The following is a 112,177-nucleotide window of genomic DNA, read 5'->3' on the forward strand; positions in this document are numbered from 1 at the left end:
GCGAGCCGCTGTCCGTGGAGCCCTACGGCATCATGCTGCGCAAGAACGACCCGCAGTTCAAGCAGATGGTGGATGCAGCGCTGGCCCGCGTCTACCAGTCAGAGGATATCAAGCGCATTTACGCCAAGTGGTTCACGAGCCCCATCCCGCCCAAGGGCGTGAACATGAATTTCCCCATGCCGCCCCATTTGCAGGCGGTGTTTGCCAAGCCTACCGATTCGCCTGATCCTGCCGCCTACGCCGGCAAGAAATAGGCATGCACTACAACTGGAACTGGCGCATCTTCTGGGAGCTGTCCCGGACGGAGTGCACACCTATTGGGACACGCTGGTCTCCGGCCTGCTGTGGACCCTGGCCACCTCGCTGACCGGCTGGGTAATGGCGCTGGCGCTGGGCATCGTCGTCGGCACGCTGCGCACGCTGCCCAATGCCTGGGTGCGTCGCGCCGGCACCGCTTATGTAGAACTGTTCCGCAATATTCCGCTGCTGGTGCAAATGTTCCTGTGGTTCTTCGTGATGCCCGAGCTGCTGCCCAAGGCGGCGGAGACTGGCTCAAGGCCCTGCCGAATGCGCCTTTCGTCACGGCAGTGATCTGCCTGGGCTTCTTTACGTCGGCGCGGGTGGCGGTGCAGGTCACGGCCGGCATCGAAGCGTTGGCGGGCGGTCAGCGCCTGGCCGCTCTGGCGCTGGGGCTCACGCGCGTGCAGGCTTACCGCCATGTGCTGCTGCCGCTGGCCGTGCGCATCATCCTGCCGCCACTGACGAGTGAATTCCTCAACATCATCAAGAACAGTTCCGTCGCGCTGACCATCGGCCTGATGGAGCTGACGGCCAGCGCGCGCGCCATCCAGGAATTTTCCTTCCAGGTGTTTGAAGCATTTTCGGCGGCCACGCTGATCTACGTGGTGGCGAACATCATCGTGGTCGCGGGCATGGCGCTGCTGGAACGCCGGCTGGCGCTGCCCGGCACGCTGGGCGAGGGAGGGCGCTGATGCTGTCCTCCTTCGATTTCGACGTCATTGCGCGCTCCTGGCCCTACCTGTTCAAGACGGGCATGGTGTTCACGCTGGAACTGACGGTGCTGTCCATGCTGGGCGGCGTGGCGCTGGGCACTCTGCTGGCGCTGGGGCGGCTGTCCAGTTTACGTCCCCTGGCCCTGCTGGCCGCGGGCTATGTGAACCTGATCCGCGCCGTGCCGCTGGTGCTGGTGATCTTCTGGTTCTACTTCCTCGTGCCATATGTGGCGGCCTGGGTGATCGGCGCGGCGGAGCCGGTAAAGGTCGGCACCTTCTGGTCGGCGCTGATCACCTTCACCCTGTTCCAGGCGGCTTACTATTGCGAGATCATGCGCGGCGGCATACAGGCGATTGCAAAGGGGCAGGTGTATGCCGCGCAGGCGCTCGGCATGGGCTACTGGCAGACCATGCGCCATATCGTGCTGCCGCAGGCGTTCCGCAATATGCTGCCGGTGCTGCTGACGCAGACCATCGTGCTGTTCCAGGACGTGTCCCTGGTCTATGTGCTGTCCGTGCCGGATTTCGTCGGCGCCGCCAGCAAGATCGCCCAGCGCGACGGGCGCCTGGTGGAGATGTACCTGTTCGTCGCCGTCGTCTACTTCATCCTGTGCTGCCTCCTGTCGTGGATGGTGCGCATGCTGCAGCGCCGCGTGGCGATTGTGCGCTAACGAAAGCGCGCCCATGGCCGCGCTTTCGTTACTACGTAGATAGACGTCCAACCCTTTCGCGGCTGCGCTACTTGGAGTTACCATGCGTCGCATGAAAATGAAACTGATCGCAAGCGCCCTGCTGGCGCTGGGCTCCGCCGCGGCGGCAGCCGAACGCATGGCGGCCGACGTCGCACTGACCCAGGCCACGATTATCGATGTTGCATCCGGACGCCTCGTGCAAGGCAGGACCGTGCTGCTGAAGGGCGACACCATCCTCGCGGTGGTGGACGACAAGGCCCTGAAGAATTACGCGCCGAAGCAAACCTATAAGCTGAAGGGTAAATACCTGATGCCCGGGCTATGGGACAGCCACGTTCACTTCGGCGGCGGTCCCGCGCTGATCGAAGAGAACAAACAGTTGCTGGCGCTGTACCTTGCCCACGGTATCACCACCGTGCGCGACTGCGCCGGCGATTTGTCGGACACCGTGCTGGCCTGGCGCGAACAGATCAACAAGGGAGAACTGGAAGGGCCGACCATCCTGGCGTCCGGCCCCAAACTGGAAGGCTACAAGCCGCTGTGGAAGGGCACCGTCGAAGTCGGCACGCCGGAAGAAGTGAGCAAGGCCCTCGACTACCTGCAGTCGCGCAAGGTGGACTTCGTGAAGATTACGGAAAACACGATGACGCCGCCAATCTTCCTGGAAGCGCTGCGCCAGGCCAAAGAGCGCGGCCTGCGCACTTCCGGCCACGTCCCTGTGCAGCTCACGCTGGACGATATGTTCAAGGCCGGCCTGGGCACGGTCGAGCACCAGTCCTACCTGCTGCGCGGTTCCACGCCGCGCGAAGCGGAGCTGACGGCGCAAGTCGCCGCCGGCAAGATGACGGGCCGCGAAGCCATGCGTGCCAGCCTGGAAAGCTATGACGAAGCCACGGCACGCGCCACTTTCCGCCGCATGGCGCAAGCCGGCACCGCCATCGTACCGACCCTGATCGGCTCCCAGGCCACGGCCTACCTGGACCAGGACGACCACGCCCACGACCCCTACCTGCAATACATCGGCAAGGGCCTGCGCGCCACCTACGACTGGCGCGTGCAGCGTGCCGCGAAGGATGACAAGGACGCTATCGCCCTGCGCCACGCCCTGTTCGAAAAATCCGCCTCCCTGCTGCCCCTGCTGGAGCAGGAAGGCGTGAGCATCATCGCCGGCACCGATGCAGGCTTCCTGAATTCCTTCGACTATCCGGGCCAGGGCCTGCACGATGAATTGGGCATCTTCGTCAAATACGGCCTCACGCCGCAGCAGGCGCTGAAGGCGGCCGTGCTGGCCGGACCGCGCTTCCTCGGCAAGCAGGAACGCTATGGCGTCGTGGAAGCGGGCAAGACGGCCGACCTGCTGGTGCTGGACGCCGACCCGCTGAAGGACATCAGCGCCACGCGCAAGATCCGCATGGTCCTGAACCACGGCAAAGCCTACGACCGCGCGAAGCTGGACGCCATGCTGGCCGACGTCAAGCGCTGGGTCGAGCAGCACCCGGCGCCCGCACAGTAAGGGAAGAGGGCGCCGGAGCAGGTAAAATGTCGGCATTCGAAATTTGAGAGCCGCACATGACCGACTTCGACGCCCCACACAGCCTGACCATCACCCGCCCAGACGACTGGCACCTGCACCTGCGCGACGGCGCGACCATGGCCAGCGTGCTGCCGCACACTGCCCGCCAGTTCGGCCGCGCGATTGTGATGCCAAATCTGAAACCTCCGGTCACCACTGTGGCGCAGGCGCAAGCCTACCGCGAGCGCATCCTGGCCGCCCTGCCGCAGGGCATGTCGTTCGAGCCGCTGATGACGCTCTACCTGACCAACAACACCAGCCCGGACGAAATCCGCCGCGCCGCCGAAACCGACTTCGTGCACGCCGTGAAACTCTACCCGGCCGGCGCCACCACCAATTCGGACGCCGGCGTAACCGACCTGGCAAACTGCTACAAGGTGCTGGAAGTGATGCAGGAAGTGGGCATGCCTTTCCTGGTGCACGGCGAAGTCACCGACCAGGATATCGACCTGTTCGACCGCGAGGCTGTCTTCATCGAGCGCATCATGCGCCCGCTGCGCAAGAACTTCCCGGCCCTGAATATCGTGTTCGAGCACATCACCACCAAGGACGCGGCCCAGTACGTGGCTGAAGCGGAAGGCCCGATCGCGGCTACCATCACCGCCCACCACCTGCTCTACAACCGCAACGAAATCTTCAAGGGCGGCATCCGTCCGCACTACTACTGCCTGCCCGTGCTGAAGCGCGAAGAGCACCGCCTGGCCCTGGTCACCGCGGCTACCAGCGGCGATGAGCGCTTCTTCCTCGGCACCGACTCCGCGCCGCACGCACAGGGCGCCAAGGAAGCGGCATGCGGCTGCGCCGGCTGCTACACCGCCCTGCACGCAATGGAGCTGTACACCGAGGCCTTCCAGCGCGCCGGTGCGCTGGACAAGCTGGAAGCCTTCGCCTCCCTGAATGGCCCGGCCTTCTACGGCCTGGAGCCGAACCAGGACAAGATCACCCTGAAGCGCGAGCAGTGGACCCTGCCGGAATCGCTGCCTTTCGGCGACCAGCAGGTGATCCCCCTGAACGCCGGCGAAATCATCAACTGGAAGATGGTCTAAGGGTGTTTGCGGCGATCGACTGGTCCCGCCCGTGGTACGACGCGGTGCGGGAAGCTGCTTCCCGTACCGATCTCTCGGGCAGCAGCGTGATCGCATCGTTCAGCGCCCAGGCCGAAGCGCTCGGCCTGCGCAACCACCAGGGCCTGCCGCTGCGATTCGTGCCGCAGTCCGACCTGCCGGAAGGCACGGCCTATGAGGAATTCATCGGCGCCACCGGCGGCGTGCCCACGCGCGACAACCTGCACGACTTCTTCAACGGCCTGGTGTGGCTGACTTTCCCCTCATCAAGCGCGAGCTGAACGCGTTGCAGGCGGCGCAAATTGCGCTGGCTGGCGTCGGCAAATCGCGCGGCCCGGCGCGCGATGCCGCCACCATCTTCGACGAGAACGCGGCCCTGCTGCTGGTGCGCGACGATGAGGAAGGCGCCGCGTTGGTGGAAGCGCTGCGCAAGCACCGCTGGCAGGAAGCTTTCGTGGAGCGCGCCGAAATGTTCGGGCGCTATGCGGAAGTCTGGCTGTTCGGGCACGCGCTGATGGAAAAACTGGTGGCGCCCTACAAGGCGATTACAGCCCATACCCGCGTGCTGATGGCGCCGGACAGCTACTTCGCGCTGCCGCCCTCCGCGCGCCGTGCATGGATCGACGAACAGGTGGCGCAGCAGCTGCGCAGCGAAGGCCTGAACAAGGCGGCTTTCACGCCGCTGCCGGTGTTGGGAGTTCCGGGCTGGTGGCCGCAGCAGGATGCCGGCTTTTACGCCGACGCGAGCGTTTTCCGCCCAGGACGCCGGCCCGCACAGGCTTAAGCGTCGGCGCGTTTGTATTCCGCCTTGGTGCCCAGCAGCAGGCGGTACTTCTTGCGGAAAAACCTGCGCTTTCGCGCTACGCCTTTTGCCACCAGTACGAAGACGAATGCTCCTCCGCCCAGCAGATTCATGCCGTTGGAATCACTGCCCTCGTTTTGCGTGCGCGGCTGGTCGGTAAGCACATACTCCGGGCGGAACCCGCCCTGCTGAATGCCTGTGTAGTAACTCGTCGGCTGGATGTCGGCTCCGCCGGGTATCAGGTAAGTCAGATCGTCGCCAGGGCGGGGCGTGCTCAGCTGGGCTGGCGGCGGAGCATTCCGCTGCACGAATCGGCCGGAATATCGCCGTCTTCATCGGGTACGAACATGGGCGCCGCCGATGCGAACGACGATGCGCACATGGCAACGGTGCACAAAATGTTCGGAAGTTTGCGGCGCATCGGTATCGGAAAGTGTTGGGAGGCACTTTATATTACCGTTAGTAAATTTCTAATTCAAGCTGTGGGGCGCTGCCACGTGATAATGTTGGAATAAGAGTACACTTCCATTTTTCGTTACAAGGAGAGCAAGCATGGAAAAGCGCATCCGCTGGGGCATTCTCGGCACGGGCAAGATCGCCAAGGCCCTGGCCACTGCCCTGAAGGAGCTGCCTGATGCAGAACTCGCGGCCGTTGCCTCACGCAGCACTGATAGCGCTACCTCGTTCGCTGAAGAGTATGGCGCCGCGCGCGCCCACGGCAGTTACCAGGCGCTGGCGGACGATCCGGACGTGGACGTGATCTACATCGCCACGCCGCATCCGATGCACCATGAGAACGCCCTGATGTGCCTGCGCGCCGGCAAATCCCTGCTGGTCGAAAAGGCCTTTACCGTGAACCGCCGCGAAGCCGAAGAAATCGTCGCCCTGGCGCGGGAGAAGAAGCTGTTCGTGATGGAAGCCATGTGGTCGCGCTTCCAGCCGGCCATTGTGGAAGCCAAGCGCCTGATCGATGCCGGCGAAATCGGGGAGATTTCGAATATCCAGGCCGACCTGGGGTTCATGGCGGCCGTGGGTCCCGAGCATCGCCTGTTCAACCTGGAGCTGGGCGGCGGCGCATTGCTGGACCTGGGCATTTACCCATTGTCCGTGTCGTGCTTCTTCCTGGGCCGCGTGGCCGAAGTGAAGGCTATGAGCGAGCTGGGGCCCACCGGCGTCGACGTGCAGACCAATTTCGTGCTGCGCCATGTGGATGGCGGCTTGTCCAGCTGCGCGACCAGCCTGAATTCGCGCACCGGCGCCACGCTGACCATTTGCGGCAGCAAGGGCTTCCTGCGCCTGCACAGCCGCTTCCACCACACCGAGGATTTCACCATCGAGCTGAATGACGGCAGCCGCCGCGAAATACACCTGCCCCGCCTGGGCAATGGCTACCCGCACGAAGCGATGGAAGTGCAGCGCTGCCTGCGCGCCGGCCTGCTGGAAAGCCCCGTGATGCCGCTGGACGAAACCCTGTCGCTGATGGGCGTGATGGACGAAATCCGTGCACAGACCGGTGTGCGATACGCAGCAGATTGAGGTGTGCGCCTCCCGCGCGTGTTAAAAAATTGATATTATCGATTTTCTAATACTCTCGGGAGGTAACATGCAAAAAGCAATCCTTGGCGCAGCGCTCGGCGCCGCGCTTTCACTGGCTTCGGCGGCGGCTTCCGCCGTCACCCTCAGCTACGCCACGGTACCTTTCGAAGTGACCGGCGTGATGCTCGAAGTCGCCGGGCCGTCGGCGCGCTGCCCCTCCCAGTTTGGCGGCACGATCACCGGCTTTGGCGACAGCGCCCAGGTCGGGCGCCTGTCCTTCGTCGCCACCGATTGCATCACACCCGCGCCGCCCATCTTTAATTTCAGCAAGGGCCGCTTCATCATCATGACCACCTCCGGCGACCAGATCTACGCCAGCTACAGCGGCCAGATGATCCCCACCGGCGAGGGCGCCCAGTACACCTTTACCGGCGCAACCTTCCAGATCACCGGCGGCACGGGCGCCTACCTGTTCGCCTCCGGCGGCGGCACGCTCGACGGCAAGGAAGACATGAGTACCGGCCAGGGCACTTTGAAACTGAGCGGCAAGATGTCCTACTGGCTGGCCCGATAACAAGGCCGCAAGGGCCTTAGCTCACGGCTTTGGCCGAATCTGTCGGGGCCTGTTGTATGCCGCCAAACAGGCCCGCAAAAAGGTGTGGTGTGGGACCCGCCATTTCAGCCGTATTCAGAGCTGCTCAACAAGGAAAATCCTTTATAATCAATCGCTTAATTCGCCGGAAGAGGACTGGCACGGTTCTCGCTGAAAGGGGTGCGTGAGCGCAATTCTTGCCTCACATAAACCAAACTTCAGGAGAAGAAAATGCAAAACACCATCTGGCGTCTCATGGCAGGCACTGCACTGTCCCTGGTCACTCTGGCATCCCAAGCAGCGAGCACTTACAAGACGGTACCCGTAGAAATCACTGGCGTGGTAAAGGAAACGGCTGGACCAGCCCTGCGCTGCCCGACCAAGTTCGGTGGCACTGTCACCGGCTATGGCGACAGCGAACTGATCGGCCGTAATGTCTTCGTCGGCGGCGACTGCATCAAAGCGTCTTATCCGATCTTTGAATCCAGCAGGGGCCAGCTGATTATCCTGACGACCGGCGGCGACCAGATTTTTGTCACTTACAGTGGCCAGATGGTACCCACCGGCGACGGCGCCAATTATGTTTGCTCCGGCGGCACTTTCCAGATCGTCGGCGGCACCGCACTCTACAAGAACGCCAGCGGCGGCGGCACCCTGGACTGCGCCGAGGATCTGGCCACCGGCCTGGGCACCTTGAAGTTGACCGGCCGCATCAGCTACTTTGCGCCTCGATGAGCTTCAGCATGGCGGCAAGCTATGCAGTAAACTGGCTTTCTTTCCCGCTAAGCTTGTCGCCATGAATTCTTCCGCCCGCGTGCTTGACCTGAAAACCCTCCTGATTTCCACCGGCGTGGTGCTGACCCTGGCTATGGGCGTGCGGCATGGCTTTGGTTTCTGGATGCAGCCGATCTCGCAGGCCAATGGCTGGAGCCGCGAGACCTTTTCGCTGGCGATGGCCGTACAAAACCTCTTGTGGGGCGCGTTCGGCCCATTCGCGGGCATGGTGGCGGACCGTTACGGCACCATGCGCGTCGTGATTGTCGGCGCCTTGTGCTATATGGCCGGCCTGGTGTGGATGGCGACCGTTACGCAGCCCACCTTGTTCATTCTCGGTTCGGGCGTACTGGTGGGGCTGGCACTGGCCTGCACGGGCTTCGGCGCTGTCAGCGGCATCATCGGACGCGCGGCGCCTGCCGAGAAACGCTCCTGGGCCTTTGGCGTGTCCGGTGCGGCCAGCTCCTTTGGCCAGTTCCTGATGATGCCGGTCGAGCAAACGCTGATTTCCTTTGCCGGCTGGCAGAATGCGCTGTACCTGCTGGCCTCGGCGGTGGTGTTCCTGATGATTCCGATGTCCTTCAATATGCGCGAGCCGAAGCACGAAGTGGCCGCGGGCGCACATCACCAGAGCATCGGCGACGCCTTCCACGAAGCGGTGCGCAACCGCTCCTTCCTGCTGCTGGTAGCCGGGTATTTCGTCTGCGGCTTCCAGGTGGTGTTCATCGGCGTTCACTTGCCGGCCTACCTGAAGGACAAGGGCATCGCCAATCCAGGCGTGGCCGTGATGGCGCTGGCGCTGATTGGCCTGTTCAACATCTTCGGTTCTTTCACGGCGGGCCAGCTCGGTGGCAGGCTGCCCAAGCGCTACCTGTTGTCCTTCATTTATTTCGCACGCTCGGTGGTGATTGCATTGTTCCTGCTGGCGCCATTGTCGCAATGGTCGGTGTATCTGTTCGCGGCGGCGATGGGCTTGCTGTGGCTGTCCACCGTGCCGCTGACGAACGGCATCATCGCGGGCGTGTTCGGCCTGAAGCATATGTCCATGCTGGCGGGGATCGTGTTCTTCTCCCACCAGATCGGCAGCTTCCTCGGCGTCTGGCTGGGCGGCTACCTGTTCGACCTCCGCGGCAATTACGACGTGGTGTGGGGCATCGCCATCGGCCTCGGCGTGATGGCCGGGCTGGCGAACCTGCCGATCAACGAGCGTCCGCTGGTGCGCGAGCCCCAGCTCAAGGCGGCATGATGAAGGCGCGCCTGGGCAGGGTTGCGGCATGGACGGCGGGCATCGCCGTCCTCACAGCGGCCTTCCTTGCCTACCTGCGGCCGGACTTCATGCTCGATCTCGCGAACCGCATCTATCTCTGCTTCTGACGCATCATTCCTTGATTTTTCTTAATTGAAACTTCTGGCTGTTGCCTATCATCACTAACATGATCGGCGGCTGGAGGGTGTCATGCATCTCCCCTTGTTCAGGAAGGAAGTGCTGGAAGAGCGGGCGGGCCGCTGGGCGGGGGCGATCGTGCTGCAGCAGCCGGTGCCGGTGCGGCTGGCGGCGGCCGTTTCGGCGTTGCTGGCGCTTGCACTGACGGCTTATTTGATGACGGGACACTACACGCGGCGCGTAACGGTCAGCGGTCGGATTGTGCCGGCCGATGGCGCGATCAAGGTGGTGGCGCCGCAGTTCGGCCGCGTCGTTGCACGCAGTGTGCGCGAGGGCGATCAGGTCGAGGAAGGACAAGTGTTGTACGAGTTGTCCTCCGAGCGCAGCACGAAGGATGGCGCCATTGAGCGGCGCGTGAGTGCTGCGCTGGACCAGCGGCGCGCACTGATCGAGCAGGAGTCGCATATGCAGATTCGCCAGCTGCAGCAGCGGCTGGCCGATCTCGGGCAGCGCGGCCAGTTGCTCAAGGACGAGTCGGAGGTGCTGACCAGGGATGAGCGCCTGCAGTTGAAGCGCGTGGCGTTGGCGGAAAGCGCGCTGCGCCGCTTCCAGGCCTTGCGCGAACGGGGCTTTGTATCCGAGCTGCAGCTGACGCAGACCGAGTCCGAGCTGGCGGAGCAGCAATCCAGGTTGCAGGCGTCGGAGCGCGGCCGGCTGGCGACGGCGCGGGAACTGGCCCTGGCTACGGCCGATGAAGCGCAGGCCGCCAGCCAGATCGAACTGGTCAAGCTGCAAGCGGCGCGCGCGCTGGCTACGCTGGAACAGGAGGCTGCCGAACAACAGGGCCGCGGCGGCGTGCGCGTGCTCGCACCCGCAGCCGGCTTCGTGACAGCGTTGTCCGCCGAACAAGGCGAGAGCGTGGCGGCCGGCGCGGCGCTGGCGACCATCGTGCCCAAGGCGAGCCGGCTGGAGGCGCATCTGCAGGCGCCGTCCAACGCTATCGGCTTTGTGGCGGAAGGCCAGGCGGTGCGCCTGCGCATTGCCGCCTTCCCCTTTCAGAAATTCGGATACATGACAGGCCGCGTGCGCAGCGTCGATCGCGGACCGATTACAGAGACAGCGGCAGGAGCGCAGGGCAGGGTGGAAGCGGTGTACAGGATCGCGGTCAGCCTGGACAGGCAAACCGTCGCTGCATATGGCCAACAGCGTCCACTGCGAACAGGCATGGCGCTGGAAGCCGACATCAAGCAAGACAGGCGCCGTCTGATCGAGTGGCTGTTTGATCCGGTCAAAAGTGTGGCGGCTCCTGCAACCACTCTCTAACAGGAGGTTACATCATGCGAGAACTCGCTCCGGATGAACTGGAGTCCGTCGGTGGCGGCTGGTCACCCAAGCCGCCATCAATCAGGCTGAACGTGGATGACCGACCGAGGCGCGGACCTTATGTGGGACGGCCGCAGCCCGTCGTTGTCCCTGATCCGGCCGGCCACGGCGGCAGCAACGGCGGCGGCGGGCAACCCGCGAAGCCGTCGCAAGGCCAGCAACACCACTACGAACTGCCGCCTGGAGGCTCGGGCAAACTCAGGACGTACTGGATGACGGCGCACAGCCGCCGCTAGCGCCCGTGAAGTAGTTTGTGCAGCTGGGGAGACTGCCATGGAAGTCCTGGGTCATCTGGAATTCGGACGCAGGCGCATGCCGCTCCAGCTGCAGACGGAGGCCGCCGAGTGCGGCCTGGCCTGCCTCGCCATGATCGCCGGCTGGCACGGCCACAGGATAGACTTGCCGGCCCTGCGCTCGCGCTGCGGCTTTTCGCTGAAGGGGGCCAGTCTCGCGCAACTGGTGCAGTGCGCAGACAGCCTGCACCTCGCAGCGCGCGCCGTGCGGCTGGAACTCGAAGAGCTGTCCGGCTTGCGCTTGCCCTGCATCCTGCACTGGGACCTGAATCATTTCGTTGTGCTGGTGCGCATGGGCGACAGTGCCTGTGTCATCCATGATCCCGCGATGGGCGCGCGACGCCTGGCAATTGCGGAGGTGGCACGGCATTTCACCGGCGTAGCGCTGGAGCTGACGCCGACTGCGCAATTCGAACGCAGAAATGAGCGGCAGCGCCTGTCTGTGCGTTCTCTGCTGGGCAAGGTCTACGGCCTGTGGGGTGCACTGGCCACCATCTTCGCCATGGCGGCGGCGCTGGAAGTGTTCGCGCTGGCCGCGCCGGTTTTCAACCAGTGGGTACTCGACGAAGTACTTGCCTCGGCGGACCGCGATCTGCTCGGCGTGCTGGCCTGGGGCTTCGCCCTGATGCTGCTCGCCCAGAGCAGCATCTCGCTGGCGCGCGGCTGGACGGTGATGTACATCTCCACGCACATGAACCTGCAGTGGGCGGCGAATGTGTTCACGCATTTGCTGCATCTGCCCGTGGCTTGGTTCGAGAAGCGGCACCTGGGCGATGTGGTGTCGCGCTTTTCGTCGGTGACGGCGATCCAGAACACGCTCACTCACGGCTTCATTGAAGCTGTCCTCGACGGCGTCATGGCCGCGGCCACGCTGGCGGTGATGTTCGCCTACAGCGCGAGGCTGGCGGCGGTGGTGCTGTGCGCGGTGGCGCTGTACGGCGTGCTGCGGGCCGTGTCCTATGCGCCGCTGCGCGCGGCGAGCGAGGAGGCGCTGGTGCTGGAGGCGCGCGAGCGCAGCTGCTTCATCGAGTCGGTGCGCGGCATCCAGGCCATCAAGCTGTTCGGGCGTGAGCTGGACCGGCGCGGCCGCTGGCTGAATTTCATGGTCGACGCCATCAACCGCGACGTGCGTACCGAAAAATTCATGCTGTGGTTCGGCATCGCCAACACGGCCATCATGGGCGTGGAACAGCTGCTTGTGTTCTGGCTGGGTGCCGGTGCGGTGATGGACGGCGCCTTCAGCATCGGCATGCTGTTTTCCTTCGGCGCCTTCAGCACTCAGTTCAGCAGCAGGACGGGCGCCCTGGTGAACAAGTACTTTGAGTTCCGCATGCTGTCGCTGCACGCGGAACGGCTGGCCGATATCGTGCTGGAGCCGGCGGAGAGCAGCGCGCCGGCGCGGAACTTCCCGCCGGATCTGTCCGCCGGGATCGAACTGATCGACGCAGGCTTCCGCTACTCGGAAGGCGAGCCGTGGATCGTGCGGCACCTGGACCTGCGTATCCAGCCCGGCGAGTCGGTGGCGATTGTTGGCCCGTCGGGTTGCGGCAAGACCACGCTGGTCAAGCTGATCCTCGGCATCCTGCCACTTACCGAAGGCGAAATCAGGATAGGCGGTCTCCCGATCCGGCAGATGGGATTGGCCTGCTATCGGCAAGCCGTGGCTGCCGTGATGCAGGACGATACTCTGCTGGCCGGTTCGCTGGCCGATAACATCTGCTTCTTCGATCCGCAACCGGACCAGGCGCGCATCGAGGAGTGCGCTCGGCTGGCGGCGGTGCACGAGGACATTGACGCCATGCCGATGCGCTACCACACGCTGGCCGGCGACATGGGGGCGGCCCTGTCAGGCGGCCAGAAACAGCGGCTGTTGCTGGCGCGTGCGCTGTACAAGTCGCCGAAGGTGCTGGTGCTCGATGAAGCCACCAGTCATCTGGATGTAGAGCGCGAACGGCAGGTGAACGATGCGATTGCTGCGCTGGCGGTCACGCGCATTTGTGTGGCTCACCGTCCGGAGACGATTGCGATGGCTGGGCGTGTGATCAGGCTCGAGCCGCGATCAGTGCTTGCGGGAGCGGGAAGCGGACTTGCGGGCGGGAGCATCGGATGATTTGGCCTTGGTGCGCTTTCCGGCGCTGGCGACCTGGTGGTGCTCGGACGTGGATTTGGCTTTCTTGTAGCCGCTGACGCTGGACTTGGTCTTGGGCGCGGTGAAGATCATTTCCTCGCCTTTGAACTGCCTGGCGTTCACTGCGGACGCCAGCGCGCCCTGTTCCAGACCGGCCAGCAGGTTCTGCGGATCGATGCGCTTGCCGTTTTCGAAGGCTTCCAGGTGCAGGTGAGGGCCGGTGGAGTGTCCGGTGGAGCCGGAGAAGCCGATCGGCTGGCCGGCGGACACTTCGTCGCCCACGTTCACGGAACGCTTGTTCAGGTGGGCGTAGAGGGAGCGCAGGCCGTTCAGGTGCTCGATCACGACGACTTCGCCGTATTTCTTGTCGCCTTCATAACGATTGGTCGACGCTACCACCACACCAGGACCGGTCGCCATTACCGGCGTATTGACCGGCGTGGAAAAGTCGACGCCGCCGTGCGCGCGCTTGCCGCGCAGGGCGCCAAAGAAGCTGCTGACGCGGATATTCGTCAGCGGCATGACCCACTTGGCGAAAAATCCCTGTTTCTCCGGCTTGTCCGACGGCGCCGGCGTCGGCGCAGCGGCCGGCACTGGCACAGCCTGCGTCGCGGCAGGCGCCAGCAGCGGCGTGCCCGGAGCGACGGCGGTCAGGGGCGGCTCCACTGCCATTGCCGGCAGGAAGCTCGCTGCGAGAGCCGCAGAAACGATGATTTTCGTCAACTTTTTCATGAAGCGGGGGAGTGTCGCATACCCACCAGCAACACGCAACACAATTGAATATTGCGGTGTGTGGGTATAACATGGTTATAACGTCCAAGGAGCTGAAATGCGAACCGTAATCCGCCGAATCGGCAACTCGAAAGGAATGATCATTCCCGCCGCTTTACTTGCTGAAGTCGGCTTGGTGGATGAAGCCGAAATTTCGGTAGTCGATGGCGCCCTGATCATTCGTCCGCCACCCCATGATGTTCGCCGGGGCTGGGCCGAGGCCAGCAAGGCCATCGCAGCGGCCGGCGACGACGCGTTGGTGTTGCCGGAGTTAGGAAATGAGGGCGATAAGGATCTGGTGTGGTGAAGCGTGGCGAAATCTGGCTCGTCAACCTGGATCCGACCGTGGGCAGCGAAATCCAGAAGTCGCGGCCATGTGTCATTGTGTCGCCACCGGAAATGCACGACTTCTTGCGCACAGTGATTGTGGCACCGATGACAACGGCCGGTCGCCCTGCGCCGTTCCGTGTTGACGTTACCCATGGCGGCAAGAAAGGGCTCATCCTGCTGGACCAGTTGCGGGCGGTCGATAAAGTCCGCCTTGCGAACAAGCTTGGGGTGGTTCCCAAGGATACGCTGGCGACTACCCTGCGCGTGTTGCAGGAAGTATTTGCCGAGTAAGCGTCAGACTTTCAGGAACTCTTCGCGGCCGCCGAGCCAGCGTTCGAGGTGGGCCTCGACGGTGGCGGTGTTTTCCGGTGTGGCCTCGTGGAGCAGGGCGTGGGCGACGTCTCGCGCCTGGTCGACCAGCCAGCCGTCGGTTTCCAGGTCGGCGAAGCGCAGCATGGCTTGGCCGGACTGGCGGGCGCCGAGGAATTCGCCGGGGCCGCGGATTTCCAGGTCGCGGCGGGCAATTTCGAAGCCGTCCGTGGTTTCGCGCATGGTTTGCAGGCGCTGCTTGGCCACAGGACCCAGCGGGCTTTGATACATCAGCAGGCACACGGAAGCCGCCGAGCCCCGGCCTACCCGGCCGCGCAGCTGGTGTAGCTGCGACAGGCCGAAACGCTCGGCATGCTCGATCACCATCAGCGAGGAATTCGGCACGTCCACGCCAACCTCGATCACGGTGGTGGCGACCAGCACGTGCACCTCGCCGGCCGCGAAGGCATCCATCACTTCGGCCTTTTCGGCGGCCTTCAGGCGGCCGTGCACCAGGCCCACGCGCAGGTCGGGCAGGGCTTCGCACAGGGTTTCATAGGTTTCGGTGGCGGTTTGCAGCTGCAACGCTTCCGATTCCTCGATCAGCGGGCAGACCCAGTAAGCCTGGCGGCCTTCGAGAGCGGCAGCATGGACGCGGGCGATCACTTCATCGCGGCGGTTCTGGTCCACCACGGCGGTCACGATGGGCGTGCGGCCCGGCGGCAGTTCGTCAATGACCGACACTTCGAGGTCGGCGTAATAAGTCATGGCCAGCGTGCGCGGAATCGGCGTGGCGGACATCATCAGCTGGTGCGGCACCTTGTCGCCATTGCCTTTGTTGCGCAGGGTCAGGCGCTGGCCGACGCCGAAGCGGTGCTGCTCGTCCACGATCACGAGGCCGAGTTTGTGGAAGTTCACCGTGTCCTGGATGATGGCGTGGGTGCCGATCACCAGCTGCGCCTCGCCTGATTCGACCAGCGCCGTCGCGGCTTCCTTCTCTTTTTTCTTCAGGCTGCCGGTTAGCCATGCCACCTTCACGCCCAGCGGCTCCAGCCAGGACGCGATCTTGCGGAAGTGCTGGTCGGCCAGGATCTCGGTCGGCGCCATTAGGGCCGCCTGGTAGCCGCTGTCGATGGCCTGGGCCGCGGCCAGCGCCGCCACCACGGTCTTTCCGCTGCCAACGTCGCCCTGCAGCAGGCGCTGCATGGGGAAGTGCTCGCGCAGATCGGCGCGGATTTCCTTCAGCACGCGCTGCTGGGCCTTCGTCAGCTTGAAAGGCAGGGAAGCCTCGAAGGCGGCGGACAGCTCGCCCACCTTCTTCAGGGCCGTCGCGCCCTTGGCCCGGCGCGCGCGCTGGGCGCGTTTCAGGGACAGCTGCTGCGCCAGCAGTTCGTCGAATTTCATGCGCGTCCATGCCGGATGCGAACGGTCGGCCAGCGCGTGTTCGTCGGCATTGGCCGGCGGATAGTGCAGGGCTTTCACCGCCGGTTCGAAGGCGTGCAGGCGCATGCGCAGCAAGATCTCGTGCGGCACGGTATCGGTCCAGTCGATGCGCTTCATCGCGTCGGCAATGGCACGGCGCAGCACCAGCTGGGACAGGCCTTCGCCCGACGGGTAGACCGGCGTCAGGGAAGTCGGCAGCGGGGCGCCTTCATTGACCACCTTGTAAGCCGGGTGCACCATCTCCGCGCCAAAGAAGCCATGCCGCACCTCGCCGCGCGCCCTCACGCGCGTGCCTTCGGACAGCTGCTTGACCTGGCTGCCGTAGAAATTCATGAAACGCAGCTGGATATCGCCCGATTCGTCGGCGATATGCACCAGCAGCTGGCGGCGCGGCTTGTAGGCGATTTCGTTGGACGTCACCACGCCCTCCACCTGCGACACCTGGCCGCCGCGCAGGCAGGCTTCGCGGACGGTCAGCACTTCCGTCTCGTCTTCGTAGCGCATCGGCAGGTGCAGCACCAGGTCCATATCGGTGCGTAAGCCCAGTTTGGCCAGTTTGCTCTCCGGGCTGGCGGTTTTCTTTGCGGCGGCGGGCTTCTTTTGCTTCGTTTCAGGCATGTTTTGCGCGATTTTTGGGCAGATGGCGTAAAATAGAGGGTTGCCCAACAGTTTCCGTAGTCCGTTAATGTACTCGCTATCAGATTTCGATTTTAACTTGCCGCCAGAGCGTATTGCGCAATTTCCGCTCCCGGACCGCAGCGCGTCCCGCCTCCTGCATGTGGATGGCGCCACCCTGCACGACCGCCAGTTCACCGACATCATCGACCAGCTCCAGCCAGGCGACCTGCTGGTGATGAACGATACGCGCGTGCTGAAGGCGCGTTTCTATGGCGTGAAGGAAAGCGGCGGCAAGGTCGAAGCCCTGGTCGAGCGCGTGCTGGACACCCGCACCGTGCTGGCCCAATTGCGCGCTTCGAAGTCGCCCGGCCCCGGCGTGAAGATCCGCCTGGCCGATGCTTTCGACGTGACCGTCGGCGAGCGCGCCGGCGAATTCTTTACGCTGCACTTCGATGCGGACGTGTTCGAGCTGATCGAGCAATATGGCCGCCTGCCGCTGCCGCCCTATATCGAGCACGCGCCGGGCGACGTGGACGAAACCCGCTACCAGACCGTGTTCAACAAGGTGCCGGGCGCCGTCGCCGCGCCGACCGCCGGCCTGCATTTCGACGAGCCGTTGCTGGAGCGCCTGCGCGCCAAGGGCATCAGGTTCGCCTACGTCACGTTGCACGTGGGCGCAGGCACTTTCCAGCCGGTGCGCACGGAGAACCTGTCCGAGCACAAGATGCACACGGAGTGGTACACGATCTCGCAGGACACCGTGGACGCCGTGCGCGCAGCGCGCGCTGCTGGGCGCGATGTGGTGGCCGTCGGCACGACCTCCCTGCGCGCGCTGGAATCGGCGTCGCAATCCGGCCAGATCGAGGCGGGCAGTGCGGATACCAATCTGTTCATCACGCCGGGCTACAAGTTCAAGACTGTCACGCGCCTGATCACGAACTTCCACCTGCCGAAATCGACGCTGCTGATGCTGGTCTCCGCCTTCGCGGGCTTTACCGAGATCCGCCACGCTTACCATCACGCGATTGCCAACGAATACCGTTTCTTCAGCTATGGCGACGCCATGCTGCTGACGACACAGAATCGAGCTTAAGGAACACCAATGCTGGAATTTAAACTCATTAAGAAAGACGCCACCGGCAAGACTCACGCCCGCCGCGGCACCGTCAAGCTGAATCACGGCGAAGTGCAGACCCCGATCTTCATGCCGGTCGGTACCTATGGCTCGGTGAAAGCGATGTCGCCGCTGGAGCTGAAGGAAATCGGCGCCCAGATCATCCTGGGCAATACCTTCCACCTGTGGCTGCGTCCCGGCAACGACGTGATGTCGAAGTTCGGCGGCCTGCACGGCTTCATGGGCTGGGATAAGCCCATCCTGACCGACTCCGGCGGCTTCCAGGTGTTCTCGCTGGGCGAGATGCGCAAGATCACGGAAGAGGGCGTGCACTTCAACTCGCCCATCAACGGCGACAAGCTGTTCCTGTCGCCCGAGATCTCGATGCAGATCCAGCGCGTGCTCAATTCGGACATCGTGATGCAGTTCGACGAGTGCACGCCGTACGAAATCAACGGCCGTCCGGCCACCCTGGACGAAGCGGCCAAGTCGATGCGCATGTCCCTGCGCTGGGCGCAGCGCTCGATGGACGAATTCCAGCGCGGCGAGAACCCGAACGCGCTGTTCGGCATCGTCCAGGGCGGCATGTTCGAGTCCCTGCGCGACGAGTCGCTGGCAGGGCTGGAAAAGATCGACTTCCCGGGCCTGGCCATCGGCGGCCTGTCCGTCGGCGAGCCGAAAGAGGACATGATGCGTGTGCTGGAGCACGTCGGCCCGCGCCTGCCGGCCAATAAACCGCACTACCTGATGGGCGTGGGCACGCCGGAAGACCTGGTGGCCGGCGTGTCGAATGGCGTGGACATGTTCGACTGCGTGATGCCGACCCGGAATGCCCGCAACGGCTGGATTTTCACCCGCTTCGGCGATATCAAGATCAAGAACGCGCGTTATAAGGACGACAAGGAGCCGCTGGACCCGACCTGCTCCTGCTATGCATGCCGCAATTTCAGCCGCGCCTACCTGCACCACCTGCACCGCGCGCAGGAAATCCTGGGGGCGCGCCTGAACACCATCCACAACCTGCATTATTACCTCGACATCATGCAGCAGATGCGCGATGCGCTGGACGAAGACCGCTTCCCGGATTGGGTGAAGCAGTTCCACGCCGACCGCGCGCGGGGCGTGTAATACAACAAATCTTGCAAAATGTGTTATATGCCCCAATCTCGGGCATTCCGGCGGGTGCTAGAATACAGCGCTTATTTTTTTAAACACTAATTGGAGTCACCGTGTTCATTTCCAACGCTTACGCCCAGACTGCCGCCGACTCTGGCGCAATGGGTCAACTGTCCACCTTCCTGCCGCTGATCCTGATGTTCGTGGTCATGTACTTCCTCATGATCCGTCCGCAGCAGAAGCGCGCCAAGGAACAGAAAGCCATGATGGACGCCCTGGCCAAGGGCGATGAAGTCGTGACCGCCGGCGGCATCCTGGGCAAAGTCTCCAAGGTGACCGACGCCTACGTGACCATCGAAGTTGCTGCCGGCACCGAGGTCGTGGTGCAGAAGGCATCGATCACCACCCTGCTGCCGAAGGGCACCCTCAAGGGCCTGTAAGAAAAGCGGTGCGGGCGGCCACGAGCCGCCCGCCTTGCGTTGACTGATCGCGGAAGAATATGAATCGCTATCCTCTCTGGAAATACATCCTCATTGCCGTGGTGGTGCTGCTGGGCGCTCTCTACACGGCGCCCAACTACTTTGGCGAATCGCCGGCCCTGCAGATCACCAGCGGCAAGGCCACCGTCAAGGTGAGCAGCGCCGTGTCGACGCAGGTTGAGGACGTCCTGAAAAAAGACAATATCAAGCAAGACGGCATCACCTACGACCCGGGCGTGACTCACTCGGTCAAGGTGCGCTTCCCGGACACCGACACGCAGTTCAAGGCTCGCCTGGCGCTGGAAAAAGGCCTGAACCCCGATCCGGCCGACCCGACCTATATCGTGACGGTCAACCTGATGCCCAACACCCCGCAATGGATGCAATCCCTGGCCGCCTTGCCGATGTACCTCGGCCTGGACTTGCGCGGCGGCGTGCACTTCCTGATGCAGGTGGATACCAAGGCCGCGCTGAACAAGCGCATCCAGGGCATCCAGGCTGCCGTGCGCAGCCAGCTGCGCGACAAGAATGTGCGCCACGCCGGCATCGACCGCGTGGGCGACACCGTCGTCATCAAGTTCCGTGACGATGCCACCCGCAAGGAAGCCGAGAAAGTGCTGGCCGACCAGCAGCCCGACCTGTCCCTGGCCGAAGACGGCGAAGGCGCCGACCTGAAGCTGACCGCGACCCTGAAGCCGGCCGCGCTGAAGGCGACCCTCGACAACGGCGTGCAGCAGAATATCGCCACCCTGGGCAAGCGCGTGAATGAGCTGGGCGTTGCAGAACCGATCATCCAGCAGCAGGGCGCCGACCGTATCGTGGTGCAGCTGCCGGGCGTGCAGGACGTGGCCCGTGCCAAGTCCATCATCGGCCGTACCGCCACCCTGGAAGTGCGCATGGTGGACGAGTCCATCACCCCGGGTACCGAGCTGACTTCCACCATTCCGTACAACTCGGAGCTGTTCACCGTCGGCAAGGGCGTGCCGGTCGTGCTGTCCAAGGAAGTGGTGCTGACCGGCGACTACATCGCCAGCGCCACCGCATCCTTCGACCAGAACCAGCAGCCTGCCGTGGGCATCGACCTGAACGGCGACGGCGGCCGCAAGATGCGTGAAGCCACCCGCGACCGCATCGGCAAGAAGATGGCCATCGTGCTGTTCGAGAAGGGCAAGCCGGAAGTGCTGTCCGTGGCGACCATCCAGTCCGAACTGGGCAGCCGCTTCCAGATCACCGGCATGGGCAATATCGAAAACTCCACCGAACTGGCGCTGCTGCTGCGCGCCGGTGCGCTGTATGCGCCGATGGACGTGATCGAGGAACGCACCATCGGCCCGCAGCTGGGCGCCGAGAACATCTCCAAGGGCTTCCACTCGACGATGTACGGCTTCGCTGCGATTGCCGTCTTCATGATTGTCTACTACATGTTGTTCGGCTTCTTCAGCGTGCTGGCGCTGGGCATCAACCTGCTGTTGCTGGTGGCCCTGCTGTCGCGCATGCAGGCGACGCTGACCCTGCCGGGTATCGCCGCTATTGCGCTGGCCCTGGGTATGGCAATCGACGCCAACGTGCTGATTAACGAGCGTATCCGCGAAGAGCTGCGCAACGGCGCCAATCCCCAGTCTGCGATCTCGGTCGGCTTCGACCACGCGTGGCACACCATCCTGGACTCCAACGTGACCACCCTGATCGTGGGCCTGGCGCTGCTGATCTTCGGTTCCGGTCCGGTGCGCGGCTTCGCCGTCGTGCACTGCCTGGGCATCCTGACCTCCATGTTCTCCGCTGTCTTTATATCGCGCGGCGTGGTGAACCTGTGGTACGGCCGCAAGAAGAAGCTGCAGTCGCTGTCCATCGGCACGGTGTGGGTGCCTGGCGCCGAGGCTTCGGCCAAGGCCAAGTAATAGATTAAGAGGACGACATGGAATTTTTCCGCATCCGTAAAGACATCCCCTTCATGCGCCATGCGTTGATTTTCAACGTAATTTCGGCGCTGACTTTCGTGGCGGCTGTCTTCTTCCTGGTCCACAAGGGCTTGCACTTCTCCGTCGAATTCAAGGGCGGCACCGTGATGGAAGTGAAGTACCCGAAGGCGGCCAACCTGGAGAAGATCCGCCACACGCTGGAAGGCCTGGGCTATGAACAGCCCGAAGTGACCAGCTTTGACACGGCGCGCGACGCGATGCTGCGTCTGCCGATCACGCCGGGCCTGTCCAGCGACAAGACTTCGCAAAAAGTCTTCGCTGAGCTGTGCAAGGCCGAAGGCGGTGCGACGAAACAGTTCGACCAGGTGACGCCGAAGGGCGAGCACGTGACCAAGACCGGTTGCGTGGATGCCGCCGGCGTTGAATCGGTTTCGCTGCAGAAGGTGGAATTCGTCGGCCCGCAGGTCGGCGAGGAACTGGCGCAGAACGGCCTGAACGCCCTGGTGATGGTGGTGATCGGCGTGATGATCTACCTGGCGATCCGCTTCGAATGGAAATTCGCCGTAGCGGCCATCGTCGCCAACCTGCACGACGTGGTGATCATCCTCGGCTTCTTCGCCTTCTTCCAGTGGGAATTCTCGCTGACCGTGCTGGCCGCGGTGCTGGCGGTGCTGGGCTACTCGGTCAACGAGTCGGTGGTTATCTTCGACCGTATCCGCGAAAACTTCCGCAAGCAGCGCAAGATGAGCGTGACCGAAGTGATCGACAACGCGATCACCTCGACCATCTCCCGTACCATCATCACCCACGGCTGCACGCAGATGATGGTGCTGTCCATGCTGTTCCTGGGCGGCCCTACGCTGCACTACTTCGCGATTGCGCTGACCATCGGCATCTGCTTCGGTATCTACTCCTCCGTGTTCGTGGCGGCGGCCGTGGCGATGTGGCTGGGCGTGAAGCGTGAAGACCTGATCAAGCCGATCAAGGAAAAGAACGACGAAACTGGCGGCGCTGTCGTATAAAAAGACCAGCAGCGCGCGGCAGGGCGGGTCATGCGACCCGCCCTTTTTTTTTGTTGACTTTAAAATTCCCTTGGTTGATGATAGCGCTATCATCAATGGAAGGAAATCCTGTGCTCCTGAGCTGGCGCGAGAAAATCAGTTACGGCATCGCCGATATGGGTTTCAATTTCTATTGGGCCAATATCGCCACGTTCCTGCTGATTTTCTATACGGACGTTTTCGGCATTTCCGCTGCGGCGGCCGCATCGATGATGTTCATGATCAAGATCATCAACGCCTTCACCGACCCGATGATCGGCGCCGCCGCCGACCGCACGGCCAGCCGCTTCGGCAAATTCCGTCCCTGGCTGGCGTGGATGGCGCTGCCGCTGGCCGGCGCTGCCGTCCTCACCTACACCACGCCCAACCTGGACGGCGACGGCAAACTGATTTGGGCCTATGGCAGCTACCTGCTGATGATGGTGTGCTACACCTGCGTAAACATCCCCTATAACGCCCTGTCCGGCGTGATGTCCTCCGACCCGCAGGAGCGCTCCACCATCAACGGCCTGCGTTTCATCTTCGCCTTCGGCGGCAGCACCCTGGTCACGGCCGCTACGCCGGCGCTGGTGCACTGGCTGGGCGGCAGCAACGAGAAACTGGGCTGGCAGCTGACGATGGCCGCCTGGGGCGTCGCCGCTTCCATCCTCTTCGTGCTGACCTTTGCCAATACCCGCGAGCGCATTGCGCCGCCGGCGGGGCAGAAGTCCAATGTGTGGCAGGATGTGCGCGACCTGGCCGGCAACCGCCCCTGGGTCGTGCTGTTCTTCCTAGCACTGATCATCATGGTCACCATCACGCTGCGCACCACCACGGCGGCTTACTACTTCAAGTACTACGTGCAGCGTCCGGACCTGATGGCCGGCTTCGTGCCGGCCTATATGCTGTCCGCCGCGGCGGGCGCCTCGCTCACGCCGGTGATGACGCGCTTCATGGACAAGAAAAAGCTGATGATCATCCTGATGTCCATCACCACGGTGCTCTCGGCCCTGTTCTTTATCGTGCCCAAGGACCAGATCTGGATCATGTTCGCGCTGCAGGTCGGGCTTGGCCTGGCGCTGGGTCCGAAGTCGCCGCTGGCCTTCTCCATGTATGCTGACACCGCCGACTACAACCAGTGGCGCACCGGCCGCCGCGCCACCGCCATGACCTTTGCCGCCGCCACCTTCTCGCAGAAGCTGGGCACCGCGCTGGCCGTGGCGGTCATCGGTTCGCTGTTCACCGCGCTCGGCTATGTGCCGAACGCCGCCCAGTCCACCGGCTCGCAGGCGGGCATTGTGTGGCTGATGTCCCTGATCCCTGCGGCCTTCGCCCTGCTGGCGGTGGCCGTGATGTTCTTCTATAACCTCGACAGCACGACCCTAAAACAGATTCAGGCCGAACTGGCCACGGAGACGAAATAAATGCTACGCCCCGCCGACAACGGTGACCGCTACGAACTGCTGTCCCCCACCGCCATGCCGCGCGCCGCAGGCTTCCTGTGGAACCGCAAGATGATGATCCAGATGAACTGCCGCGGCTATGCCGTGGCCCAGTTCATGCAGCCGGAACCCGCCAAGTACGCGCACGCGCCCAACCTGGAAGCGAAGACTTTCATGCAGCCGGAGCAGGGCTATTACGCCCACCATCCGGGCCGCTTCTTCTACATCAAGGATGAGGAGACGGGCGAATTCTTCTCCGCGCCCTACGAACCGGTGCGCGCAAAGGTGGGCAGCTACACCTTCGTCGCAGGCAAGAGCGATATCGCGTGGAAGGTCGAACATCTCGGCCTGCGCGTGGAAATGGAACTGGGCCTGCCGGTCGACGATGTGGTCGAACTGTGGTCGCTGCGCGTCACCGACCTTTCCGGCCGCGCGCGCCGCATCAGCGTATATCCCTACTTCCCGATCGGCTATATGTCGTGGATGAACCAGTCAGGCGAATACCGCCCGGACCTGGGCGGCATCGTGGCCAGCTCGGTCGCGCCCTACCAGAAGGTGGCCGACTACTTCAAGCAGAAGGACTTCAAGGACAAGACTTACTTCCTGTGCGAGAGCGCGCCCGACGCGTGGGAAGTTTGCCAGGAAGCCTTCGAAGGGGAGGGCGGCCTGCATGCGCCGTCCGCGCTGGCGGCGGAGTCGCTGCGCAATGGCGACGCGCGCTATGAAACGCCGGCGGCCGTGATGCAATACCGCCTGCGCCTCGCAGCCGGCGCCTCGCGCGACTACCGCTTCCTGTTCGGCCCCGCGCGCGACGATGCGGAAATCACCGCCATGCGCGATCGCTACCTGAGCGCCGCAGCGTTCGCCGAGACCAAGCACGCCTACGCGGAATACATCGAAGGCGGCTACGGTTGCCTGTCCATCGAAACGCCCGATGCGGAGCTGGACAACTTCGTCAATCACTGGCTGCCGCGCCAGGTGTTCTACCACGGCGACGTGAACCGCCTGACCACCGATCCGCAGACGCGCAACTACCTGCAGGACAATATGGGCATGAGCTTCATCAAGCCCGAGGTGGCGCGCGCCGCCTTCGTGCATGCGCTGAGCCAGCAGGAGCCTTCGGGCGCGATGCCGGATGGGATCCTGCTGGTCGAGGGTGCGGAGCTGAAGTACATCAACCAGGTGCCGCACACCGACCATTGCGTCTGGCTGCCTGTCTGCATGAAGGTCTATCTGGATGAAACGGGCGACTATGCGCTGCTCGATGAACCGGTGACGGACCGCGAAGGCAAGACGATGACCGTGGCCGAGCGCATGTCCAGCGCCATGGACTGGCTGCTGAAGGATTGCGACGACCGCGGCCTGAGCTACATCGCCCAGGGCGACTGGTGCGATCCGATGAATATGGTGGGCTACAAAGGGCAGGGCGTATCCGGCTGGCTGACGGTAGCCGCCGCCTATGCAATGCGGCTGTGGTCCGGCATGTGCGCCCAGCGCGGCGACGAAGCGGGCGCCCAGCAATACTGCTTCGGCGCCAAAACGCTGAATGCCGCCGCCAACAAATATCTGTGGGACGGCCGCTGGTTCGCACGCGGCATCACGGATGATGGCGTGGTCTTCGGCGTCAGCGACGACAAGGAAGGCCGCATCTACCTGAATCCGCAGGCCTGGTCCATGCTGAGCGGCGCGGCCAGCGCCGAGCAGCGCTCCGTCATGCTGGCGGAAATCGAAGACCAGCTGTACTCGCCCTACGGCGTGCAGATGTTCGCGCCGCCGTATTCGAAGATGCGCGAGGATGTGGGCCGCGTCACGCAGAAGCACCCTGGCTCGGCGGAGAATGGCGCGGTGTACAACCACGCGGCGGTGTTCTTCATCTACAGCCTGTATCACGGCGGCGAATCGGATCGCGCGTGGAAGCTGCTGCGCCAGATGATTCCCGGCCCGGACCAGGCGGACTACCTGCAGCGCGGACAGCTGCCGATCTTCATTCCGAACTACTATCGCGGCGCGTGGAAGGAATATCCGCGCACGGCGGGGGCGTTCCTCACAGTTGTTCAACACGGGCACCGTGTCCTGGGCATACCGCTGCGTGATCGAGGGCTTGTGCGGACTGCACGGCGACGCGACCGGCTTGCGCATCGCGCCGCAGTTGCCGAAGGAGTGGCCGGGCATGAAGGCGGTGCGGCGCTTCCGGGGTGCGATGTTCGATGTGAATATCCGCCGCACCGGCGGGGATCGCGTGCGCGTGTGGTGCAATGGGGAGGAGCTGGCGGAGGCGCATGTCGGGAATATTGAGGCGGGCAAGCGCTACCAGCTTGATGTGACCATCCCTTAAAACCCACGGCAGAAGCTGGCCAGCGCCGCGGATCAAGTGCCTGCCACATCGTGGCAGGCACTAGCATTTGCAGTGGGTTTTCAGGCGCTCTCGCGCGCCATCAGCGTAAATCCGAGATCAATACGTCCCGCCGCCGGCGTCTCGCCGCGGATCGCCGCATGCAGCAGGGTCGCCGCCTGGAAACCGATCTGGTAGCGCGGCGTGCCGATGGTGGTCACGGAAGGCTTCATCCACGCCGACGCCGGCAGATCGTTGAAGCCGCAGACGGCCAGCTGGTCCGGCACGCTGATGCCGCGGCGCTGGCACTGGTAGATGGCGCCGTGCGCCAGGTCGTCGTTGCAGCAGAAGATCGCGTCGAGGTCCGGAATGCGGGACAGCATCCGTCCCAGCAGCTCCGCGCCCAGCGCGATCGTTGAAGGATCGGGCACCATCACCTCCAGCTGGGTATCGGCCAGTCCGGCTTCTTCCATCGCCTTGCGGTACCCATCGCAGCGCTTCAGGGTACGTTCGTCCAACTGGGCGCCCATGAAGCCGATGCGCTTGTGGCCCTTGTCGATCAGGTAACGCGCCATCGTGTGGCCCGCGTCGAATTGCGAGAAGCCGACGGACAGCGCTTCCGGATCGGGCGACACATCCATCATCGACACTACCGGCACACGCGAAGTCGCCAGCATCTGGTTCACGCGTGCGCTGTGGTTCAGGCCCGAGAGCAGGATCCCGTCCGGATTCGACTGCATATAGGTCGCGAGCAGCTTTTCCTCTTCCGCATCCGAGTAGCGTGTATTACCGATCAGGAGCTGGTAATTTGCCGGATCGAGCGCTGACTGGATGCCGGCCAGGACGTCGGTGAACACCGCATTGGACAGCGAAGGCACCAGCACCACGATCACGTTCGAGTGCGCCGAAGCCAGTGCCCGCGCGGCGCGGTTCGGCACATAGCCCAGCTGCTGGATGGCTTCTTCCACCCGCTGGCGGAGAATGGACGAAACGAGGTCGGGCTGGTTGATCGCGCGGGAGGCCGTCATCGGCGCTACACCGGCAAGGTTGGCGACATCGGTAAGGGTGACTTTGCCGCTGGCGCGGCTTTTAGCGGAGGGGCTTTTGCTCATTACTGAGATTTTCCATGAATCCCATGGAGTGTCAATTCTAAATGCCGTGATAAGCTGCACGCCTCGCAAAGAGGAGACACTATGAGCCGTACCGGACGCCTGTTCCAGCTGATGGATGCCCTGCGCGGCAACCGTCACCCCGTTACCGCCGCTGCGCTGGCGGAGCGGCTGGGCGTCTCCGAACGGACCATTTACCGCGACGTGCATACATTGGCCGAACTGGGTGCGCCGGTGGAGGGATCGGCCGGTGTGGGCTACCTGCTGCGCAGCGGCTTCTTCCTGCCGCCGCTGATGTTCGGCGCCGACGAGCTGGAAGCGCTGGTGCTGGGCGCGCGCTGGGTGCGGCGGCAAGGCGATCCGGCGCTGGCGGACGCGGCGTCCAACGCGCTGGCGAAGATCGCGACCGCCACGCCGAAAGACCTGCGCGACGAAATGGCCGAAACCAGCCTGTGGGTGCCGCTGGTGGAAGAGCCGCAGCACGACGAATACGTGCAGCCGGCGCGCGAAGCGATCCGCCGCCAGCACAAGCTGCGCATCCAGTACAGCGACGGTGAGCGCAAGGCATCCGAACGCATCGTCTGGCCTTTCGCGCTCGCGTTCTACGAAGGCAGGCGCCTGCTAGCCGCATGGTGCGAACTGCGCCAGGCCAACCGCCACTTCCGTATCGACCGCATCGCCCACGCCGAGGCAATGGCGGAGCGCTATCCCACGCCGCGCCAAGCCCTGCTGAGGAAATGGCGCGAGGAATACGGCATCAACGAAGACTCCTGACAGAAACTGTCACGAGCCGCCCTTAGCATGGAGTCACTCAAACAATGGAGAACAAAATGCGCCTCTACCAACACCCGATCTCGTCCAACGCCCGCCGTGTGCTGCTGACCGTGGCCCATCTCGGCATTGAAGTCGAGGAAGTCCTGATCAACCTGATGAGCGAGGAGGACCGCCGCCGCCTGGCGGAAATAAATCCAAACAGCAAGATCCCGGTGCTGGAAGACGATGGCCTGATGCTGTGGGAATCGGCGGCCATCATGCAATACCTGGCGGACAAGGCCGGCGGCCACAGCCTCTATCCCACCGAGTTGAAGGCGCGCGCCGACGTCAACCGCTGGATGTTCTGGGGCGCCCAGCACTTCTCGGCCGCGATCAGCGTGTACTGCTGGGAAAATCTGTGGAAGAAGATGGTGACCGGCGTCGATGCCGACCCGGCCGAGCTGGCGCGGGGCGCAGCCGACATGGAGCAGTTCGCCACCGTGCTCGACAACCATCTGGCCGGCCGCGAGTGGGTGTCCGGCAATGCGCTGACGCTGGCCGACTATGCGCTGGCCGCGCCCCTGATGTATCTCGAAAAAGGCAGGCTGCCGCTAACGCAGTACGCCAACATCATGGCCTGGTTCCAGCGCGTGCAGGCACTGCCTGCATGGAAGCAGACTGAGGCCGAGTGGTAATTTGTGATTTTGTGTGAAGTGCCGCACATTCGATAGAGCGTCCCAGGCTTAATATGGAACTGTCTCTTTCAGGACATCCCTAGTTTTGGACTTAGCCCGCTTTCGAGCGGGCATTTTTTTTGTTAGCATGGTCGGCACCTAAAGCTGCATGAAGCGCCTTTCACATCGCAAGGGGTGACGATCATGGAGACATCCGCAGCACCGGCCGCGGCCAGCATCGACCGCTGGCAGCAGAAGCGGCAGCAGGCATTCAAGCAAATCCCGGACGAGGGCCGGACCATCCGCTACCTCGGCAAAGACTTTCATGTTTATCCCAACACCTTCTGGCCTTTCAACGACAGCCAGCCTTTAGTGCGCAACTTCAGGATCGAGCCGGGCGACAGTGTGCTCGATGTCGGTACCGGTTCCGGCGTGATCGCCGTCTTCGCCTGCTACCGCGGCGCGGGGCGCGTGCTGGCGCTGGACGTGAATCCGGCAGCGATCCGCAGCGCGAAGCGCAATGCGCGCGAACATGGCTTCGGCAATGTGATGGAGGTGCGCCGCTCCAACCTGTTCGAAAAGGTGGGCGATGAACAGTTCGACGTGATCACGGCGAATCTCCCCTTCCGCAACAAGTTCGCCCACGATGTGGTGGCCCGCTCGCAATGGGATACGGACTTCCGCACCAACACCGAATTCTTCGCGCAGGTACGGCGCCACATGAAAACCCGGCGGCCGCATCTACTTCGCCCATTCCAACTTCGGCGATCCCGATGCGGTGCGGCGCCTGGCGAAGGAGGCCGGCTTCTCGATCCGCCTGATGGCGCGCAGCACGGCCGCGAAGGCCGAGGCGAAACAATTCTATGCCTTCCTCATCAAATAACGCCGTGCTGCAGGCCGTCAATGCGCTGCGCGCGGTGCCGCACCTGGCGTGGCGCGGCAAGGTGAAGCGGGTGGTTGTGGTGCTGACCTCGTCGCGCTCCGGGTCCAGCCTGCTGAAAGGCGTGCTGGCTTCGCATGAAGGCATCGCCGCCATGGATGGCGAGGCCGAACCCTATCTGGCGCTGAGCGCCAACGGCTTTGGCTTCAATGGACGCGGCGATGCGTTCGCGATGCCGGCCAACGCGGGCCTGCTGGCCGACTGCATCTTCGACGGGCTGGGCATCGCATGCGGCACCATTCCTTCGCTGCCGGCGCTGCAATCACGCTGGTCGCGCCGCCTGCTGCTGCAATTCCCGGCCCTGTTCACGCAGCCGGACGAATACCGCCGCCTGCAGGGAGCGCTGAACGAAACGCTGGATTACGCGCTGCGCTACCAGCATGAGATGGCGGAGCGCGAGTTGCAGCGCATCGTGCTGTCCGCCGTGTACTGGCGCGAGCCGTGGCGGCTCGATTATTACGACGGCCGCCTCGGCCCCGGCATCGCAGGCTATTTCAACGAGCCGGCCAAGATTGAGGAGCCGCCCTTCGTGTTGCCGTCCCTGTTCCGGCGACCCTTCAACGTGGACGACGCGGAGTACAAGGTCCTGCTGTTCAAGACGCCCTCGGACGCTTACCGCATCGGTCTGTACGAACAACTCTTCCCGGAAGCCGAAGTGCGCTACATCCACCTCACGCGCGGCTTCGCGCAAACGGTGAATGGCCTGATGGACGGCTGGCAGTCGCAGCACGGCTTCTTTGCGCACGATATGGCGCGCCAGGGACACGTGCTTGATATCGCGGGCTATTCGGACCGCCATCCCTTCGGCAAGCGCTGGTGGAAGTTCGACTTGCCGCCGGACTGGCAGGCAGTGGCCACCGGCTCCAGCCTGGAGAAGGTCTGCTTGCACCAGTGGCTTTCCTGTCACCGTGCGATCCTGGACAGCGGCGTGCCGGCGCTGCGCGTGTCCTTCGAAGATTTCCTTGCTGCGCCGGGCGATGTGAGCACGCGCATCTTCGACTGGCTGGGCTTGCCTGCGCTGCCGCAGCCGCCGGTGTTGAACGTGACGATGGCGACGGAAGCGCCGCAGCCGGCGCGCTGGCGCAAGCGGCGCGACCTGATGCTGTCTTTGGGCCAGCGCGCCGACGTAGCGGAAATGATGGACGCGCTGGGTTACCGCATGGAGCCGGAGGGCTGGCTATGAACCGACATATGATCGTGCCTTACCTGATGGGGCAGCGCCGCTCGCGCCTGATGCGCGTGTGCGAACTGGGTGCGCAGTCATGGGATGTGATCGAGGCGCCTGAATGCACGGCGACCGAAATCGCCGACCGCAATGAGCAGATGCGCAGCATGGGCCATGTGTATGCGCGTCTCGCGGCGCGCGTTCGCGAAGTCGCGGCGGCCGGCGACCGTCCCGTGAGCATTGCCGGCGACTGCATCTCGACGCTGGGCATGCTGGCCGGCCTGCAGCAGGCGCGCCGCGAACCGCAGCGCATCCTCTGGCTCGACGCCCATGGTGATTTCCATACCTGGAACACCACGCGCACCTATTACCTTGGCGGCATGCCGCTGGCCATGCTGGTTGGCCGGCCGGACCGGCGCCGTGCCGCGCGCGACAGCGTGCTGGCCCTGCGCTACACGGTGGGTTGTTTGCCCTATCCCGAGGAGAAGGTGCTGCTGTCCGATGCGCGCGATCTCGATCCCGGCGAGGATGAAGCCTTGCGCGAGTCGCGTGTGCAGTGCTGTTCGATCGACGAGATCCTGCCGCACCTGTCGCCTGAAGAAACGCTCTACGTGCATTTCGATACGGACGTCGTCGATGCGGAGAAGAGATGCCGGCGCTGAAGTACCACGTGAAGAACGGGCCGGGCATCGAGGATATGGAGGCGCTGTTCTGGCAGTTGCGCGGCTATCCGATCGTGGCTGCATCGGTATCGGCCTGGCACTCGGAGCAGGACGAGGGCGACCGCGCCGCGCGCATCTGCCTGGACTTGCTGGAAACCCTGCTTCAGGAGTGAATGACGCGCCGCTCGCGCAGCTCGACCAGCACGGCGCGGATGGCGGCGTCGATGCCGATGCGGTCGGTGTCCAGAACGAGTTCGGCTTGCGTAGGCGGCTCGTAGGGCGAGGAGATGCCGGTGAAGTGGGGAATTTGACCGGCGCGCGCCTTGCGGTAAAGGCCTTTGACATCACGCTGCTCGCAGACTTCGGCCGGGCAGCGGCACCAGGCTTCGATGAAGTCGCCGGGCGGCAGCAGGGCGCGTGCGCGGGCGCGGTCCGAGATATAGGGTGAGATGAAGGCGGCCAGCACGATTACGCCGGCGTCCACGAAGAGGCGCGCGGTTTCGGCAGCGCGGCGGATGTTCTCGGCGCGTGCTTCGGGTGTAAAACCGAGGTCGGCGCACAGGCCGTGGCGCAGGTTGTCGCCGTCGAGGACATAGGCGCGGTAGCCGGCCTTGGTCAGGTGCTCTTCGACCGCCAGGGCAAGCGTGGTCTTGCCCGAGCCTGAAAGGCCGGTGAACCAGACGACGGCGGCGCGATGTCCATTCAGCTCTTCGCGCTGCCGGCGCGATACGGCGCCATGCTGCCAGACGATGTGCTTGCTGTTCATGCTGCAAATATAACCAGCTATGCGATGCGCACGATACTGATTATCGGTGGTGGATTCTGCGGCGTTGCGTGCGCGGTACAGGTCTTGCGCCTGGCCGGCGCGCGGCCTGTGCGCGTGCTGCTGCTTGAACGTTCAGCGCTTGGCGGAATGGCTTATGCACGCTGCGGCCCTGAACATTTGCTGAATGTGCCCGCCGGGAAGATGAGCGCGGTTGACGACGATCCTGAAAGCTTCCTGCGCTTTGCACGCATCCGCCTGCCGCAAGCAGCGGCTGCCGATTTCCTGCCGCGGCGTTTGTACGGTGACTACCTGTCCGCAATGCTCGATGCCGCTTCACGCGCTGCCGCTGCCGCCGACCGCCCCGGATGGCCCGGTCGCGGCGATGCACCGCACGCAAAGCTGGAGCGCGTCACCGGCCAGGCCGTGTCCCTTTCCTCCGATGGCGCCGGCCTGCGCGCTGTGCTGGCCGATGGACGCACCGTCTACGCCGACCGCGTCGTGCTCGCCACCGGGCATTTCGCTCGCTGCGATCTGCCTGCGCTTGCGGGCTTGCACGCTGACAGCCGCTATCAAGGCGATCCCTGGGATCTCGCGCGCCTCGCGTCCGTGCATCCCGCTGAGCCGGTGCTCCTGCTTGGCAGCGGGCTGACTGCCGTCGATGTAGCGCTGACACTGCTTGCGCGCGGCGTGCAGCGCATTACCATGCTTTCGCGCCATGGACTGCTGCCGCAGCCTCATCGCGGCCTGCGCGCGCTGCGTCATCCTCATCCCGCGCTCACCGCCGGCACTGCCGGCCTGTGGGGCGACGCCGCGACCGTCCGCGCCCAGCTCCGCGCCTTCCGCCGCGCCTGCGTCGGCGGGAAGCGCGCAGACTGGCGCGATGTGATGGCGGCGCTGCGGCCGCATACGGCGGACGTGTGGCGGGCGTGGACGAGCAGGAGCGCGGGCGCTTCCTGAGGCATGTGCAGCCCTACTGGGACAGCCACCGTCACCGCCTCGCGCCGGCAGCGTATGAGCCGCTGCAGCGCGCGCTGCAAGACGGTAGGGTAAGCGTGATCGCGGCGCGGGTAATGGCATGCGCAGGCGATGCAGAGCGGGTGAAAGTCACGCTGCTAAGGCGTGGCTCAGCGGAAGAAGAGATGTGGGCCGCGCGCGTGATCAACTGCACCGGCAGCTGCCCGTCGCCAGGCCGCTGCGGCGATGCGTTGATCACGCAGCTTGCCGCGGATGGCGTGCTGCAAGGCGCCCTGTCCGGTGCGGAGGTAAGCGCGGCATGGCGCGGCCGCCTGGCCTACATCGGCCCCTGGTTGAAGGCAAGCCACTGGGAAGCCACGGCCGTGCCGGAGCTGAGAAAATTCGCGGAGCTGGCCGCCGCGTGGGCGCTTACATGAGCAGAACGGCAGTCAGCGACTTCACCTCGTCCGCGGATTCGGACATGATCGCCGTCAGCGTTCCATCGCCGACCGCAAAGTCCAGCGTGCGCGCCGCCATCGTGGTCGTCGCGCCGGGACGGACATGCAGCGGCGAGGACACTGGCGCCAGGTCATTGGCCAGCAGCAGCGTATCGCCCAGCGTCTCGGGCGGCAGCGCGCGCAGGCCCGACCACATGGCTTCCACCGCCTTCATCACATTATCGGGGATCATCAGCTTGGACAGCACGCCGCGTCCGATCGAGATCTCGCCGTGCTCGACCCATTCCTCGGGTTCGCCCTCCATCACCTGCGGATAGGCTTCCGCCTGCGCCAGCATGTAGAAGCCGCCCACTTCGTGCACGATGCCCGCGAACAGCGCGGTATCCGGGTCCACATGGCTGACGCGGCGCGCGATCACCTGCGCCAGCGCGGCCACATGCGCCGTGTGTTCCCACAGCTGCGCCGACCTCGCTTTCAGCACCGGATTGCGGATCTTGCTGCCCAGCTGGCGCATGATCAGCGACGCCACCAGCGACTGCAGCGTGCGCACGCCGAGGCGGTGCACGGCCGAGCGCACCGAGGAAATCTCGGTGCCGGAACGGTTATAGGCCACGGAATTGGCGATCGCCACGGTGCGCGCCGCCAGCAGCGGATCGGCCTGGATCAGGCGCGCCGCGTGATCGACATGGCAATTGGGATCGTTGAGCGCCTGCTGCAGCTTGAGCGAGGCGTCCACATTGGTGGGGAAGGCGAGTTCACCGCGGGAGGCTTGCTCGGCGATGGCTTTGAAGGCGTCCAGTCTGTCCATGGGAAAAATTATAAGCAGAAAATTGCCGCAGGGAACTATTCCCGTGCAAATATTGTGATGAATTTTTCCGCGGCCGTCGGCTGGACGCGATTGAAAAGCTTAATCTCAGCCTTCTTCGCGGAAGATCGCGTCGCACCCTTCGCGGGTGCCTTCCTCGTCTTCCAGTTCATCGACCAGTTCCAGGTCGACAAGTTCCTCCACCGCATTGGTGAAGCTGTTGTGCTTGGTCGCGCCGATCAGGCGGTAAATTCTCGCCATCCTCGTTGCGCACCCCAATCAGCAGTTTTTCCTGGCGCACCGCATCCAGCGTGGTGTTTTCCAGCAGCAGGTTGGCGGTGATCTGTTTGTCGAATTTTGCGGGCTTTACGCCGTCCAGCAGGCTAGTCTTCAGCATTTGTTCTATCTTCTCTAGTTTGGAGAGCCGGACGTGAAGGCTTCCTTCAGCCCGGCAAGTGTTTTTTCCAGCGCATCGAAATCGGCGTCGGTATAAGTTGCTGAACGCCTGGCGGCCATTTTCGACCACCTTGGGAAACACTTCACCGAACAGCTGTTCACCCTGCGGCGTCAGGCGCACGAAGAAGGAGCGCTTGTCCTCGGCATTGCGCTGCCGTTCCACCAGGCCTTTCTGCTCCAGCCGCTCGATCACACCGGTCAGCGTGCCCTTGGTGATCAGCGTTCGGTCGCCCAGTTCTTTGTAGCTCATGCCCGGCGTGTTGCCCAGTGTGGCGATGATATCGAATTGCGGATGGGTCAGGCCGTACTGTCGCACATGGCAGCCGGACAGCCTTTCAAATCCCTGCATGCACTCGGCCAGCAGCCTGATTGATTTCAAATAACGTTCGCCCATGAGTTGAGATTATAGCGCTGCACGCCAAAACCTACGGCGTGAACCAGGTGTCTGCCACATCGTGGCAGACACCCGCTCTTTGCCGTGGGTTCTAAGCGCGCACGCGGCAGGCCGGCTTTCCGTTACCATATGCGCATAATCAACATTAACATCTGACTATCATGCCTCAACACGCGCGCGGAATAATGGCCCTGCTGATCGTGACCCTGGTCTGGGGCACGACGTTCCCCGCGATGAAGGATATGACGTCCTACCTCTCCCCCAACTGGATCGTGGTGTCGCGCTTCGGCATCGCCAGCGTGCTGCTGCTGCCCTTCATCTTCCGTGCGCGCTGGGCAGATCTGCATTATGGCTTCCTGTCCGGCGTGCTGCTGTTCTTCTGCTATCTGTTCCAGGTGGAAGGCCTGTCGCTGACCACGTCCAACCGCAACGCCTTCATTTGCGGCCTGAATGTGCTGGTGGTGCCTCTGCTGGGCATCGTGATGGGCAAATGGCCGGACCGCCGCATCGTCGTGGCCCTGGTGCTGGCCGTGGCGGGCCTGTTCGCCCTGTGCTGGGAAGGCACCTTCAGCTGGAGCCGCGGCGACACGCTGGCCCTGATGGCCGCGCTGGCTTTCGGCACCTATATCAAGGTGATGGAAGTCTACACGCGCAAGGCCACCCGCCTGATGTCCCTGACCGCTTCGCAGATCATGACTGTCGCCCTGATGGCCGGCCTGTGGATCCTGCTGCGCGAAGCGCCGCGCGGCGCCGTTTCCGTGCCGAACGATTCGGCCGACTACTACGCCTATATCTGGGAAGGCCTGAAGCTGTACAAATGGAACCTGATCTACCTGGGCGTGGTCGCCACGGCAGCCATTATTTCGCTGCAAACCTGGGGCCAGAGCCACGCCACCGCCAATGAGGCGGCCGTGATCTATGCCTTCGAGCCTGCCTGCGCCGCCATCTTCAGCTACTTCTGGCTGGGCGAGGTGCTGGGCTGGACTGGCTTCGTCGGCGCGATCCTGTTGATCTCCGGTATGATAGTGAGCCAGTGGAACACCCCTGAGCGACCGCCGACGTCGCTCGCCCCAGAATAAATGTCATTTGACCAACTCAGCCGCCTGAACCGGGAGCAGCCGCTGCGCGTGCTGCTGGTTAACGCGGGCGAGCCGGACAGCCTTACCTGGTCCGGCCTGGTCCAGCCCCTGAAGCTGGCCCAGCGCATCCTCAGGAATGCCTTCGAACTGGCTGTGCGCACGCCGGAACAGGCTGCGTCCGAAGCGGCGGATTACCACCTGGCCCTGCTGGTGGGCGATGAGCAGCAGCCGCCCCTGCCGGACGAGCTGGCCCGCGTCGTCATCGCCCGCTGCCGCCAGGCCGGCTTCTGGGGCGGTGTGGGCGCCGGCGTGCTGTGGGTGGCCGGTTCCGGCGCCTGTGCCGGCCTGCGTATCGCGCTGCCCTGGTCCCTGTATGCGGACACCGAGCACATTACTGAGCGCGCCATCCTCACTCCCCACCTGTTCGAGATCGACGGCCGCCTGCTCTCCTGCTGCGGCGGCTCCGCCAGCCTGGACTTCTCGCTGACCCTGGTCGAATGCCTGTTCGGTTCCCAGGTGCAGGCCGAAATCAAGGAAGCCCTGTGCATCGACCGCGTGCGCGGCCATGAGGAACGCCAGCGCGTGGCCCTGCAGGCCCGTTTCGGCGCGCTGCAACCGAAGCTGTCCGAAGCGGTCACGCTGATGGAGGCCAATATCGAGGAGCCGCTGTCCACCGACGATATCGCCAGTCTGGTCGGCCTGTCGCGCCGCCAGCTGGAGCGACTGTTCAAGCAATACCTGGGCAGCCTGCCGTCGCGCTACTACCTGGAGCTGCGCCTGCAGCGGGCAAGACAGTTGCTCCTGGAAACTAATCATTCCATCGTGCAGGTGGGACTGATGTGCGGCTTCTCGTCCGGCTCCCACTTCTCGACCGCCTTCGGCACCCTGTTCGGCAATACCCCAAGGGAGGAGCGCCAGCGCAAGCTTGCGGCAAGCTGAGTATTTTTGAAAAACCTTGTCGCAGATTCAAAAGAGTTTTAGCATCCCCGCTTTTACAATGCAGTACACCTTACCTTGAATGGGGATTTGCCAAAATGAACGCCAAGCTTGACACCACTGTAACCACCCGCCCTGTCACCCGGCAGACTTTTGATGAAGTGCTCGTGCCGACATACGCGCCGGCAGCGATGGTTCCTGTACGTGGTTCCGGCCTGGATCTGTGGGACCAGGAAGGCAAGCACTACCTGGATTTCACCTCCGGCATCGCCGTGGCCGCACTGGGCCACTGCAACCCCATCATCGTCGAGGCGCTGACCAAACAGGCCAACACCCTGTGGCACCTGGGCAATGGCTACACCAATCAGCCGGTGCTGCGCCTGGGCCTGGCCATGACCGAAGCCACTTTCGCTGACCGCGCCTTCTTCTGCAACTCCGGCGCCGAAGCCAATGAAGCGGCCCTGAAGCTGGCCCGCAAATACGCGCACGCCAAGTTCGGCGCGCACAAGTCGCGCATCGTGTCCTGCCTGAATTCCTTCCACGGCCGCACGCTGTTCACCGTGTCCGTCGGCGGCCAGTCGAAGTACACCGAAGGCTTCGAGCCGCTGCCGCCGCAACTGGACCACATCCCTTACAACGATATCGAAGCTGCCCGCGCCGCCATCGGCGACGATGTGTGCGCCGTGATCGTTGAGCCGGTGCAGGGCGAAGGCGGCGTGATGCCGGGCAATCCTGAATATCTGAAAGAGCTGCGCGCGCTGTGCGACAAGACCGGCGCCCTGCTGATCTTCGACGAGGTTCAGTGCGGCATGGGCCGTACCGGTTCGCTGTTCGCCTACCAGGGCTATGGCGTGATCCCGGACGTGCTGACCGTGGCCAAGGCACTGGGCAATGGCTACCCGATCGGCGCCATGCTGACCACCGATGAACTGGCCAAGACCCTGTCCGTCGGTACCCACGGCACCACCTACGGCGGCAACCCGCTGGCCACCACCGTGGCGCTGAAGGTATTCGAAACCATCAACCAGCCGGCTTTCCTGGAGCGCGTGAAGGAAGCGTCCGAGAAGCTGATCGCCAAACTGGAAGGCATGGTGCGCGACTTCCCGGCCGTGTTCTCCGCCGTGCGCGGCGCCGGCCTGCTGCTGGGCCTTGTCGTGGCCGAACCGTTCAAGGGCCGTTCCAAGGATATCCAGCGCGCCGCTGAAGCGCATGGGCTGATGGTGCTGATCGCCGGTACCGATGTGGTGCGCCTGGCGCCGGCGCTGATCGTGTCCGATGCGCAGATCGATGAGGCGGATCGCCTGCTGCGCCTGGCGATTGCGGACCTGACCAAGGCATAAGGTTTAAGCCGCGTGTGCGGCGGATCAATGATCCGCCCTACACGGAACGTGGATGCATGCTTTGTCGAGAAGCGTAGGGCGGATCATTGATCCGCCGTGCATCCCGCCCGCGGCGAGCATCTCGGCCCGCGGCGCCAAACCGGGCAACACAACCAACAACAAGGAGTCCCCATGTATGTAGTCCGTCCGGTAGAAGTAGCGGATATTGCCGCCCTCGAATCGCTGGCGGCGGTGACCATGCCGGGAGTGCATACGCTGCCGAAGACGCGCGAGAAGATCGAGCAGGCGGTGGAGCGTTCGCTGGCCTCGTTCTCCGCGCATGTCGACATCCCGAGCGAGGAATCCTACCTGTTCGTGCTGGAATCGCTGGCCGAGCGCAAGATCTGCGGCACGGCGTCCATCTTCGCCTCCGCCGGTTCCAACGGCACCTACTTCTCCTTCCGCAACGACGTAATCCAGCAGGTCTCGCGTGACCTGAACATCAGCCACAGCGTGCACGCGCTGACGCTGTGCTCCGAGCTGACCGCGTATTCGCAGCTGTCCAGTTTTTATGTCGATCCGAAAGTGCAGCACCGTCCGGAAGCGGCGTTGCTGTCGCGTTCCCGCCTGCTGTACGCCGTGCAGGCGCCGCACCGCTTCGGCGACCGCTTCTTCGTGCCGCTGGCCGGCGTGACGGACGACAATGGCGGCTCCCCGTTCTGGGACGCCCTCGGCCGCAAGTTCTTCAAGATGGACTTCCTGGACGCCGAACGCACCATCGGCGGCGCGCGTAACCGCACGCTGATCGTGGAACTGATGCCGCACTACCCCGTGTACGTGCCGCTGCTGCCGGGCGACGCCCAGGCGGCGATGGGCCAGATCCACCCGTCCGGCGAAACAGCCTTCAACCTGCTGACCTCCGAAGGCTTCGAAGCCGACGAATACATCGATATCTTCGATGGCGGCCCGATCCTGCAGGCGCACAAGCACGCGCTGCGCACCTTCACGTCGTCGCTGACGCGCAAGGTGGTGAACGCCGGCGCGCCCGCAGATACCGATGCGGTGGCAAGCTATGCGATCGCCACCCGTCCCGACCAGCACTTCCGCGCCGTCACGCTGGCCTGCCCGGCGCTGGAAAACACCGACACCATTGCCCTGCCGCCCGAAGTGCAGGACATCCTGCGCGTTGCCGAAGGCGACAGCGTTACCTGCGTCCGTATCTGAGAACGAGAGCGAAATTATGCTAGTTGTACGCGCCATCAAAGCGACTGACCTGGACGGCCTGTTCAACCTGGCCAGCCAGGTCGGCACCGGCATGACCACGCTGAAACCCGACATGAAGATGATGGGCGACCGCGTGGAAGTGGCCGTGGCCTCCTTCGCCGAAACCATCCCGCCCGAGCAGCGCGACTACATGTTCGTGATGGAAGACACCGAGAACGGCCGCCTGGCCGGCGTGTGCGCCATCAAGGGCGCGGTCGGCCTGAACGAGCCTTTCTACAACTACCGCATCGGCACCCTGGTGCATTCCAGCCGCGAGCTGAATGTGTTCACCCGCATGGACACGCTCTACCTGTCCAACGACCTGACCGGCTGCTCCGAGCTGTGCTCCCTGTTCCTGCACCCGGACTACCGCCAGGGCAATAACGGCAAGCTGCTGTCCAAGAGCCGCTTCCTGTTCATCGCCCAGTTCCCCACCTGTTCGAGCAGAAGATCATTGCCGAAATGCGCGGTTACCAGGCGCCGGACGGTTCTTCGCCTTTCTATGAGGGCCTGGGCCGCCACTTCTTCAAGATGGACTTCCACCACGTGGACGACCTGACCGCGCTGGGCAAGAAGTCCTTCATCGCCGAACTGATGCCGCGCCAGCCGATGTATATCGCCTACCTGCCGCAGGATGCGCAGGAAGCGATCGGCAAGGTGCATATGTCCACGGCGCCGGCGCGCCGCCTGCTGGAGCAGGAAGGCATGTATTACGAAGGTTATGTCGACATCTTCGACGCCGGCCCCGTGCTGCAGGCGCGCGTATCCGAACTGCGTGGTGTGCGCGACAGCGAACTGGTGTCCGTCGATGCGGATACCGACATGGCCCACGCCTGCGCGCCCGAATCGCACGAGCCGCTGCTCGTCTCCAACACCGATATGAAGGACTTCCGCATGATCGTCACGGAAGCCACGCCGGTCAACGGCAGGATCGACCTGTCGCACGCTTGCCAGCAGCTGCTGCACGTGCATCCCAACGATAGCGTGCGCACGCTGTCTCTCAACGTGAGGAAGAACCAGAATGTCTGAACTGAGCAATTTCATCAAGGGCCAATGGAAGGCCGGCAGCGGCGAGCAGCTGGTGACCATCAATCCAGCCAATGGCGAGCAGACCTACGCCAGCAACGCCGCCACGGCCGCGGACGTGAATGAAGCCGTGGCTGCGGCGCGCGCCGCCTTCGATGACTGGGCTTACCGTCCGCTGGAAGAGCGCATCGCCATTGTCACGAAATTCCGCGACCTGCTGAAGGAAAACGCCGAGGAACTGGCGCAGACGATTTCGGAAGAAGTGGGCAAGCCGCTGTGGGAAGCCCGCACCGAAGTGACGACCATGGCCAACAAGGTTGATATCTCGCTGACGTCCTACGGTGCGCGCACCGGTGAATCCCGCAACAAGGTGGCGGATGGCGAAGCCGTGCTGCGCCACCGTCCGCATGGCGTGTTCGGCGTGTTCGGTCCCTACAACTTCCCCGGCCACCTGCCGAACGGCCATATCGTGCCGGCCCTGATCGCCGGTAACACCATCGTCTTCAAGCCGAGCGAATACGCGCCGCGCACCGCCATCAAGACCGTGGCGCTGTGGGAAAAGGCGGGCGTGCCGGCCGGCGTGGTCAACCTGGTCAACGGCGGCCGCGATACTGGCATCACCCTGGGCCAGAGCGATATCGACGGCGTATTGTTTACCGGTTCGAGCCAGACCGGCGCGGCCCTGCACAAGCAGTTCGCCGGCCAGACCGGCAAGCTGCTGGCGCTGGAAATGGGAGGCAACAATCCCCTCGTCGTGTGGAATGTGAAGGATATCGATGCGGCCGTGTTCATGGCCGTGTCCTCCGCCTTCATCTCGGCCGGCCAGCGCTGCACCTGCGCGCGCCGCATCATCGTGCAGAAGGGCGCCGAGGGCGACGCCTTCGTCCAGCGCTTCGTGGAAGTGGCCTCGAAGCTGGGCGTGGGCGCCCCTGCTGCCGAACCGGCGCCGTTCATGGGCCCTGTGGTGTCCGCCGCTGTGGCGGGCAAACTGGTACAGGCGCAGAACGATATGGTGGCCAAGGGCGGCAAGCTGCTGCTGGAAATGCGCCAGCTCGACCCGAACACCGGCTTCGTCACTGCCGGCATCGTGGACACGACCGACGCCAAAGGCATTGCGGACGAAGAGTGGTTCGGCCCGCTGGCCCAGGTCATCCGCGTGGACAGCTTCGACGACGCCATCCGCGCCGCCAACGCCACCCAGTATGGCCTGGCTTCCGGCCTGCTGTCCAACGACGAAGCGCTGTGGCAGAAGTTCAACCTGCGCGCCCGTGCCGGCATCGTGAACTGGAACCGTCCGACCACGGGCGCCGCCAGCTCGGCGCCGTTCGGCGGCGTCGGCAAGTCCGGCAACCACCGTCCGAGCGCCTATTACGCGGCTGACTATTGCGCCTATCCGGTGGCGTCGATCGAGAACAGCGCGCTGGAATTGCCGGCCAAGCTGTCCCCCGGCATGAACTTCTGAGGACCACAATGCACCCAGCTCGCGAATTCAATTTTGATGGCCTGGTAGGCCCGTCCCACAACTACGCCGGGCTTTCCTTCGGCAATGTGGCGTCCTTCAATAATGTGAAGAGCGCGTCCAATCCTCGCCTGGCGGCGCTGCAGGGTCTGGCCAAGATGCGTGAGCTGGCAAAGCGCGGATTTGCGCAGGCCGTGATGCCGCCGCAGGACCGTCCCAACTTCCGCCTGCTGCGCAGCCTGGGCTTCACGGGCTCCGATGCGGAAGTGATTTCGAAGGCGTACAAGGAGTCGCCCGTCATCCTGGCCTGCGCTTACTCGGCCTCGCCGATGTGGACCGCCAACGCGGCCACCGTCAGCCCCTCGGCCGACACGGCGGACGGCCGCGTGCACTTCACACCCGCTAACCTGAACAACAAGCTGCACCGCGCTTTCGAGCATCTGCAGTCGGCGCGCACGCTGCGTGCGATTTTTGCCGACGCCCAGCGTTTCGTGGTCCACGATGCGCTGCCCGGCACTCCAGCCTTCGGCGACGAAGGCGCGGCCAACCACACCCGCCTGTGCGCACACCACGGCGACGCCGCTGTCGAGATGTTCGTCTATGGCCGCGTGGAGTTCGATGCCAGCGCACCGGCGCCCAGGCGCTACCCGGCACGCCACACGCTGGAAGCTTCGCAAGCCGTGGCCCGGCTGCATGGCCTGAATGCCGACCGCGCCGTCTTCGTGCAGCAGAATCCGGACGTGATCGACCAGGGCGTGTTCCACAACGATGTGATTGCCGTCGGCAATGCGAATGTGCTGTTCTATCACGAGCAGGCCTTCGCCGACGAGCAGGATACGCTGGCGCAGCTGCGCAATGCGATGGGCGGCGTGGGCGCGGAGCTTCAGGCTATCCGCGTCGATACCGGCGCTGTTTCCGTGGCCGATGCTGTGTCGAGCTATCTGTTCAATACCCAGCTGCTGTCCAAGCCGGACGGCAAGATGGCGCTTGTCACGCCGCATGAGTGCCAGGAGATCACGTCCGTGGCGCGCTACCTGGATGGCCTGGTGAAGTCCGGCGGCCCGGTCGATGAACTGATCCAGTTCGACCTGCGCCAGTCCATGCGCAATGGCGGCGGGCCCGCCTGCCTACGCCTGCGCGTAGCGCTGACCGATGCCGAAGCTTCGGCCATGCACCAGGGCGTGGTCATGACCGAAACCCTCTATCAAAAACTGGTAGCATGGGTGGAGAAACACTACCGCGACCACCTCGAACCGCAAGACCTGGGCGATCCCCAGTTGGCGGTCGAAGTGCACACCGCACTGCAAGAGCTGGAACAGATCCTGGGCTTACCCGGCCTGTACGATCTGTGATGGAACCGGCGGATCATTGATCCCCCGTCTCAAGATACCTACAACGTATGGAGAAGCAGAGATGAAACAAATGCCGCAAGAGCTGCGCAAGCAAACGCTCGACCTCGTTAACGCCAGCAAACCGGCCGGCAGCGGCCAGGTGCCCGCCCTGATCGCCGCCTGGCTCAGCGCCCTGGATGACGAAGACCTGGCAGACGTTTCGCCCGACAGCCTGGCTCCCGTGCTGGTCGAAGGCTTCACGCAAGCCGCGCGCCGCACCGGCGAGGGCTGCCAGATCGCGCGCCTGAGCTACAACGACGCGCGCGGCAGCAAGGCCACGGCCCTGCTGATCCTGAACGACGACATGCCCTACCTGGTGGACTCCATCGTGATGGCCATGCGCAAGCTGCGCGTGACGGCCAACGGTGTGCTGAACGCGGTGCTGCCGGTGCGCCGCAATGCGGAAGGCGTGGTGGAGGCGGTAGGCGAGGGCGACAAGCACGAATCCTATGTACTCTGCCTGCTGTCCGAACAGCTGGAAGACGCCCAGCTGAAGGAACTGACCGACCGCATCGAAATGGTGGCGGGCGACGCCGCCATCGTGAAGCGCGACCTGCCGGCAATGAAGGAGCGCTTCAGCGCCATCGCAGCCGACGCCGCAACTCACGGCGAGGAAGGCCAGGAAGTGGCCGCCTTCCTCGAATGGGCAAAGAACGAAGGCTTCGAAGCCCACGGCTACGCCTACTACCAGGTCAAGCCGGGCGCACGTGAACTGGAACGCGATATCCCAAGCCGCATCGGCGTGCTGCAGGATACCGCCCACCCCGTGTACGGCACCTGCATCGCGAATATCCCGGGCGACTTCGACACGCTGTCCAAGCGCGCCCACACGCTGTCCATCGTCAAGGCGGACGTAGGCGGCACCCTGCACCGCGACCAGCAGCTGGACTTCATCGGTATCCGCAACAGCGACGCCAATGGCGCCATCCTCGGCGAACACTGCTTCGTGGGCCTGTTCACCCGCGCCGCGTCGATCACTCCGCTGGCGCGCATGCCTTTCGCGCGCGGCCGCATCGCCCAGGTGCTGAAGATCGCCGGCGTGCGCGAGACCGGCTTCCGCGCCGAGAAGTTCGTCGAAATCCTGGAATCGCTGCCGCGCACCGAAGCGCTGGAAGCGGAACCGCAGCAGCTGGCGGAACTGTGCAGCGCCGTGGTGTCGCTGTACAAGCAGCCGCGCGCGAAAGTGTTTGCCCGCCGCGACGTCTACACCCGCCACCTGAATGTGCTGGTCTACCTGCCGCGCGAGCGCTTCAGCTCCAGCGTGGCCCATGCGCTGGCGCGCGCCCTGCAGGAAAGCTCGGGCGCCAATCACGTCAGTTCCCAGACCCTTGTGGCGGATGGTCCGCTGGCCCGTCTCTACCTGATCGCCCACGGCGCCCGCTATCCGCTTGACCTGGAGAGCGATATCCAGCGCCCGCTGCTGACCATCCTCGATGGCTGGCACAATGAATTCTCCGAACTGGCCGACACCGTGGGCGAAGAGCCGCTGCGCAACAGCCTGCGCAAACTGTGCGCCACGCTGCCAGTCGATTACGTGGCCGCCACGCCGCCCAGCGTGGCCTTCCATGACCTGGACAAGATCCTGCGCGACGGCGACGGTTCGCGCATCGCCGTGCGCGTTGAGCTGGCAACCGAGAAGAACCCGGCCACCACGATCCGCCTGTATTCGGAAGACCGCGTGCCTTCACTATCCACCATCCTGCCAGCCCTGCACAATGCGGGCGTGGAGATCGACCGCGAATCCGCGCACTCGATCCGCACCGCGGACGGCAAACGCCACTACGTGACCAGCCTGTCGGTGAGTGCGGACAGCGCCGCCAGGATGGCGCGCGAGGGAATCGCCCCGGTGGCGCAGGACCTGTTTGCGCTGCTCTTCAACGATGAAGCGGAAGACGGCCGCCTGAACGGCCTTGTGGTCGAAGGTGGACTCGATGCGCGCCAGGTGCAGCTGGTGCGTGCCTATATGAGCTACTGGCGCCAGGCCAGCGCCCAGTTCTCCGTGCGCTATATGGCGGAAACCCTGCGGCGCCAGCCTGCGCTGGTCAAGGAAGTGGTCGACTGCTTCATCCAGCGCTTCAACCCGGCGGGCAGCGAAGCTTCGCGCAATGCGGCCAAGGAGAACCTGCTGGGCATCAAGGCCCGCCTGCCGCAGATCAACCATGCGGACACGGAAATGATCCTGGGTGCGCTGATTGACCTGATCCTGGCCACGCTGCGCACCAACTACTTCCAGAACAGCGGCGAGAAAATCATCTTCAAGTTCGACACCAGCAACCTGTCGCTGGTGCCGGAACCGCGCCCGTTCCGCGAAATCTATGTGTTCTCGCGTCGCTTTGAAGGCGTGCACCTGCGCGGCGGCCCGGTCGCCCGCGGCGGCCTGCGCTGGTCGGACCGCATGGAAGACTACCGCACCGAGGTGCTGGGCCTGGTGAAGGCGCAGATGGTAAAGAATGCCGTGATCGTGCCGGCCGGCGCCAAGGGCGGCTTTGTTTGCAAGCTGATGCCGAAGGATGCCCCGCGCGATGTGGTGGCGGCCGAAGGCGAGGCAGTCTACCGCCTGTTCATTGCCAGCCTGCTGGAAGTGACGGACAACCGTGTGCTGGGCAAGATCGTGTCGCCTGAAGACACCGTCTGCTACGACGGCAACGATCCCTACCTGGTGGTGGCGGCCGACAAGGGCACCGCGACCTTCTCCGACATCGCCAACAGCATCGCCGTAAAGCGCGGCTTCTGGCTGGGCGACGCGTTCGCCTCCGGCGGCTCCAACGGTTATGACCACAAGAAGATGGGCATTACCGCCAAGGGCGCCTTCGAAGCCGTGAAGCGCCACTTCTATGAGATGGGCCACGACATGAACACCACCCCGTTCACCGTGGCGGGCGTGGGCGACATGTCCGGCGACGTGTTCGGCAATGGCGTGCTGCTGTCCAACCAGATCAAGCTCGTGGCGGCCTTCGACCATCGCCACATCTTCCTGGACCCGAATCCGGATACCGCGAAGTCCTTCAATGAGCGCAAGCGCATGTTCGCGCTGCCGCGTTCCTCGTGGGAGGACTACAACAAGGACCTGATCTCCGAGGGCGGCGGCGTATTCCCGCGCACAGTCCGCACCATCGAGCTGTCGCCGCAGGTGCGCGCAGCGCTGAACATCGAGGAATCCTCGCTGACGCCGGAAGAGCTGATGCACCGAATCCTGCTGGCGCCGGTGGACCTGTTCTACAACGGCGGTATCGGCACCTACATCAAATCTTCGGCGGAATCCAACGCGCAGGTAAAGGATCGCGCCAACGACAATATCCGCGTCAACGGCAATGAGCTGCGCTGCAAGGTCGTGGCCGAAGGCGGCAACCTGGGCGCGACCCAGGCCGGCCGTATCGAATTCGCGCTGGCCGGCGGCCGCATCTTCACCGATGCGATCGACAATTCGGCCGGCGTTGACTGCTCCGACCATGAAGTGAACTGCAAGATGTGGCTAGACGTGGAAGTGAATGCCGGCCAGCTGTCCGAGGATGACCGCAACAAGCTGCTGAACGATATGACGCAGGACGTGGAACGCCTGGTCCTGCGCGACAACACCCAGCAAACCCGCCTGCTGGTGCGCGAGCTGCAGGCACAGTCCGAGCACGCGGTGCAGGATGGCTACGCCGACCTGATCGCCGACCTGGAAGAAGAGGGCGCGCTGTCCCGCGAGCTGGAGCAGTTGCCGACCGTGGCCGAACTGGCGCGCCGCAAGGCCGACGGCCGCGGCCTGACCACGCCGGAACTGGCGGTGGTCATCGCCAATGTGAAGAACCGCTACAAGCGCATCCTGTCCGCGCTGCCGCTGACGGATGAAAGCTGGGCGGAGCCGGTGCTGCGTCCTTACTTCCCGGACCTGCTGGTCGCCACGCGCAAGCCGCTGGCCCACCCGCTGGCGAACGCCATCCTGGCCACCGTGCTGGCCAATGAAGTGGTGAACCGCTGCGGCCCGCTGATGATCCGCGAGCTGGCGGCTGCCCACAACGCGTCCGAAGCGGAAGTGATCCTGGCCTGGGGCCAGGCATGGTCCGCGCTGGACCTGGCCCATGTGTTCGACGTGCTGGATGCGGATGCGCTGAACGTGCCGCGCGCAGTGTCGATCCGCGTCGATGCGCGCACCCGCAGCCTGCTGAAGGCGGTGGTGGAAGGCGTGCTGGCCGTGCCGAAGGATCAGCTGAAGGGCGGCGCCGGCATCGCCGAGCTGACCCGCCTGTTCGCCCAGCCGGATACGGTGCAGAAGCTGGTTGGCGACGCGCCTTCGGAGGCGGACGAGCATCCGGGTCTGCGTCCATCCTTCGTGCAGGCATGGAAGGCGGTTGATGCGATCGAGGGCGTGGCTGCCTTCGTGTTCGCGGCGCTGTCGGTCAAGCGTCCGGCGGGCATGGACCTGCCGGCCTTCCTGCAGGTGGGCATGGCGCTGCGCTCGCAGGCGGGCATCGATACGCTGGAGCGCGGCCTCAAGCTGCCGGCAGTGAACAAGTCGCAGGAAGCGCTGCGCAGCTATGCACAGCAGGCGCTGCGCCGCACGCAGCAAAAGCTGCTGTCGCAGGTGCTGTCCCGCGCCACCGATGGCCACGACGGCATCGAGGCGGTGGAACTGGTGACCAATACCCTGGGCCTGGTCGGCTACGCGCCGGCGACGGACCTGGAGCAGGCGATGCTGGATGTGTGGGCGCTGTCCGAAGCGGTCAGTGCAACCACGCTGGCGAAGGCGGCTTAAGCGATGGCGGGAGCGACACCTTTGCCGCCAGCCGTCCGCGCTCTGGCCGAAGCGGATTTCAGCGCCGTCGCGCGCAGCTTCGGCGCCGCCGGTTTCGCGGTGGCCGAGCCTGCGGACGGCATACTGACCCTGCGCCGTGCGGTTGCGGCAGGCCAGCCGGCGCGGCCTGCCGTGCTGGTGTCGGTCGGCGTGCATGGCGATGAAACGGGCCCCATCGAGCTGGTGGCTTACCTGCTCGACGCGCTGTCGCAGGAGCCGCAAAAGCTGGGCGTGGACCTGATGCTTTGCGTCGGCAATATCGGCGCCATCCGTCAGGCGAAGCGCTTCATCGATGCGGACCTGAACCGCATGTTTCGTCCCATGCGCGGCGACCTGGCCGGCACCGCCGAGGCGGCGCGTGCCGACGTGATGATCGCCGCCACCAGCGATTTCTTCCGCGGCGCAGGCCCGGAGCGCTGGCATCTGGACCTGCATACGGCGATTCGTCCATCCTACTACCCGACCTTTGCCATCGTGCCGGACATCATCGGCGAAGGCCCGAAGGCGCAGCTGATCGGCTGGCTGGGCGAGGCGGGCATCGGCGCCATCATCATGAATCCGGCTTCGGCCGGCACCTACAGCTATTACAGCGCCGAGCACCACGGCGCCGCCGGCACCACGGTGGAGCTGGGACGCATCGGTACGCTGGGGCAGAATGATCTGTCCCAGTTCGAGGAAGCGCGTGTGGCGCTGGACCGCCTGCTGCGCGGCCAGCCGCCGGGCGCCGCGGCCAAAGCGCCGCATGTGTTCAAGGTGGCGCAGAACATCATCAAGCTGAGCGACGGCTTCCGCATGGCCTTCGGCAAGGAGACGCAGAATTTCACGCCCCTGTCCCGCGGCCAGGAAATCGCGCGTGATGGCGATACCGTGTATACCGTGCAGCATGACCAGGAAATGGTCGTGTTTCCGAATCCGGACGTGCGCGTGGGCTTGCGCGCCGGGATGATGGTGGTGAGGATAGCGTAACGCACGCACGGCGGATCAAAACGATCCGCCCTACGCACCTTGGGATTCATATTGCGTGTCCGCCGCCCGCGTCGTGCGGTGGCCCATACGGTCCGTCGTGCAGCGTAGGGCGGATCATTGATCCGCCGTCTGTGCTCAGCACGTATCGTCACCATGCGCTACACTGCCTGAATACCCAGAAAGGAGTAGCCATGCCCCTATCCATGTACCAGGTATCCACCCCCGTCTTCCTGCGCGGCCTGAAAGTAGCAGCCGCGCTGCTGCGCAAAGCCGAAGCCCACGCCGAAGAACACGGCATTGTCCCCGACGTGCTGCTGTCCGCGCGCCTGGCGGACGATATGCTGCCGCTCTCCGCGCAAGTGCAGCGCGCCAGCGACACGTCGAAGGCTTCCGTCGAGCGCCTGTCCGGCGTGGCGTCGCCGAAATTCCCGACAATGAAGCGAGTTTCCAGCAACTGCAGGAGCGCATCGCCAACACCATCGCCTACATCGAGAGCGTGCCCGAAGCGGCCTTCGAGAACAGCGAAACGCGCGAGATTGCCCTCAGCTTCGGCGCCTTCACGCCGGTCTTCAATGGCGAGAGCTATCTGCTGACTTTCGGCCTGCCGAACTTCTTCTTCCACGTCACCACCCTGCATGACATCCTGCGTAACCAGGGCGTCAAGGTGGGCAAGATCGATTTCCTCGGGCCTTATGAGGCGTAAACCAGAGGCGTAACCCAGGTGTCAGGCACGATGTGCCTGACACCAGTTTCTGCCGTTGGTTTAAAAAAAGCCGCCGGGCTGGGAAGCGCGGCGGCTGGAGGGATGGATGGTGTATGCGGCTTACGGCTGGCGCGAGCGTTCCTGGACTTCGTTGCCGAGGTAGCCGCCGCCGATGGCGCCGGCGATGGTGGCCAGGGTACGGCCCTTGCCTTTGCCGACTTGGTTGCCCAGCAGGCCGCCAATCACGGCGCCGGTGCCGATGCCCACATAGTTCGGGCCATGGGCTTCCGCCTGGCGCGGGGCCGGCGCCGGTTCCTGGTACGCAGGACGCGGTGCAGGCTGGGCGTGGCTCACGCGCTGGGCACGTGGGCGCGGTGCGGGCGCCGGTTCGGCGTGCGGGGCCTGCTGCTGGCCGGCATACTGGCCTTGCGCCTGGCCCGCATACTGGCCCTGAGCCTGGCCGGTTTGCTGGCCCTGGGTCGAAGCGAACTGCTGCTGGCCCGGCGCCGGGGCATACTGAGCCGGATATTGGGACGGATCCTGCGCGGCCGCGGCAGTGGCCGGGACAGGGGCCGAAAGCTGGCTGGCAGCGGGAGAGTTCGCGTTGGATGTCGGCAGCCAGCCGGCAATCGCTGCCGTTCCAACGAGGCTGAGCAAGGTCACGGAAATCGCAGCGCCGGCGACCAGCGGGTGAATACGGGACGTCGCGGTTGGGATCTTGTCGTTCATAATGTGCTCCTTTTCGTTGGTGTTGAAACTTGGCTCCAGATTAACGGTCGACTCATCAACAAGCTAGACGTTGCGCTGTATCAAAGGTAAGCATCTGTAACGATTGGAGAAACATATGAGCCACCTGTTCTCACCCTATGCGCTAGGCCCGCTCGAGCTGGCGAACCGCATCGCGATTGCGCCCATGTGCCAGTACTCGGCGGACGAAGGCCGTGCCACTGACTGGCACATGATCCACCTGGGCCACCTGGCGCTGTCCGGCGCGGGCCTGCTGATACTGGAAGCGACGGCGGTGTCGCCCGAAGCGCGGATCTCGCCGCATGACCTGGGCCTGTGGTCGGCCGAACACGAAGCGGCGCTGCGCCCCGTGGTGGAGGCCATCCGCAAATATTCGCCGATCAAGCTGGCCGTGCAGCTTGGCCACGCGGGCCGCAAGGCATCCAGCGCGCGGCCATGGAGGGGGGCGGCATGCTGCCGCTGGACCAGGGCGGCTGGCAGACCGTGGCGCCATCGGCGGTGCCGCACGGTGAAGGTGAACGTGCACCGACAGCGCTGGATGAAGCGGGCCTGCAGAAGGTGAAGGACGATTTCGTGGCGGCGGCCCGCCGCGTGCAGTCGCTGGGCATCGAGGGCATCGAGCTGCATGGCGCGCATGGCTATCTGCTGCACCAGTTCCTGTCACCCATCGCCAACAAGCGCAGCGACCAGTATGGCGGCTCGCTGCAGAACCGCATGCGTTTCCCGCTCGAAGTATTCGAAGCGGTGCGCGACGCTTTGCCGCGCGAGATGGCGGTGGGCATGCGCATCTCGGCCAGCGACTGGGTCGAGGGCGGCTGGGACGAAGAACAGAGCGTGGATTTTGCCCGTGAGCTGAACCGGCGCGGCGCGGACTTCATCCACGTCTCCAGCGGCGGCGTGTCGCCCCTGCAGAAGATCCCGCTCGGCCCGGGCTACCAGATCCATTTCGCCAGGCGCATCAAGGCGGAAGTGGGCTTGCCGACCATCGGTGTGGGCCTGATCACGGAACCGGCGCATGCCGAATCCATCATCGCTTCCGGGCAGGCGGACGTGGTGGCACTGGCGCGCGCCATGCTGTACGACCCGCGCTGGCCTTGGCATGCGGCCGCCGTGCTCAATGCACAGGTCGACGCGCCGCCGCAGTACTGGCGCTCGCAGCCGCGCGAGCTGAAAAACCTGTTCGGGGAAACGAAGCTGGGACAGCGCTGATCAGGCGCGGTCCACCTGCCACACGGTTTCCAGTTCCAGGCCGATGGAGCGCGCCAGGCCGTCGAGATCGGGGAACAGTGTGGCGTTGGTGATGTTCATGCGGTAGAGGGCTTTCATTGCCTCGTCGCGCATGGAGCGCGGCAGCACGATCTTCTTCAGCAGCGCATCACTGTCGCCGTACTCCTGCAGGATTTCGTCCAGTGGACGGCCCAGGATGCCCGGCACCACCAGGGTTCCGGATTGCGCCACCAGGCGGCGGTCCATTTCCGTCGGCTCGCCGACCCACAGCACGGCGTTGGTATTGGGCTGAAAGTAGCGCTCGAAATTCCCCTGCGTGCGCGGATCGATGGCGTCGCGGTCCATGTCCGGAAAGTCGCGCGGCGCGGCCGTGAACAGGCGCGGCGTATTCAGTGCATACACGGCGGCATCGCAGTTTGACTGCTCCATGGCGAAGAATACGGCCACGAATGGGGACTTGGTGAAGTCCAGCAAGCGGGTGGGAGCGCCATGGTGCTGCATCAGCGCCAGGCAGCGCAAGTCATTGTCCAGTACCGAGGGATCGCTCAGGTAGTTGTGCGCCTTGCGGCGGAAAATGCGGATGGCGCGCTCCTCGCGCAGGCGCCAGCTGCTGCGGTCGGGCAGGTAGGCGCTCAGGTAGCGTTCCAGGGAGGTGAGCAGGGGCCAGCGCGCGTCCATCTGGCCGCGGAAGGCCCAGCCATCCAGCCTTGCGGTCAGGCCCATCAGTTCCGACCATGACGATACGCTGATTTCTTCCATCCGCCGTCCCCCTGAGTCACGCCGCAAGCTGCGCGCGCTCAGGCATGTTAACACGCGGCGGGGCGGCGTGCGTGCGCGTGTCGAGCCGGAAAACACTGACCAGATGGGCCAGCCCGGCGGCGCGTTCCTGCATCGCTTGCGCAGCGGCGGCAGCCTGCTCGACCAGGGCTGCGTTCTGCTGGGTGGTCTCGTCTATTTCCACCACGGCCACGTTGACCTGCGACAGTCCGCTGCTCTGTTCTGCGCTGGCTGCTGCTATCTCGCTGACGCGGTCTGCCACCAGTGCCACGCTGCTCACTACATCGTGCATTGTGGCGCCGGCCTGCTGGGCGAGACGAGCGCCGTTCGCCACGCTGGCGCCGGAAGCGTCGATCAGGTTCTTGATGTCCCGTGCGGCGGCGGCCGAGCGCTGGGCGAGGTTGCGCACTTCCGACGCCACCACTGCGAAACCGCGGCCTTGCTCGCCCGCGCGCGCCGCTTCCACGGCGGCGTTGAGCGCGAGGATATTGGTCTGGAAGGCGATGCCGTCGATGACGCTGGTGATGTCCGCGATCTGGCGCGAGGAATCGCTGATTTCATCCATCGTGCGCACCACCTGCGATACGACGTCACTGCTGCTGTCCGCCACGCCGGATGCCTGCAGGGCACTGTTGCGCGCGTCGGCGGCATGGGCCGCGTTCTGCTCTACGGTGGAAGTGAGTTCCTCCATGGCGGACGCGGTTTCCTCCAGCGCGCTGGCCTGGCGCTCGGTGCGGGCCGAAAGATCCATATTGCCCTGTGCAATCTCGCTGGCTGCGCCGGCAATCGCTTCCGTGCCGCTGCGCACTTCGCTGACGATCTTGCGCAGGCTGTCGTTCATGTCGCGCAGCGCGGCCAGCAGCTGGCCCACTTCATCCTGCGAACGCACTTCGATGCGGCTGCTCAGGTCACCGGCGGCCACGGTGCGCGCGATCTGCACGGCTTGCGCCAGCGGACGCGTGATCGAGCGCGTGATCCACACGCCGAAGCCGATCGCCAGCGCGCAGGCAGCGCCGGCCAAGAGCATGATGAGCAGGCGCTTCTCGCCATACAGCTGCGCGGCCTCCTGGCCGCTTTTTTCCATCAGCTTGCCACCGCCGGCAAGGAAGCCCTGCATGCGTTTCGTGTACGCCAGCTGGTCTTCGCGCAAGGTGGTCATCAGCAGGGTGGACGCGTCCACCGTGCCGCCGCTGCCGGCAAGCTTCATGAATTCAGCCTGCCCGGCCATGTATTTCGCGCGCAGGGCCAGGATGTCCTGATAGGCCTTGCGGCCCGCGTCGCTGGACAGCATGCCTTCCAGCCGTTTCAGGTCCCCGGCGATGCGCTGCTCACCGGCCGCGATGGCGGCGGTTTCGGCCTTCAGCATGTCCGGATTATCGGCCAGCAGCATATTGCGCATGGCGATGGCGTTCTCGTTCAGTTGCAGCATCAGGCCGGTGGCCAGCACCACCTGGGGATAACGGTCATCGACAATGCGGGAAGTGGCCTGGTTCAAAGCGGCCAGGCTGCGTTCCGCCACCAGGACGATCCCGCACAGAAGGATGACGACAATGCCAAAGCCCGCGCCAAGGCGGACGCCAATCTTTTGGTGTTTGAACATGGGTTCTCCGGGAGAGGCGCGCGGCTGGTGGTCCGCGCGCCGGGGGGCTAAATCAGAAGAGGTGATGGACGCCGATGGTGGTGACCCACTGGCTGCGGTCGCTCGACACACCGGTGCCGTTCTGGATCGCGAACTTTGCGGCGCCGCTGGCTTTCTGGAAGGCGCCCTGCACATAGAACTCGGTGCGCTTGGAGAAGGCATAGACGTTACTCAGGCTGCCCTGGTTCCACTTCGCGTCGCCCTGTTCGCTGTGGGTATAGCCCATGTTCAGCGTGGACTTCTCGCCGTACTTCCAGGCCGCGCCCAGGTCCAGGTTCTTCTGCTTGAAGCTGAGAGCCGGCAGGTCGACCTTCACCTGGGTGTAGACCGTGTTCAGACGCCAGTCGCCGACGGTGTAGCCGCCGCCCACCGCCCAGGTGGTCATGCGATTGAACACGGTGGTGGCGTTGCCGAGGCCGAGGGAACCGAGATAGGTGCCGGCATAGCCCGCCGCGCGGTCATTCAGGCGGCTGTAGGCCAGCACCAGTTTCAGCGGACCGTTGGCGTAGTTGGCGCCGGCGCTGACGTTGCGGCCTTTCTTGCTGTCGCCCGGCTGTTCGCCGAAGCCCACCATGGCGCTGCCGGTCAGGCCGTTGTAGGTCGGCGAGGTGTAGCGCACGGCGTTGTTGAACTGCGAAGTATTGGCCAGCGAGTCCAGGTTCCCCGGGTGGAACAGGTACCAGTTGGTCAGCTGGAAGCCGTTACTGACCTTGCCGGCGTAGTCGAACACGATGTCCGGCATATTACCCAGGGTGACGGTGCCGAAACTGCCGGACAGGCCGACAATCGACAGGCGGTTGAAGAGGCGGTTGGCGTTGGTCTGGTTGCCCGTGTCCGTAAAGAAGCCGCCTTCCAGGTGGAACAGGGCTTTCATGCCGCCGCCCAGGTCCTCGGTGCCGCGGAAACCGAAGCGGTCCGGCTGCATGGTGCCCTGGTCGACCCGGTTGACGGAGGCGCCGCCGATATCGCTCACGTGAGCCACGCCCGCATCCAGGCTGCCGTAAATGGTGACGTTGCTCTGTGCCTGGGCCGCGCCGCCAACGGCGGCGATGGCTGCAGCGACAGCGATGCGAACAACGTGATTTGCCCTCTTCATATACTCCCCTTTGCTTTTGTATAGGCGGCACAAGGCCGCGTTTGTGAAAAACGCTTTCGGTGGTTCAGAAATCTTTGCTTAAAGGTCGAGGACCAGCTTGCGCCCTGAGCAGCCCGACACGCAGACCATCATGGTCTTGCCGGATGCCTTTTCGGCCTTGGTCAGCACGCCGTCGCGGTGATCGATCTGGCCGTCGATGACAGCCGTTTCGCAGGACCCGCACACGCCCTCGCGGCAGCTATGGTCAACCTGTATGCCTGCGTCGAGCAGGGCATCGAGCAGCGATTTGCCTGATGGGACCAGCACGATCTTCTTCGACTGCGCCAGCTCGCATTCATAGGATCCGGTCTGCATCGCCACCACCGGCTCGGCGGCGGCAAAGCGCTCGATATGCACATTCGGCAGGTTCAGATCTTCGCAGAGCTGCTCGAAGGCGTTCAGCATCGGCGTCGGCCCGCAGCAGTAGAAGTGCGCATTGGACGGCTTGCTGGCCAGGAAGGCGCGCAGGTCGGGCATGCCGCCCGCTTCATCGTTGAAGTGCACCTTCACGCGGCCATCGGCCAGCAGCTGCTGCGTGAAGGCTGCTTCGTCGCGGGTGCGGGCGCAGTAGAACAGCTCCACCGATTTCCCCTGGCGCACCAGCTCATTCATCATGCAGTAGATCGGCGTGATGCCGATGCCGCCGGCGATCAGCACCGTGTGCGCAGCCGTCTCGTCGAGCGGGAAGTTGTTGCGCGGGGTGCCGATTTTGATGGTCGAGCCCACGCGCAGCTGCTCGTGCACATAGCGCGAGCCGCCGCGGCTGTTGCGGTCGTGCAGGACGCCGATCACATAGCGCTGGCGCTCCATCGGCGAATTGGACAGCGAATAGCTGCGCACCACGCCGTTCGGCAGGTGCAGGTCGATATGCGCGCCGGCGGAGAAGGGCGGCAGGTCGGCGCCTGCCGGGGAAACCAGCTCCACGCTGACGATGCCGTTGGCTTCGTAGCGCATCTGCTGCACGCGCACTTCGATCTGTTGGCTGTTGCTCATGACTTGCTCCCGTATTTCAGCTTTGCTTCTCTTCGGCGGCGGCCAGCTGTTCCTTGGCCAGGTTGCGCAGGTGGCGGCGCAGGCGCACGATGCCCATATCGTGCTGGTACAGCATCTCGCGCTGGTTGGCGTCCGGCTCCATCGCTTCCAGGATTTCACGGTCCTGCTCCAGCACGTGCCAGTGGCGGGCTTCCAGGCGGTTCTTGTACAGGAAGCGCCAGGTGTCGCGCTGCCAGCCCTGCACCTTGCGCACGCGCCAGAAGAACACGGCGGTCGCGTCTTCGGTGATCGGCGAATAGCCGCCGATGATGATGAAATTGCCGCCAGGGCCGCCGGTCTTCGGATACGGGATCTCCAGGCGCATCCAGTGCACGCCGGTTTCGCCCCATTCGGTCCAGTCGAAATTCACGCCGCGCTGGCCTTCCTTTTCGAAGATGAATCCGGTGTCGGTATCGCGCACGCGGAAGGCTGCGGTGGACTCGCCCTCGGCCATCGAGTGCGACTGCTTGTGCAGGAAGGTGCCGTGCATCGGGTCCAGCACATTGTCCAGCGCGTAGCGGTAGCCGCCCTTCCATTCGGCGTAGCACAGGAAGTGCGAGTACTCGTCGGCGCTGGTCAGTTCTTCCGGCAGGTTCAGAGGCGGCGCTTCATCCACGTCCTTGCTGGCGTTGTAGAGGAAGATGGCGCCGGCGGCTTCCTTCACGTGGAAGCGGCGCGTGGCCTTGGAGCCTTCCAGCTTGCAGCCAGGGCTGCCGGGCACGCTGGTCACCACGCCGTCGAAGCGCACCTGCACGCCGTGATAGCCGCAGGCGATGCGGTCGCCCAGCGCAATGCCCTTGGACAGGGGCGCGCCGCGGTGCGGGCAGTGGTCTTCCAGTGCGTGCAGCTTGCCGTTCGATTCGCGCCACAGCACGAACTTCTGGCCCAGGCGGCGCAGCGATACAGGGCGCTCGCCCACGAAGCCGCTCGGGCAGATCGGATACCACAGGTCTTTCAGACCCGCATTCAGGACAGCTTCAACAGGATCATTGGCTACGGTTCTCATGATTCTTCCTTCTCGATCAGCATTCAGCGGCCAGGCGCGCGATTTCGGCCTGGTATCCTTTGACGGTCCATTCACCGCCGCCCGGGAAATTCGGGCCCTGGCGGTTCAGGTGGGCCACCAGCGCAGGCAGTTCGGTGATGCCGGCTGCGAAGCCGCGTTCGATGGTGTCGCCCAGCAGGTCTTCGTAAGGAGTCGGTTCGCGGCGGCGCGTCTGGTGCACTTTCAGATAGAGTTCTTGCATGATGGTCTCCTCTTAATTTTTTGGCTTATCGGTCAGGAATTTGCCGTCCGGGCCCTTGGCGTTGCGCTGGCGGCGGGTATTGCCATCCAGGCCGCCTTCGATGGCCCACTCGGCGAACACGGTGGGGCCGGGTTCGAATTCGCGCGCTTCCCAGTGCTCGTCCAGCTGGTCTTCGTCCGAGTAGTACTCGATCAGGCCACCGGCCGGATTCCTGAAGTACCAGAAATAGGCCGAGGAAATTGGGTGACGGCCCGGGCCAAGCTGCGTGTCCCAGCCCTGGCGGGCCATGTGCATGCCGCCGCCGAAGACTTCGTGGATATCGCGCACGGTGAAGGCCACGTGATTCAGGCCGGCCTTCGGATCGGGCGTCTGCAGCAGGAACAGGTCGTGGTGGCCGCCCACGTCGGCGCAGCGCAGGAAGGCGCCGCGGCCCGGATAGCGGTCGGACGGCACGAAGCCGAAGTGTTCGCAGTAGAAGGCTTCGCAGGCCGCCACGTCCCTGACGAAGAAGACCACATGGCCCACTTCGATCGGCGTGGCGCGCTCATAGGCCGGGCTGCGCTGGTTCAGGCGCGGCTTCTCGTTCCAGGTGTTCATCTGCGCGCACTCGACTTCCACATCGTGCTTGCGCGAGACCTGGAAGCGCACGGCCAGGCCGTTCGGATCGGTGCAGCCGACGCGCTCGCCGGCAAGCACGAATCCGGGCAGGGCGCGCAGGCGCTCCGTGAAGCGTTCGATCACTTCGGCGGAGGACACGCCCCACACGACTTCGCGCAACGTTGGTCCGGCTTCGATGGCCGCCGGCAGCGCCGGGTCATCGCTGCGGCGCACGATCACGCGGCAGCCGTTCAGCGTTTCGAATACCAGCGCAGCTTCGCTTTCATCCTTCAGCTGCAGGCCCCAGTCGCCGAAGAACGTCTTGCAGGCTGCCAGGTCGTCGGCGCCGTAGGTGATTTCGTCGATTCCCAACACATCCATTATTTCGCTCCCTGCGCCCACGGCAGCGGCATGTCGTTCATGCCCCAGTAGACGCTTTTCTGTTCCATGTATTGCAGGATTCCGAGACGGCCCTTTTCGCGTCCCAGGCCGCTGTCGCGCCAGCCGCCGAACGGGGTCGAGATCGAGAACTGCTTGTAGGTGTTGATCCACACATTGCCCGCCTGGACTGCGCGCGCATAGCGCCAGGCCTTCTTGTAGTCCTGGGTCCAGATGCCGGCGGCCAGCGCGTACACGCTGTCGTTGGCCTGTGCGATCAGGTCTTCCTCGCTGTGGAAGGGCATGGCCACCAGCACCGGGCCGAAGATCTCTTCCTGGCAGATGCGCATATTGTTGCTCACGCCTTCGATGATGGTGGGCAGGTAGTAATTACCCTTCTCAAAGGCCGCGCCTTGCGGGCGCATGCCGCCGGTGCGCACGCGGCCGCCTTCTTCCACACCCAGCGCCACATAGGACTCGATGCTGTCGCGGTGGCGCGCGGTGATCAGCGGGCCAAGCTGGGTTTTCTCGTCGGCCGGATCGCCCACGCGCAGCGCAGCGGCGCCGGCGGCCAGGCGTTCCATGAAGGCGTCGTAGATGCCATGCGCCACGAACAGGCGGGAGCCGGCGATGCAGGATTCGCCCGAGGAGCTGAAGATCCCATACAGCACGCCGGCCACGGCATGGTCCAGGTCCGCGTCTTCGAACACAATGGTGGGCGATTTGCCGCCCAGTTCCAGCGACACCGGCATCATCTTGTCCGCCGCGATATGGGCGATATGCTTGCCGGTGCTGGTGCCGCCGGTGAAGGATACGCGCTTGACCAGCGGATGCAGCGTGATCGCATCGCCGATCACCGAGCCTTTTCCCGGCAGGACGCTGATCAGCCCTTGCGGCACGCCCGCCTCGTAGCAGATGCGCGCCAGCTCGAGCGCCAGCAGCGGCGTCACTTCCGCAGGCTTGACGACGACGGCATTGCCGGCGGCCAGGGCGGGCGCCATCTTCTGCGCCTCGCTGGCAATCGGCGAATTCCACGGCGTGATGGCGGCAACGACTCCCATCGGCTCATAGACGCTCATGGTCAGGTTGTCGCCGCGCGCCGGGGTGATGGTTTCCTCCAGCGTTTCGCAGGCAGCGGCGAAGAACTGGAAGGTGGCGGCCGCGCTGGCCACCAGGTTGCGCGTTTCGGTGATCGGCTTGCCGTTGTCCAGGCGCTGCAGCTGTGCCAGGTCTTCCGCTTCTTCGCGGATCAGCTGGGCCACGCGGTACAGCACGGCGGCGCGTTCATGCGGCTTGCGCTGTGCCCAGCCGCTGCTGCGGAAGGCCTGGTCGGCGCGCTCGATGGCTTCATTTGCGTCCGCCACGCTGGCTGCGTGCAGCCAGGTCACGGCTTCGCCGGTAGCAGGATACAGCGTGGCGTAGCGGTCGCCGCCGCCCTTGCGCCATTCGCCGGCTACGCAGATCAATTGGTCTTTGCTCAGGTCCATTTGCATCTCTCAGATCGACAGGGCGTGCGCCCGGTTGTTCAGGGCGCGCACCACGCTGAACACGGTCAGCGCGGAAGTCTTGGGATTGGCAGCCAGCGGCTTGCCGCGCATGGTCAGCTCGAAGCCGCCGAAGGCGCCCGAAGCTTCCACGTGGTGCACGTTCTCGGTGACGGCGGGATCGGCCAGCAGGCGCACCTGCGTGTGGTCCAGGCCCAGGCCCGCCAGCGACAGCGTTGCAGCCACATTGGCGTTCTTCGGATACAGGCGGGCCGCTTCGCGCGCGCTGCCTTCGAAGATGACGGTGGCTTCGGTCAGTGCGTCCAGGTCGAATGCGCGCTCGGCGGGCGTGTCCTTCCACGCCTTGGGCGGCTTGCGGCCGGTGTAGACAACCTTTTCCAGGCCGCCGATGCGCGCTGCTGCCAGTGCATCGATGGCGCCGATGGCGCCGGACAGCAGCTGCACCTGGGTCTTGCCGCGCTGCGCCGCCTGCTCCAGCCGCTCGGCCAGGCCAGGTTCGGACAGCGCGCCCACCGACACCACCATGCAGGCAATACCGGCTTCCAGCGCAGGGATGATGTGCTCCTCGATCGCCTGGTGGCCGGCGCATTCGATCAGCAGGTCCGGGCGCTCGCCGTTCAGGCGGCAGGCGACGCGGGCCGAGGGCACCAGGGCGCGCACGGTTTCACCGGCAGTCTGCAGCGCCGCTTCCGGCACGATCACGAGGTCGAAGGTCACTTCGGGATCGCTCTTCAGCAGTTCCATCACGCCGACGCCGATGGCGCCGCAACCGATCATCGATACATGCAGCATGGCGCGCTCCTCAAACCGCTGCCGTGGCAGGTTCGGCCGCCTTCACCGGAGGACCGGCGAAGGCAGTCTTGAAGCTGCCGATGGACAGCATGTCCACTTCCAGCAGGAAGGGGCCATTTTCCGACAGTGCCTTGCGCAGCGCGTCGCTGGCTTCGGCCAGGCTGCCGATGCGCACATGGCGCAGCTTCAGCGAGTGCGACAGCTCGGCGTAATCCGGCGTGTGCAGGTCCACATAGTGGCGGCGGCCGCCGTACTGCACGTCCTGGATGTTCTTGATCACGCCATAGCCCTTGTCGTTCATCAGCACGATGACCATGTCGGCCTGTTCCTGCACGGCCGTCGCCAGCTCGCCCAGATTCAGGATGAAACCGCCGTCGCCGGCCAGGGTGAAGGTCTTCTTGCCCGATGCGGTAACTGCTGCGCCAACTGCCGCGCCAATGCCCATCGCCAGGCCTTGGCCGATGCCGCCACCCAGCGCATGCACGCCGGCCAGCGGGTCGAACACGCGCAGGTAGCGGTTGCCCCAGGTGGAGTTGGACACGGTCACGTCGCGCACCCAGTTGAAGTTGCGGCCCGCTGCCTGCTGCAGCTGGTCCACCAGCGCGCTGTATGGGCCGAGGCCATCGACCAGGCCTGCCACGGCGGTATCGCGCGCCTGCTGCAGGCGGCCGATATGGGCCGGGTCCACATTCATCTTGCCTTCCAGGCGGTCGGCCAGGCCCTTCAAGGTCAGCTCGGCATCGCCGCAGACGAAGTAATCGCTTTCGTAGCAGCGACCCTCCGCAGCCGGATCGGCATCGATGCGGAACAGGGGGCGTGGCAGCTTCAGCTCGTACTTCAGCGTTTCATTGCCGCGCAGGCGGGAACCGACCACCACCATTGCGTCGCACTCCTGGTAGAAGTTTTCCACCGGCTTGTGCAGGTTGAAGGCGCCCAGCGAGCGCGGATCGTCTTCCGCCACCACGCCGCGGCCCTGGGTGGTCGTGACCACGCCGAAGCCCATGTCCATCAGGCGCTTGACCTGTTGCGCCGCGCCGCGCGAGCCGCCGCCCAGCCACAGCATGGGACGCTTGGCCTGCTTCAGCTTTGCCGCCAGTTCGTCCAGCGCGTGCTCGGATGGTTCATTGCGCTGGATCGGCAGCGGCTTCAGGTCGGCCGGTTCATCGATCAGGGCAGCCTGGATGTCGATCGGGATTTCGACGCTGACAGGGCCCATCGGCGGCGTCAGCGCGATCTGGACGGCCTGCTTCACCGTTCCCAGCGCGGTCTCGGTGCTGCGGATGCGGAAGGCGGCCTTGGACACGGCCTTCAGCATCGTCAGCTGGTCCGGCGCCTCGTGGATATAGGACAGGCTGCGGTCCAGGTAAGGCGTTTCGATCTGGCCCGTCAGGTGCAGCAGCGGCGTGCCGGCGGTCAGCGCTTCGACCATGGCGCCGGCGGCATTGCCCGCGGCGGTGCCGGTGCTGGTCAGGCAGACACCGAGGCCGCCCGTGGTGCGGGCATAAGAGTCGGCCATGTTTGCGCCGCCTGCTTCGCCGCGCGCCGGCACGAAGCGGATCTTGCCGCGTTCGCCGAAGGCGTCCAGGATGGGCATATTGTGGATAGAGATCACCCCGAAGGCAGCTTTGACGCCACACTGTTCAAGGAATGCCGCAATTGCGGCGCCAACGGTAATTTTTTGCTTAGGCATGGCGGGAAAGTCCTCCGGAAACATCGATATGGCTGCCCGTGGTGTAGGAAGAGAGCGGCGAGGCCAGGAAAACGATGGCGCGTGCTGCTTCTTCCGGAAGGCCAAGGCGGCCGAGCTGGATCTGTTTTTTCTGCGCCAGGCGGGCGGTCCAGTCGTCCCAGCTCATGGCGTTTTCTTCGGCGGGCCTCGCTTCATAGCGGCGGCGCCACTGGCCGGATTCGACCAGTCCAATCAGGATGCCGTTGACACGAATGCCATCCGGCGCGAATTCGGTGGCCAGCGAACGCACCAGGTTGTGCACACCGGCACGGGCGGCCGAGGTGGCGACCATGTGCGGCTCCGGCTGCACTGCCAGCAGCGAATTCACGCACACCACGGCGGCTTGACCCGGCGCGCGCCGCAGCTGCGGCAGGAAGGCGCGGGTCGGATTCAGCACGGAGAAGAACTTCAGCTGCAGCTCTTCCACCCAGGCGGCGTCGCTGGTGTCGGCAAAGGTCGACACGCGGCCCTGGCCGGCGTTGTTGACCAGGATGGAAACGGCGCCCAGCTCGCGCTCGACGGCGGCGGCGAATTCGGCCACCTGCGCCGCGTCCAGCACATCGCAGGTGCGGGCGAAGATGCGCGCTTCCGGATAGGCAGCGCGCAGGCGGCTGACGGCGCCGTCCAGGCGGGCCGCATCGCGGCCGCACAGCGCCACGGCGGCGCCGGACTGCAACAGCAGTTCCACGGTGGCGTAGCCGATGCCGGACGAACCGCCCGTCACCACCGCTACACGTCCCGCGAGATTGGTCATGCTCATGCTTTACTCCTTAGCGCTGGAACATGTTGACGACCTGCGCGCCCTGCTCGGGTGCGTGGTCCAGCAGGCGCGACATCTCGGCCGCGTTGGCGCAGACTTCCTGCACGATGCGTTCCATCTGCGCGGCGGCAATGTGCGGGCCGGGGATGGTGGCGCCCAATGCGGCGACGACCTTGCCGCTGCGGTCGCGCACCGGCGCCGCCACGGTGGAAATGCCGCGCTCGAAGAAGCCTTCTTCCAGCACGTAGCCCCGTTCACGGTCCTGCTGCACCATATTGAACAGGTCCAGCACGGTGGCCGGCGTGTGCTCGGTGTATGACTGCAGGTGCTCTTCCGGATACAGCTCGCGCAGCTGCGGCAGGGTCAGGTCTTCCAGCAGCACGCGGCCCAGCACCGTGGCGTGGGCGGGCAGGCGGGTGCCGACATTGACCGAGCTGACGAAAGGCGTCTGCACCACGGACTTGGCGACGTAGACGATGGAACGGCCGTCGCGCACCACCAGCGTGGTCGAATGGCCGATGACATCGCGCAGGCGCTCCAGCAGTGGGCGGCCGATCTCGGTCAGTTCCAGCGAAGCGAGGTATTCGAAGCCCAGGCGCAGCACGGCCATGCCCAGGCGGTAATCGCGGCCGCTTTCGCTGCGCTCCACAAAGCCCATGCGTTCCAGGGTAGTCAGCAGGCGGAACACGGTGGAACGCGGCACGTCCAGGCGCTTGGCCAGTTCCGGTGCGGACAGCGTCTTTTCATGACGTGAGAATTCGCACAGCAGGCGCAGGCCGCGTTCCAGGCCCGGCACGGTGTAACGGTCGCTGTTGTCGTCTTCTGCTGCTTCCGGCTTGTTGTTCATTTGGGTTCCCCGTTTATTGTTGAAGGATGGCTGCCGCCGCAATGCCCGGCTGTTCGACATAGCAGGCGTGGCCCGCGTTTTCGATCAGCGCGAAGGGCAGGCCGAAACGTTCGGCCACGGCGCGGCTGTCTTCCGGCGTGGTGATGCAGTCGGCGCTGCCGCACCACACGGCACCAGGCACTGCCGGCGTGTAATTCTCGATGGCGTCGCCGCACAGCAGGTGCACGGCTTGCGTGTAGCCGGCGGCGTTCAGTTGCGCCATGTTCCAGCGCACCCAGTCGCGCCGCAGCGTATCGGCTGCGTCGGACAGCAGGCGCGCCGAGCGCTGCGTGGCCAAGCCATGCACGTCCAGTTCGCCCAGCGTGGACAGGCGTTCGCGCGCCACTTTGGCGCCTTGCTCCAGGCGGCCGGCAATGCCGTAGCCGCGGGCAGGGCTCATGAGCACCAGGCGTTCCAGCAGCGCTGCATTGCCGCTGGCGCCGGCGAAGGCGCTTGCCATCATGGCGCCCAGCGAGTGGCCCACCAGCGTGAAGCGCTTGATGCCCAGGGCGTCCACCAGCTGGCGCAGGCGGGCTGCGTAGGCGGCGGCGCTGGGGCGTGCATCCGGCAGGCGGTCGGACTTGCCGTAGCCGGGCGCATTCCAGGCGATCACGCGGGCCTTGCGGGCCATGTCCAGCGCGCAGGGCAGCCAGGAAGCTGCACCCGATCCGATGCCGTGCAGGAGCACGACGACCGGCAGCGATGCGTCGGCGGCAGGGGCAATTTCGCGGTAGCTGATGGCGGCACCGTCGGCGGTTCGCACCAGCTGCTCCGGGAAATGGCGCTCCAGCAGCGACAACGCATGCTGCAGGCCGTCCGCTTCAGCGGCGGCGTGGAATTGGGCGCTTGGGAAATTCATTTCAGCCTCGCTTGATCGACGCCAGCGGATGCTCGGGCGGATAGGTCGGGGTGATCGGCTTCTGCGCACCCAGCATCACGCACATCAGCGCGTCTTCCTCGCCGATATTGATCTCTTCGCGGTATACGCCCGGCGGAATCGACACCACGTCGCGGTCGGTCAGGATGGTTTCGTAACGCTCCCCATCCTTTTCCAGCACCAGTTTCAGCTTGCCGCGCATGACGAAGAACACTTCTTCAACGTCCGTATGCAGGTGGGATGGGCCTTCGTGGCCGGCCGGGATGATCATGGTCGAGAAGGTGAAGTGCTCGGACGGGATGGTGCTCGTATCCGCAGCCACGCCGGTGCCGCCGGTGCCGATGTAGCGCATCTGGGCGCGGCGGTATTTCGGATCGTAGTCGGCCTGGAACTTCAGTGCATTCCAGTCGTACTGGCGGGTCGAGAAGCGTGCGATGCGGGTATTCATCCACTGCTCGAAGCTCGAGCCTTCCGGCTGGTCCCAGCTGCGTTTGATCTGCTTTTGTTCGGATACGTCGGTCATTGCTTTGCTCCTTGGGTTCAATTCATTACGAAACCGCCGTTGACGGCGAGTACCTGGCCGGTGATGAAGCGCGACAGCGGGGACAGTGCAAACAGCACGGCGCCGGTCACGTCTTCCGGCACCTGCAGGCGCTGCAGGGCGCGGCCATCCTGGTAGTGTTGGTAGCGCTGGGCCGGCACGTATTCGGTCGCTTCGACCTTGGTCAGCCCCGGCGCGATCGCGTTCACGGTGATGTTGTTGGCGCCTTCCTCGCGGGCCAGCGAACGGGTCATGCCGATCACAGCGCCCTTGCTGGCAACGTAGGCCAGCAGGTTGGGCGCGCCCCACAGCGGCGTGTCGGAAGCCAGGTTGACGATGGCGCCGTGGCCCGAAGCGCGCAGCGCCGGCAGGCAGGCATTGGTCATCAGCCAGGTGCCGCGCACGTTCACGGCCATTACCTTGTCCCACATGCCGATTTCCAGTTGCTGCGAGGAGCGGCCGCCGGAGTTGGTGATGGCGGCGTTGTTGACCAGGCCATCGAGGCCGCCCAGCTTTGCCACGGCAGCCGCGGCGCAGGCTTCGATCGAGGCCGGGTCGGCCATGTCCAGCGGGAAGCCGCACACCTGCAGGCCGCGTGCCTGCAGCGCGGCGACGCTGTCTTCCAGCACATCGTGCAGGATGTCGGCCAGGGCGACGCTGGCGCCGGCTTCGGCGATGGCGGTGGCGAAGGCCAGGCCCAGGCCGCGCGCCGACCCGGTGACGAGCACGCGGCGGCCGGCCAGGAGTTGAGAGGTATTGGTCATTGCGCTCTCCTTACTTGGTGCTGGTGGCTGCCTTGGGCAGGTAGTGCAGCACGCGGCGCTCGGCCCATACCACGGCGGCGTAGGTCACGATGCCGGTCAGGGTCAGGGCGCAGATGGCGACGAAGACGGCGGCTGTATTGCCCTGGCCTTCGCCATCAACCAGCAGGAAGCCCAGGCCCTGGTTGCCGCCCACCAGTTCGCCCACCGTCACGCCGATCACGGCCAGGGTGGAGGCGATGCGCAGGCCGGAGAACAGGGCCGGCATGGCGGAGCGGAATTCGACCAGGTGGAAGATCTGCCAGCGGCTGGCGTTCAGGGTGCGCACCAGGTTGACCATGTCCGGGTCCACGGTGCGGATCGCGGACAGCACATTGATCATTACCGGGAAGAACACGATCAGCACGGCCACCAGGATCTTCGGATACACGGTATAGCCCAGCCACATCACAAACAGCGGTGCGAAGGCCACTTTCGGTGCAATCTGCAGCGCCAGGATGTAGGGCGACAGCATCGCTTCGGCGCGCGGCGACAGGCCCAGGGCCACGCCCACGCCAAGACCGAGCAGGGAGCCCAGCGAAAAGCCGGCTACCACTTCCATCGCGGTCACGCCGAAGTGATGCAGCAGGTCGCTGTTGTGCCACATGGCGACGGATTCCTGCAGCACGCGCGAGAAGCGCGGCAGGATGAATTCGGGCATGCCCAGCCAGGACGGGCCCCATTCCCAGGCTGCCAGGAACAGCGCCAGCACCACCAGGCTGCCGGCCACGGTGCGGGCCGAGTCATTCAGCAGGGGGCGGGACTTGGCGGCGTTCATGGCCGGAGTCGAAACAGTAGTAGCGGTATTCATTTAGCGAGTGGTGCCGACAAATTGGTTGGTGAACAGGTCGTTGACGGCAGCCGCCTTGCTGACGATGCCTTCGCTGACATAAAACTTCTGCACGCTGTCCATGCGGGCGGCGTCGATCTGGCCGACCGGCTTCTGGTTGGCGTATACATATTTGCGGTACAGGTTGAAGATCTGTTCCACGCTGGCTTCCTTGCCCTTGTAGGCCGGCACGGCTTCCACGTAGGTGGCGGTGGCCGCCTTCGGATCCTTCATGATTTCTTCCATGCCGCGCAGGGTGGCGCGCACCAGGCGCTTCAGCAGTTCCGGCCTGGTCTTGATGGTTTCATCGGAAGCGATGATGGCCTGGGCCATGCTCTTGAAGCCGTTGGTTTCAATGATGTCCACCTTGGCGCCGGCATCAGTGGCGCTGACGATCCAGTCAGGCACGCCGGCCAGGGCCTGGGCTTTGCCGCCGGCGAACACCTGCCATACGCCGGAAGGGCCGGCGGCCTGGATCGCCGCATCGCTCTTGCCGAGGCCAATGCTCTTCATATTGCCCAGCAGGGCGTAGTAGGTGGTGTCGGTATAGGACATCACGGTGACGGTCTTGCCCTTCAAGTCCTTCAGGTCCTTGATGCCTTCATCCTTGTGCACACCGACCATGGTCAGCGAGCCGGCGCCCAGCACGGCGATGGCTTTCACCGGCACGCCGTTGGCGCGCACGATGATCGGGGTGTCGCCGATGGCGCCGCCGATCACGGCATTGCCGGCGCCGATCTGCTTGGCCACGTCCACACCGCCTTTCGCTGCAACGAAGGTGACCTTCAGGTTCTCTTCGGCGTAGAAGCCTTTCTGCTGCGCGATCATCCACGGCGCGAATGCCACGGTATTCGGCGGCGCCGGCAGCAGGTAGGTGATTTCTTCCGGCGCGGCCATGGCCGGCAGGGCGCTGGCGACAGCCATCACGCAGCCGAGAGAAGCGAGGATCTTTTTCATGCTCATATACACTCCTGGGTCGATGATCGTTGTTTAATGCAGTTCTGCTTCCTGGTCCTTGCCCACTTTCAGCAGCTCCATCAGGCGTCCCGCCAGCGGACCGATTTCGGGCAGCTTGCGGCGCTCCAGCGGGTTGTCGCGGTGCGGCAGGTTCACTTCGATTTCTTCGATGATGGTGCCGGGGCGTTCACTCATCACGAGCAGGCGGTCCGACAGCGCAATGCCCTCGATCAGGTCGTGGGTGATGAAGAGGGCGGTCTTGCCTTTCTCGTGCAGCATCTTGGCGAGGTCCTGCTGCAGGATCATCTTGGTCTGGGCATCCAGTGCCGAGAAGGGTTCGTCCAGCAGCAGCACCTGCGGATCGACCGCCAGGGTGCGGGCCAGGGCTGCGCGCTGGCGCATGCCGCCGGACAGCTGATAGGGATAGTGGTCTTCGAATCCTTTCAGATGGCATTTGGCCAGCAACTCGTTGGCCACGCGCTCGCGCTCCTTCGCATTCACGCCGTCGATCTCCAGGCCCAGCGCAACGTTGGCGCGGATGGTCCGCCACGGCATCAGCAAGTCTTTCTGCAGCATGAAGGCGACCTTGCGCACCGGGCGGGTGACCAGCTGGCCGCCGACATAGACTTCGCCGACGGTCGGCAGGTAGAGGCCTGCGCCCATGTTCAGCAGGGTGGATTTGCCGCAGCCCGAAGGACCGATGATGGAAACGACTTCTCCGCTGCGGATGGAGATGTTCAGGTTGCTGACCGCTGCTCGCGGCTGTGAGGTCTGGCGGTCGATGAAACTCTTGCCGACGTTGCGGAATTCGATCTCAATCATCATGTCTCTCGCGTTGGTTTCATATATAAAACAACGGTTTATATATGAGTTGTAATGTGATTGAAATATAGCAGACAAATCCCGGAGCGCCAGGGGTTTGTTTCAAATAAAAATCGTGGTTTTATAGGTGAAACAAAACAGCCAAAAAACGGCGGCTTGCTGTTGTATAGCGGCCCACAAAATTCGATGCGGCAACTGCGGGAAGCCCTATAATCGCTAATCTTTTTTGACCGTAGACTTATGCAGGGCGCGGCGGCACAACCGGCGTGGCGGCTGCACTTACCACAAGGAAAATCTGTGAACCAAACCCTGGTACAGAAACTGACCCGTACCAAACCGGTCGAAGTTGGAGGTGGCGCGGCCGAGAGCCTGCATAGCACGGGCCTGAGCCGTTCCATCGGCCTGTTCTCGCTGACAATGATCGGCGTGGGCGCCACCATCGGCACCGGCATCTTCTTCACGATGGTGGAAGCGGTGCCCAAGGCCGGCCCCTCGGTCATCCTTTCCTTTCTGCTGGCGGCGCTGACCGCCGGTCTCACGGCGCTGTGCTACGCCGAACTGTCCTTTCGCATCCCGGCCGCCGGTTCCGCCTATTCCTTCGCCTACGCCACGGTCGGCGAATTCATGGCCTTCATCGTCGCCTTCTGTTTACTACTGGAGTACGGCCTCGCGGCCAGCGCCACGGCGATCGGCTGGTCGGACTATCTGAATAACTTCCTCATCAACGCCTTCGGCTGGCAGATCCCGGAAACGCTGCGCACGCCGATGATCGTGTCCACGCCCACCGGCACGGTATGGAACATCGGCCATATCAATCTGCCGCCCATCATCCTGGTCGCGCTGTGCTGCATCCTGCTGATCCGCGGCGCCAAGGAGTCGGCCGTGGCGAATGCGGTAATGGTGCTGATCAAGCTGGCCATCCTGATCTTCTTCGTGGTGATCGCAGCCCAGGGCTTCGACATGAAGAATTTCAACCCCTTCTTCAAGCCGACTCCGGGCGAACCGTTCCCGGGTCTGCACGGCATCGCCGCCGCCGCCGGCACCGTGTTCTTCTCCTTCATCGGCCTGGACACCATCGCCACCGCCGGCGAGGAAGTGCGCAATCCGAAGCGCAACGTGCCCGTCGGCATCCTGAGCGCGCTGGCCATTGTGACCGTGTTCTACCTGCTGGTGGCCGTGGCGGCCATGGGCGCCCAGCCGGCGCATATGTTCGAAGGCCAGGCGGCCGGCCTGTCGGTGATCCTGCAGAACGTAACGGGCCATGCATGGCCGGCGCTGGTGCTCTCCGCGGGCGCGGTGATCTCGGTGTTTTCCGTGACGCTGGTGACGATCTATGGCCAGACCCGCATCCTGTACGCGATCGCCAAGGATGGCCTGGTGCCGAAGGCTTTCCAGACCGTGAATCCGAAATCGCATTCGCCGGTGGCCAATACGCTGATCGTGTCCGTCGTGGTGGGCGTGGTGGCCGGCCTGGTGGATTCCACCTTCCTGTGGGACATGGTTTCCATGGGTACGCTGACCGCCTTCATCATCGTCTCGGTTGCGGTGCCGGTGCTGCGCAGCAAGGACCGTGCTGCGGGCATGTCGACCAAGGGCGGCTTCCGCGTGCCGCTCGGCCCTTACTTTGTGCCGGCGCTGAGCATTGCCGCCTGCGCCTACCTGATGGTCAACCTGTCCCCGGCCACCAAGACCATCTTCACGATCTGGATGGTGGTGGCGGTGATCACCTATTTCTTCTACGGCATCCATAACTCGCGTCTCAAAAAGGCTTGACCCTCATGCAGCTGAAAGCAATCGCCCATTCAACTTTCCTGGCCACGGCCATCTTGTCTGGAGCGATTGCCCAGGCGGACAATTCAGCGCTGCGTGAATACCGCGCAGTCGCCATCTCTCCCTCCGGCGACCGCGTGGTGTCGCTGGAATCGCTGGACAAGAACGCGCCCGACAAGCGCCCGCATTCCACCGTGGTAGTGCGCGATGCGGCCAGCGGCAAGATCCTCAACGAATACGATCCCTGCGCCACTTGCAGCTATGACCGCCCGAGCTGGTCGCCGGACGGCAAACAGGTGGCCTTCATCGGCGGCGACAGCAAGGCCGGTGCGGCCACGCTGTTCGTGGCTGCAGGCCGGGAAGCCCGCCCGCTGGCGGCAGTGAAAGGCGTGGCCAGCACGGCGCGCTGGTCGCCGGACGGCAAGACCGTCGCCCTGCTGGCCACCGTCGGCGCGAAAAAGGAAACCGGCGCCACGGCGGCCGGCGCGCGCCTGGTGGGCGAAATCGGCACGGAGGAAGATGCGCAGCGCATCGCCATCGTGCCTGCGGCGGGCGGTGCACTGAAGCTGCTGTCGCCGGAAGACACCTTCGTCTACGAATACGACTGGACGCCGGACGGCAAGGGCTTCGTGGCCACCAGCGCTAAAGGCAATGGCGACAATAACTGGTGGGTGGCCAAGCTGACCCACGTCGATGCCGCCAGCGGCGCGCTGCGCGTGATCGCATCCCCATCGACCCAGCTGAACGCGCCGCGCGTGTCGCAGGACGGCAAGACCGTGGCCTATATCGGCGGCCTGATGTCCGACTTCGGCGCCGTGGGCGGCGATATCTGGACCGTGCCGCTGGCCGGCGGCGAGCCGGTGAACCTGACCCCGGGCTTCAAGGGCAGCTTCAACGGCATCGTCTGGCGCAACAACCAGTTGCTGGGCAGCGCGCTGATGGGCGACCAGACCGGCGTGCTGGCGCTGGATGCGAAAACCGGAAAGACCCAGCTGCGCTGGTCGGCGGCCGTGGGCTCGCAGGGCGCGGAAGGGCGCTTCTCCTTCAGCGCGGACGGCATCAAGGCCGCCGCCGCCCAGGAGGATTTCGAACATGGCCCGCGCCTGGTGGCCGGCACGCTGGACAAGCTGGCGGCCATCACCCGCGACAATGAAGGCTTCGCGCCGCAAGTCTCGGTGCGCAATGTCAGCTGGCAGAACGAAGGGTTCACCGTGCAGGGCTGGCTGCTCGGCCCGCGCAATGTGGACGCGAACAAGAAGTATCCGATGGTAGTGCAGGTGCACGGCGGCCCGGCGTCGGCCGTGTCGCCGCGCTATGTGTCGGCCGGCGAGTACGGCAACCCGCTGGCGCGCACGCTGGTGGAAGCGGGCTATTTCGTGTTCATGCCGAACCCGCGCGGTTCCTTCGGCCAGGGCCAGGAATTCACCCGTGCCAACCGCCGCGACTTCGGCGGCGGCGACCTGCGCGACATCCTTGCCGGCGTGGATGCTGCCGCACGCGTGGCGCCGGTGGATGTGAACAGACTGGGCCTGATGGGCCATTCCTACGGCGGCTTCATGACCATGTGGGGCGTGACGCATAGCGACCGCTTCAAGGCCGCCGTGGCCGGCGCCGGCATCGCCAACTGGATCAGCTACTACGGCCAGAACGGCATCGACCAGTGGATGGTGCCCTTCTTTGGCGCTACCGCCTACGACGACCCGGCCATCTACCGCCAGCTGTCGCCGATCGAATCGATCAAGTCGGCGAAGACGCCAACCCTGGTCTATGTGGGCGAGCGCGATGTGGAAACGCCGGCCGTGCAGTCGATGGAATTCTGGCATGGGCTGCGCGCGATGGGCGTGCCGTCCTCGCTGGTGATCTATGACGGCGAAGGCCATGCGCTGCGCAAGCCCGAACATGTGCGCGACCTGCGCCAGCGCACCGTGGGCTGGTTCAACCGCTACCTGGGCGGTTGAACGATGCGCCTGCGTGGAAAGCTGATGCTGGCCCTGCTGGCAACAGGGTTGGCGGCGGTGGCGATGGTGGGCGGGCTGGCTTATGTCACCGTGACGTACAAGATCGACATGATCCGCCGCCAGCAGGCCGCCGAGCACTTCCACCGGTACATGACGGCCTACCTGGCCAAGTACGGCGACTGGCAGACTGCCGTCGCCAGCGAAAACTTCGACAGCTTCGTGCGCAATGCGGGCGGTTCGAACGCCGACCTGGCGCCGCTGCCGCCGCCACGCCCGGACGGTCCGCCGCGCGGCCCGCGTCCCGGCTTTGGTCCTCCGCCGGATGGCGGGCCTCCTCCGCACGAACGCGGCGGCCCGCCGCCGTTCCGCTTCATCCTGACCGACGCCGATTTCCATGTGCTGCTCGGCGCCGGCCGGTTCCATCCGGGCGAGCCGCTGCCCGGGAAGCTGCGCGTGTCGTCCCGTCCCATCGTGGTCGACGGCCGCGCGGTCGCGCACATGTCCAGCGAGGGTGTGCTGACGCCCACGCCGCAGGAACAGCAGTATGTGGACGCGGTCGATTCCTCGCTCTACGCTGGCGCCGCCGCAGCGGCTGTGCTGGCGGTGGGCCTGGGCGTTTTCCTGAGCCGGGGCCTGACGCACCGGGTGAGCAAACTGACGGACGCGGTGCGCGCCATGCACAACGGAGAGCTGCGCCAGAAGGTGCCCGTGCAGGGGCAGGACGAAGTGGCCGAGCTGGCGAAAGCCTTTAACGAAATGAGCGAACAGCTGGCGCAAACCCACGAAGAGCTGCAAGCCTCGCACCAGACCATCCTGCATCAGGCCGAGCAGCTGCGTGAACTGAGCGTGCGCGACGCGCTGACCCAGCTTTACAACCGCCGCCATTTCGACGAGCAGGCGACCACTCTCTACAACCAGGCCGTGCGCCACAAGCGTCCGCTGGCGCTGGCGATCTGCGATATCGACCACTTCAAGCAGATCAACGACAAATTCTCGCACGCGACCGGCGACGCGGTGCTGCGCCAGGTGGCCAGCCTGCTGCGCGGCCATATGCGCCAGGCCGACCTGGTGGCGCGCTACGGCGGCGAGGAATTCGTGATGGCGTTCCCGGAAACGCCGGGCCTGCAGGCCGCGTCGCTATGCGACAAGCTGCGCGGCCTGATCGAAGCCTATCCGTGGCAGGAAGTGCATCCGGACGTGAAAGTCACCATCAGCATCGGCGTGAGCGCGGACATTGGCGCCGGCAGCGCCGCCGCCATGCTGCAGAAAGCGGACACCCAGCTTTATCGCGCCAAGGATTCAGGCCGCAACCGGGTCTGCTTCGCCTGAGCGGGGAAGCGGCGGCAGCCCGTAGGCTGCGCGCGCCCGGTCGCATTCGATCGTGGCTTCGGTGAAGTCGCGGCAGGTGCTGGAGCGCTGCGCATAAATTGTGCAGGCCACGTCGCTTCCCACCTCGCCGGAGAGCGCTACGCAGCGCGAAGGCGAAGTGTCCGTGCCGCGCATGGCAACGTGATATGGTGTGACAGGTATCGTCAGCCTTTTGGGGACGGTGCCGCCCGGATGGGCATCGCTTTCACCCCAGTAGAATGACACCCTGAAATGGGCGCAGCATGCGCCGCAACTCTGGCAATACTGTGACATGACGCAATCATAGCAGGAGGATGCATGAAGGAGTCGCTCGATCCGGCTGCCACTGCGGCACTGTTGCCTTTTCCGCCTCTGGTGGCGGCCTTGCGCCGTGCCGTGGATGAATTGGCGCGCGGCGCGATTGCCTGCCCGCCGCGCCAGGTGCAGCCATTGCGCAACGGGGCTTCGCTATTGTCCATGGTCGCCAGTGGGGAGGACGTGGCCGTGCACAAGCTCATTTCCGTCGTGCCCGACAATCCCGCGCGCGGCCTGCCGACCATTGCCGGACAGGTCAGCGTGGTGGATGCCGAGGATGGCGTCATCCGCCTGATCCTGGACGGCGCCACGGTGACGGAGCGGCGCACGGCGGCGCTCTCCATGCTTGGCGTTGAAACCCTGCTGGGACGCGCGCCGCGACGGGTGCTGCTGGTTGGCACGGGGGTGCAGGCGCTGAGCCACGCAAAGGCACTGGCGGCGTTGTATCCGGGCGTGCCGCTGGATATCGCCGGCCGCAGCGCGGAGTCTGTGGCGCGCTTCTGCATGGAGCTGGGCGTGCTGATGCCGTACGCCAACCGGCCGCGCTACGCGCCCGCCGCAGCGGAGCGGCCGCACGAGGATACGGACCTGGTGATCACCGCCACCACCAGCAGCGAACCCGTTTATACGCAGCCGGCGCGCGCAGGGCGGCTGCTCATCGCTGTCGGATCGTTCAAGCCTCACTCGGCGGAAATCGGCGCGGAGACCGTGCGCGCGAGCCGGATTTTTGTCGACGACCCGCACGGCGTGGAGCATGAAGCGGGCGACCTGATTCGGGCCGGCGTGGACTGGTCGCGGGTAGCCGGCCTGTCCACCGCGCTCGGCGGGCCGGCGCTGGCGGCTACCGGGCCGGTGCTGCTGAAGAGCGTGGGGTGCGCGGCCTGGGACCTGGCGGCGGCGCGCGTGGCGCTCACCCAGGCGTCCGCGCGCTAGGCTTGCATCACGTTGTGCACGATGGCTTCGCTGTGCACGATGATCTTGTCGGCATCGGCCTGCAGCAGGCGGATGCGGCGCTGGACCAGCGGCCAGCCCGGCCAGCCGGGAACAGACCAGCCCTCGTCCGGACCGCCGGCCGCCTCCGCGTCCGCCAGCCCCGCCGCCGCTGCCGGCACGCCTTGCCGCGCGAGGGCGGCGGACAGCGCCGCGTACACCTGCTGATGGCTGCTCGCCAGCGCGGCGCCGACTTCGTCGCCCGGCAAATCCTTCACATGCCGGCGCAGGATGGCGCGCAGGGCCGCCACGTGCGCCACCAGCAGGTAATTCTGCACGATGAAGAGATTGATGTCCTCGGCCGCGCGCTGCTTGCTGGCCGGTTCGTCGAGCATGCGCACCAGGGCCGCGCTGAGGGCCGCCAGCGCATCCATCAGGCGCTTGCGCTGGATGCGGTAGATGAAATCGTTGCGCTGCTTCCCGCGCAGCAGGTCGAAGCTGGCTTCCATATAGCGCAGGTTCACGTCCAGCACTTCGCGGATCAGGCGCGGGAGGGACTGGTACTCCCAGCTCGCCAGCACGAAGCTGAAGGCGGTGGCGATGGCCGCGCCGATGAAGGTATCGACCAGGCGCTCGTAGATCATGCCGCCGCTGGGCGAGATCGTGTACATCCACAGCAGGATCATGATGGACACAGCGATTGCCGCGTAACGGTAGCGCAGGTAGGTGAAGGTGAAGGTGGCCACGGTGGCCATCACCATCACGGCCAGCACGAAGATCGGATGGTTGAAATAGCGCAGCACGATGGCGGTGACGATGCAGCCGATGACGGTGCCGACGATGCGGTCGGCCCGCCGCTGCTTGGTCATGCTGAAGCTGGGCTTGAGGATGATGACGATGGTCAGAATGATCCAGTAGCTGTGCGCCTGGTAGGGCAGCATGCCGGCAATCGCCAGCCCGGCCGCAATCGCCATCGACACGCGCAGCGAAAAGCGGAAGATGGGCGAGTCCATGCGCAGGTGGGACAGCATCAGCCCCAGCTCGTACTTCTGCTGCGACAGGAAAGGCTGCAGGTCCATGTCCGCCCAGTAGGGCGTGCGGCCGTGGTCCTGCTGGCTGGCCGTGTGCAGGTCGGCGATCATGGTGGCGATGGCGCGTACCTTGTTGCGCTGGGCGCGCAGCACGGCCAGCGCTTCCTGGCGCGGCTTGCCGGCGTCCACCTCGGCCTGCAGCTCGGCGATGTGGCGCTCCAGCGCTTCGAATTGCGGCGTGTAATCGATGGTCGGGACAGAGGCGCGATTGCGGGTGACGGCAAAGGCCACCGATTCGATATCGCGCGCCGCCTTGTAAGCCAGGTCGTGCAGGGTTTTCAATGCCGGCGAATCGACCAGGTGGGTGCGCAGCAGGGCGTAGTCCGTGTGGGTGGACAGGATCTGCTCATACAGGTCCAGCATGCAGACGTGGATCTGCACGACGATCGCATCCTTGCGGTTCTGGTGCGAGCGCAGGATCAGGTCGCGCGAGGCTTGCTGGCGGTCGGCCAGCAGCGCCTGGTGGCGCACCAGCTTGTTGAATTGCTCGGTGAGGTTGTAGCGTGTGTCGTAGAAGTCGGCCTTGATGTCGATATAGGCGGCCAGTTCGAACAGCGCTTCGGCCAGCACCTGCTGCTTGATGCGGTGGCGCAGCAGCCAGGCGACGAACATCGCGTAGGCGAGGTAGGCCAGCGCACCGGCCAGGAACAGGCCGGCGTGCACAAAGGATTGCGCCGGCGTGAGCACGTGTTCGGTCGACATCGTCATGACGAACAGCGTGGCCAGTTGCAGCGGCATCGACTTCTTGCCGTAGACGACCATCATGCTGGCGAAGAAGCTCACCGCCACCAGCATGGCCATCAGCGGCCAGAAATACGGGCCGCACAGGCTGATGACCAGCGTGACCGTCGTGCACAGCAGCACGGAGGCCATCATTTCGTTGAGCTTGTGGCGCAGGGGGCCGGGCATGTCCATCAGCGCCGTGCACAGGGCGCCGATGCCAACGGACATGGCGATGTGCACACCGAACAGCCACAAAGTCAGCGCAATAATGCCAATCAGGCCGGCGCCGAAGCGCAGGCCCAGATGGAAGTAGTGGCTGTAGAAGAAGGTTTTTAGGTTCAGGGCGTAGTGCATGGCACCAGGCGGATTTGAGACGGCGGATCAATGATCCGCCCTACGCGGAAAGGTCGTTTCGGCGTTATACGATGGATAGAACCGGGTAGCGGCGCCACTCGGGCTCCGCGTGGCGCTTGCAATTGTGGAAGATGAAATGCAGCACGGCGTCCTGGTCGGACAGCAGCGCCGGGTTGGCCGCCTTCCATGCTTCGAACCTGGCCTTCAGCTCAGGCTCGGCTTCCAGCATCTCGACGGCGAGGTCTTCGAACACATAGTCCGAGATCGCTTCCTTTTTCTCCAGCACGGAGTTGAAGAAGCCCCAGCGGAAGAAGCTGTCGTGCGCCTGCGGTTCCAGGGTTTCGATGGCGTAGCGCGCATTGTCCTGGTTCAGGGAGATATACCAGTCGCCCACGTTCAGGTGGAAGCTGCCTTCGCGCTTTTCCAGCGCGACCACGTCGTGGTACATATGGCCTTCGTAGGCGTGCGCGCGCGGCTGGGCTTCGGCCACGTGGTAGTACTGGGCCTGCACCGTCGTCGGCGCCTCGATGCGGGTCATTTCGACGCCATTCCACTGCAGGCGCTCGATCACTTCGCGCCAGGCTTGCGGCACCACATAGGCCTTCGGCGCCTGGATCACGGTGTCGGCGTTGAAGTGGGTGTACCAGTTGATATCGCGCGCCCACGGCTTGCTGCGGTCATAGAACAGGCGCAGATAGTCGCCCAGCACACTCGGACGGCGCTGCGCTTCATAACCTTTGAAGTGGAACTTGGATGGACGCGCTTCGTCCATGGTCCAGGTGATGGCCCATGCCTTCTGCTTGCGCTGCGCCGCTTTCGCTTCGGCGCGCAGGCGCTTGATTTCCTCGCCGTTGGCCACGGTGTAGGCCAGCGTCACTTCCACCAGGGCGCGCATGGAATCGTAGCGGTCCTTGAAGGGCTTCAGCATATGCGTCTCGGGCATGAAGCCGATGATGTTGTGCAGGGCGGTGAAGCCGGTGGAGAAGCGCGGCACTTCGAGGAAGTCGGCGATGCCGTCGTCCGGCGTGTCCTTGACTGGGTTCACATACGGGCAGGTGGGCCAGCCGGCGGCTGCCATGTCCTGGTAAATCTGCGGCAGCATCTTCTCGCGCAGATACGGGCCCAGGCCCGAACCCAGCTTGTCCGGCTGGGTGTGGATCAGGGTCATGGTGTAGATATAGTCGGCGCCGTTGGACGTGTGGGTATCGACCATCACATCCGGGTCCCATGCGGTAATCAGCTTGTTGAAGAACTGCGCGTTCAGCGTGTCGCACTTGATGAAATCGCGGTTCAGGTCCAGGTGGCGGCTGTTGCCGCGGAAGCCGAACTGCTCGGGGCCGTCCTGGTTGGGACGCGAGGTATTGGCGCGGTTCAGGCAACCGTCCACATTGTAGATTGGCACGAACAGCAGCACCGTCTTGCCCAGCTTCGCCAGGCGCTCCGGCTGGAAGCACAGGTCGCGCACCATGGCCATGCAGGCATCGATGCCTTCCGGCTCGCCGGGGTGGATGCCATTGTTGTTGAAGAAGACCGTGCGGCCTTCGCGCTTGATCTGCTCGCGGTCAAATACGCCGTCGGCGCTGACGATGCCGACGTGGATAGGAATGCCCGCATCGGAGACCGCAGCCTGCTCGAACTTCAGAATGTTGGGGAAGCGCCGTGCAAGTTCTTCATAGAAGGCGATGCATTCGGTCCACAGCGTGGTCTGGTTCTGGTTGCCTTTTTCGTAAGGCGTGAGCATTTCTGGCATGGCGTCTGGATCTCAGAGTTGGGCGGGGGAGCGCGCTGGGTAGGCGCGTCCGGATTTTACCATTCAGGCCTTGGGCGCGTTCGCCTCGACCCAGTGCGCAAACGCCTCCGCGTACTTCTTCAGCGTTTCCTTGGTCTTCTCGTTTTCCACCTTGCCATCCGCGCCGAGCAGGGATGTGCCCATGCCGATGTACACCTCAGGGCCGGGCATGGTTGGCGCATTCAGGGTCACCATGCACTGGCGCACCTGCATATTCGCGCCGAAGCCGCCCACGGCGCCAACGGAGGCGGACAGCACGCCGGCCGGCTTGCCGGCCCAGATGCTCTTGCCCCAGGGGCGCGAGCCGACGTCGATGGCGTTTTTCAGCACGCCGGGAATGCCGCGGTTGTATTCGGGAGTGAACAACAGCACGCCGTCCACGCCGCGCAGCTTGTCGCGGAAGGCGGTCCAGGCGGCGGGCGGGGTATTGGCGTCGTCCAGGTCCTGGTTATACATCGGCAGGTCGGCGATTTCCACGAACTCGATCTGCAGCGACGACGGCGCCTGGGCCACCAGTTCGTTGGCAAATTTGCGGTTCAGCGAATCCTTGCGCAGGCTGCCTACGATGAGGGCCACTTTCTTGGTCATTAATGCCTCCGTTGATTAAATGAGATGAAGAAAAAACAATGTACATCAAGCGGGCAAAACGTGCTCGTTCGATCGGAGTTCGTCGTACAGGAACTGGCTGAGCGCCTTGATGCGGGCCACATTGCGCAGGTCGCGGTGGCTCAGCACCCAGAGCTGGGTATGGAAGCGAGGGTCCGGTTCGGCCAGGCGCTCCAGCGTGCGCTCGCGGTCGGCCAGCATGCAGAGCAGGGGCGACACGCCCATGCCGTTGCGGGCGGCGTCCACCATGGTCAGCAGGCTGTCGGCGCGTACCGCGTACTGCTGCGGCGGCACATGCTCGGCCAGCCATTGCGCGGCCGCCAGGTGGGACAGCGATTCATCCGGCGCCACCCAGCGGTGGGACGGCCAGTCGTCGCGCGCAATGCCGTGCTGCCCGGCGCGGCGCAGGTAGGCGTGCGAGGCGTAGAAGGCAGTCGCCACCACCCCAACCTTGCGGCCGACCAGGCTGGCGGGCGGCTTGTTCGAGGGACGCACGGCAATATCGGCCTCGCGCTGGGTGAGGTTGAGGAAGCTGTTGTTGACCACCAGTTGCAGGTCCACGCCCGGATGGTCTTCCTGGAAGCGGTGCAGGATGGGCATCAGCAGGCCGTGGGCCAGGGTATCGGTGGTGGTAAGACGGATACTGCCGCGCAGCTCTTCATCGAGGCCGCCGACCTCGCGCTGGGCCGAGCCGATTTCCTCCTCGACAGGTGCGAGGCGGCGGCTCAGGGTTTCGCCGGCCGTGGTCATCACATAGCCCGATTGCAGGCGTTCGAACAGGCGCACGCCGAGGGTGGATTCCAGGCTGTCCAGCCGGCGCAGCACCGTCGAATGGTTGACGCCCAGCTCGCGCGCCGCGCCCGCGATCGTGCCCGCCCGGCTGACGGCGGCAAAGTGGCGCAAGTCTTCCCAGTCCAGTTTATGCATTTTTGCTTAACCGTTCCGCTAATTTAGGGAATTCTAATGCGTTTTTGCGCGACCTACACTGGCGTCATCTTAACGGAGGATTCCATGTTGACCCTGTACACCGCCAATACCCCCAACGGCCAGAAAGCCACCATCGCCCTGCGCGAGCTGGGCCTCGAGCATGAACTGCTGCACGTGAACCTGAACGCGGGCGAGCAGCACCGTCCGCCCTTCAGCGAAATGAGCCCCAACCACAAGATCCCGCTGCTGGTGGACGACGGCCAGCCCATCTTCGAATCGGGCGCCATCCTGATCCACCTCGCCGATCGCGCGGGGCGGCTGCTGCCTGCGTCCGGCGCGGCGCGCAGCGAAGTACTGCAATGGCTGTTCCTGCAGATGGCGAGCATCGGTCCGATGCTGGGACAGCTCTGGTATTTCCGCCATGCGGGCGGCACGCCGAACGAGGGCGCGCTGGAGCGCTATGGACGCGAAGTGCGCCGCCTGTATGGCGTGTTTGAAGAACGCCTGGCCGGCCGCGAATGGCTGGCGGGCGATGGCTATTCGATTGCGGATATTGCGGCCTTCCCCTGGCTGCGATCTTACGGCGAATTGGGGCTGCCGATCAGCGATTACCCGGCCGTGATGGCCTGGCTGGCGCGCATCGAGGCGCGTCCCGCCGTGCAGCGCGGGCTGGTGGACGCCGTGCCGCCTGCACAGGCGGTGAGGGCGGCGTGACGGCCTGGCTGTTGCTGCTGGCGGCGGCGCTGGTCGATATCGCGATGGCGATCGCGCTCAAATACGCCGATGGCTGGACGCGCCTGTGGCCCAGCATCCTCGGCCTGCTGTTCGCCAACGGCGCCATCCTGCTGCTGACGCTAGCGTTGCGCAACCTGCCTGTCGGCACGGCTTTTGCGGTCTTCACCGGCGTTGGCGCGGCCGGCGCCGCAGCGCTGGGCATCATCTTGTACGGCGAGAGCGCGTCGCCATTGCGGCTGGCGCTGATTGCCGTCATCGTGGCGGGCATCATGGGGCTGAAGCTGGCAGAATAGCCGCCAAAGGGCGCGCGCCTGCGCCTGCATGCCAGGAGACGACGATGAGTGATCAGATTCGCGGCAGCTGCCTGTGCGGCGGCATTGCCTACCGCGCCGACGGGCCATTTTTCCAGTCCAGCCACTGCTACTGCAGCATGTGCCAGAAGCAGCATGGCTCGGCGGCGGGCAGTTATGTGAATGTGCCGACCGAGGGTTTCGCGTGGGAGCACGGCCGCGAGCTGCTGGAGGAGTATGAATCGTCCGAGCACGGACGGCGCGGGTTTTGCAAGGTCTGCGGTTCGACGCTGATATGGCGCAGCACACAGTCACCGGACCGCATTGCGCTGGCGATGGGTGCGCTGGATACGCCGTTTGCGCATCAGGTGGAGCGGGAGTGGTTTGTGGAGCGCAAGCCGGCCTGGCTGCCGGTGGCCTGAGAACCCACAGCAAAAGCTGGTGGCTGCCACATCGTGGCAGCCACCCTGTTAGCGCCAACCAAGTGGCTGCCACGATGTGGCAGCCACTAGCCTTTCGCGGTTTTTACTCGGCGCCCATTTCCTTCAGCAGATTGTCCGCCTTGTCGATGTGCTTCATATTCCACAGCATGTAGCGCAGGTCGACCTGGATGTCGCGGGTGTTGGCGTTGTTGAAGTCCCAGTCCGAGATGATGGAATCCAGCGTGCCGTCGAAGGCCAGGCCTACCAGTTCGCCCTTGGCGTTCAGCGCGGCGGAGCCGGAGTTGCCGCCGGTGATGTCCAGCGTCGCCAGGAAGTTCACAGGCACGGTGCCCAGCTTAGGATCGACGTACTTGCCGAAGTCCTTGGCCTTGATGGCATCCAGCTGCGCCTTCGGCGCATTGAACTCACCGGTGCCGGTTGCCTTGGCGGCGACGCCCTTCACGGTCGTGAAGGCGGTCCAGGTGGTGCCGTCGGCGCCCCATGGACGGCCGGCGATCTTGCCAAAGGTAACGCGCAGCGTGCTGTTCGCATCCGGATACACGGCCTGGCCCTTGGTCTTCATGAAGGCGATCTTCGCCTTCATGTAGTTGCCGTAGGCTTGCTGCAGCTTGCCGGACAGTTCTTCCTCTTCCGCTTCCTCCTTCATGGCGGCGTCGTACATTGCCACGGCAGCCTTGATGAAGGCATCGTCGCTGGCCTTGAAATCGGCCACGCTCTTGCCTACCCATGCGTCGCGTACAGCGGCATCGCCCATCTTCGAACCGGCATACAGCTTGTCCAGCGCTGCGGACAGTTCCGCCTCGCTCATGCCCGGTTTCAGGCCGAGGGCGGCGTTGAAAGCGGCATCCTGCTCGGCAGCGGGCTGCGCCAGGTAAGCCTTCAGGTGGTGGGAAGCGAGGGCCTTGTCGACCTTCGGATCATAGGTACGCACCAGGTTGGCCACGCTGGACTTGATACGCGGCAGATCACGCTCCTGGTAGCCCGCCTTGCGGTCCACGTTCGGCTTCTGCGATTCGTTCGCCAGGCGGTACAGGGTGCGCGCCGTGTTCAGCAGGCGCGGCTGGCCGTAGCTCAGGTTGAACTCCTTCTTCACTTTCGCATCGCGCTCGGTGATCAGGTGCTCGACCTTCTCGATGTCGGCCGCAAACTCCGCCTTGCGCCTGGCGTCGGCATTCACCCATGCCTTCAGCTCTTCGTGCTGCGCGGTCTTGCGCTTCAGGAAGTCGCTGCCCGCGTAGGAATCGATCATGCCCTGGCGGTTCTTGTAGTAGTTGTTGATGCTGGCGACCTGGCCGGCGTATTTCAGGGCGCTGTCCTTATTGTCCTTGGTCTCGCGGTCGATGATGGCGAGATTGTCGGCGGACGCCTGCACGAAGGCCGGGTAGTTCCAGTCAAAGGTGAACGCCACTTCGGACGGCAGGCGGTGGCGGTTGGTGCGGCCCGGGTAGCCCAGCACCATCACGAAGTCGCCTTCCTTCACGCCTTCCTTGGCCAGCTTGAGGAAGGACTTGGACTGGTAAGGCACGTTGTCCTTCGAGTAGTCGGCGGCCTTGCCATCCTTGCTCACGTAAGCGCGGTAGAAGCCATAGTCGCCGGTGTGGCGCGGCCACATCCAGTTGTCGGTATCGCCGCCGAACTTGCCCACGCCGGCCGGCGGCGCGTGCACCAGGCGCACGTCGCGGATTTCCAGCTGCTTGATCTGGTAGAACTCCAGGCCGCCGTAGAACGAGGACACGGTGCAGCGGTGGCCTTCATCCTTCTCGCAGGCCGCCACCAGGGTTTTCTGGTTCTTCTCGATCGCATCGCTGCGCGCCTTGCCGGTCAGCTTCGCCACCTCCGGGGTGATGATCTTGTCGGTGACGTTCAGCACTTCCTTGGTCACGTACACGCGGCTGCCCGGCGCTGCCGGCAATTCCTCGCCCAGGTTGTGCGCGACGAAGCCATTGGCCAGCAGGTCGCGCTCAGGACGCGAGTTCTGCGCCACGCTGTTGTACACGCAGTGGTGATTGGTCACCACCAGGCCCTGCGGCGACACGAAGGACGCGGAGCAGCCGCCCAGGCTCACGATGGCGCTCATCGGGAACTCGGTCAGCTTGGTCAGGGTGGACGGGTCCAGCTTCAGGCCGGCGGCTTTCAGTTGCTTGGCTACTTGTGGCAGCTGTTGCGGCATCCACATGCCTTCGTCGGCATAGGCGGATGCGGTGCTCAGGATGGCGAGCGCGAGAAGTGATTTTTTCATGCGGGGCGTAATTGTTGGAATGAAAAAGGGTGCCCTCCGGAACAGGTCCGGAGGGCACCCCGCAGTATCCTTATGGTGCTCGCTGGCGTCAACAGTTACTATTTGTCATGCTGCGGCGCGTCATCGGACCCTTCCGCGGAAAATCAGGTTGACGATGGCCAGCAGGATGACTGCGCCGAGGAAGGAAACAACCAGCGACATGACGCTGAAGTCATCCGCATTGATAGTTCCCGCGCCAAATAGCGGCGACAGCAGCCAGCCACCCAGCAGGGCGCCAATAATGCCGACGACGACGTTCATGAACAGGCCTTGTTGTGCATCGGTCTTCATGACCAGGCTGGCAAGCCAGCCGATGATGCCGCCAATTACGATCCAGATAATGAAGTTCATTGTTCACCCCCTCGGTTTTTCGGTTGACGAATGACGGCTGGGCTAGCGCCTAGCCTTGCATACAGTGTAGGCGGTAGGGGGCGGCAGGTCAGTGCGGGAACGAACGGATTCGGGTGTGAGCCAGCGAACAGAAGGCGCAGCCGCGCTGGCCTATCGTGGACGGAAAGCACCTTTTATCGGAAAGGATTTCCCCATGGATATCAAGGACAAGGACAAGCGCGTTCTGGACAGCGGCGATCCGCTGGACGTGGCTGAAAACCTGAGCGAACACCCGGTCGGCACCGGGCTGGGCGTCGGCACCGGGGCCGTGGCAGGTGCTGCGGCCGGCGCGGTCGGCGGACCCATCGGCATGGCGGCCGGCGCTGCCATCGGCGCCCTGGCCGGCGGACTGGTGGGGCAGGGCGTGGCGGCCTACGTGAACCCCGCCGAGGAACGCGTCTACTGGCAGGACCACTACCGCAACGAGTCCTACTTCAACCCCAACTACGACTTCGACGATTACCAGCCCGCCTACGAGGTCGGCTACACAATCCGCGGCCGCAGCGATACGCCGTGGGACGACCTGGACGACAAGCTCGGGGCCGAATGGGAAAACGTGAAAGGCAAGTCCCGCCTGACCTGGGAACAAGCCAAAGCCGCCGCCCGCGCGGCCTGGGACAAGATCGATAGATCCTGATGTAATTTGGGGTCAGGCACGAAATGCAACACGAGCTCATGTTACATTTCGTGCCTGACCCCAAATGATTACTCGGACTTGATTGCTTCCACCTGAATCGCCAATTTGACTTCCGGCGCGAAGGCCGGGGTGGCGTAGTTCAGGCCGAAATCGGTGCGCTTGAATTCGGCGGTGGCGTCGGCGCCGCAGATTTCACGCTTCAGTCGCTGGTCCTGTACACACTTGAACCTGTTGACCTTCAGGGTGACCGGCTTGGTCACGCCCAGCATGGTCAGTTCACCTTCCACGGCCACCAGCTGCTCGCCGTCGAACTTGAAGTTCTTGCCCTTGTAGGTCACGGTCGGGAATTTCTCGACGTTGAACATGTCGGGCGACTTGGCGTGGCTGTTCATCTTGTCCAGGCCGAAGTTGATGGAAGCGGCGTCGATAATGATGTCCATCGTACCGGTCTTGGTCGCGCGGTCCATCTGGATGGTGCCGGTGGTCTTGTCGAACTTGCCGCGCCAGACGGACAGGCCCTTGTGATCAGCCTCGAAGCTCGGGTAGGTGTGTGACGGGTCGATATTGTAAGTGGCGGCGAAGGCGCCCGATGCGGATACGGCCAGCAGTGCAGCAGCAGTCAACAGCTTGAATTGCATTGATTCCTCCTAAAGAAATTATTGACCCACGACGTGGAACTTGATCGTCACTTCATCGGCAACCATGCCGGTGTCTTTCCATTCGCCTTCGCCCACATTGAAGGCCAGGCGCTTGATCGGCAGCGCGCCTTCAAACACTTGCTTGCCGCCGTCAGCCTTGACGGAGATCGGGAAGCTCACGTCCTGCACCTTGCCCTTGATGGTCAACTTGCCGGTAACGGTCAGCTTGCCCGGGCCGGCGGCCTTGATGGCGCTGGAGACGAAGGTCGCTTTCGGGAACTGGGCGGAATTGAACCATTCCTTCTTCGCCACTTCCTTGTTCATTTCCGCATCGCCCAGGTCGAGCGAGGCGGTGTCGATTTCCACCGAGGCTTTGGACGAATCCGGCGTTGCCGCATTGTAGTCGATGACGATATTCGCCTTCTTGAACTTGGACTCGACCGGCACGTTCATCTGCTTGAATACGGCCGACACGCTGGTCTTGGCCGGGTCGGTCTTGATGACAGCCGCGCCGGCCGCCAGCGAAACCGCCAGCAGGGAAACGAGCAATGCGCTTTTTTTCATTCGGTACTCCAGTAAGGGTTAGGGCAACATGCGCTTGAGCACGCCGTCGCGATCGATAAATTGGTGCTTCAGCGCTGCCACAATGTGGCCGACTACCGCTGCGGCCAGGATCATGTTCAGCCAGTAATGTACAGGTTTCAGCAATTCCTTGAGCGCCGGATCGGCGGCAAACAGGGACGGAATCTTGAACAGGCCCAGGTATACAACGGGTACACCCGCCGCCGTGGTGTACAGGTAGCCTGAAATCGGCACGGCGAAAATCATGAAATAGAGGAAGTAGTGCATGCCGTCGGCCATCCTGGCCTGCAGCGGGGTCATGCTGGCGAGGTGCGCCGGCGGACGGTTGGCCTTGCGCCAGAGCACGCGGATGACGGCTAGCGCGAGCACAGTCACGCCCATCCACTTATGCCAGGAGTAGTACTTGAGCTTGGTCGGCGTCAGGCCGGGGATGTCCGTCATCACCAGGCCCAGGGTGAAGGCGGAGATGATCAGGAGGGCAGTGAGCCAGTGAAGCAATATTGCTGTTTTTGTATAGCGTTCCATTAAGATTCGGAGAATTAGTACGTATTAGGACTAAATATACCAAAGAAACGCAAACAGCGTTGACCAAGCGTAGAGATCTTGCCTTAAGAAAAGAGTAAGGGGCCCGAGAGCCCCCTTTAAAACCCAAGGCAGAATCTTGTGGCAGCCACCTGAGTTAGCGCCAACTAAGTGTCTGCCACGGTGTGGCAGACACTAGCTCTTGCTTTGGGTTCTCAGATCGCTTTTGCCAGCGCAGCAGCAATGCCGGTGTAGTTGGCCGGGGTCATCGCCAGCAGGCCATCCTTGGCTTCCTGCGGGATGGCCAGGCCGTTGATGAACTCGCGCAGGGCGTCCTTCGAGATGCCCTTGCCGCGGGTCAGCTCCTTCAGCTGCTCGTACGGATTCTCGATGCCGTAGCGGCGCATCACGGTCTGCACCGGCTCGGCCAGCACTTCCCAGTTCGCGTCCAGGTCGGCTTCCAGGCGCTGCGGGTTCACTTCCAGCTTGTTCAGGCCGCGCAGGCAGCTGTCATAGGCCAGCAGGGTGTAGCCCAGGCCGACGCCGATATTGCGGAGCACGGTGGAGTCGGTCAGGTCGCGCTGCATGCGCGACACCGGCAGCTTCTCGGACAGGTGCTTCAGCACGGCATTGGCCAGGCCCAGGTTGCCTTCCGAGTTTTCGAAGTCGATCGGGTTGACCTTGTGCGGCATGGTGGACGAGCCGATTTCGCCGGCCTTCAGCTTCTGCTTGAAGTAGCCCAGGGACACATAGGTCCAGATATCGCGGTTCAGGTCCAGCAGAATGGTGTTGGCGCGGGCGAAAGCGTCGAACAGTTCGGCCATGTAGTCGTGCGGCTCGATCTGGATGGTGTACGGGTTGAACACCAGGCCCAGGCGCTCCTCGATCACTTTCTTCGAGAAAGCCGGCCAGTCGAAGGACGGGTAAGCCGACAGGTGAGCGTTGTAGTTGCCCACGGCGCCGTTCATCTTGCCCAGGATTTCCACTTTGGCGATGCGCTCGATGGCGCGCTGCAGGCGGGCGATCACGTTCGCGATTTCCTTGCCCAGGGTGGTCGGGCTGGCGGTCTGGCCGTGAGTGCGGGAAAGCATCGGCAGTTCGGCGTTGGCGTGGGCGATTTCCTTCAGCTTGGCGACCAGGCCATTCAGGGCCGGCACCATCACGCCGTCGCGTGCAGCTTTCAGCATCATGCCGTGGGAAGTGTTATTAATGTCTTCCGAGGTGCAAGCGAAGTGGATGAATTCGGAGGCGGCCACCAGTTCCGGCACGTCCTTCACTTTCTCTTTCAGCCAGTACTCCACGGCCTTCACGTCATGGTTGGTGACGGCTTCGATTTCCTTGATGCGGGCGGCGTCCGCTTCGGTGAATTCAGCGGCCAGCTTGTCCAGCAGGGCGGTGGCGGCGGACGAGAAAGGCTTGATCTCGTCGAAACCGGCCAGGGACAGGGCTTGCAGCCAGGAGATTTCCACCTTCACGCGGTGGTGCATGAAGCCGGCTTCGGACAGGATGGGACGCAGCTTGTCGGTTTTCGAGGCGTAGCGGCCGTCCAGTGGGGACAGGGCCGACAAGGTGGAGTAAGGGCTAGTCATAATGAGGAAGGGAGAGGCTGGAAAAAAGAAGATTTTACCATTGGCGCGGATGCCACTCCCGCTCGCTGCGCTGCGCCAAAGCGCGGAACCTCGATGTTATACTGCTATCTAACTCTCCACTCTTGGCTTCTATGAAACTTATCGGTTCACACACCAGTCCTTACGTGCGCAAGGTGCGCGTGGTGCTGGCGGAAAAGAAACTCGACTATCACTTTGAACTGGAAAACGTCTGGGTCCCGGAAACGAAGATCCAGCAACTGAACCCGCTGGGCAAAGTCCCATGCCTCATCATGGAAGATGGTTACGTGATGCAGGATTCGCGCGTGATCGTCGAGTATCTGGACACCCTGACGCCGGTGTGCAAGCTGCTCGCCCCGAACGGCCGTGAGCGCGCCGACATCAAGTGCTGGGAAGCGCTGGCCGACGGCGTGCTGGACGCTGGCGTACTGGTGCGCCTGGAGCGCACGCTGCGTCCCGCCGCGCAGCAGAGCGAAGAGTGGATCGCCCGCCAGATGAAGAAAGTGGAGCTGGGCCTGGCCGAAATGTCCGAACGCCTGGGCGAGGCCAACTGGTGCGCCAGCAACCATTATTCGCTGGCCGATGTGGCTGTTGGTTGCTGCCTGGGCTGGCTCACTTTCCGCTTCCCGGAAATCGACTGGCGCGGCAACCATCCGAACCTGGGCAAGCTGTTCGACAAGCTGTCCGAACGCGCCTCGTTCAAAGACACCATCCCCGTGGCCTGAGACGCCGCCCGCATGGCCAAGCCACCTTCCCAGGACCGCCTGCAGATGGCGGATATCGCGCGACTGGCGGGCGTGTCCACGTCCACCGTGTCGCGCGCGCTGGCAGGCAGCAAGCTGGTCAACGAAGAAACGCGCACCCGCATCCTGGAGCTGGCGCGTTCGCTGAAATACACCATCAATGTCGGCGCTCAGAACCTGCGGCTGAAGCAGAACCGCACAGTCGGCGTGGTCGTACCTTCGGATGCGAAGGTGCACCAGAGCCTTTCCGATCCCTTCTTCCTGTCGATGATCGGCTCGCTGGCCGACGCGCTGACGGAGCAGGGTTTCGATATGCTGTTGTCGCGCGTGGATGCGGACCAGCTCGATTCCGCCGCCACGCCTTTTGATACGGGCCGCGTGATCGGCATCATCCTGATCGGCCAATGGGGCCACCATGACCAGCTGAATGAGCTGGCGGCGCGGCGCGTGCCTATCGTCGTGTGGGGCGCGCAGCTGCCGCAGCAGCTGTATTGCACCGTGGGCGGCGATAACGTGTCCGGCGGACGCCTGGCTTGCGAGCACCTGCTGGCGCTGGGCCGCCGCCGGATCGCCTTCCTTGGCGACACGCGGCTGCCGGAGGTCGAGCAGCGCTATCGGGGGGTATTGCGAGGCTTTGCGCGCGGCCGGTCTTGCGGCCGATCCGGCGTTGTGCGTGCCGGCGTCCTTCCTGCCGGAGGGCGGGCGTGAGGCCGTGGCCGAACTGGCGTCGCGCGGCGTTGATTATGACGCGGTGTTTGCCTGCTCTGACCTGCTGGCCATGACCGTGATTAATGCCCTGCGCGAGCAGGGGCGGGTCGTGCCCGAAGATGTAGCCGTCGTCGGCTATGACGATATCGAACTTTCCTCTTATTTCCATCCTCCACTGACCACGGTGCGCCAGCCCGTCCGGGAAGCAGGACGCGCCATGGTCGCGGCTCTGCTGCAGCAGACTGAGGGGCAGAATGTGGCCTCCATCCAGCTGCCTACCTCGCTCGTTTCACGCTCCAGTTCTCTCTGATCACGCACGGCGGATCAATGATCCGCCCTACACGCCGCGGCGCGGCCTATGTCTCTCTATGTTCCGTCGGGTGGCGTAGGGCGGATCATTGATCCGCCGTGCATGAATGATGCAACCGTTTGCAATGTGATGTTGGCCGCGCAAAACAACATTTTTGCAAATTTATTGCAATCGATTGCAATTTCAAAAAAACTGATGAATAATGAGGCATCTGCTCGAAAGCAGTAGCGGCCGCCGAAACGATGCGGCTGTTCAATAACCCCCCATCCGGAGGAGACAAATGGTTTTACGCACCGCAAAACGCGGCTGCATGGCCGCCGCCATCGCCGCCGCATTCGCCACCCCCGCCAGCGCCCAATCCCCCGCGCCCGCTCCCACCACTTCCGCGACCGCCGACGCGTCCGCTACTGGCGCTTCCGCAGCCGTAGCCGCCCCGGCCGACGCGAGTGTCACCGCATCGGCAGCGCAGGACGCCACCGCCTCCGCTGCAAGCCAGCCCGGCGCCAGCGCAGCCGCAACGTCGGCGCAAGACGCACCGGCGGCGGAGCAGGGCGCGCCGGCCGCCGCCCCCGCTGACGGCCTGAACCTGGAACGAGTAGTCGTCACGGGCACCGCCAACAGAAGCTCGAAAATGCGCTCGAGCATCTCCATCAGCACGATGGACGCCGAAAACATCGCCCTGGCCGCGCCAACGAGCGCCGCGGAAGTGCTGCGCTCGATCCCGGGCGTGCGGTCGGAATCGTCCGGCGGCGAAGGCAACGCCAACATCACGGTGCGCGGCGTGCCGATCAGCGCCGGCGGCTCGCGCTATGTGCAGATGCAGGAAGACGGCCTGCCGGTGCTGCAGTCCGGCGACTTCAACTTCATCACGCCGGACAGCTACGTCAAGATCGATGGCACGCTCGACCATCTCGAAGTCGTGCGCGGCGGCTCCGCGTCCACGCTGGCGACCAACTCGCCGGGCGGCATCATCAACTTCATCAGCAAGAGCGGCGAACAGCAGGGCGGTAACCTGGGTATCCAGCGTGGCCTGGGCTACGACGAAACGCGCTACGACTTCGATTACGGCGGACGTCTCGGCGAAAAGACCCGCTTCTTCATCGGCGGCCATTACCGCACCGGCGAAGGCCAGCGCAACACGGGCATGAGCACGGAAGACGGCGGCCAGATCCGCGGCAACATCACGCAGGAACTGGACAACGGCTGGATCAGGCTCTCCTTCAAGCACCTGGACGACAAGGCGCCGACCGCGCTGCCGGTCCCGGTGCGCGTCACCAATGGCCGCGTCTCCGAAATCCCCGGCATCGACCCGCGCGACGTCACCTTCTACTCGCCCTACTGGACGCGCGACATCTCGCTGACCAAGGAAAACGGCAAAGCCTCCAGCAACGTCAACGACGGCCTGCGTGTGAAGAGCGACAGCTTCGGCGTGGCAGCATCCTTCAACCTGGGCAACGGCATCACGATCAGCGAGAACTTCCGCAAGTCGAACAACAGCGGCCGCTTCCTCGGCGTCTTCCCCGCCAATAACGGCGTGGCCGGCAACTACGTGTTTGCAACGGGGCCGAACAAGGGCAAGGCCTACAGCGGCCTGGCTTTCTCCGCCGTGGTCTTCAACACCTCGATCGACAATGCCGACAACACGCTGAACGACGTCAAGCTGTCCAAGACCTTCGAGCTGGAAGGCGGCAAGCTGACTGCCACCGGCGGCCTGTATTCCTCGCTGCAGAAACTGGGCCTGACCTGGAACTTCAACGAATACCTGATGCAACTCACCGGCGACAAGCCTGCGCTGCTGCAAACGAAATCGTCCACGCCCGGCTACGTGGGCCCGGCCTTCGGCGGCTGCTGCATGCGCGCCGTGGACATGGAATACAAGCTGCTCTCGCCCTACCTGAACCTTGCCTGGGAAAAGGGCCCGCTGAACGTGGACGCCAGCGTGCGCCAGGACCGCCAGCGCGCCGACGGCACCGCCAATATCGCCACCGGCGGCCTGCGCTACGATCCGGCCACCGAGCAGCAGGTCGACTACAAGATCCACCACACTTCGTATTCCGTCGGCGGCAACTACCAGTTCGACCGCAACCTGGCCGTGTTTGCGCGCGTCAGCGACGGCGTGGCCTTCAACGCCGACCGCATCCTGTTCGGCACTCCGCTGGATGGCAGCGCGCCGATCAATATCAATACAGTGCGCCAGGTCGAAGGCGGCGTGAAGTGGCGTTCCGGCGGGACCAGTGCCTTCCTGACCCTGTTCCGCGCCAAGACCGACGAATCGAACTTCGAAGCCACCACGCAGATCAGCACCGCCAACCGCTACGACGCCAAAGGCGCCGAGCTGGAAGCCGCGTGGAGCCTGGGCGACTTCCGCATCAATGGCGGCGTCACCTACACCGACGCGGAAATCGTGGGCGCCGCGCGCGGCCAGGAATCGACCGTTGGCCATACGCCGCGCCGCCAGGCACGCTTCACTTACCAGCTGGCGCCAAGCTATGCCTTCGGTCCACTGACCGTGGGCGGCAGCGTGGTCGGCACCGGCAAGTCGTGGGCGGACGATGCGAACACCATCCGCATGCCGGCCTTCCACGTGGTGAACCTGTTCGCGCGCTACCAGTTCACCCAGCAACTGAGCATGTCGCTGAGCGCCAATAATGTGTTCAACAAGATCGGATACACCGAGGTCGAAGGCGACGGCCATGCCGCACGCTCGATCGGCGGCCGTACCGTGAAAGTGGGACTGAACTACTCCTTCTGATCCGGGAAACGCAATGCCGATGTCCTCGTCCATCCAACACCTGCTGAATGCCGTGCCGGAAAGCCGGCGCACCGAAGCGGCGCGCCGCTATGCCGCCCACGGCCCGGCGTTGCGCAGCTGCCTGCACAGTCTTTATGGCGCCCTGCCGGATTTCGAGCTGTGGTACGGCCAGCTGCTGGCAACCGTGGGCCTGCTGCACGGGTCGCGCCGGCCAGCACTGGCCGCACTGGATACGGCCCGCGCCGCCCAGCCGGACTGGTTCCTCGGCCAGCAGATGCTCGGCTACTGCGCTTATGTGGACCGCTTCGGCGGCAACCTGCAGGGTGTGGCGCAGCGCATTCCGCATCTGCGGGAACTGGGCGTGCGCTACCTCCACCTGCTGCCCTTCCTGAAGATGCGCGAAGGCGAGAACGACGGCGGCTTTGCGGTCGCCAGCTTCGAGGAAGTGGAGCCGCGCTTCGGCAGCAATGAGGACCTGGACGCGCTGACGTCCAGCCTGCGCGGCGCCGGCATCAGCCTGTGTTCGGACTTCATCCTGAATCACGTGGCCGATGATCATCCGTGGGCGAAGGGCGCGCGCGCCGGCGACGAGAGGCTGCGCCGTTTCTTCCACGTCTTCCCCGACCGCGAGATGCCGGACCGTTACGAGCGCACGCTGGGCCAGATCTTCCCGCAGGCCGCGCCGGGCAATTTCACCGAAGTGCCGGACCTGGGCGGCTGGGTGTGGACCACCTTCTATCCCTATCAGTGGGACCTGAACTGGTCCAATCCCGACGTGTTCGCGGAAATGGCGGCGACCCTGCTGCGCCTGGCCAACCGCGGCATCGAAGCCTTCCGCCTCGATTCCACGGCCTTCCTGTGGAAGCGCGAAGGCACGAACAGCATGAACCAGCCGGAGGCGCACCTGATCCTGCAAGCCTTGCGCGCCATCGTGGCGATTGCCGCGCCGGGCGTGCTGCTGAAGGCGGAAGCCATCGTGCCGATGCGCGAGCTGCCGGCCTACTTCGGCGAGCCGGAACAGCCGGAGTGCCATATCGCCTATCACAGCAGCCTGATGGCCGCGGCCTGGGGCTCCCTGGCCGAGCAGAATGCGTCGCTTCTGAGCAGCGTCGTGGCGGGCACGCCGCCGCTGCCGCCGCAGGCCTGCTGGCTCAGTTACGTGCGCTGCCATGACGATATTGGCTGGAACGTGCTGCGCGCGGAGGCGGGCGAGGGCGGGCGCGATCCGTCCGTGCGCCTGGCAGCCATCTCCCGCTTCTTCGCCGGCGCCGGCGGAAGCTACGCCCGCGGCGAAGCCTTCCAGAGCAGCGACCCGCAGGCGGCGCATGGCAGCAATGGCATGGCCGCCAGCCTGGTGGGACTCGAAGACGCGTCCGGCGCCGACGCCGAGATGGCGCTGCGCCGCCTGCTGCTGCTGCACGGCCTGGCCCTGAGCTTTGGCGCCCTGCCGGTGCTCTTCATGGGCGACGAAGTAGGCCAGACCAATGACTACAGCTTCCGCCAGCGTCCCGATCGCGCGATGGACAGCCGCTGGCTGCAGCGCCCGCTGCTGGACGAAGCGCGCTTTGAGCGACGCCACGAAGCCGCAACGCAGCCTGGCCGCGTGCATGCAGAACTGCGCGCCCTGATCGCCGCACGCCATCTCCTGCCCGCGTTGTCGGCCGGCGGGCCGCGCCAGTTGCTGGACGCGCCGCAAGCCGTGCTGGCGCTGGCGCGGGGCGAAGATTTCATTGCGCTATACAATTTCTCCAGTGAGCCGCAGTCCTTCAAGCTGGACGGCCGCTGGTGCGACAGCCTGACGCATCAGGCACACTCAAATGAAATACAGCTTGCCCCGTGGGCCATGCATTGGCTCGAGCGGCAAACATAATGGAGACAGGCATGAGCGTGGCAATGTTTGGCGAGGCGCTGGTCGATGATTTCGGCAGCGAACAGGTAGTGGGCGGCGCGCCCTTCAACGCGGCGCGCAATCTGGCGGCGCTTGGCACGCCGACACTGATGATCACCCGCATCGGTCAGGACGACAATGGCGCCCTTGTGCGCGCCGAGTACGAGCGTTACGGCATGCCGCAGTCCGGCCTGCAGATCGATGCTGATTGGCCCACCGGCCGCGTGGTCGTCGAGCGTAGCGTGCGCGGTCACCGCTTCCACATCCTGCCGGACCAGGCCTATGACCATATCCTGCCTGCGCCCGCATTGGCTGCGCTTGAGGGCGCGACACCGCGTGTGCTGTACTTCGGCACCCTGGCGCAACGCCACCTGACGGCGCGCTCCGCGCTGCTCGACTTGCTGGCCGGTACCAATGCCACGCGTTATCTGGACCTGAACCTGCGCGAAGGCCAGTACACCGAGCGCACCGTGTTTGAATCGCTGCGGCATGCGGATATCCTGAAGGTCAACGAAGAAGAACTGGCCGCGCTGTTCGGCTGGTACCGCCCCTCGGCGCCGCAGATCGTGCGCGCCGACGACCCTCAGGTGAAGCTGGCCTGCGACGCGCTGATTGCCAGCTTCAGCCTGCAGGCGATGATCGTCACCCTCGGCCCGCGCGGCGCCATGTACATCGGCGCCGATGGACAAGTCATTCGCGAGCATGGCAATGAGGAGCCCTATAAACTGGTGGATACTGTGGGTGCAGGCGACGCTTTCTCCGCCGTCTTCCTGCACGGCCATGTGCAGGGCTGGGATCTGGCTTTGACCATGAAGCGCGCCAATGCGTTCGCGGGGGCGGTGTGCGGACTGTCCGGCGCGGTACCTCAGGACATGGCGTTCTACGAGCCGTGGACGCAGCGCTGGTCCGCCTGACCTCACCGGAGAACGATGATGATGCAGCATAAACCGCATCTGTCCTTCCGGCAGATCGTCAATATGAATATCGGCTTCTTCGGCATCCAGTTCAGCTTCGGGCTGCAGCAGAGCAGCATGAGCCCGATCTACAAATACCTGGGTGCGGACGAAGCGACCTTGCCTTACCTGTGGCTGGCAGGCCCCGTCACCGGCCTGCTGGTGCAGCCGCTGATCGGCGCGCTGAGCGACCGCACCGTGTCGCGCTGGGGACGGCGCACCCCTTACTTCCTGATCGGCGCCCTGATTTGCAGCCTTGGCTTGCTGGCCATGCCTTTCAGCCCCGTGCTGTGGATGGCGGCCGGCCTGCTGTGGATCCTGGACGCGGCCAATAACGTGACGATGGAGCCTTACCGCGCCTTCGTCAGCGACCGGCTGGCGGTGCGCCAGCACTCGCTGGGCTTCCTGACGCAGAGCGCGTTCACGGGACTGGGGCAGACACTGGCTTATCTCACGCCGTCCATCCTCGTTTATCTCGGCATCAGCCGCGACGCGGTCAACAGCCACCATATTCCGTACACGGTGATCGGCGCCTTCGTGCTGGGTTCCGTGTTCTCGATTGCCTCGGTGCTGTGGAGCTGCTGGACCACGCCCGAGCTGCCGCTTTCCGCGGAAGAGGAGGCGGCCCTGCGCGCCAAGCCGGGCGGCTGGCGCGAGACGCTGGCCGAGATTGTGGAAGCCTTGCGCGACATGCCCCCCACGATGAAGCAGTTGGCCGTGGTCAAGCTGTTCCAGTGGTATGCCATGTTCTGCTACTGGCAGTACATCATGCTGGCGCTGGCTTCCTCGATCTACAAGACGACCGATCCCTCGTCCGCCGGGTTCCGCGAGGCGGGGCTGCTGAATGGGCAGGTGGGTGCTTTCTACAATTTCGTAGCCTTCCTCGCGGCCTTTGCGCTGGTGCCGTTCACGCGCCGCTTCGGGCCGAAGATCACGCACAGCGTTTGCCTCGCGGCGGCCGGCGTGGGGATGCTGTGCATTCCTCTCATCAACCAGCCGCTGATGCTGCTGTGGCCCATGGTCGGCGTGGGACTGGCCTGGGCGAGCATGATGGGCAATCCTTACGTGATGCTCGCGGGAAGCATTCCGCCGGAGCGGACCGGAGTCTACATGGGCATCTTCAATATGTTCATCGTGATTCCCATGATTATCCAGATCTTCACGCTGCCGCTGTATTACCGCAGCTGGCTGCACGGTGACCCGGCCAATGTGGTGCGCCTGGCCGGCGGACTGCTGCTGTGCGCGGCGGTGGCGGTGTTGTTTGTGAAGCTGCGGGCGGCGCGTCCCCTGAGCGAACCGCCGCCGCGCGATCTTGCTGCTTTGGTAAAATAGGCTCCGCACGGCGGATCAATGATCCGCCCTACACGCCCTCGGCAGATTGTGGTCACGGGACGCGTAGGGCGGATCATTGATCCGCCGAATGAACGGCCTGCGGCCCATGCCGCACCACCAGGAGCCGCAATGTCTGAACGAGTCCTCATCTTCGGTGAAGCACTGCTTGACGATTTCGGCACCGAGCAGGTGGTCGGCGGCGCGCCTTTCAACGTTGCGCGCAACCTGGCCGCCTTCGGCCAGCCGCAGATCATGGTCACACGTTTGGGCCAGGACCGCGGCGGCGAGAAAGTGCGCGACGAATTCACCCGTTTCGGCATGTCGCCGAAGGTGTGCAATCCGACCCGGCCCGTCCAACCGGCCGCGTTCACGTCAGCCGCGGCGCCGACGGCCTGCCGCAATACGAAATCCTGCCCGACCAGGCCTACGATCACATCGAAGCCGTGCGCGCGCTGGACGTATTGCGCGCCTTCTCGCCGGACACTCTGTACTTCGGCACACTGGCCCAGCGCAGCCCCGTATCCTGCCACGCGCTGGCCGCGCTGCTGGATGCCACACCGGCCGAGCGCTTCCTCGACCTGAACCTGCGCGAAGGCTGGGTGGACGAATCCATCGTCTTCACCTCGCTGCAGCAGGCGCACATCCTGAAAGTCAACGAGCAGGAGTTGCAAACCCTGTTCAGCTGGTACTGCCACACCTGTCCCGGCACGGACAAGATGGATTGCGTGGTGCTGGAATCGGAATGCCGCTCGCTGATGCACAACTTCTCGCTGAAGGGCATGCTGATCACGCTCGGCGATCGCGGCGCCATGTATTTCGGCACGGATGGCACGACCGTGCACGCGCACGACGTGCAGCCGCCAGCGCGCGAGGTAGACACCGTCGGCGCCGGCGACGCCTTTGCCGCCGTCTTCCTGCTGGGCCGCGCCCACGGCTGGGAAACGGCGCTGACGCTGTCCCGTGCCAACGCCTTTGCCGGCGCGATCTGCGGCATCGCCGGCGCGGTGCCGCAAGATCTCTCCTTCTACGCTCCCTGGCGCGCAGCCTGGGGACTTACTTGAGCGCCGCCAACGGTGCCAGCAGCAGCTCGGGTTCCGGCCGCACAGTGTAATCCGGATCCACTTCCGCATAAGCGATCACGCCATCCTGGCCGATGATGAAGCGGCCGGGCATCGGCAGCGTCCAGCTGTCGTCGCCGTTGAAGGCGGCCAGGTCGTTCTTCAGCGACTTGTACAAGTCCACCAGATAGTCGGGCAGGGCGAAGCGCACGCCGAAAGCCGCTGCCACTGCATTGTGCGGGTCGCTCAGCACGGGAAAAGCCAGCTTGTTGTCGCGCATCGACTTGCGGCTGTTTGACGCCACCTGCGGCGAGATGGCGACCAGATTCGCGCCCAGCTCCCGGATACGCGGCAGGATGGCTTGCAGTTCCTGCAGGTCCATATTGCAGTGAGGGCACCACACGCCGCGATAGAAGCTCACGACCAGTGGCCCTTGGGCAAGCAAGTCTTCCGAGCGCACGATGCGCCCTTCGGCATCCGTGAGCTCGAACGACGGCGCCTTGTCGCCGGCCTTCAGTGCGCGCTGATGCTGGCCGGAAGCGCGCAGTTCGGCCGTGGCGCGGTGCATGGTGTCCACCACCGAGCGCGGCACGTTGTAGGGCGGTTTGCCTGCTTCGAAATCGGCTTTGAAGGCGGCGAGGCGGGATGCGAGAGTCATGATTTTTTCCTTTGGGTTCAGGTCCGGCGCACCGTGCGCCGCTTGAACCCAGTATTGGCCCTCGCCCTCTTGCCCGGTAGACATGTCCCGGGCATAGCATTTATTCCTTCGGGATGGGAACTGGCGCGCAGCGCGTGAGCTATCATTCCGCCCGAAGGGGGATAGCCGTGGACAGACTGTCAGCGATGGAGACTTTCGTTTGTGTCGTGGAGACGGGCTCGTTCTCGGCCGCCGCGCGCATGCTCAAGCTGGGGCAGCCCGCCGTTTCAAAGACGGTGGCGCAGCTGGAAGAGCGGCTGGGCGTGCAACTGCTGCTGCGCTCCACGCGCGGCCTCGCCACCACGGAGGCCGGCCAGCGCTTCTATGAGGGCGCCCGTCGCACCATCGATGAAGCCAATGCGGCGGACGAAGCTGCGCGCGGCAGCGGCGCCGGCCTGTCTGGCCGGCTGACGGTCAGCGCCGCCGTCACCTTCGCCCGCCTGCACATCGTGCCGCGCCTGCCCGAATTCCTCGCTGAGCATCCCGGACTCTCGGTCGACGTCGTGCTGGACGACCGCAATATCGACCTGCTCGAAAATGGCATCGATATTGCCCTGCGCATGGGTGTCCTGCCCGACTACACGACGATGACGGCGCGCCACCTCGCGCGCGGACGCAGGCTGGCGCTGGCCACGCCGGCCTGGCTGGAGCAGCATGGCACGCCGCAAACGCCCGTGGAGCTGTCGGCGCTGCAGGCCGTCGTCTATGAGCGCGACGGCGGCGGACAGTGGACCTTCCGCAAGGGCGATGAAGCGGTGGACGTTGTGCTCGATGGCCGCGTGCGCGTTACCGCAGCGGAAGGCGTGCGCGAAGCGGTGCTGGCCGGGCTGGGGCTGGCGGTGGCGTCGGAATGGATGTTCACGCCGGAGCTGGCGCGGGGCGAGGTGAGGGCAGTGCTGCAGGAATGGGAACTGCCGCCCATCGATCTGTGGGCCGTCTATCCTGCCGGCAGGAAGGCCTCGGCCAAGGCACGCGCTTTTGCCGACTTCGTGGCGGGGCTGGATATGGTTTGCCGCGAACGCGCCTGATGTGTCAGGCGCGCCGGGGGGATTACTCGTCCGCTTCGGACATCTGGGACTGCAGGTAGTTCTGGATGCCGATCTTGCCGATCAGGTCGAGCTGGGTTTCCAGCCACTCGATGTGTTCTTCGGTATCGGTCAGGATTTCCAGCAGCAGGTCGCGCGACACGTAATCGCCCACTTTCTCCGCCTGGGCGATGCCTTCCTTGATGGTGATATGGGCGGCGTTTTCCAGCTTCAGGTCGGCTGCCAGCATTTCCTCGGTGTTTTCGCCGATCAGCAGCTTGTGCAGCGCCTGCAGGTTGGGCAGGCCGTCCAGCATCAGTATGCGGTCGATCAGCTTGTCCGCATGCTTCATCTCGCCGATCGACTCGTCGTATTCCTTCTTGCCCAGTTTCTCCAGCCCCCAGTGGCGGTACATGCGGGCGTGCAGGAAGTATTGGTTAATTGCAGTCAGCTCGTTGGTCAGCTGCGCGTTCAGCAGACGGAGTACGTCTTTATCGCCTTTCATGGCTTGTCCTTATTCTATGGTGGGGAATAGTGCCCATTCTGCCACGAAGCAGGGAGGCAAACTAGCCAAATGGACAATCAGGATTGCTAACGTAAATGAAAACCATTATCATTTGCGTTTTGATTCCCGCTAACTATAAAATTAAAATGTCCTACATCAAGAGCCGCAAGCACACGCCAGCCGCTCTCGCGATTGCAACTCTGGCAATGCCATTTGCAGTACACGCCGAGAACGCCGTTGAACCAGCGACCCCGAAAATGCCCGAAGTGACGATTACCGGCACCAATGGCAGCAATTTCCAGGTCACGAAGTCCGCCTCGGACAAGTACACCGCCCCCCTGCTCGACACGCCGAAATCCGTGACCGTAGTTCCGGCCGAGGTGATTTCGCAGACCGGCGCCGTGTCCCTGGCCGATGCGCTGCGCACTGTGCCCGGCATCACGATGGGCGCCGCTGAAGGCGGAAACCCGGTAGGCGACAACCTCTTCATCCGTGGCTACAACGCCCAGTCGGATACTTATATCGACGGTATCCGCGACACCGGCTCCGGCACGCGCGAAATCTTCTCGCTGGAGCAGATCGAAGTGGTCAAGGGTCCGAACTCGGCCTACGGCGGCCGTTCCTCCGCCGGCGGCAGCGTGAACCTGATCAGCAAGACCGCGAAGGCCGAGAACTTCGCCAACGCCAGCGTGGGCGTGGGCAGCGCCAAATACCGCCGCACTACGGCGGACGTGAACCGCACCATCGGCGACGATGTGGCCTTCCGCCTGAACCTGATGTACCACGAGAATCATGTGGCCGGCCGCGACGAAGTGCACGGCGACCGCTGGGGCGTGGCGCCGACCGTGGCCTTCGGCCTGAGCTCGGCCACCAAGGTCAACCTGAGCTACTACCACCTGGATTCGAGCGAGCTGCCGGATTCCGGCCTGCCATTCAACAATCCGATCACCTCGGGCCCGAACGTGTCCAAGAACGGCAACGGCACGCCTTTCGATGTGCCGCGCAATACCTTCTACGGCCTGGTGCAGCGCGACTTCCGCGACAGCAAGGTGGACATCGGCACCATCGACGTCAAGCATGAATTCCACAACGGCTTCGTGTTCCGCAACGTGACCCGCAGCGGCCGCACGAAGAACGATTACATCTACACCCAGCCGGACGATTCCAAGGGCAACGTGGTGCTGTACGGCACCCTGTGGCGCCGCGCCAATACCCGTACCGCGTCCACCGACACGCTGGCCAACGCGTCCAGCCTGACCGGCGACTTCATGGCCGGCGGCATCAAACACAGCTTCACCACCGGTATCGAGATCAGCCGCGAAGAGACGGACCGCAGCACCTACCTGTTCACGCCGGGCACCAACAACCTGCTGACCAACAGCACCAACTGCCCGACCGCTGGCGCTGCCACCGGTTTCAATTGCACCACGCTGCTGAATCCGAATCCGAACGATCCGTGGACGCAGACCCGCAGCGTCTCCCCTGCGCGCAGCAACATCCACTCAAATACCCGCTCGGCCTACGTATTCGACACCGTGGAATTCAACCCGCAGTGGCTGCTGAACCTGGGCCTGCGCTGGGACCAGTTCCGCTCCGCGCTGTCGGTGCCGCAGTACACGCTGAATGGCGTGACCACGGCTGCCGTGAATGCTGAAGTGAAATCGAGCTTCACCAATTACCAAGCGGGCCTGGTGTACAAGCCGGCTGCCAACAGCAGCATCTACGTTTCCTACGGCACCTCGTCCACCCCGCCGGGCAATGACGGCGGCGAAGGCGTCGATGGCCTGACCGTGGCGGTGCAGAACCTGAAGCCGCAGGACAGCAAGAACTTCGAACTGGGCACCAAGTGGGAAGTGCTGGCGCGCAGGCTGTCGCTGAGCGCAGCGGTCTTCGAGAGCAAGATGAACAATGCCCGCGTGAGCATCGGCGACGGCACTTCGCAGAACGTCGGTAAGAAGACGGTGAAGGGCGTGGAGTTCGGCGCTGCGGGCGCGATCACTTCGAACTGGCAGGTCTTTGGCGGCGTCACCTTCCTCGATGCGAAGGTGGATGACAATGGCTATACCAATATCGGCACGACCGCGGCGCCGGTGTGGGTTGTCTCTCCGTTCAACGGCAACTGGTTCCCGTCGACGCCTCGGAAAGCCGGCTCGGTGTGGACGTCGTATACTTTCGCTAACCGTGTGACTGTGGGCGGCGGCTTGAATTCGGTGTCCAAGGTTTACGGCAACGTGAACAACAATAAGTACGCGCCGGGCTATACCCGCTTCGATGCGATGGCGAGCTATGAGGTCGACAAGCACATCAACCTGCAGCTGAATGTGCAGAACCTGACCGATAAGCTCTACTTCGACAAGGTCGGTTCGCCGCACTGGGTTGGCGTGGCGCCGGGACGCTCGGCTTCCCTGACCGCGAACTTCCGCTACTAAAGTTAGGCGTTATCGCGACACACACACGGCGGATCGAATGATCCGCCCTACGCGCCTTCTTTATGGCCCCAAAGGGGCTGTAGGGCGGATCATTGATCCGCCGTGCATGCGCCGACTGCGGCGCATGAAAACGACCACCGATATGGGCCAACCAACATGATGCTCCACATCCCCCACATCCTCACGCCAGACCAGGTCAAACAATTCCGCCAGCGCCTTGCGGCCGCGGAATGGATCGACGGCCGTCAGAGCGTCGGCAGCCAGGGCGCGCAAGTGAAGCGCAACCGTCAGCTGCCCGAAGCCAGTCCGCTGGCGCTGGAACTCGGGGACATCATCACGAAGGCCCTGGTCAACAACCCCCTGTTCTATTCGGCAGCGCTGCCCTTAAGAGTGCTGCCCCCATACTTCAACAGCTACGCCGGCGGCGAAACCTACGGCCTGCATATCGACGGCTCGATTCGCGTGAACCCGGTCACAAAGCAGACCCTGCGCGCAGACGTCTCCACCACCGTCTTCCTCAGCGACCCCGAAGAATACGAAGGCGGCGAACTGACGGTGATGGACGCCTACGGCGCCCACGAAGTCAAACTGCCCGCCGGCGACGCAATCATCTATCCCTCCAGCAGCGTGCACCGCGTGAACCCCGTCACGGCCGGCGAGCGCGTAGCATCCTTCCTGTGGACGCAAAGCATGGTGCGCGACGACTGGCAGCGCAATATGCTGTTCGACCTCGACCAGAATATCCAGAAACTGCGCGCCCAGCACGGTGACAGCGAAGCCACCGTCGGCCTCGCCGGCCACTATCACAACCTGCTGCGACTCTGGGCGGAAACCTAACTTCGCAGCGCGCCGCCAGCTTTCGACGCGAGCGCCACCAGCACGCCGTACAGTGCGAATAAGGGAAGATAGAGGAGCGCGAACCCGTACGTCACCAGCACCACTGGAGTCCACAGGACCACGGTGCCGGCGAATGCTCCCGCTCCGGTGACTTTGGCATATCCAGCGCCGGCCACACATCCCACCAGGATGCCGATCAGCACCCCTGCGGCGGCGAGCGCCGCCAGTTGAACTATGCCTGGCTGCTCTTCAAGCATGACGTAGATGAGGAAGGCAGCGGCCGCGCTCAGGGCGGCGCTGCTTGCGCCGGCAGCAAACAACCTTGACGTGCGCTGGGAACTGATGGCGGAGTCCATGCGCGCGTCGGGCCGGGAATTACGACATCCGGAAATTGATCGGCACGATCACGTAGACAGGGATCGCCTTGCCGTCTTCGAGGTAGGGCTTGAAGAGTGCGCGCATGGCCGCCTGGCGTCCGGCTTCGTCCAGGCCGGAGAAGCCGGACGATTGCTGCACGCTGGCCTGCTCGGCGCGGCCCTGTTCATTGACCAGCACACGCAGCGTGACCACGCCCTGTTCGCCCATGCGGCGCGACATCGAGGGATAGACCGGCTGCGGTGCGCGGATATATTCCACGCCGGAGATCACGCGCGGGCCAGTCGGTGCTGGCGCAGCGGGTGCGGAGGGCGCGCTGACCGGCGCCGCAGCGGCAGGCGCGGGCGCCGGATCGGCGCTGCGCGGCGCAGGCGGCGGCATGGTGATGGTGTTTTCGATCACGACTGGCAGCATGGGCAGCGGCGGCGTGACGATATTGGGAGCCTTGTGCGCCACTTCCACCAATTTCGGCGGAGCGGGCGGGGCCGGTGGCGCGGGAGGAGTAACGAAGGTGACGTTGACGACTTCGGGCAGCTGCTGCACAGCACGGTGCAGCATGCCATTCTTAATCAGGAAAAACAGGCCAGCGTGAAGCGCCAGGATGACCGCCACTTTGCCCAGCCTGCCGCCGGGCGCACCGCCGTAAGAACAGGCGGGGAAAGTCATCGTGGTCATAGCGCTCCTTATTCGATCATCGAATGGCGCTTGAGCACGGTCTCCTGCATGGTGGTCGTGGCGCCGATATGTGCATCCAGCACTTCCATGGCGTAGCTGAGGCATTCGCCACAGTTGGTCGCCACGCCCAGCGCAGCGCGCAGGTCGTCGATGGAAGTGATACCCAGATCTACGGCTTGACGGATTTCACGATCAGAGATGTTGTTGCAGACACAAACGATCATTGTTACTACCCTCTGGCTAATAGATATTACCTATGGCTGAACTGCCAAGATTAATGTTCTCTTAATGAGAATCATTATCATTTCGGTTTCAATTCTACAGGAATCGGCTTACAATGCAAGCGTAAATACAAACGATTCGCATTTGCCCGTATAATCGCCTTTCCAACCAGACATACCGGAACGCCGCCATGACTCTTGTACCAACCCTCATCAACCTCGACGCGTTGGCGGTCGGGAAAAGCGGCACGGTTGTCAACATCGCTCCTGCGAATGTCCACGAGACCGAAGATGGCGCCGACCTGGCGCGCCGCCTGATGGAGTTGGGCTTCGTACCGGGCGAGCGCATTCGCATGCTGAAGCGCGGCCTGCCGGGCGGCGAACCGCTGGCCATCAAGGTCGGCAATGCGACCTTCGCGCTGCGCCGCTTTGAAGCGGCGCTGATCGCAGTTCAACCGGAATAAACATGGGTGCAGCAGAAACTTCCGCGCAACGCGTTGCGCAGCAGCCCGTCATTGCCCTGCTGGGCAATCCCAACTGCGGCAAGACCGCGCTGTTCAACCGCCTGACCGGCGCGCGCCAGAAAGTGGCGAACTACGCCGGCGTGACGATTGAGCGCAAGGAAGGCCAGTTCACTACGCCCGAAGGCCGCGCTTTCCGCGTGCTGGACCTGCCGGGCGCCTACAGCCTGTCCGCCCACACGCCGGACGAAGCCATCACGCGCGACGTGGTCGCGGGCCTGCGCGACGGCGAGCGTTCGCCGGACGTGGTGGTCTGCGTGGTGGACGCGACCAACCTGCGCCTGAACCTGCGCCTGGTGCTGGAAATCCAGCGCCTCGGCCTGCCGATGCTGCTGTGCCTGAACATGATGGACGTCGCGAAAAAGCGCGGCATCATTGTCGATGTGGCCAGGCTGTCCCAGGAGCTGGGCATGCCGGTGCTGGAGACGGTGGCCGTGCAGAGCGGTGGCGAAAAGAACTTGCTGGGCGCGCTGGACGCGATGTGGCCGATTTACGAAACCAGGCCGAACGCGCTGGGCGCGATCGATGCCGTGCCGGTGGAGGAAACGCAGCGCGAAGTGCGCCGTATCCTGTCCGTGGCGGTGCAGGATGAGGGTGACCGCGGCAACCTGAGCGAGAAGATCGACCAGGTGGTGCTGCACCCGTTCGCCGGTCCCGTGATCCTGGCCGTGCTGATGTTCCTGGTGTTCCAGGCCGTGTTCAGCTGGGCTGAAGTGCCGATGGATATGATTTCCGGCGGCGTGGAAGCGTTCGGCGCGCTGGTGAAGGAGCATATGGCCGAGGGCGTGCTGCGCAGCCTGCTGGTGGACGGCATCATCGCCGGCGTCGGCGGCGTGCTGGTGTTCCTGCCGCAGATCCTGATCCTGTTCTTCTTCATCCTGGCGCTGGAGGATTGCGGCTACCTGCCGCGCGCCGCCTTCCTGCTGGACCGCCTGATGGGCGGCGTGGGACTGTCCGGCCGCGCCTTCATCCCGCTGCTGTCGTCCTTCGCCTGCGCGATTCCGGGCGTCATGGCCGCGCGCACCATCCAGAACCCGCGCGACCGCCTGGTGACGATCATGATCGCGCCGCTGATGACCTGCTCGGCGCGCCTGCCCGTATATGCGCTGATCATTGCCGCCTTCATTCCGGACCGCCAGGTGTGGGGCGCAATCAAGCTGCAGGGACTGGTGCTGTTCTGCCTTTACTTTGCCGGCATCATTTCCGCGATGGGGGTGGCCTGGTTCATGAAGCGCTCCATGGGCGCCAAGCGCAACCAGCCGCTGATGCTGGAACTGCCGGCCTATCATTGGCCGCATGCACGCAACCTGGCCATCGGCCTGTGGGAGCGCGCCAAGATTTTCCTGAGCCGCGTCGGCGGCATCATCCTCACGCTGATGGTCCTGCTGTGGGCCCTGAGCAGCTTCCCAGGCGCGCCGGAAGGCGCCACCCATCCGCCGATCTGGTACAGCCTGGCGGGCATCCTGGGCCGCGGCCTGGAGGTGATCTTTGCGCCGATCGGCTTCACCTGGCAGATCTGCATCGCCCTGGTGCCGGGCCTGGCCGCGCGTGAAGTGGCGGTGGGTGCGCTCGGTACCGTGTATGCGATGTCCCAGACCGGCGATGAGCTGGCCAATTCGCTGGCGCCTGTCATCCACGAGAGCTGGGGCATGGCGACCGCGCTGTCGCTGATGGCCTGGTATGTGTTTGCGCCGCAGTGCATTTCCACGCTGTCCGTAGTCCGCCGTGAGACGGGCAGCATCCGTTACTCGCTGATGATGGCCGGCTATATGTTCGCCCTGGCCTACACGGCCTCCTTCATTACTTACCGCGTCGCGCTGGCGCTGGCAGGAGCCTGATCATGTGGCAGGAAGTGATTGTCGGTGTAATTGTGGTGGCGGCCCTGCTGCACGTCAGCGGCAAGTACCTTCCCGTGCCGTGGCGCCGAAAGAAAAAGGGCGGCTCCGGCTGCAGCGATGGATGCGATACCTGCGGCAGCTGCGATAGCGGCTCGGCATCTTCTTCCACGCCTGACACGCCGTCCGCCGGCGCCGCTCCGAAGCGCCGCGTCATCAAGCTGCACGTGCAGCATTGAAAACCCAAGGCGTGAACCTGGTGTGAGGCACGATGTGCCTGACACCTGCTTTGGGCCGTGGGTTTGGAGTTTAAGGCACCAGCACTTTGCCGAAAAAGCCGTATTGCAGGCTGTGCGCAATGCGGCGGGCGACGATCTTGAACTCGTCCGCCACCTCGCCGTCGAACAGGCGGTCCACGGCAGCCTCAAACAGCGCGAGCCAGCGCTCGAAATGGCGCGCTTCCACGCCCTGCAGGGCCATGTGCTTGCCGAAGACATTGCCCTGGAAGCCCTTCACCCCCAGCATCACATTGCTCCAGAAATCCACCATGCGCGCCAGGTGGGTATCCCAATGCTCGCCGATGGCGTTGTTGAAGACCAGCCCCAGTTCCGGATCGGCGCGCACGTCGTCGTAGAAAGTGTGGACCAGGGTGGCGATGGAATCGGCGGTCAGCTCGGTCATGATGGCGCTTATAAGATGCAAAACATATGCATCATTATAGCGGATGGAAGGATTCGGCGCGCGCCATTGGCCAGTACAGGGTGTAGACGGGCGGCAGGTGGGGTGTGCGGCCCGCGTCCAGCAGCTCACCGGGGGACAGGTAGGGCAGCAGGGCGGAAGCCAGCTTCACCTGGTTGGGGGAGATGCGGCGCACGATGTGGTGGGGCTTCAGCTGGTTCGGGTGGATAAGGCCGGCCGCGGCAATCAGTTCTGCCAGCGCCTTCAAGGTATTGGTATGGAACTGCTCGACGCGGGCCGCTTTGTCCGGCACTACGAGGGCGCGCTGGCGCAGCTTGTCCTGCGTGGCGACGCCGGAAGGGCAGCGGTCCGTGTGGCAGCTCTGCGACTGGATGCAGCCCAGCGCAAACATGAAGCCGCGCGCGGAATTGCACCAGTCGGCGCCGAGGGCGATGGTGCGGGCGATATCGAAGGCCGTGATGATCTTGCCGGAGGCGCCGATCTTCACCTTGTCGCGCAGGTTGGCGCCGACCAGGGTGTTATGCACCAGCAGCAGGGCTTCCTGCAGCGGCGTGCCCACGTGGTCGGTGAATTCCACGGGCGCCGCACCGGTGCCCCCTTCGCCGCCGTCCACCACGATGAAGTCGGGCGTGATGCCGGTGGCCAGCATGGCCTTGACGATGCCGAAAAATTCCCAGGGGTGGCCGATGGCCGTCTTGAAGCCGGTCGGCTTGCCGCCGGAGAGATTGCGCAGCCTGTCGATGAACTGCAGCATTTCGACGGGCGTGCTGAAGGCGGAGTGGGTGGCGGGGGAAATGCAGTCCACGCCTTCCGGCACGCCGCGCGTGAGGGCGATTTCGCGCGACACCTTGGCGCCGGGCAGCACGCCGCCGTGGCCCGGCTTGGCGCCCTGCGACAGCTTCAGCTCAATCATCTTCACCTGCGGCGTGCAGGCATTGGCGGCAAAGGCCTCCTCGGAGAAGCTGCCGTCCGCATTGCGGCAGCCGAAGTAGCCGGAGCCGATTTCCCATACCAGGTCGCCGCCGTTCTGGCGGTGGTGGGGGCTGATGCTGCCTTCGCCCGTGTCGTGCATGAAGCCGCCCGCCTTCGCGCCGGCGTTGAGCGCCAGGATGGCGTTGGCGGACAGGGCGCCGAAACTCATGGCGGAAATATTGAACACGCTGGCCGAGTAGGGCTGGGCGCGGCCCTCGCCGATCGTGATGCGGAAATCGTGGTTCTGCACGGGCTTCGGCTGGATCGAATGGTTGATCCATTCATAGCCGGCCTCGTACAGGTCGAGCTGGGTGCCGAAGGGGCGCTTGTCGATATCCTTCTTGGCGCGCTGGTAGACGATGCTGCGCTGGTTGCGCGAGAAGGGCGCGGCTTCCTTGTCGTCCTCGAAAAAATACTGGCGCATCTCCGGGCGGATCGCTTCGAAGAAGAAGCGGAAGTGGGCCATGATGGGATAGTTGCGGCGCAGGGCGCGCTTGGTCTGCAGCAGGTCGGTGATGCCGACCAGGGTGAGGGCGGCAGCGACGCCGGTGATCCAGACGCTGGCGCCCAAGGCCAGGGATGCGGCAAAAACCAGTACGGCAGCGGCGAAGGCCGCAAAGCGAAGCATGGACATCGTGCACTCCGGCAACAGGCAACGTCTGCATTGTAGGCCAGCCCAGTGGGCGCTGCACAGCGGCACTAGAAAATAATACTTCCCGCAATTGTCAATACGTATTAAGTCTAAGTGTCGCATTAAAGTCACGAAATCGTCATATTTTGTTGCTTTTATTTTGCGACCAGCAATCTTTCACGTTGCATGGTAATGCGGGGTTAATGTGTGCAGCTTAGCGACAGTTACTGCTTCAGTAGTGAACAAAGCGTGGCACAATAACAACTTTCAAGCTGATAATTGTTGCAAATTGTTGCGAAGTGTGCATTGACACCTTCCCAAGCGAGGTGGTTTTATGTCGGCCGGTCGAGAAAGATCCTCGCCCGATCGGGACAAATCACTTCGTATTGGAACAACAACCATGATGAAAGAAACCATCATCTCGCGCACCGTGCGCGTGATGTGCGCTGGCGGCCTGGCCGTTGGCATGCAAGCTGCGTTCGCACAGAGCGCTCCTGAAGCACCCATCCAGCGTGTTGAGATTACCGGCTCCTCGCTGAAGCGTGTGGATTCCGAGACTGCACTGCCAGTGACCATGATGACCAAAGCTGATATCGCCAAGACCGGCGCTACCAGCACCCAGGAACTGCTGGGCACCATCTCGGCACTGTCCACCGCCGGCTCCACCAACAACTCGACCGGCGCAGGCTCCTCGACCTACGGCCTGTCCTCCATCTCGCTGCGCGGCCTGGGCGCCGAGCGTACTCTGGTGCTGGTGAACGGCCGCCGCCTGGCTGCCTTCGCGGGCGGCGGCGGCGCAGCCGTTAACGTCAACGTGATTCCGCTGGCCGCCATCGAGCGCGTGGAAGTGCTGAAAGACGGCGCATCCGGCGTGTACGGCTCCGACGCCGTTGCCGGCGTGGTCAACTTCATCCTGTCGAAGTCCTTCCAGGGCATCGAAGTGCAGGCTGGCGGCGGCGTGCCGACCCACTCGGGCGGCGGCCAGAACCAGAAGTACTCCGTCACCGCCGGCTTCGGCGACCTGGATGCCGACCGCTTCTCCGTGGTGATGTCCGCTTCCGCCGAGCGTGAGCGCGCACTGTTCGCCAGCGAGCGCGGCTTCGCTTCGACCGGCAACCGTCCTCCATATTTCACGTCCGGCGCGACCGGCCAGGGCAATATCGAAGGCGCCATCGTTCCAGGCTCCAACCCGCTGCAGACCGTGGGCCAGTTCAACCCGAACACCCCGCTGTACGGCAACCCGCTGGCAGCCGGCGGCAAGTGCGGCGACATCAACATGATCCCGGGCGCGAACAAGACTTCGCTGGGCGCGCAGAACTGCGTGTTCGACAGCGCTGCCTACGTGGGCCTGACCCCGAAGCGTGAACTGAACAACTTCACCGCCAACGGCACCTACAAGATCAACGACAATCACCAACTGTTCGCTGATGTGCTGTACTCCGAGTCCACCATCACCCAGAGCTTCCAGGGCAGCCCGCTGCGCTCGAGCTTCGTGGAAACCGATGCTGAATTCGGCAAGCAGAACGTGACCCCGGCACTGATCCTGTACCCAAGCAACCCTGCTTACCAGAACGTGGCTGTGCCTTACCTGCAGTCCAAG

At 64.2% G+C, this 112,177-nt stretch carries 104 protein-coding genes and 7 pseudogenes (2 of these 111 only partly in view); 66 read left to right on the top strand and 45 right to left on the bottom strand.

Annotated features, from left to right (window positions below):
• From ACHMW6_RS00610 to ACHMW6_RS00635, 6 genes and pseudogenes are all read left to right on the top strand, one after another.
• A protein-coding gene (locus tag ACHMW6_RS00610; RefSeq protein WP_395408496.1) for an amino acid ABC transporter substrate-binding protein crosses the window boundary here: on the top strand, nt 1-254 show its final stretch. 655 nt of this gene lie to the left of the window's left edge; the window shows 254 of its 909 coding nt (coding positions 656-909); the start codon falls outside the window, past its left edge; the stop codon is at nt 252-254.
• Between the two features lie 2 nt (nt 255-256).
• Nucleotides 257-992 (top strand): annotated as a pseudogene (locus tag ACHMW6_RS00615) (amino acid ABC transporter permease).
• Complete coding sequence (locus tag ACHMW6_RS00620) at nt 992-1,684, top strand: amino acid ABC transporter permease (protein WP_395404648.1); 693 nt, start codon at nt 992-994, stop codon at nt 1,682-1,684. The pseudogene ACHMW6_RS00615 and the gene ACHMW6_RS00620 overlap by 1 nt, the downstream one beginning before the upstream one ends.
• An 82-nt stretch (nt 1,685-1,766) precedes the next feature.
• Complete coding sequence (locus ACHMW6_RS00625; RefSeq protein WP_395404650.1) at nt 1,767-3,218, top strand: amidohydrolase family protein; 1,452 nt, start codon at nt 1,767-1,769, stop codon at nt 3,216-3,218.
• Between the two features lie 56 nt (nt 3,219-3,274).
• Nucleotides 3,275-4,324: a dihydroorotase gene (gene pyrC, locus ACHMW6_RS00630; RefSeq protein ID WP_395404652.1), complete on the top strand. Its 1,050-nt coding sequence runs from the start codon at nt 3,275-3,277 to the stop codon at nt 4,322-4,324.
• A 2-nt stretch (nt 4,325-4,326) separates the two neighbouring features.
• Nucleotides 4,327-5,126: pseudogene (locus ACHMW6_RS00635) on the top strand (DUF3025 domain-containing protein).
• Here the strand turns inward: ACHMW6_RS00635 and ACHMW6_RS00640 are convergent.
• Nucleotides 5,123-5,452, bottom strand: coding sequence for a hypothetical protein (locus ACHMW6_RS00640; RefSeq protein ID WP_395404654.1), 330 nt, complete (start codon nt 5,450-5,452; stop codon nt 5,123-5,125). The pseudogene ACHMW6_RS00635 and the gene ACHMW6_RS00640 overlap by 4 nt on opposite strands.
• Nucleotides 5,453-5,696: 244 nt before the next feature.
• Between ACHMW6_RS00640 and ACHMW6_RS00645 the strand changes: the two genes are divergently transcribed.
• From ACHMW6_RS00645 to ACHMW6_RS00680, 8 genes are all read left to right on the top strand, one after another.
• Nucleotides 5,697-6,680, top strand: a complete 984-nt coding sequence (locus ACHMW6_RS00645; protein ID WP_395404656.1) for a Gfo/Idh/MocA family protein — start codon at nt 5,697-5,699, stop codon at nt 6,678-6,680.
• A gap of 67 nt (nt 6,681-6,747) precedes the next feature.
• Nucleotides 6,748-7,254 carry a hypothetical protein gene (locus ACHMW6_RS00650; RefSeq protein WP_395404658.1) on the top strand — a complete coding sequence of 169 codons (507 nt, stop codon included), beginning with the start codon at nt 6,748-6,750 and terminating at the stop codon, nt 7,252-7,254.
• A gap of 249 nt (nt 7,255-7,503) precedes the next feature.
• Nucleotides 7,504-8,007 carry a hypothetical protein gene (locus ACHMW6_RS00655; RefSeq protein WP_395404660.1) on the top strand — a complete coding sequence of 168 codons (504 nt, stop codon included), beginning with the start codon at nt 7,504-7,506 and terminating at the stop codon, nt 8,005-8,007.
• Nucleotides 8,008-8,068: 61 nt separating this feature from the next.
• Nucleotides 8,069-9,292, top strand: coding sequence for an MFS transporter (locus ACHMW6_RS00660; RefSeq protein WP_395404662.1), 1,224 nt, complete (start codon nt 8,069-8,071; stop codon nt 9,290-9,292).
• Nucleotides 9,289-9,420 carry a hypothetical protein gene (locus ACHMW6_RS00665; protein WP_395404664.1) on the top strand — a complete coding sequence of 44 codons (132 nt, stop codon included), beginning with the start codon at nt 9,289-9,291 and terminating at the stop codon, nt 9,418-9,420. The genes ACHMW6_RS00660 and ACHMW6_RS00665 overlap by 4 nt, the downstream gene beginning before the upstream one ends.
• A gap of 82 nt (nt 9,421-9,502) precedes the next feature.
• Entirely contained in the window at nt 9,503-10,753 is a 1,251-nt protein-coding gene (locus ACHMW6_RS00670; protein ID WP_395404666.1) for an HlyD family secretion protein, read from the top strand.
• 14 nt (nt 10,754-10,767) lie between these two features.
• A complete protein-coding gene (locus tag ACHMW6_RS00675) occupies nt 10,768-11,049 on the top strand; it encodes a hypothetical protein (RefSeq protein ID WP_395404668.1) in 282 nt (93 codons plus the stop codon).
• A gap of 37 nt (nt 11,050-11,086) precedes the next feature.
• Complete coding sequence (locus tag ACHMW6_RS00680; RefSeq protein ID WP_395404670.1) at nt 11,087-13,216, top strand: peptidase domain-containing ABC transporter; 2,130 nt, start codon at nt 11,087-11,089, stop codon at nt 13,214-13,216.
• Here the strand turns inward: ACHMW6_RS00680 and ACHMW6_RS00685 are convergent.
• Nucleotides 13,166-13,966, bottom strand: a complete 801-nt coding sequence (locus tag ACHMW6_RS00685; RefSeq protein ID WP_395404672.1) for a M23 family metallopeptidase — start codon at nt 13,964-13,966, stop codon at nt 13,166-13,168. The two genes, ACHMW6_RS00680 and ACHMW6_RS00685, sit on opposite strands and share 51 nt — an antisense overlap.
• 97 nt (nt 13,967-14,063) lie before the next feature.
• Between ACHMW6_RS00685 and ACHMW6_RS00690 the strand changes: the two genes are divergently transcribed.
• Both ACHMW6_RS00690 and ACHMW6_RS00695 read left to right on the top strand, forming a co-directional pair.
• Nucleotides 14,064-14,312, top strand: coding sequence for an AbrB/MazE/SpoVT family DNA-binding domain-containing protein (locus tag ACHMW6_RS00690; RefSeq protein ID WP_395404674.1), 249 nt, complete (start codon nt 14,064-14,066; stop codon nt 14,310-14,312).
• Nucleotides 14,306-14,626: a type II toxin-antitoxin system PemK/MazF family toxin gene (locus ACHMW6_RS00695; RefSeq protein ID WP_395404676.1), complete on the top strand. Its 321-nt coding sequence runs from the start codon at nt 14,306-14,308 to the stop codon at nt 14,624-14,626. Before ACHMW6_RS00690 ends, ACHMW6_RS00695 begins: the two co-directional genes overlap by 7 nt.
• Nucleotides 14,627-14,629: 3 nt before the next feature.
• On the opposite strand, the gene recG is transcribed toward ACHMW6_RS00695, so the two are convergent.
• A complete protein-coding gene (gene recG / locus ACHMW6_RS00700) occupies nt 14,630-16,705 on the bottom strand; it encodes an ATP-dependent DNA helicase RecG (protein WP_395404678.1) in 2,076 nt (691 codons plus the stop codon).
• Nucleotides 16,706-16,772: 67 nt separating this feature from the next.
• Between recG and queA the strand changes: the two genes are divergently transcribed.
• The 8 genes and pseudogenes from queA (at nt 16,773) to ACHMW6_RS00740 (ending at nt 26,150) form a co-directional block, all read left to right on the top strand.
• Nucleotides 16,773-17,798, top strand: coding sequence for a tRNA preQ1(34) S-adenosylmethionine ribosyltransferase-isomerase QueA (queA, locus tag ACHMW6_RS00705; protein WP_395404680.1), 1,026 nt, complete (start codon nt 16,773-16,775; stop codon nt 17,796-17,798).
• Nucleotides 17,799-17,807: 9 nt separating this feature from the next.
• On the top strand, nt 17,808-18,947 hold the full coding sequence (tgt, locus tag ACHMW6_RS00710; RefSeq protein WP_395404682.1) for a tRNA guanosine(34) transglycosylase Tgt: 1,140 nt from the start codon (nt 17,808-17,810) through the stop codon (nt 18,945-18,947).
• A 101-nt stretch (nt 18,948-19,048) separates the two neighbouring features.
• On the top strand, nt 19,049-19,375 hold the full coding sequence (yajC, locus tag ACHMW6_RS00715; protein WP_395404684.1) for a preprotein translocase subunit YajC: 327 nt from the start codon (nt 19,049-19,051) through the stop codon (nt 19,373-19,375).
• 59 nt (nt 19,376-19,434) lie between these two features.
• Nucleotides 19,435-21,312, top strand: a complete 1,878-nt coding sequence (secD, locus tag ACHMW6_RS00720) for a protein translocase subunit SecD (protein ID WP_395404686.1) — start codon at nt 19,435-19,437, stop codon at nt 21,310-21,312.
• Between the two features lie 17 nt (nt 21,313-21,329).
• Entirely contained in the window at nt 21,330-22,355 is a 1,026-nt protein-coding gene (secF, locus tag ACHMW6_RS00725) for a protein translocase subunit SecF (RefSeq protein WP_395404688.1), read from the top strand.
• Nucleotides 22,356-22,465: 110 nt separating this feature from the next.
• Nucleotides 22,466-23,797, top strand: coding sequence for an MFS transporter (locus ACHMW6_RS00730; protein ID WP_395404690.1), 1,332 nt, complete (start codon nt 22,466-22,468; stop codon nt 23,795-23,797).
• 192 nt (nt 23,798-23,989) lie between these two features.
• Nucleotides 23,990-25,693 (top strand): annotated as a pseudogene (locus ACHMW6_RS00735) (GH36-type glycosyl hydrolase domain-containing protein); the annotation flags it as partial.
• 292 nt (nt 25,694-25,985) lie between these two features.
• Nucleotides 25,986-26,150: a hypothetical protein gene (locus ACHMW6_RS00740; protein ID WP_395404692.1), complete on the top strand. Its 165-nt coding sequence runs from the start codon at nt 25,986-25,988 to the stop codon at nt 26,148-26,150.
• A gap of 80 nt (nt 26,151-26,230) precedes the next feature.
• On the opposite strand, the gene ACHMW6_RS00745 is transcribed toward ACHMW6_RS00740, so the two are convergent.
• Nucleotides 26,231-27,259 (bottom strand): LacI family DNA-binding transcriptional regulator, encoded by a 1,029-nt coding sequence (locus ACHMW6_RS00745; RefSeq protein WP_395404694.1) that lies wholly within the window; start codon nt 27,257-27,259, stop codon nt 26,231-26,233.
• A gap of 81 nt (nt 27,260-27,340) precedes the next feature.
• On the opposite strand from ACHMW6_RS00745, the gene ACHMW6_RS00750 reads away from it, so the two are divergent.
• The 6 genes from ACHMW6_RS00750 (at nt 27,341) to ACHMW6_RS00775 (ending at nt 31,623) form a co-directional block, all read left to right on the top strand.
• Nucleotides 27,341-28,030 carry a helix-turn-helix transcriptional regulator gene (locus ACHMW6_RS00750; protein WP_395404696.1) on the top strand — a complete coding sequence of 230 codons (690 nt, stop codon included), beginning with the start codon at nt 27,341-27,343 and terminating at the stop codon, nt 28,028-28,030.
• 56 nt (nt 28,031-28,086) lie between these two features.
• Complete coding sequence (locus tag ACHMW6_RS00755) at nt 28,087-28,704, top strand: glutathione S-transferase family protein (RefSeq protein ID WP_395404698.1); 618 nt, start codon at nt 28,087-28,089, stop codon at nt 28,702-28,704.
• 183 nt (nt 28,705-28,887) lie between these two features.
• A complete protein-coding gene (locus ACHMW6_RS00760) occupies nt 28,888-29,631 on the top strand; it encodes a methyltransferase (protein WP_395404700.1) in 744 nt (247 codons plus the stop codon).
• Nucleotides 29,547-30,806: a hypothetical protein gene (locus ACHMW6_RS00765; protein WP_395404702.1), complete on the top strand. Its 1,260-nt coding sequence runs from the start codon at nt 29,547-29,549 to the stop codon at nt 30,804-30,806. Before ACHMW6_RS00760 ends, ACHMW6_RS00765 begins: the two co-directional genes overlap by 85 nt.
• Nucleotides 30,803-31,450, top strand: a complete 648-nt coding sequence (locus tag ACHMW6_RS00770; protein ID WP_395404704.1) for an arginase family protein — start codon at nt 30,803-30,805, stop codon at nt 31,448-31,450. Before ACHMW6_RS00765 ends, ACHMW6_RS00770 begins: the two co-directional genes overlap by 4 nt.
• Nucleotides 31,438-31,623, top strand: a complete 186-nt coding sequence (locus ACHMW6_RS00775; RefSeq protein WP_395404706.1) for a hypothetical protein — start codon at nt 31,438-31,440, stop codon at nt 31,621-31,623. Before ACHMW6_RS00770 ends, ACHMW6_RS00775 begins: the two co-directional genes overlap by 13 nt.
• Here ACHMW6_RS00775 and cysC read toward each other — a convergent pair.
• Entirely contained in the window at nt 31,614-32,216 is a 603-nt protein-coding gene (gene cysC / locus ACHMW6_RS00780) for an adenylyl-sulfate kinase (RefSeq protein WP_395404708.1), read from the bottom strand. The genes ACHMW6_RS00775 and cysC overlap by 10 nt on opposite strands.
• 24 nt (nt 32,217-32,240) lie before the next feature.
• Here cysC and ACHMW6_RS00785 point away from each other — a divergent pair, with 24 nt between their 5' ends.
• Both ACHMW6_RS00785 and ACHMW6_RS00790 read left to right on the top strand, forming a co-directional pair.
• Nucleotides 32,241-33,173 carry an FAD/NAD(P)-binding protein gene (locus ACHMW6_RS00785; RefSeq protein ID WP_395404710.1) on the top strand — a complete coding sequence of 311 codons (933 nt, stop codon included), beginning with the start codon at nt 32,241-32,243 and terminating at the stop codon, nt 33,171-33,173.
• On the top strand, nt 33,134-33,607 hold the full coding sequence (locus ACHMW6_RS00790; RefSeq protein ID WP_395404712.1) for a hypothetical protein: 474 nt from the start codon (nt 33,134-33,136) through the stop codon (nt 33,605-33,607). The genes ACHMW6_RS00785 and ACHMW6_RS00790 overlap by 40 nt, the downstream gene beginning before the upstream one ends.
• Here the strand turns inward: ACHMW6_RS00790 and ACHMW6_RS00795 are convergent.
• The 3 genes and pseudogenes from ACHMW6_RS00795 to ACHMW6_RS00805 form a co-directional block, all read right to left on the bottom strand.
• Nucleotides 33,600-34,436, bottom strand: a complete 837-nt coding sequence (locus ACHMW6_RS00795; RefSeq protein ID WP_395404714.1) for an HDOD domain-containing protein — start codon at nt 34,434-34,436, stop codon at nt 33,600-33,602. The two genes, ACHMW6_RS00790 and ACHMW6_RS00795, sit on opposite strands and share 8 nt — an antisense overlap.
• 105 nt (nt 34,437-34,541) lie before the next feature.
• Entirely contained in the window at nt 34,542-34,694 is a 153-nt protein-coding gene (locus ACHMW6_RS00800) for a hypothetical protein (RefSeq protein WP_395404716.1), read from the bottom strand.
• 150 nt (nt 34,695-34,844) lie between these two features.
• A pseudogene (locus ACHMW6_RS00805) lies at nt 34,845-35,283 on the bottom strand (MarR family winged helix-turn-helix transcriptional regulator).
• A 185-nt stretch (nt 35,284-35,468) separates the two neighbouring features.
• Here ACHMW6_RS00805 and ACHMW6_RS00810 point away from each other — a divergent pair.
• From ACHMW6_RS00810 to ACHMW6_RS00855, 10 genes and pseudogenes are all read left to right on the top strand, one after another.
• Nucleotides 35,469-36,362, top strand: coding sequence for a DMT family transporter (locus tag ACHMW6_RS00810; RefSeq protein WP_395404718.1), 894 nt, complete (start codon nt 35,469-35,471; stop codon nt 36,360-36,362).
• Complete coding sequence (locus tag ACHMW6_RS00815) at nt 36,363-37,301, top strand: GlxA family transcriptional regulator (RefSeq protein ID WP_395404720.1); 939 nt, start codon at nt 36,363-36,365, stop codon at nt 37,299-37,301.
• Between the two features lie 95 nt (nt 37,302-37,396).
• Nucleotides 37,397-38,638 carry an acetylornithine/succinylornithine family transaminase gene (astC, locus tag ACHMW6_RS00820; RefSeq protein WP_395404722.1) on the top strand — a complete coding sequence of 414 codons (1,242 nt, stop codon included), beginning with the start codon at nt 37,397-37,399 and terminating at the stop codon, nt 38,636-38,638.
• Between the two features lie 171 nt (nt 38,639-38,809).
• Complete coding sequence (locus tag ACHMW6_RS00825; protein WP_395404724.1) at nt 38,810-39,841, top strand: arginine N-succinyltransferase; 1,032 nt, start codon at nt 38,810-38,812, stop codon at nt 39,839-39,841.
• 16 nt (nt 39,842-39,857) lie between these two features.
• Nucleotides 39,858-40,909, top strand: a pseudogene (gene astA, locus ACHMW6_RS00830) (arginine N-succinyltransferase).
• The gene (gene astD / locus ACHMW6_RS00835; protein ID WP_395404726.1) at nt 40,902-42,368 is read left to right on the top strand and encodes a succinylglutamate-semialdehyde dehydrogenase; all 1,467 of its coding nucleotides are present in this window, start codon (nt 40,902-40,904) and stop codon (nt 42,366-42,368) included. The pseudogene astA and the gene astD overlap by 8 nt, the downstream one beginning before the upstream one ends.
• 8 nt (nt 42,369-42,376) lie before the next feature.
• Nucleotides 42,377-43,717 carry an N-succinylarginine dihydrolase gene (astB, locus tag ACHMW6_RS00840; protein ID WP_395404728.1) on the top strand — a complete coding sequence of 447 codons (1,341 nt, stop codon included), beginning with the start codon at nt 42,377-42,379 and terminating at the stop codon, nt 43,715-43,717.
• 61 nt (nt 43,718-43,778) lie between these two features.
• Nucleotides 43,779-48,494, top strand: coding sequence for an NAD-glutamate dehydrogenase domain-containing protein (locus ACHMW6_RS00845; RefSeq protein WP_395404730.1), 4,716 nt, complete (start codon nt 43,779-43,781; stop codon nt 48,492-48,494).
• Between the two features lie 3 nt (nt 48,495-48,497).
• The gene (locus tag ACHMW6_RS00850) at nt 48,498-49,499 is read left to right on the top strand and encodes a succinylglutamate desuccinylase (RefSeq protein ID WP_395404732.1); all 1,002 of its coding nucleotides are present in this window, start codon (nt 48,498-48,500) and stop codon (nt 49,497-49,499) included.
• 191 nt (nt 49,500-49,690) lie between these two features.
• Nucleotides 49,691-50,202: pseudogene (locus tag ACHMW6_RS00855) on the top strand (DUF1993 family protein).
• A 120-nt stretch (nt 50,203-50,322) separates the two neighbouring features.
• On the opposite strand, the gene ACHMW6_RS00860 reads toward ACHMW6_RS00855, so the two are convergent.
• On the bottom strand, nt 50,323-50,931 hold the full coding sequence (locus ACHMW6_RS00860; RefSeq protein WP_395404734.1) for a glycine zipper 2TM domain-containing protein: 609 nt from the start codon (nt 50,929-50,931) through the stop codon (nt 50,323-50,325).
• A gap of 115 nt (nt 50,932-51,046) precedes the next feature.
• Here ACHMW6_RS00860 and ACHMW6_RS00865 point away from each other — a divergent pair.
• Nucleotides 51,047-52,158 (top strand): annotated as a pseudogene (locus ACHMW6_RS00865) (NADH:flavin oxidoreductase/NADH oxidase).
• Here ACHMW6_RS00865 and ACHMW6_RS00870 read toward each other — a convergent pair.
• The 18 genes from ACHMW6_RS00870 to ACHMW6_RS00955 form a co-directional block, all read right to left on the bottom strand.
• On the bottom strand, nt 52,159-52,935 hold the full coding sequence (locus ACHMW6_RS00870; RefSeq protein ID WP_395404736.1) for an FRG domain-containing protein: 777 nt from the start codon (nt 52,933-52,935) through the stop codon (nt 52,159-52,161). It lies immediately after the preceding pseudogene.
• 16 nt (nt 52,936-52,951) lie between these two features.
• Nucleotides 52,952-54,553, bottom strand: a complete 1,602-nt coding sequence (locus tag ACHMW6_RS00875; protein WP_395404737.1) for a methyl-accepting chemotaxis protein — start codon at nt 54,551-54,553, stop codon at nt 52,952-52,954.
• Between the two features lie 52 nt (nt 54,554-54,605).
• Nucleotides 54,606-55,688: a porin gene (locus ACHMW6_RS00880; protein WP_395404739.1), complete on the bottom strand. Its 1,083-nt coding sequence runs from the start codon at nt 55,686-55,688 to the stop codon at nt 54,606-54,608.
• 78 nt (nt 55,689-55,766) lie between these two features.
• Nucleotides 55,767-56,720 carry a PDR/VanB family oxidoreductase gene (locus ACHMW6_RS00885; RefSeq protein WP_395404741.1) on the bottom strand — a complete coding sequence of 318 codons (954 nt, stop codon included), beginning with the start codon at nt 56,718-56,720 and terminating at the stop codon, nt 55,767-55,769.
• Nucleotides 56,721-56,736: 16 nt separating this feature from the next.
• The gene (locus tag ACHMW6_RS00890) at nt 56,737-57,765 is read right to left on the bottom strand and encodes a Rieske 2Fe-2S domain-containing protein (RefSeq protein ID WP_395404743.1); all 1,029 of its coding nucleotides are present in this window, start codon (nt 57,763-57,765) and stop codon (nt 56,737-56,739) included.
• Nucleotides 57,766-57,781: 16 nt separating this feature from the next.
• Nucleotides 57,782-58,006 carry a recombinase-like helix-turn-helix domain-containing protein gene (locus ACHMW6_RS00895; protein WP_395404745.1) on the bottom strand — a complete coding sequence of 75 codons (225 nt, stop codon included), beginning with the start codon at nt 58,004-58,006 and terminating at the stop codon, nt 57,782-57,784.
• 12 nt (nt 58,007-58,018) lie between these two features.
• Nucleotides 58,019-58,984, bottom strand: coding sequence for a VOC family protein (locus tag ACHMW6_RS00900; protein WP_395404747.1), 966 nt, complete (start codon nt 58,982-58,984; stop codon nt 58,019-58,021).
• Nucleotides 58,984-60,468, bottom strand: a complete 1,485-nt coding sequence (locus ACHMW6_RS00905) for an aldehyde dehydrogenase (RefSeq protein ID WP_395404749.1) — start codon at nt 60,466-60,468, stop codon at nt 58,984-58,986. The genes ACHMW6_RS00900 and ACHMW6_RS00905 overlap by 1 nt, the downstream gene beginning before the upstream one ends.
• 9 nt (nt 60,469-60,477) lie before the next feature.
• Nucleotides 60,478-61,278 carry an aspartate dehydrogenase gene (locus ACHMW6_RS00910; RefSeq protein ID WP_395404751.1) on the bottom strand — a complete coding sequence of 267 codons (801 nt, stop codon included), beginning with the start codon at nt 61,276-61,278 and terminating at the stop codon, nt 60,478-60,480.
• Nucleotides 61,279-61,288: 10 nt separating this feature from the next.
• On the bottom strand, nt 61,289-62,968 hold the full coding sequence (locus ACHMW6_RS00915; protein WP_395404753.1) for a thiamine pyrophosphate-binding protein: 1,680 nt from the start codon (nt 62,966-62,968) through the stop codon (nt 61,289-61,291).
• Nucleotides 62,961-63,767, bottom strand: a complete 807-nt coding sequence (locus ACHMW6_RS00920; RefSeq protein ID WP_395404755.1) for an SDR family oxidoreductase — start codon at nt 63,765-63,767, stop codon at nt 62,961-62,963. The genes ACHMW6_RS00915 and ACHMW6_RS00920 overlap by 8 nt, the downstream gene beginning before the upstream one ends.
• A gap of 10 nt (nt 63,768-63,777) precedes the next feature.
• Nucleotides 63,778-64,614, bottom strand: coding sequence for an IclR family transcriptional regulator (locus ACHMW6_RS00925; protein ID WP_395404757.1), 837 nt, complete (start codon nt 64,612-64,614; stop codon nt 63,778-63,780).
• 13 nt (nt 64,615-64,627) lie between these two features.
• Nucleotides 64,628-65,512: an alpha/beta fold hydrolase gene (locus ACHMW6_RS00930; RefSeq protein WP_395404759.1), complete on the bottom strand. Its 885-nt coding sequence runs from the start codon at nt 65,510-65,512 to the stop codon at nt 64,628-64,630.
• 1 nt (nt 65,513) lies between these two features.
• Nucleotides 65,514-66,053 carry a cupin domain-containing protein gene (locus tag ACHMW6_RS00935; protein ID WP_395404761.1) on the bottom strand — a complete coding sequence of 180 codons (540 nt, stop codon included), beginning with the start codon at nt 66,051-66,053 and terminating at the stop codon, nt 65,514-65,516.
• 17 nt (nt 66,054-66,070) lie between these two features.
• Nucleotides 66,071-66,835, bottom strand: coding sequence for an SDR family oxidoreductase (locus tag ACHMW6_RS00940; RefSeq protein ID WP_395404763.1), 765 nt, complete (start codon nt 66,833-66,835; stop codon nt 66,071-66,073).
• A gap of 10 nt (nt 66,836-66,845) precedes the next feature.
• Nucleotides 66,846-67,682 carry an ABC transporter permease gene (locus tag ACHMW6_RS00945; RefSeq protein WP_395404764.1) on the bottom strand — a complete coding sequence of 279 codons (837 nt, stop codon included), beginning with the start codon at nt 67,680-67,682 and terminating at the stop codon, nt 66,846-66,848.
• Entirely contained in the window at nt 67,683-68,657 is a 975-nt protein-coding gene (locus tag ACHMW6_RS00950) for an ABC transporter substrate-binding protein (protein ID WP_395408497.1), read from the bottom strand.
• Nucleotides 68,658-68,690: 33 nt separating this feature from the next.
• Nucleotides 68,691-69,482 (bottom strand): ABC transporter ATP-binding protein, encoded by a 792-nt coding sequence (locus ACHMW6_RS00955; protein WP_395404766.1) that lies wholly within the window; start codon nt 69,480-69,482, stop codon nt 68,691-68,693.
• Between the two features lie 294 nt (nt 69,483-69,776).
• On the opposite strand from ACHMW6_RS00955, the gene ACHMW6_RS00960 reads away from it, so the two are divergent.
• From ACHMW6_RS00960 to ACHMW6_RS00970, 3 genes are read left to right on the top strand one after another with little or no spacing between them, the layout of a single operon-like run.
• Nucleotides 69,777-71,252, top strand: coding sequence for an APC family permease (locus tag ACHMW6_RS00960; RefSeq protein WP_395404768.1), 1,476 nt, complete (start codon nt 69,777-69,779; stop codon nt 71,250-71,252).
• A gap of 5 nt (nt 71,253-71,257) precedes the next feature.
• Nucleotides 71,258-73,207, top strand: a complete 1,950-nt coding sequence (locus ACHMW6_RS00965; protein WP_395404770.1) for an alpha/beta fold hydrolase — start codon at nt 71,258-71,260, stop codon at nt 73,205-73,207.
• 3 nt (nt 73,208-73,210) lie between these two features.
• Complete coding sequence (locus ACHMW6_RS00970; protein ID WP_395404772.1) at nt 73,211-74,536, top strand: diguanylate cyclase; 1,326 nt, start codon at nt 73,211-73,213, stop codon at nt 74,534-74,536.
• Here the strand turns inward: ACHMW6_RS00970 and ACHMW6_RS00975 are convergent.
• Nucleotides 74,507-74,848, bottom strand: coding sequence for a YkgJ family cysteine cluster protein (locus tag ACHMW6_RS00975; protein WP_395404774.1), 342 nt, complete (start codon nt 74,846-74,848; stop codon nt 74,507-74,509). The genes ACHMW6_RS00970 and ACHMW6_RS00975 overlap by 30 nt on opposite strands.
• Nucleotides 74,849-74,872: 24 nt before the next feature.
• On the opposite strand from ACHMW6_RS00975, the gene ACHMW6_RS00980 reads away from it, so the two are divergent.
• The gene (locus ACHMW6_RS00980) at nt 74,873-75,802 is read left to right on the top strand and encodes a delta(1)-pyrroline-2-carboxylate reductase family protein (protein WP_395404776.1); all 930 of its coding nucleotides are present in this window, start codon (nt 74,873-74,875) and stop codon (nt 75,800-75,802) included.
• Here the strand turns inward: ACHMW6_RS00980 and ACHMW6_RS00985 are convergent.
• The 4 genes from ACHMW6_RS00985 to ACHMW6_RS01000 form a co-directional block, all read right to left on the bottom strand.
• Nucleotides 75,799-77,967 carry an FUSC family membrane protein gene (locus ACHMW6_RS00985; RefSeq protein ID WP_395404778.1) on the bottom strand — a complete coding sequence of 723 codons (2,169 nt, stop codon included), beginning with the start codon at nt 77,965-77,967 and terminating at the stop codon, nt 75,799-75,801. The genes ACHMW6_RS00980 and ACHMW6_RS00985 overlap by 4 nt on opposite strands.
• Before the next feature lie 64 nt (nt 77,968-78,031).
• Nucleotides 78,032-79,708, bottom strand: a complete 1,677-nt coding sequence (locus ACHMW6_RS00990) for a M14 family zinc carboxypeptidase (protein ID WP_395408498.1) — start codon at nt 79,706-79,708, stop codon at nt 78,032-78,034.
• Between the two features lie 72 nt (nt 79,709-79,780).
• Nucleotides 79,781-80,344 (bottom strand): NADPH-dependent FMN reductase, encoded by a 564-nt coding sequence (locus tag ACHMW6_RS00995; protein WP_395404780.1) that lies wholly within the window; start codon nt 80,342-80,344, stop codon nt 79,781-79,783.
• 45 nt (nt 80,345-80,389) lie between these two features.
• Entirely contained in the window at nt 80,390-81,289 is a 900-nt protein-coding gene (locus tag ACHMW6_RS01000; protein ID WP_395404782.1) for a LysR family transcriptional regulator, read from the bottom strand.
• 84 nt (nt 81,290-81,373) lie between these two features.
• On the opposite strand from ACHMW6_RS01000, the gene ACHMW6_RS01005 reads away from it, so the two are divergent.
• Genes ACHMW6_RS01005 through ACHMW6_RS01015 form a run of 3 tightly spaced genes read left to right on the top strand, consistent with a single transcriptional unit; the run spans nt 81,374 to nt 82,736 of the window.
• Complete coding sequence (locus ACHMW6_RS01005; protein ID WP_395404784.1) at nt 81,374-82,003, top strand: glutathione S-transferase family protein; 630 nt, start codon at nt 81,374-81,376, stop codon at nt 82,001-82,003.
• Nucleotides 82,000-82,317 (top strand): DMT family transporter, encoded by a 318-nt coding sequence (locus ACHMW6_RS01010; protein WP_395404786.1) that lies wholly within the window; start codon nt 82,000-82,002, stop codon nt 82,315-82,317. The genes ACHMW6_RS01005 and ACHMW6_RS01010 overlap by 4 nt, the downstream gene beginning before the upstream one ends.
• Nucleotides 82,318-82,361: 44 nt before the next feature.
• Complete coding sequence (locus ACHMW6_RS01015; protein WP_395404788.1) at nt 82,362-82,736, top strand: GFA family protein; 375 nt, start codon at nt 82,362-82,364, stop codon at nt 82,734-82,736.
• Between the two features lie 103 nt (nt 82,737-82,839).
• Here the strand turns inward: ACHMW6_RS01015 and ACHMW6_RS01020 are convergent, their stop codons facing one another.
• Together ACHMW6_RS01020 and ACHMW6_RS01025 are read right to left on the bottom strand one after the other, a co-directional pair.
• Complete coding sequence (locus ACHMW6_RS01020; protein WP_395404790.1) at nt 82,840-84,996, bottom strand: S46 family peptidase; 2,157 nt, start codon at nt 84,994-84,996, stop codon at nt 82,840-82,842.
• Nucleotides 84,997-85,116: 120 nt separating this feature from the next.
• Nucleotides 85,117-85,386 carry a GlsB/YeaQ/YmgE family stress response membrane protein gene (locus ACHMW6_RS01025; RefSeq protein WP_395404792.1) on the bottom strand — a complete coding sequence of 90 codons (270 nt, stop codon included), beginning with the start codon at nt 85,384-85,386 and terminating at the stop codon, nt 85,117-85,119.
• A gap of 193 nt (nt 85,387-85,579) precedes the next feature.
• Here ACHMW6_RS01025 and ACHMW6_RS01030 point away from each other — a divergent pair, with 193 nt between their 5' ends.
• Complete coding sequence (locus ACHMW6_RS01030) at nt 85,580-86,062, top strand: hypothetical protein (RefSeq protein WP_395404794.1); 483 nt, start codon at nt 85,580-85,582, stop codon at nt 86,060-86,062.
• Between the two features lie 68 nt (nt 86,063-86,130).
• Here the strand turns inward: ACHMW6_RS01030 and ACHMW6_RS01035 are convergent, their stop codons facing one another.
• From ACHMW6_RS01035 to purB, 4 genes are all read right to left on the bottom strand, one after another.
• Nucleotides 86,131-86,700, bottom strand: a complete 570-nt coding sequence (locus ACHMW6_RS01035; protein ID WP_395404796.1) for a YceI family protein — start codon at nt 86,698-86,700, stop codon at nt 86,131-86,133.
• An 18-nt stretch (nt 86,701-86,718) separates the two neighbouring features.
• Nucleotides 86,719-87,264: a YceI family protein gene (locus ACHMW6_RS01040; RefSeq protein WP_395404798.1), complete on the bottom strand. Its 546-nt coding sequence runs from the start codon at nt 87,262-87,264 to the stop codon at nt 86,719-86,721.
• Nucleotides 87,265-87,282: 18 nt separating this feature from the next.
• Complete coding sequence (locus tag ACHMW6_RS01045; protein WP_395404800.1) at nt 87,283-87,807, bottom strand: cytochrome b; 525 nt, start codon at nt 87,805-87,807, stop codon at nt 87,283-87,285.
• 212 nt (nt 87,808-88,019) lie between these two features.
• A complete protein-coding gene (gene purB / locus ACHMW6_RS01050) occupies nt 88,020-89,393 on the bottom strand; it encodes an adenylosuccinate lyase (RefSeq protein WP_395404802.1) in 1,374 nt (457 codons plus the stop codon).
• A 131-nt stretch (nt 89,394-89,524) separates the two neighbouring features.
• On the opposite strand from purB, the gene ACHMW6_RS01055 reads away from it, so the two are divergent.
• From ACHMW6_RS01055 to ACHMW6_RS01090, 8 genes are all read left to right on the top strand, one after another.
• Complete coding sequence (locus tag ACHMW6_RS01055; protein WP_395404804.1) at nt 89,525-90,136, top strand: glutathione S-transferase N-terminal domain-containing protein; 612 nt, start codon at nt 89,525-89,527, stop codon at nt 90,134-90,136.
• A 12-nt stretch (nt 90,137-90,148) separates the two neighbouring features.
• Nucleotides 90,149-90,862 (top strand): LacI family DNA-binding transcriptional regulator, encoded by a 714-nt coding sequence (locus ACHMW6_RS01060; protein WP_395404806.1) that lies wholly within the window; start codon nt 90,149-90,151, stop codon nt 90,860-90,862.
• Nucleotides 90,822-91,172 (top strand): substrate-binding domain-containing protein, encoded by a 351-nt coding sequence (locus tag ACHMW6_RS01065; RefSeq protein ID WP_395404808.1) that lies wholly within the window; start codon nt 90,822-90,824, stop codon nt 91,170-91,172. Before ACHMW6_RS01060 ends, ACHMW6_RS01065 begins: the two co-directional genes overlap by 41 nt.
• A 280-nt stretch (nt 91,173-91,452) precedes the next feature.
• Entirely contained in the window at nt 91,453-93,924 is a 2,472-nt protein-coding gene (locus ACHMW6_RS01070; protein WP_395404810.1) for a TonB-dependent receptor, read from the top strand.
• 19 nt (nt 93,925-93,943) lie between these two features.
• Nucleotides 93,944-95,794: an alpha-amylase family protein gene (locus ACHMW6_RS01075; protein WP_395404812.1), complete on the top strand. Its 1,851-nt coding sequence runs from the start codon at nt 93,944-93,946 to the stop codon at nt 95,792-95,794.
• 11 nt (nt 95,795-95,805) lie between these two features.
• Nucleotides 95,806-96,726: a PfkB family carbohydrate kinase gene (locus ACHMW6_RS01080; RefSeq protein WP_395404814.1), complete on the top strand. Its 921-nt coding sequence runs from the start codon at nt 95,806-95,808 to the stop codon at nt 96,724-96,726.
• Nucleotides 96,727-96,744: 18 nt separating this feature from the next.
• Nucleotides 96,745-98,097, top strand: a complete 1,353-nt coding sequence (locus ACHMW6_RS01085; RefSeq protein WP_395404816.1) for an MFS transporter — start codon at nt 96,745-96,747, stop codon at nt 98,095-98,097.
• A gap of 332 nt (nt 98,098-98,429) precedes the next feature.
• Entirely contained in the window at nt 98,430-99,158 is a 729-nt protein-coding gene (locus ACHMW6_RS01090) for a PfkB family carbohydrate kinase (RefSeq protein WP_395404821.1), read from the top strand.
• On the opposite strand, the gene ACHMW6_RS01095 is transcribed toward ACHMW6_RS01090, so the two are convergent.
• Entirely contained in the window at nt 99,151-99,813 is a 663-nt protein-coding gene (locus tag ACHMW6_RS01095; protein ID WP_395404823.1) for a peroxiredoxin-like family protein, read from the bottom strand. The genes ACHMW6_RS01090 and ACHMW6_RS01095 overlap by 8 nt on opposite strands.
• A gap of 167 nt (nt 99,814-99,980) precedes the next feature.
• On the opposite strand from ACHMW6_RS01095, the gene ACHMW6_RS01100 reads away from it, so the two are divergent.
• Nucleotides 99,981-100,880, top strand: a complete 900-nt coding sequence (locus ACHMW6_RS01100) for a LysR family transcriptional regulator (RefSeq protein ID WP_395404825.1) — start codon at nt 99,981-99,983, stop codon at nt 100,878-100,880.
• A gap of 22 nt (nt 100,881-100,902) precedes the next feature.
• Here ACHMW6_RS01100 and bfr read toward each other — a convergent pair whose 3' ends face one another.
• Complete coding sequence (gene bfr / locus ACHMW6_RS01105) at nt 100,903-101,382, bottom strand: bacterioferritin (RefSeq protein WP_395404827.1); 480 nt, start codon at nt 101,380-101,382, stop codon at nt 100,903-100,905.
• Between the two features lie 146 nt (nt 101,383-101,528).
• On the opposite strand from bfr, the gene ACHMW6_RS01110 reads away from it, so the two are divergent.
• Together ACHMW6_RS01110 and ACHMW6_RS01115 are read left to right on the top strand one after the other, a co-directional pair.
• Entirely contained in the window at nt 101,529-103,811 is a 2,283-nt protein-coding gene (locus tag ACHMW6_RS01110; protein ID WP_395404829.1) for a TonB-dependent receptor, read from the top strand.
• 156 nt (nt 103,812-103,967) lie between these two features.
• Complete coding sequence (locus ACHMW6_RS01115; RefSeq protein WP_395404831.1) at nt 103,968-104,648, top strand: Fe2+-dependent dioxygenase; 681 nt, start codon at nt 103,968-103,970, stop codon at nt 104,646-104,648.
• Here ACHMW6_RS01115 and ACHMW6_RS01120 read toward each other — a convergent pair.
• The 3 genes from ACHMW6_RS01120 to ACHMW6_RS01130 are packed head-to-tail and all read right to left on the bottom strand — an operon-like array spanning nt 104,645 to nt 105,922.
• On the bottom strand, nt 104,645-105,004 hold the full coding sequence (locus tag ACHMW6_RS01120) for a hypothetical protein (RefSeq protein ID WP_395404833.1): 360 nt from the start codon (nt 105,002-105,004) through the stop codon (nt 104,645-104,647). The two genes, ACHMW6_RS01115 and ACHMW6_RS01120, sit on opposite strands and share 4 nt — an antisense overlap.
• 19 nt (nt 105,005-105,023) lie before the next feature.
• On the bottom strand, nt 105,024-105,698 hold the full coding sequence (locus ACHMW6_RS01125) for an energy transducer TonB (RefSeq protein ID WP_395404835.1): 675 nt from the start codon (nt 105,696-105,698) through the stop codon (nt 105,024-105,026).
• A gap of 8 nt (nt 105,699-105,706) precedes the next feature.
• Complete coding sequence (locus tag ACHMW6_RS01130; protein WP_395404837.1) at nt 105,707-105,922, bottom strand: bacterioferritin-associated ferredoxin; 216 nt, start codon at nt 105,920-105,922, stop codon at nt 105,707-105,709.
• Nucleotides 105,923-106,110: 188 nt separating this feature from the next.
• Here ACHMW6_RS01130 and ACHMW6_RS01135 point away from each other — a divergent pair, with 188 nt between their 5' ends.
• Genes ACHMW6_RS01135 through ACHMW6_RS01145 form a run of 3 tightly spaced genes read left to right on the top strand, consistent with a single transcriptional unit; the run spans nt 106,111 to nt 108,514 of the window.
• Nucleotides 106,111-106,383, top strand: a complete 273-nt coding sequence (locus tag ACHMW6_RS01135; RefSeq protein WP_395404839.1) for a ferrous iron transport protein A — start codon at nt 106,111-106,113, stop codon at nt 106,381-106,383.
• Between the two features lie 2 nt (nt 106,384-106,385).
• Nucleotides 106,386-108,278: a ferrous iron transporter B gene (locus tag ACHMW6_RS01140; RefSeq protein ID WP_395404840.1), complete on the top strand. Its 1,893-nt coding sequence runs from the start codon at nt 106,386-106,388 to the stop codon at nt 108,276-108,278.
• A 2-nt stretch (nt 108,279-108,280) separates the two neighbouring features.
• Nucleotides 108,281-108,514 (top strand): hypothetical protein, encoded by a 234-nt coding sequence (locus tag ACHMW6_RS01145; protein ID WP_395404842.1) that lies wholly within the window; start codon nt 108,281-108,283, stop codon nt 108,512-108,514.
• Between the two features lie 70 nt (nt 108,515-108,584).
• Here the strand turns inward: ACHMW6_RS01145 and ACHMW6_RS01150 are convergent, their stop codons facing one another.
• Nucleotides 108,585-108,956: a group III truncated hemoglobin gene (locus ACHMW6_RS01150; RefSeq protein WP_395404844.1), complete on the bottom strand. Its 372-nt coding sequence runs from the start codon at nt 108,954-108,956 to the stop codon at nt 108,585-108,587.
• Nucleotides 108,957-108,990: 34 nt separating this feature from the next.
• The gene (locus ACHMW6_RS01155; RefSeq protein WP_395404846.1) at nt 108,991-110,580 is read right to left on the bottom strand and encodes an FMN-binding glutamate synthase family protein; all 1,590 of its coding nucleotides are present in this window, start codon (nt 110,578-110,580) and stop codon (nt 108,991-108,993) included.
• 397 nt (nt 110,581-110,977) lie between these two features.
• Here ACHMW6_RS01155 and ACHMW6_RS01160 point away from each other — a divergent pair, with 397 nt between their 5' ends.
• Nucleotides 110,978-112,177: the beginning of a TonB-dependent receptor gene (locus ACHMW6_RS01160; RefSeq protein WP_395404848.1), read on the top strand. It continues 1,584 nt past the right edge of the window; the window shows 1,200 of its 2,784 coding nt (coding positions 1-1,200); it begins with the start codon at nt 110,978-110,980; its stop codon lies off the right edge, out of view.

The organism is Pseudoduganella sp. UC29_106 (assembly GCF_044055365.1).
Taxonomy (GTDB): Bacteria; Pseudomonadota; Gammaproteobacteria; order Burkholderiales; family Burkholderiaceae_D; genus Rugamonas.

Bases quoted from the DNA above. Each gene is read 5' to 3' on its own strand.
- ACHMW6_RS01020 (WP_395404790.1), bottom strand. From the start codon at position 84,996: ATGAAAAAATCACTTCTCGCGCTCGCCATCCTGAGCACCGCATCCGCC.
- ACHMW6_RS00770 (WP_395404704.1), top strand. From the start codon at position 30,803: ATGAACCGACATATGATCGTGCCTTACCTGATGGGGCAGCGCCGCTCG.
- ACHMW6_RS01015 (WP_395404788.1), top strand. From the start codon at position 82,362: ATGAGTGATCAGATTCGCGGCAGCTGCCTGTGCGGCGGCATTGCCTAC.
- ACHMW6_RS01000 (WP_395404782.1), bottom strand. From the start codon at position 81,289: ATGCATAAACTGGACTGGGAAGACTTGCGCCACTTTGCCGCCGTCAGC.
- ACHMW6_RS00670 (WP_395404666.1), top strand. From the start codon at position 9,503: ATGCATCTCCCCTTGTTCAGGAAGGAAGTGCTGGAAGAGCGGGCGGGC.
- ACHMW6_RS01005 (WP_395404784.1), top strand. From the start codon at position 81,374: ATGTTGACCCTGTACACCGCCAATACCCCCAACGGCCAGAAAGCCACC.
- pyrC (WP_395404652.1), top strand. From the start codon at position 3,275: ATGACCGACTTCGACGCCCCACACAGCCTGACCATCACCCGCCCAGAC.
- cysC (WP_395404708.1), bottom strand. From the start codon at position 32,216: ATGAACAGCAAGCACATCGTCTGGCAGCATGGCGCCGTATCGCGCCGG.
- ACHMW6_RS00980 (WP_395404776.1), top strand. From the start codon at position 74,873: ATGAAGGAGTCGCTCGATCCGGCTGCCACTGCGGCACTGTTGCCTTTT.
- ACHMW6_RS00800 (WP_395404716.1), bottom strand. From the start codon at position 34,694: ATGGCGAGAATTTACCGCCTGATCGGCGCGACCAAGCACAACAGCTTC.
- purB (WP_395404802.1), bottom strand. From the start codon at position 89,393: ATGACTAGCCCTTACTCCACCTTGTCGGCCCTGTCCCCACTGGACGGC.
- ACHMW6_RS00950 (WP_395408497.1), bottom strand. From the start codon at position 68,657: ATGAAAAAGATCCTCGCTTCTCTCGGCTGCGTGATGGCTGTCGCCAGC.
- ACHMW6_RS00775 (WP_395404706.1), top strand. From the start codon at position 31,438: ATGCCGGCGCTGAAGTACCACGTGAAGAACGGGCCGGGCATCGAGGAT.
- ACHMW6_RS00680 (WP_395404670.1), top strand. From the start codon at position 11,087: ATGGAAGTCCTGGGTCATCTGGAATTCGGACGCAGGCGCATGCCGCTC.
- ACHMW6_RS01030 (WP_395404794.1), top strand. From the start codon at position 85,580: ATGGATATCAAGGACAAGGACAAGCGCGTTCTGGACAGCGGCGATCCG.
- ACHMW6_RS00995 (WP_395404780.1), bottom strand. From the start codon at position 80,344: ATGACCAAGAAAGTGGCCCTCATCGTAGGCAGCCTGCGCAAGGATTCG.
- ACHMW6_RS00925 (WP_395404757.1), bottom strand. From the start codon at position 64,614: ATGAACAACAAGCCGGAAGCAGCAGAAGACGACAACAGCGACCGTTAC.
- ACHMW6_RS00675 (WP_395404668.1), top strand. From the start codon at position 10,768: ATGCGAGAACTCGCTCCGGATGAACTGGAGTCCGTCGGTGGCGGCTGG.
- ACHMW6_RS00750 (WP_395404696.1), top strand. From the start codon at position 27,341: ATGAGCCGTACCGGACGCCTGTTCCAGCTGATGGATGCCCTGCGCGGC.
- ACHMW6_RS00810 (WP_395404718.1), top strand. From the start codon at position 35,469: ATGGCCCTGCTGATCGTGACCCTGGTCTGGGGCACGACGTTCCCCGCG.
- ACHMW6_RS00825 (WP_395404724.1), top strand. From the start codon at position 38,810: ATGTATGTAGTCCGTCCGGTAGAAGTAGCGGATATTGCCGCCCTCGAA.
- ACHMW6_RS00935 (WP_395404761.1), bottom strand. From the start codon at position 66,053: ATGACCGACGTATCCGAACAAAAGCAGATCAAACGCAGCTGGGACCAG.
- ACHMW6_RS00920 (WP_395404755.1), bottom strand. From the start codon at position 63,767: ATGAGCATGACCAATCTCGCGGGACGTGTAGCGGTGGTGACGGGCGGT.
- ACHMW6_RS00940 (WP_395404763.1), bottom strand. From the start codon at position 66,835: ATGACCAATACCTCTCAACTCCTGGCCGGCCGCCGCGTGCTCGTCACC.
- ACHMW6_RS00930 (WP_395404759.1), bottom strand. From the start codon at position 65,512: ATGAATTTCCCAAGCGCCCAATTCCACGCCGCCGCTGAAGCGGACGGC.
- ACHMW6_RS01155 (WP_395404846.1), bottom strand. From the start codon at position 110,580: ATGTCCATGCTTCGCTTTGCGGCCTTCGCCGCTGCCGTACTGGTTTTT.
- ACHMW6_RS01080 (WP_395404814.1), top strand. From the start codon at position 95,806: ATGAGCGTGGCAATGTTTGGCGAGGCGCTGGTCGATGATTTCGGCAGC.
- ACHMW6_RS00765 (WP_395404702.1), top strand. From the start codon at position 29,547: ATGCCTTCCTCATCAAATAACGCCGTGCTGCAGGCCGTCAATGCGCTG.
- ACHMW6_RS00690 (WP_395404674.1), top strand. From the start codon at position 14,064: ATGCGAACCGTAATCCGCCGAATCGGCAACTCGAAAGGAATGATCATT.
- ACHMW6_RS00870 (WP_395404736.1), bottom strand. From the start codon at position 52,935: ATGGAAGAAATCAGCGTATCGTCATGGTCGGAACTGATGGGCCTGACC.
- ACHMW6_RS00965 (WP_395404770.1), top strand. From the start codon at position 71,258: ATGCAGCTGAAAGCAATCGCCCATTCAACTTTCCTGGCCACGGCCATC.
- secF (WP_395404688.1), top strand. From the start codon at position 21,330: ATGGAATTTTTCCGCATCCGTAAAGACATCCCCTTCATGCGCCATGCG.
- ACHMW6_RS01120 (WP_395404833.1), bottom strand. From the start codon at position 105,004: ATGGACTCCGCCATCAGTTCCCAGCGCACGTCAAGGTTGTTTGCTGCC.
- astC (WP_395404722.1), top strand. From the start codon at position 37,397: ATGAACGCCAAGCTTGACACCACTGTAACCACCCGCCCTGTCACCCGG.
- ACHMW6_RS01075 (WP_395404812.1), top strand. From the start codon at position 93,944: ATGTCCTCGTCCATCCAACACCTGCTGAATGCCGTGCCGGAAAGCCGG.
- ACHMW6_RS01115 (WP_395404831.1), top strand. From the start codon at position 103,968: ATGATGCTCCACATCCCCCACATCCTCACGCCAGACCAGGTCAAACAA.
- ACHMW6_RS00620 (WP_395404648.1), top strand. From the start codon at position 992: ATGCTGTCCTCCTTCGATTTCGACGTCATTGCGCGCTCCTGGCCCTAC.
- ACHMW6_RS00880 (WP_395404739.1), bottom strand. From the start codon at position 55,688: ATGAAGAGGGCAAATCACGTTGTTCGCATCGCTGTCGCTGCAGCCATC.
- ACHMW6_RS00905 (WP_395404749.1), bottom strand. From the start codon at position 60,468: ATGGACCTGAGCAAAGACCAATTGATCTGCGTAGCCGGCGAATGGCGC.
- ACHMW6_RS01095 (WP_395404823.1), bottom strand. From the start codon at position 99,813: ATGACTCTCGCATCCCGCCTCGCCGCCTTCAAAGCCGATTTCGAAGCA.
- ACHMW6_RS00660 (WP_395404662.1), top strand. From the start codon at position 8,069: ATGAATTCTTCCGCCCGCGTGCTTGACCTGAAAACCCTCCTGATTTCC.
- ACHMW6_RS00875 (WP_395404737.1), bottom strand. From the start codon at position 54,553: ATGTTCAAACACCAAAAGATTGGCGTCCGCCTTGGCGCGGGCTTTGGC.
- ACHMW6_RS00745 (WP_395404694.1), bottom strand. From the start codon at position 27,259: ATGAGCAAAAGCCCCTCCGCTAAAAGCCGCGCCAGCGGCAAAGTCACC.
- ACHMW6_RS00755 (WP_395404698.1), top strand. From the start codon at position 28,087: ATGCGCCTCTACCAACACCCGATCTCGTCCAACGCCCGCCGTGTGCTG.
- astD (WP_395404726.1), top strand. From the start codon at position 40,902: ATGTCTGAACTGAGCAATTTCATCAAGGGCCAATGGAAGGCCGGCAGC.
- ACHMW6_RS00990 (WP_395408498.1), bottom strand. From the start codon at position 79,708: ATGCTCACGCCTTACGAAAAAGGCAACCAGAACCAGACCACGCTGTGG.
- ACHMW6_RS01035 (WP_395404796.1), bottom strand. From the start codon at position 86,700: ATGCAATTCAAGCTGTTGACTGCTGCTGCACTGCTGGCCGTATCCGCA.
- ACHMW6_RS00890 (WP_395404743.1), bottom strand. From the start codon at position 57,765: ATGAGAACCGTAGCCAATGATCCTGTTGAAGCTGTCCTGAATGCGGGT.
- queA (WP_395404680.1), top strand. From the start codon at position 16,773: ATGTACTCGCTATCAGATTTCGATTTTAACTTGCCGCCAGAGCGTATT.
- ACHMW6_RS01085 (WP_395404816.1), top strand. From the start codon at position 96,745: ATGATGCAGCATAAACCGCATCTGTCCTTCCGGCAGATCGTCAATATG.
- ACHMW6_RS00885 (WP_395404741.1), bottom strand. From the start codon at position 56,720: ATGAGCAACAGCCAACAGATCGAAGTGCGCGTGCAGCAGATGCGCTAC.
- secD (WP_395404686.1), top strand. From the start codon at position 19,435: ATGAATCGCTATCCTCTCTGGAAATACATCCTCATTGCCGTGGTGGTG.
- ACHMW6_RS00740 (WP_395404692.1), top strand. From the start codon at position 25,986: ATGAAGGCGGTGCGGCGCTTCCGGGGTGCGATGTTCGATGTGAATATC.
- ACHMW6_RS01070 (WP_395404810.1), top strand. From the start codon at position 91,453: ATGGTTTTACGCACCGCAAAACGCGGCTGCATGGCCGCCGCCATCGCC.
- ACHMW6_RS01045 (WP_395404800.1), bottom strand. From the start codon at position 87,807: ATGGAACGCTATACAAAAACAGCAATATTGCTTCACTGGCTCACTGCC.
- ACHMW6_RS00845 (WP_395404730.1), top strand. From the start codon at position 43,779: ATGAAACAAATGCCGCAAGAGCTGCGCAAGCAAACGCTCGACCTCGTT.
- ACHMW6_RS00945 (WP_395404764.1), bottom strand. From the start codon at position 67,682: ATGAATACCGCTACTACTGTTTCGACTCCGGCCATGAACGCCGCCAAG.
- ACHMW6_RS00645 (WP_395404656.1), top strand. From the start codon at position 5,697: ATGGAAAAGCGCATCCGCTGGGGCATTCTCGGCACGGGCAAGATCGCC.
- ACHMW6_RS00785 (WP_395404710.1), top strand. From the start codon at position 32,241: ATGCGCACGATACTGATTATCGGTGGTGGATTCTGCGGCGTTGCGTGC.
- recG (WP_395404678.1), bottom strand. From the start codon at position 16,705: ATGCCTGAAACGAAGCAAAAGAAGCCCGCCGCCGCAAAGAAAACCGCC.
- ACHMW6_RS00655 (WP_395404660.1), top strand. From the start codon at position 7,504: ATGCAAAACACCATCTGGCGTCTCATGGCAGGCACTGCACTGTCCCTG.
- ACHMW6_RS00955 (WP_395404766.1), bottom strand. From the start codon at position 69,482: ATGATGATTGAGATCGAATTCCGCAACGTCGGCAAGAGTTTCATCGAC.
- ACHMW6_RS01150 (WP_395404844.1), bottom strand. From the start codon at position 108,956: ATGACCGAGCTGACCGCCGATTCCATCGCCACCCTGGTCCACACTTTC.
- ACHMW6_RS00760 (WP_395404700.1), top strand. From the start codon at position 28,888: ATGGAGACATCCGCAGCACCGGCCGCGGCCAGCATCGACCGCTGGCAG.
- ACHMW6_RS01145 (WP_395404842.1), top strand. From the start codon at position 108,281: ATGTGGCAGGAAGTGATTGTCGGTGTAATTGTGGTGGCGGCCCTGCTG.
- ACHMW6_RS00685 (WP_395404672.1), bottom strand. From the start codon at position 13,966: ATGAAAAAGTTGACGAAAATCATCGTTTCTGCGGCTCTCGCAGCGAGC.
- ACHMW6_RS00795 (WP_395404714.1), bottom strand. From the start codon at position 34,436: ATGGACAGACTGGACGCCTTCAAAGCCATCGCCGAGCAAGCCTCCCGC.
- ACHMW6_RS01060 (WP_395404806.1), top strand. From the start codon at position 90,149: ATGGCCAAGCCACCTTCCCAGGACCGCCTGCAGATGGCGGATATCGCG.
- ACHMW6_RS01055 (WP_395404804.1), top strand. From the start codon at position 89,525: ATGAAACTTATCGGTTCACACACCAGTCCTTACGTGCGCAAGGTGCGC.
- ACHMW6_RS00625 (WP_395404650.1), top strand. From the start codon at position 1,767: ATGCGTCGCATGAAAATGAAACTGATCGCAAGCGCCCTGCTGGCGCTG.
- ACHMW6_RS00915 (WP_395404753.1), bottom strand. From the start codon at position 62,968: ATGCCTAAGCAAAAAATTACCGTTGGCGCCGCAATTGCGGCATTCCTT.
- ACHMW6_RS01135 (WP_395404839.1), top strand. From the start codon at position 106,111: ATGACTCTTGTACCAACCCTCATCAACCTCGACGCGTTGGCGGTCGGG.
- ACHMW6_RS00975 (WP_395404774.1), bottom strand. From the start codon at position 74,848: ATGTCACAGTATTGCCAGAGTTGCGGCGCATGCTGCGCCCATTTCAGG.
- ACHMW6_RS00650 (WP_395404658.1), top strand. From the start codon at position 6,748: ATGCAAAAAGCAATCCTTGGCGCAGCGCTCGGCGCCGCGCTTTCACTG.
- ACHMW6_RS00900 (WP_395404747.1), bottom strand. From the start codon at position 58,984: ATGGATGTGTTGGGAATCGACGAAATCACCTACGGCGCCGACGACCTG.
- ACHMW6_RS00860 (WP_395404734.1), bottom strand. From the start codon at position 50,931: ATGAACGACAAGATCCCAACCGCGACGTCCCGTATTCACCCGCTGGTC.
- astB (WP_395404728.1), top strand. From the start codon at position 42,377: ATGCACCCAGCTCGCGAATTCAATTTTGATGGCCTGGTAGGCCCGTCC.
- ACHMW6_RS00850 (WP_395404732.1), top strand. From the start codon at position 48,498: ATGGCGGGAGCGACACCTTTGCCGCCAGCCGTCCGCGCTCTGGCCGAA.
- ACHMW6_RS00970 (WP_395404772.1), top strand. From the start codon at position 73,211: ATGCGCCTGCGTGGAAAGCTGATGCTGGCCCTGCTGGCAACAGGGTTG.
- ACHMW6_RS01140 (WP_395404840.1), top strand. From the start codon at position 106,386: ATGGGTGCAGCAGAAACTTCCGCGCAACGCGTTGCGCAGCAGCCCGTC.
- ACHMW6_RS00985 (WP_395404778.1), bottom strand. From the start codon at position 77,967: ATGCACTACGCCCTGAACCTAAAAACCTTCTTCTACAGCCACTACTTC.
- ACHMW6_RS01025 (WP_395404792.1), bottom strand. From the start codon at position 85,386: ATGAACTTCATTATCTGGATCGTAATTGGCGGCATCATCGGCTGGCTT.
- ACHMW6_RS00815 (WP_395404720.1), top strand. From the start codon at position 36,363: ATGTCATTTGACCAACTCAGCCGCCTGAACCGGGAGCAGCCGCTGCGC.
- ACHMW6_RS01130 (WP_395404837.1), bottom strand. From the start codon at position 105,922: ATGATCGTTTGTGTCTGCAACAACATCTCTGATCGTGAAATCCGTCAA.
- tgt (WP_395404682.1), top strand. From the start codon at position 17,808: ATGCTGGAATTTAAACTCATTAAGAAAGACGCCACCGGCAAGACTCAC.
- ACHMW6_RS00895 (WP_395404745.1), bottom strand. From the start codon at position 58,006: ATGCAAGAACTCTATCTGAAAGTGCACCAGACGCGCCGCCGCGAACCG.
- ACHMW6_RS00665 (WP_395404664.1), top strand. From the start codon at position 9,289: ATGATGAAGGCGCGCCTGGGCAGGGTTGCGGCATGGACGGCGGGCATC.
- ACHMW6_RS01125 (WP_395404835.1), bottom strand. From the start codon at position 105,698: ATGACCACGATGACTTTCCCCGCCTGTTCTTACGGCGGTGCGCCCGGC.
- ACHMW6_RS01110 (WP_395404829.1), top strand. From the start codon at position 101,529: ATGTCCTACATCAAGAGCCGCAAGCACACGCCAGCCGCTCTCGCGATT.
- ACHMW6_RS01040 (WP_395404798.1), bottom strand. From the start codon at position 87,264: ATGAAAAAAAGCGCATTGCTCGTTTCCCTGCTGGCGGTTTCGCTGGCG.
- ACHMW6_RS00910 (WP_395404751.1), bottom strand. From the start codon at position 61,278: ATGCTGCATGTATCGATGATCGGTTGCGGCGCCATCGGCGTCGGCGTG.
- bfr (WP_395404827.1), bottom strand. From the start codon at position 101,382: ATGAAAGGCGATAAAGACGTACTCCGTCTGCTGAACGCGCAGCTGACC.